88 protein-coding genes and 1 pseudogene (1 of these 89 cut by a window edge) are annotated in these 115,343 nt (G+C 48.8%); 21 read left to right on the top strand and 68 right to left on the bottom strand.

What is annotated here, in order from left to right; translation table 11 throughout:
* The first annotated feature begins 629 nt into the window (after positions 1–629).
* Positions 630–2,258 carry a di-heme oxidoredictase family protein gene (locus ACJJI3_RS11985; protein WP_444892918.1) on the top strand — a complete coding sequence of 543 codons (1,629 nt, stop codon included), beginning with the start codon at positions 630–632 and terminating at the stop codon, positions 2,256–2,258.
* A 70-nt stretch (positions 2,259–2,328) separates the two neighbouring features.
* Here ACJJI3_RS11985 and ACJJI3_RS11990 read toward each other — a convergent pair whose 3' ends face one another.
* The gene (locus tag ACJJI3_RS11990; RefSeq protein ID WP_444939857.1) at positions 2,329–2,814 is read right to left on the bottom strand and encodes a GFA family protein; all 486 of its coding nucleotides are present in this window, start codon (positions 2,812–2,814) and stop codon (positions 2,329–2,331) included.
* 173 nt (positions 2,815–2,987) lie between these two features.
* Here ACJJI3_RS11990 and ACJJI3_RS11995 point away from each other — a divergent pair, with 173 nt between their 5' ends.
* Positions 2,988–3,776, top strand: a complete 789-nt coding sequence (locus tag ACJJI3_RS11995; protein ID WP_444939858.1) for a class I SAM-dependent methyltransferase — start codon at positions 2,988–2,990, stop codon at positions 3,774–3,776.
* Between the two features lie 7 nt (positions 3,777–3,783).
* Here ACJJI3_RS11995 and ACJJI3_RS12000 read toward each other — a convergent pair whose 3' ends face one another.
* The 25 genes from ACJJI3_RS12000 to trmJ form a co-directional block, all read right to left on the bottom strand.
* On the bottom strand, positions 3,784–4,092 hold the full coding sequence (locus ACJJI3_RS12000; RefSeq protein ID WP_444939859.1) for a hypothetical protein: 309 nt from the start codon (positions 4,090–4,092) through the stop codon (positions 3,784–3,786).
* 233 nt (positions 4,093–4,325) lie between these two features.
* A complete protein-coding gene (locus ACJJI3_RS12005) occupies positions 4,326–5,147 on the bottom strand; it encodes an MBL fold metallo-hydrolase (protein WP_444939860.1) in 822 nt (273 codons plus the stop codon).
* A gap of 164 nt (positions 5,148–5,311) precedes the next feature.
* Positions 5,312–5,995 carry a tRNA (N6-threonylcarbamoyladenosine(37)-N6)-methyltransferase TrmO gene (gene tsaA, locus ACJJI3_RS12010; RefSeq protein WP_413664568.1) on the bottom strand — a complete coding sequence of 228 codons (684 nt, stop codon included), beginning with the start codon at positions 5,993–5,995 and terminating at the stop codon, positions 5,312–5,314.
* A 24-nt stretch (positions 5,996–6,019) separates the two neighbouring features.
* A complete protein-coding gene (locus tag ACJJI3_RS12015; RefSeq protein ID WP_444935050.1) occupies positions 6,020–7,483 on the bottom strand; it encodes an NAD-dependent succinate-semialdehyde dehydrogenase in 1,464 nt (487 codons plus the stop codon).
* Positions 7,484–7,650: 167 nt separating this feature from the next.
* Positions 7,651–9,048, bottom strand: coding sequence for a ribosome biogenesis GTPase Der (der, locus tag ACJJI3_RS12020; RefSeq protein WP_413664566.1), 1,398 nt, complete (start codon positions 9,046–9,048; stop codon positions 7,651–7,653).
* A 146-nt stretch (positions 9,049–9,194) separates the two neighbouring features.
* Positions 9,195–10,358, bottom strand: a complete 1,164-nt coding sequence (bamB, locus tag ACJJI3_RS12025) for an outer membrane protein assembly factor BamB (RefSeq protein ID WP_282934067.1) — start codon at positions 10,356–10,358, stop codon at positions 9,195–9,197.
* Positions 10,358–11,065 (bottom strand): YfgM family protein, encoded by a 708-nt coding sequence (locus ACJJI3_RS12030; protein ID WP_282934068.1) that lies wholly within the window; start codon positions 11,063–11,065, stop codon positions 10,358–10,360. The genes bamB and ACJJI3_RS12030 overlap by 1 nt, the downstream gene beginning before the upstream one ends.
* Positions 11,066–11,135: 70 nt before the next feature.
* The gene (gene hisS / locus ACJJI3_RS12035; RefSeq protein WP_282934069.1) at positions 11,136–12,398 is read right to left on the bottom strand and encodes a histidine--tRNA ligase; all 1,263 of its coding nucleotides are present in this window, start codon (positions 12,396–12,398) and stop codon (positions 11,136–11,138) included.
* Positions 12,399–12,456: 58 nt separating this feature from the next.
* The gene (ispG, locus tag ACJJI3_RS12040) at positions 12,457–13,569 is read right to left on the bottom strand and encodes a flavodoxin-dependent (E)-4-hydroxy-3-methylbut-2-enyl-diphosphate synthase (protein WP_282934070.1); all 1,113 of its coding nucleotides are present in this window, start codon (positions 13,567–13,569) and stop codon (positions 12,457–12,459) included.
* Positions 13,570–13,667: 98 nt separating this feature from the next.
* On the bottom strand, positions 13,668–14,624 hold the full coding sequence (locus ACJJI3_RS12045) for a RodZ domain-containing protein (RefSeq protein ID WP_444939861.1): 957 nt from the start codon (positions 14,622–14,624) through the stop codon (positions 13,668–13,670).
* Positions 14,614–15,390 (bottom strand): type IV pilus biogenesis/stability protein PilW, encoded by a 777-nt coding sequence (gene pilW, locus ACJJI3_RS12050; protein ID WP_444939862.1) that lies wholly within the window; start codon positions 15,388–15,390, stop codon positions 14,614–14,616. The genes ACJJI3_RS12045 and pilW overlap by 11 nt, the downstream gene beginning before the upstream one ends.
* A 355-nt stretch (positions 15,391–15,745) precedes the next feature.
* The gene (locus ACJJI3_RS12055; protein ID WP_444939863.1) at positions 15,746–17,743 is read right to left on the bottom strand and encodes a cytochrome-c peroxidase; all 1,998 of its coding nucleotides are present in this window, start codon (positions 17,741–17,743) and stop codon (positions 15,746–15,748) included.
* Positions 17,744–18,352: 609 nt separating this feature from the next.
* Positions 18,353–20,317, bottom strand: coding sequence for a cytochrome-c peroxidase (locus tag ACJJI3_RS12060; RefSeq protein WP_444939864.1), 1,965 nt, complete (start codon positions 20,315–20,317; stop codon positions 18,353–18,355).
* A 410-nt stretch (positions 20,318–20,727) separates the two neighbouring features.
* Positions 20,728–22,677, bottom strand: coding sequence for a cytochrome-c peroxidase (locus ACJJI3_RS12065; RefSeq protein ID WP_444939865.1), 1,950 nt, complete (start codon positions 22,675–22,677; stop codon positions 20,728–20,730).
* A 539-nt stretch (positions 22,678–23,216) separates the two neighbouring features.
* On the bottom strand, positions 23,217–24,335 hold the full coding sequence (gene rlmN, locus ACJJI3_RS12070) for a dual-specificity RNA methyltransferase RlmN (protein WP_444892905.1): 1,119 nt from the start codon (positions 24,333–24,335) through the stop codon (positions 23,217–23,219).
* 62 nt (positions 24,336–24,397) lie between these two features.
* Positions 24,398–24,826 carry a nucleoside-diphosphate kinase gene (gene ndk / locus ACJJI3_RS12075; protein ID WP_444939866.1) on the bottom strand — a complete coding sequence of 143 codons (429 nt, stop codon included), beginning with the start codon at positions 24,824–24,826 and terminating at the stop codon, positions 24,398–24,400.
* A gap of 292 nt (positions 24,827–25,118) precedes the next feature.
* Positions 25,119–25,313, bottom strand: a complete 195-nt coding sequence (iscX, locus tag ACJJI3_RS12080) for a Fe-S cluster assembly protein IscX (protein ID WP_282934076.1) — start codon at positions 25,311–25,313, stop codon at positions 25,119–25,121.
* Positions 25,314–25,337: 24 nt separating this feature from the next.
* Positions 25,338–25,676, bottom strand: a complete 339-nt coding sequence (gene fdx / locus ACJJI3_RS12085; protein WP_108731989.1) for an ISC system 2Fe-2S type ferredoxin — start codon at positions 25,674–25,676, stop codon at positions 25,338–25,340.
* 90 nt (positions 25,677–25,766) lie between these two features.
* Positions 25,767–27,638, bottom strand: a complete 1,872-nt coding sequence (gene hscA, locus ACJJI3_RS12090) for a Fe-S protein assembly chaperone HscA (protein ID WP_444939867.1) — start codon at positions 27,636–27,638, stop codon at positions 25,767–25,769.
* 63 nt (positions 27,639–27,701) lie between these two features.
* The gene (gene hscB / locus ACJJI3_RS12095) at positions 27,702–28,229 is read right to left on the bottom strand and encodes a co-chaperone HscB (protein ID WP_413664557.1); all 528 of its coding nucleotides are present in this window, start codon (positions 28,227–28,229) and stop codon (positions 27,702–27,704) included.
* A gap of 136 nt (positions 28,230–28,365) precedes the next feature.
* Positions 28,366–28,677 (bottom strand): iron-sulfur cluster assembly protein IscA, encoded by a 312-nt coding sequence (gene iscA, locus ACJJI3_RS12100; RefSeq protein WP_444895049.1) that lies wholly within the window; start codon positions 28,675–28,677, stop codon positions 28,366–28,368.
* Positions 28,678–28,733: 56 nt separating this feature from the next.
* Positions 28,734–29,156, bottom strand: coding sequence for a Fe-S cluster assembly scaffold IscU (gene iscU, locus ACJJI3_RS12105; RefSeq protein WP_108731985.1), 423 nt, complete (start codon positions 29,154–29,156; stop codon positions 28,734–28,736).
* 27 nt (positions 29,157–29,183) lie between these two features.
* Positions 29,184–30,398 (bottom strand): IscS subfamily cysteine desulfurase, encoded by a 1,215-nt coding sequence (locus tag ACJJI3_RS12110; RefSeq protein WP_444894792.1) that lies wholly within the window; start codon positions 30,396–30,398, stop codon positions 29,184–29,186.
* Between the two features lie 62 nt (positions 30,399–30,460).
* Positions 30,461–30,937: a Fe-S cluster assembly transcriptional regulator IscR gene (gene iscR / locus ACJJI3_RS12115; RefSeq protein WP_282934079.1), complete on the bottom strand. Its 477-nt coding sequence runs from the start codon at positions 30,935–30,937 to the stop codon at positions 30,461–30,463.
* Between the two features lie 106 nt (positions 30,938–31,043).
* A complete protein-coding gene (gene trmJ / locus ACJJI3_RS12120) occupies positions 31,044–31,835 on the bottom strand; it encodes a tRNA (cytosine(32)/uridine(32)-2'-O)-methyltransferase TrmJ (protein WP_444939868.1) in 792 nt (263 codons plus the stop codon).
* 135 nt (positions 31,836–31,970) lie between these two features.
* On the opposite strand from trmJ, the gene ACJJI3_RS12125 reads away from it, so the two are divergent.
* Positions 31,971–32,774, top strand: a complete 804-nt coding sequence (locus ACJJI3_RS12125) for an inositol monophosphatase family protein (RefSeq protein ID WP_282934081.1) — start codon at positions 31,971–31,973, stop codon at positions 32,772–32,774.
* Between the two features lie 58 nt (positions 32,775–32,832).
* On the opposite strand, the gene ACJJI3_RS12130 is transcribed toward ACJJI3_RS12125, so the two are convergent.
* Positions 32,833–34,872, bottom strand: coding sequence for an ATP-binding protein (locus ACJJI3_RS12130; protein WP_444939869.1), 2,040 nt, complete (start codon positions 34,870–34,872; stop codon positions 32,833–32,835).
* Between the two features lie 539 nt (positions 34,873–35,411).
* On the opposite strand from ACJJI3_RS12130, the gene ACJJI3_RS12135 reads away from it, so the two are divergent.
* Positions 35,412–36,587 carry an acyl-CoA desaturase gene (locus ACJJI3_RS12135; protein ID WP_444939870.1) on the top strand — a complete coding sequence of 392 codons (1,176 nt, stop codon included), beginning with the start codon at positions 35,412–35,414 and terminating at the stop codon, positions 36,585–36,587.
* 34 nt (positions 36,588–36,621) lie between these two features.
* A complete protein-coding gene (locus ACJJI3_RS12140) occupies positions 36,622–36,924 on the top strand; it encodes a hypothetical protein (RefSeq protein WP_444939871.1) in 303 nt (100 codons plus the stop codon).
* A 59-nt stretch (positions 36,925–36,983) separates the two neighbouring features.
* Here ACJJI3_RS12140 and ACJJI3_RS12145 read toward each other — a convergent pair whose 3' ends face one another.
* The 6 genes from ACJJI3_RS12145 to ACJJI3_RS12170 all read right to left on the bottom strand — a co-directional run bounded on the left by ACJJI3_RS12145 (position 36,984) and on the right by ACJJI3_RS12170 (position 44,304).
* Positions 36,984–37,979 (bottom strand): alpha-L-glutamate ligase-like protein, encoded by a 996-nt coding sequence (locus tag ACJJI3_RS12145; protein WP_444939872.1) that lies wholly within the window; start codon positions 37,977–37,979, stop codon positions 36,984–36,986.
* Positions 37,980–37,987: 8 nt separating this feature from the next.
* Positions 37,988–39,520, bottom strand: coding sequence for an inactive transglutaminase family protein (locus ACJJI3_RS12150; RefSeq protein WP_108731979.1), 1,533 nt, complete (start codon positions 39,518–39,520; stop codon positions 37,988–37,990).
* Between the two features lie 55 nt (positions 39,521–39,575).
* Complete coding sequence (locus tag ACJJI3_RS12155; protein ID WP_413664553.1) at positions 39,576–40,259, bottom strand: ATP-dependent zinc protease family protein; 684 nt, start codon at positions 40,257–40,259, stop codon at positions 39,576–39,578.
* A 232-nt stretch (positions 40,260–40,491) separates the two neighbouring features.
* Positions 40,492–40,815 carry a YqcC family protein gene (locus ACJJI3_RS12160; RefSeq protein WP_282934088.1) on the bottom strand — a complete coding sequence of 108 codons (324 nt, stop codon included), beginning with the start codon at positions 40,813–40,815 and terminating at the stop codon, positions 40,492–40,494.
* 91 nt (positions 40,816–40,906) lie between these two features.
* Positions 40,907–43,042, bottom strand: coding sequence for an ATP-dependent DNA helicase DinG (dinG, locus tag ACJJI3_RS12165; RefSeq protein ID WP_444939873.1), 2,136 nt, complete (start codon positions 43,040–43,042; stop codon positions 40,907–40,909).
* A gap of 92 nt (positions 43,043–43,134) precedes the next feature.
* Complete coding sequence (locus tag ACJJI3_RS12170; protein ID WP_444939874.1) at positions 43,135–44,304, bottom strand: 1-acyl-sn-glycerol-3-phosphate acyltransferase; 1,170 nt, start codon at positions 44,302–44,304, stop codon at positions 43,135–43,137.
* A gap of 312 nt (positions 44,305–44,616) precedes the next feature.
* Here ACJJI3_RS12170 and nhaC point away from each other — a divergent pair, with 312 nt between their 5' ends.
* From nhaC to pgi, 4 genes are all read left to right on the top strand, one after another.
* Complete coding sequence (nhaC, locus tag ACJJI3_RS12175) at positions 44,617–46,083, top strand: Na+/H+ antiporter NhaC (protein ID WP_444942554.1); 1,467 nt, start codon at positions 44,617–44,619, stop codon at positions 46,081–46,083.
* A 19-nt stretch (positions 46,084–46,102) separates the two neighbouring features.
* The gene (locus ACJJI3_RS12180; RefSeq protein ID WP_444939875.1) at positions 46,103–47,149 is read left to right on the top strand and encodes a DUF3549 family protein; all 1,047 of its coding nucleotides are present in this window, start codon (positions 46,103–46,105) and stop codon (positions 47,147–47,149) included.
* 464 nt (positions 47,150–47,613) lie between these two features.
* The gene (locus tag ACJJI3_RS12185; RefSeq protein ID WP_157533369.1) at positions 47,614–47,808 is read left to right on the top strand and encodes a hypothetical protein; all 195 of its coding nucleotides are present in this window, start codon (positions 47,614–47,616) and stop codon (positions 47,806–47,808) included.
* Positions 47,809–48,128: 320 nt separating this feature from the next.
* Complete coding sequence (pgi, locus tag ACJJI3_RS12190) at positions 48,129–49,754, top strand: glucose-6-phosphate isomerase (RefSeq protein ID WP_444939876.1); 1,626 nt, start codon at positions 48,129–48,131, stop codon at positions 49,752–49,754.
* A gap of 62 nt (positions 49,755–49,816) precedes the next feature.
* Here pgi and ACJJI3_RS12195 read toward each other — a convergent pair whose 3' ends face one another.
* From ACJJI3_RS12195 to sbcB, 4 genes are all read right to left on the bottom strand, one after another.
* Positions 49,817–50,581 (bottom strand): slipin family protein, encoded by a 765-nt coding sequence (locus tag ACJJI3_RS12195; protein WP_444892894.1) that lies wholly within the window; start codon positions 50,579–50,581, stop codon positions 49,817–49,819.
* A 63-nt stretch (positions 50,582–50,644) separates the two neighbouring features.
* On the bottom strand, positions 50,645–52,051 hold the full coding sequence (locus tag ACJJI3_RS12200; protein ID WP_444939877.1) for an NfeD family protein: 1,407 nt from the start codon (positions 52,049–52,051) through the stop codon (positions 50,645–50,647).
* Positions 52,052–52,246: 195 nt separating this feature from the next.
* Complete coding sequence (locus ACJJI3_RS12205) at positions 52,247–53,263, bottom strand: aspartate carbamoyltransferase (protein WP_413664546.1); 1,017 nt, start codon at positions 53,261–53,263, stop codon at positions 52,247–52,249.
* Positions 53,264–53,374: 111 nt separating this feature from the next.
* Positions 53,375–54,829 carry an exodeoxyribonuclease I gene (gene sbcB, locus ACJJI3_RS12210; protein ID WP_444939878.1) on the bottom strand — a complete coding sequence of 485 codons (1,455 nt, stop codon included), beginning with the start codon at positions 54,827–54,829 and terminating at the stop codon, positions 53,375–53,377.
* Positions 54,830–54,971: 142 nt separating this feature from the next.
* Between sbcB and argS the strand changes: the two genes are divergently transcribed.
* From argS to ACJJI3_RS12235, 5 genes are all read left to right on the top strand, one after another.
* Positions 54,972–56,708, top strand: coding sequence for an arginine--tRNA ligase (gene argS / locus ACJJI3_RS12215; protein WP_444939879.1), 1,737 nt, complete (start codon positions 54,972–54,974; stop codon positions 56,706–56,708).
* Positions 56,709–56,870: 162 nt separating this feature from the next.
* Positions 56,871–57,758, top strand: coding sequence for a dTDP-4-dehydrorhamnose reductase family protein (locus tag ACJJI3_RS12220; protein ID WP_444939880.1), 888 nt, complete (start codon positions 56,871–56,873; stop codon positions 57,756–57,758).
* 181 nt (positions 57,759–57,939) lie between these two features.
* The gene (locus ACJJI3_RS12225; protein ID WP_444939881.1) at positions 57,940–59,418 is read left to right on the top strand and encodes a nucleoside hydrolase; all 1,479 of its coding nucleotides are present in this window, start codon (positions 57,940–57,942) and stop codon (positions 59,416–59,418) included.
* Positions 59,419–59,913: 495 nt separating this feature from the next.
* Positions 59,914–62,805: an aminomethyl-transferring glycine dehydrogenase gene (gcvP, locus tag ACJJI3_RS12230; protein ID WP_444919167.1), complete on the top strand. Its 2,892-nt coding sequence runs from the start codon at positions 59,914–59,916 to the stop codon at positions 62,803–62,805.
* 134 nt (positions 62,806–62,939) lie between these two features.
* On the top strand, positions 62,940–63,359 hold the full coding sequence (locus ACJJI3_RS12235) for a zinc-ribbon domain-containing protein (protein ID WP_444939882.1): 420 nt from the start codon (positions 62,940–62,942) through the stop codon (positions 63,357–63,359).
* Positions 63,360–63,498: 139 nt separating this feature from the next.
* Here ACJJI3_RS12235 and ACJJI3_RS12240 read toward each other — a convergent pair whose 3' ends face one another.
* The 5 genes from ACJJI3_RS12240 to purU form a co-directional block, all read right to left on the bottom strand.
* Positions 63,499–64,818 carry a glycosyl hydrolase family 18 protein gene (locus ACJJI3_RS12240; RefSeq protein WP_444939883.1) on the bottom strand — a complete coding sequence of 440 codons (1,320 nt, stop codon included), beginning with the start codon at positions 64,816–64,818 and terminating at the stop codon, positions 63,499–63,501.
* 113 nt (positions 64,819–64,931) lie between these two features.
* Complete coding sequence (locus ACJJI3_RS12245; protein WP_444939884.1) at positions 64,932–67,739, bottom strand: TonB-dependent receptor; 2,808 nt, start codon at positions 67,737–67,739, stop codon at positions 64,932–64,934.
* Positions 67,740–68,119: 380 nt separating this feature from the next.
* The gene (locus ACJJI3_RS12250) at positions 68,120–68,851 is read right to left on the bottom strand and encodes an AraC family transcriptional regulator (RefSeq protein WP_413664535.1); all 732 of its coding nucleotides are present in this window, start codon (positions 68,849–68,851) and stop codon (positions 68,120–68,122) included.
* Between the two features lie 87 nt (positions 68,852–68,938).
* Positions 68,939–69,355, bottom strand: a complete 417-nt coding sequence (locus ACJJI3_RS12255) for a hypothetical protein (RefSeq protein WP_444939885.1) — start codon at positions 69,353–69,355, stop codon at positions 68,939–68,941.
* A gap of 70 nt (positions 69,356–69,425) precedes the next feature.
* A complete protein-coding gene (gene purU / locus ACJJI3_RS12260) occupies positions 69,426–70,265 on the bottom strand; it encodes a formyltetrahydrofolate deformylase (protein ID WP_444939886.1) in 840 nt (279 codons plus the stop codon).
* Between the two features lie 83 nt (positions 70,266–70,348).
* Between purU and pepQ the strand changes: the two genes are divergently transcribed.
* A complete protein-coding gene (gene pepQ / locus ACJJI3_RS12265; protein ID WP_444939887.1) occupies positions 70,349–71,650 on the top strand; it encodes a Xaa-Pro dipeptidase in 1,302 nt (433 codons plus the stop codon).
* 205 nt (positions 71,651–71,855) lie between these two features.
* Positions 71,856–73,907: an amidohydrolase family protein gene (locus ACJJI3_RS12270; RefSeq protein ID WP_444939888.1), complete on the top strand. Its 2,052-nt coding sequence runs from the start codon at positions 71,856–71,858 to the stop codon at positions 73,905–73,907.
* Between the two features lie 95 nt (positions 73,908–74,002).
* Here the strand turns inward: ACJJI3_RS12270 and metE are convergent, their stop codons facing one another.
* Positions 74,003–76,237, bottom strand: a complete 2,235-nt coding sequence (gene metE / locus ACJJI3_RS12275; protein ID WP_444939889.1) for a 5-methyltetrahydropteroyltriglutamate--homocysteine S-methyltransferase — start codon at positions 76,235–76,237, stop codon at positions 74,003–74,005.
* Positions 76,238–76,409: 172 nt separating this feature from the next.
* Between metE and ACJJI3_RS12280 the strand changes: the two genes are divergently transcribed.
* On the top strand, positions 76,410–77,369 hold the full coding sequence (locus tag ACJJI3_RS12280; protein ID WP_444939890.1) for a LysR family transcriptional regulator: 960 nt from the start codon (positions 76,410–76,412) through the stop codon (positions 77,367–77,369).
* A 209-nt stretch (positions 77,370–77,578) separates the two neighbouring features.
* Positions 77,579–78,118 (top strand): cytochrome b, encoded by a 540-nt coding sequence (locus ACJJI3_RS12285; RefSeq protein ID WP_444939891.1) that lies wholly within the window; start codon positions 77,579–77,581, stop codon positions 78,116–78,118.
* A gap of 92 nt (positions 78,119–78,210) precedes the next feature.
* Here the strand turns inward: ACJJI3_RS12285 and ACJJI3_RS12290 are convergent, their stop codons facing one another.
* The 20 genes from ACJJI3_RS12290 to ACJJI3_RS12385 all read right to left on the bottom strand — a co-directional run bounded on the left by ACJJI3_RS12290 (position 78,211) and on the right by ACJJI3_RS12385 (position 107,202).
* Positions 78,211–79,977: a DEAD/DEAH box helicase gene (locus tag ACJJI3_RS12290; RefSeq protein WP_444939892.1), complete on the bottom strand. Its 1,767-nt coding sequence runs from the start codon at positions 79,975–79,977 to the stop codon at positions 78,211–78,213.
* A 204-nt stretch (positions 79,978–80,181) separates the two neighbouring features.
* Complete coding sequence (locus ACJJI3_RS12295) at positions 80,182–81,426, bottom strand: capsule polysaccharide biogenesis protein (RefSeq protein ID WP_444939893.1); 1,245 nt, start codon at positions 81,424–81,426, stop codon at positions 80,182–80,184.
* A gap of 662 nt (positions 81,427–82,088) precedes the next feature.
* Positions 82,089–83,150 (bottom strand): phytanoyl-CoA dioxygenase family protein, encoded by a 1,062-nt coding sequence (locus ACJJI3_RS12300; protein WP_444939894.1) that lies wholly within the window; start codon positions 83,148–83,150, stop codon positions 82,089–82,091.
* Between the two features lie 99 nt (positions 83,151–83,249).
* Positions 83,250–85,178, bottom strand: a complete 1,929-nt coding sequence (locus ACJJI3_RS12305) for a capsule polysaccharide biogenesis protein (RefSeq protein ID WP_444939895.1) — start codon at positions 85,176–85,178, stop codon at positions 83,250–83,252.
* A gap of 104 nt (positions 85,179–85,282) precedes the next feature.
* A complete protein-coding gene (locus ACJJI3_RS12310; protein WP_444939896.1) occupies positions 85,283–86,203 on the bottom strand; it encodes a glycosyltransferase family protein in 921 nt (306 codons plus the stop codon).
* Positions 86,204–86,220: 17 nt separating this feature from the next.
* Positions 86,221–87,954 carry an SLC13 family permease gene (locus ACJJI3_RS12315; protein ID WP_444939897.1) on the bottom strand — a complete coding sequence of 578 codons (1,734 nt, stop codon included), beginning with the start codon at positions 87,952–87,954 and terminating at the stop codon, positions 86,221–86,223.
* A gap of 239 nt (positions 87,955–88,193) precedes the next feature.
* Positions 88,194–90,473, bottom strand: a complete 2,280-nt coding sequence (locus ACJJI3_RS12320) for a glycosyltransferase family 2 protein (protein WP_444939898.1) — start codon at positions 90,471–90,473, stop codon at positions 88,194–88,196.
* Between the two features lie 23 nt (positions 90,474–90,496).
* On the bottom strand, positions 90,497–91,444 hold the full coding sequence (locus ACJJI3_RS12325; protein ID WP_444939899.1) for a sulfotransferase family 2 domain-containing protein: 948 nt from the start codon (positions 91,442–91,444) through the stop codon (positions 90,497–90,499).
* A 49-nt stretch (positions 91,445–91,493) separates the two neighbouring features.
* Positions 91,494–92,186: a hypothetical protein gene (locus tag ACJJI3_RS12330; protein ID WP_444939900.1), complete on the bottom strand. Its 693-nt coding sequence runs from the start codon at positions 92,184–92,186 to the stop codon at positions 91,494–91,496.
* 146 nt (positions 92,187–92,332) lie between these two features.
* Positions 92,333–92,764 (bottom strand): FAD synthase family protein, encoded by a 432-nt coding sequence (locus ACJJI3_RS12335; protein WP_444939901.1) that lies wholly within the window; start codon positions 92,762–92,764, stop codon positions 92,333–92,335.
* Between the two features lie 3 nt (positions 92,765–92,767).
* On the bottom strand, positions 92,768–94,786 hold the full coding sequence (locus ACJJI3_RS12340; protein ID WP_444939902.1) for a LicD family protein: 2,019 nt from the start codon (positions 94,784–94,786) through the stop codon (positions 92,768–92,770).
* Positions 94,787–94,896: 110 nt separating this feature from the next.
* Positions 94,897–98,643: a glycoside hydrolase family 99-like domain-containing protein gene (locus ACJJI3_RS12345; protein WP_444939903.1), complete on the bottom strand. Its 3,747-nt coding sequence runs from the start codon at positions 98,641–98,643 to the stop codon at positions 94,897–94,899.
* 51 nt (positions 98,644–98,694) lie between these two features.
* Positions 98,695–99,774 carry a dTDP-glucose 4,6-dehydratase gene (rfbB, locus tag ACJJI3_RS12350; protein WP_444939904.1) on the bottom strand — a complete coding sequence of 360 codons (1,080 nt, stop codon included), beginning with the start codon at positions 99,772–99,774 and terminating at the stop codon, positions 98,695–98,697.
* 76 nt (positions 99,775–99,850) lie between these two features.
* Entirely contained in the window at positions 99,851–100,726 is an 876-nt protein-coding gene (gene rfbD / locus ACJJI3_RS12355) for a dTDP-4-dehydrorhamnose reductase (protein WP_444939905.1), read from the bottom strand.
* Between the two features lie 136 nt (positions 100,727–100,862).
* A complete protein-coding gene (gene rfbC / locus ACJJI3_RS12360; RefSeq protein ID WP_444942555.1) occupies positions 100,863–101,411 on the bottom strand; it encodes a dTDP-4-dehydrorhamnose 3,5-epimerase in 549 nt (182 codons plus the stop codon).
* Between the two features lie 128 nt (positions 101,412–101,539).
* Positions 101,540–102,478 carry a glucose-1-phosphate thymidylyltransferase RfbA gene (rfbA, locus tag ACJJI3_RS12365; RefSeq protein ID WP_444939906.1) on the bottom strand — a complete coding sequence of 313 codons (939 nt, stop codon included), beginning with the start codon at positions 102,476–102,478 and terminating at the stop codon, positions 101,540–101,542.
* A 243-nt stretch (positions 102,479–102,721) separates the two neighbouring features.
* Positions 102,722–104,356: a polysaccharide biosynthesis/export family protein gene (locus ACJJI3_RS12370; protein ID WP_444939907.1), complete on the bottom strand. Its 1,635-nt coding sequence runs from the start codon at positions 104,354–104,356 to the stop codon at positions 102,722–102,724.
* 87 nt (positions 104,357–104,443) lie between these two features.
* On the bottom strand, positions 104,444–105,679 hold the full coding sequence (locus ACJJI3_RS12375; RefSeq protein WP_444939908.1) for a KpsE/RkpR family capsule polysaccharide export protein: 1,236 nt from the start codon (positions 105,677–105,679) through the stop codon (positions 104,444–104,446).
* Between the two features lie 9 nt (positions 105,680–105,688).
* Complete coding sequence (locus ACJJI3_RS12380) at positions 105,689–106,414, bottom strand: ABC transporter ATP-binding protein (RefSeq protein WP_444939909.1); 726 nt, start codon at positions 106,412–106,414, stop codon at positions 105,689–105,691.
* Positions 106,411–107,202, bottom strand: a complete 792-nt coding sequence (locus ACJJI3_RS12385) for an ABC transporter permease (RefSeq protein ID WP_444939910.1) — start codon at positions 107,200–107,202, stop codon at positions 106,411–106,413. Before ACJJI3_RS12385 ends, ACJJI3_RS12380 begins: the two co-directional genes overlap by 4 nt.
* A 1,056-nt stretch (positions 107,203–108,258) precedes the next feature.
* Between ACJJI3_RS12385 and ACJJI3_RS12390 the strand changes: the two are divergent.
* Positions 108,259–109,432: pseudogene (locus ACJJI3_RS12390) on the top strand (IS3 family transposase).
* 103 nt (positions 109,433–109,535) lie between these two features.
* Here the strand turns inward: ACJJI3_RS12390 and ACJJI3_RS12395 are convergent.
* Positions 109,536–110,570: an IS481 family transposase gene (locus ACJJI3_RS12395; RefSeq protein ID WP_444905427.1), complete on the bottom strand. Its 1,035-nt coding sequence runs from the start codon at positions 110,568–110,570 to the stop codon at positions 109,536–109,538.
* 469 nt (positions 110,571–111,039) lie between these two features.
* On the bottom strand, positions 111,040–111,660 hold the full coding sequence (locus tag ACJJI3_RS12400; protein ID WP_413664503.1) for a Type 1 glutamine amidotransferase-like domain-containing protein: 621 nt from the start codon (positions 111,658–111,660) through the stop codon (positions 111,040–111,042).
* A gap of 92 nt (positions 111,661–111,752) precedes the next feature.
* Between ACJJI3_RS12400 and ACJJI3_RS12405 the strand changes: the two genes are divergently transcribed.
* Positions 111,753–112,703, top strand: coding sequence for an IS5 family transposase (locus ACJJI3_RS12405; RefSeq protein WP_444939911.1), 951 nt, complete (start codon positions 111,753–111,755; stop codon positions 112,701–112,703).
* Positions 112,704–113,430: 727 nt separating this feature from the next.
* Here ACJJI3_RS12405 and ACJJI3_RS12410 read toward each other — a convergent pair.
* The 3 genes from ACJJI3_RS12410 to ACJJI3_RS12420 form a co-directional block, all read right to left on the bottom strand.
* Positions 113,431–113,595 (bottom strand): hypothetical protein, encoded by a 165-nt coding sequence (locus ACJJI3_RS12410; RefSeq protein ID WP_444939912.1) that lies wholly within the window; start codon positions 113,593–113,595, stop codon positions 113,431–113,433.
* Positions 113,596–113,999: 404 nt separating this feature from the next.
* Complete coding sequence (locus ACJJI3_RS12415; RefSeq protein ID WP_444939913.1) at positions 114,000–114,386, bottom strand: LexA family protein; 387 nt, start codon at positions 114,384–114,386, stop codon at positions 114,000–114,002.
* A 406-nt stretch (positions 114,387–114,792) separates the two neighbouring features.
* Positions 114,793–115,020 carry a hypothetical protein gene (locus tag ACJJI3_RS12420; protein WP_444939914.1) on the bottom strand — a complete coding sequence of 76 codons (228 nt, stop codon included), beginning with the start codon at positions 115,018–115,020 and terminating at the stop codon, positions 114,793–114,795.
* A gap of 216 nt (positions 115,021–115,236) precedes the next feature.
* Between ACJJI3_RS12420 and ACJJI3_RS12425 the strand changes: the two genes are divergently transcribed.
* Positions 115,237–115,343, top strand: the start of a protein-coding gene (locus ACJJI3_RS12425; RefSeq protein ID WP_444939915.1) for a helix-turn-helix domain-containing protein. It continues 235 nt past the right edge of the window; the window shows 107 of its 342 coding nt (coding positions 1–107); the start codon lies at positions 115,237–115,239; its stop codon lies beyond the right edge, outside the window.

The raw sequence follows: 115,343 nt of genomic DNA on the forward strand, positions 1-115,343 counted from the left end.
AATTGGGGAATTCACTCTCAATCGAAAATAATTATAAGTTTTTCAAAATATCCATTGCCTTCAGTAACGTTAATAACCAGCACTTTTTCCTAAATCTAATGTCACAACCACCAGGAATAGGGACTTTCCGTGAAGTAGGAAAGCCTGTCACCGAAAGGCAAATATGCAAATACCTACCCTTTCAAAGGAACTTATTCATCACAAACGGCAACTAAAAAAGCCGAAAAACAAAAACATAGCCGCGTACTAGCGCGGTAGGTTATGGGCAAAATCGACACAATCGGGATCGCATTTTAGATCTTTAGGTCAGTTAATCTGAGCTTTAAAATCTGCTATCGCAATACTGTATCTCCCGTGGTCTTGACGCCTGCCATAAGTGGCAGAACAGGCACAGTTCTACCTATAAGAAGCTTGCAAGGATGCTGTTAAACCTTCACTGGATGCACTTTGCGAGATAAAAATGTTATTACCAAAATCTCTATCAATTTTTCCTTGTAGCACAACTGATAATCAGTTTTTTGGGGAATCGTGCTTAAAAGAAAAGTGTTCGAGTGTCTCCGCATCGAGTGCATTTTCGTAGAAAAACTCACCTTACGTCCGCTCAATATCAGTACCCGGAGATATAGCTGATGATACTTAAAAAACACCTGTTGCCTGTCGCTATGGCAATATCGGCTTTAACATTTAATGCCACTCCAGCGCTTGCCGACTTTGGTTCCAAGCACGATAAAAACCGAGTTCCCAAGCACGCAAGAAAAAACCAAAGACAGCAAAGGACCACTCCTTTCGATTTTAGTGAAGTCTTCGATACCGTACAGATATTGCATGCTGGGGCAATTGAAATTCACCTGGGTGGACATTTAGAGCAATCTGATCTCGAATCCATGGATACCTTGGAAGCCTATGTTCACGCTTTTGAGGAGGGCGATGAGTTATTCGAGATGAATTACAACGCTCTCGACGGGGTCGGCGTAAATGTAGGCAACGGCAAAAGGTTCACCAGCTTCCCTCGACCTGACCTGAAAGGGCCAAATGCATGGGCAAATGTCTTGCCCCACCGCACGACGGGCCCCAACGGTGACTCCTGTATCAGTTGTCACAACGTACCCGTGGCCGATGGCGGTGGTGGTGTTAACGATAATGTGATTCGCATGGACCCTGAGCGCAAGCAAAGAGGATTTATCGAACGCCAGTCGCCCCACTTGTTCGGTATGGGGGCTGTACAGTTGGTAGCAGAAGAAATGACTACCCAACTGCACACTCTGCGGGATGAGGCTATCAGTGAGAGCTGCTCATCCGGCACCGATACAACTGTCGCACTAACCGCAAAAGGCGTTAGCTTTGGTGAGATCTCCGTCTCCTGTGATGAGGTCAACTACGATAGCGTTGAAGGCCTCGATACTGACCTGGTAGTCAGACCCTTTGAGTGGAAAGGCCTAACCGGATTTGTACGCGCATTCGTTCGTGGCGCGGCACACCAGGAATTGGGCATGCAGGCCACTGAACTGGTCGGTGATGCGGATAGTGACTTTGATTCGATCACTAACGAGCTCAGTGTTGGTGACATCACCGCGTTAACTATCTACAACGCAGCGCAACCCCGCCCGGTAACAAAGATCGAGCTTAACAGCGTAATCGACTCCCTAACGGAAGAGGAGCAGGAGACATACGGCCTACCCTTAAGCAATGAGGAAATTGCCAGTATCGAAAATGGCGAAGAGCTATTTAGCTCCATTGGCTGTGCCTCTTGCCACTCCCCCGAGATGGAAGTTGCATCGCCGGTATTCTATGAGCCCTCTCAGCACGCTAGCTACCGCGATGAAACTTATCCCGCGGGCGATATAGCCGGCCTACCCAGCCAATCCCTGCAATTTAACTTGCTCACAGAGATCATGGATAACCCGCAGGAGCTTCCTTCTGGACAAACGCTGGGGCAATTTGAGGAATCGGAAAATGGCGGGGCTATCGTCCGCCTATATGGTGACCTTAAGCGTCACGATATGGGAACAGCCATGGCCGAGGAAATTGATGAAGGCAATGTGGGAGCCTCAGTATTCCTTACAGAAAACCTCTGGGGCGTTGGCTCAACACCACCTTATTTACACGATGGACGCGCTACCACTATGACTGAGGCGATTGTCTATCACGGTGGTGAAGCTGAATCCAGCAAGGAACAGTTTGATGGGCTGAGTGACACTGAAAAGGCAGACCTGGTCAACTTCCTGGATAACCTGGTGCTCTATCTCGCGGAAGAATAAACGCAAGGTTAACTCTATAAACCTGAAGCGGGGCGGCCACAGGCTCGCCCCGCCTCTCTTTATCCCCTCCCTAATCGGGAACATTTCGCTGGTGCCATTCAGCCAGGGACTCTTCAGGGTAGCTTCCAAACATTTCGTCCCCCTCCCGTATATCTGGCTGCACCCAACTCGGAGCATAATCCAGCATCATGTGGCTACGCACTGGCGGTACCGGCAACTCAGAATCAATCGCAGAAGCGAAGGGGTGTACCAGTTCTGGCCAGCGCGGGTCCCAAAGCCATAACGCACTGCCACACTTTGAACAAAAATGTCGCTGTGCCGGACTCTTCCCGCTACTTTCCCGACTTCGAATCCCAATTTCAGCCTGATAGACACTCAAAAACTCCTCGCCCTCCACTTTCAGGGTTTGGAAATCTGCCCCCAGGTTAATAGCAAAGCCCCCTCCTCCAGCAGTTTTTCTGCATATTGAGCAGTAACAACGGTTGAAGGGATAAGGTTGCCCGGAGTTCAACCTGAACTTAACCGATTGGCAGTGGCAAGATCCTTTGAGTTTCACAGTACTCCCCCAGACTTTTACCTTTCGTTCCGCAGGTGGTCAGAATGACGGTTTTACAAACCGCACAGATTCCTGTGCCATATTTGTCGATGGCTGAAATTGCTACACAAATCATAAGTGTATCCGGGCTAAACTGATTCACCATCCACAATGAGACTCAGGGCGTCACACCAATGAATGAACCTATCAGGCATGATAAGTGGCAGGCTCAAGAGTACGTAAACGCCTCTGACATGCAGTGGCGCCACGCGATGGAAGCCATACATCGCTGCGATTATCGCCAGGCAGCCACTATTCTTGATGTGGGTTGTGGCGATGGCAAGGTGACCCGCTATTTAGCTGAGCGTATGACGAATGGCAGGATTATCGGTATTGATCTAACCGAGGATATGATTTGTTATGCCAATAAAAATTACGCCAATATACCCAACCTATCCTTCGAGCAAATGAGCGCAGACGAAATCCAGTTCGACTACAAATTCGACATTATTTTTTCTTTTAGTTGTTTACACTGGGTAGCGGACCAAGCTCAAGTCTGGAATAGTTTTTACAAATATTTAAAAGATAACGGTAAAGTAGTTTGTGGTTTTCAGGTTGATCATGAAAATTTCTGGGAGACTGTATACGAGGAACAAGAAACAGCTACATGGAAACCCTATTTTGAAAGTTTTCACGATCCTTATAATCACTATACGCTAGAGGAAATGCGGAACTATGCCGAAGAAGCAGGCTTCTACTTACCAAGATTCGATGAAATCTATCATGTGGAAAATTTTCAAACCTGGGAAAATCTCACTACCTTCTTTCTATCATGGGTTCCCCAGTTCCGCCATCTAGGCCACCCAGAAAGAGAGCAGTTTGCCGACCAGGTAATGAACAAATACTATAAGAAAATCCACCCGGAAATGCGAAAGGATGCTGGGGTTAGAATCAAACGATTTATTATTGAAGCAGAGAAATAGACTCTATTCAGGCTTTCCTCGCAGCACTAACACTCTCACCTGCTGCCACAGAGGATTCTGATATACTTTTATAAATAATAGTTGCACCAATTATTAACATAATTAACTCAATCAAGTAGTGAGTACCACTTAAAGTTAAATACACAATAGATTCTTCAGCGAATACTGGATAGATTGATACACCTAGATAAGCCAGCACCAGACTAACACACAACCAACGCTTTAGCCGCCCCGTTATCATCCGAGTCAATATAAAGAAAGCATAGGCAAAAGCAATAGATACCAATGTAAAATAGGGATAGATAATATCTACCAAACTAGGCGCAAGCCCCCCAGAAAATTCATCATAATTTAGTGCAATCAGGAAAGGTTTTAAAAACTCAATATATTGCTTAGTAATGGCCAGGCAAGCAATCCAAAAATAAATACCCTTAGCGATTCCCTGATCACAAAATACCCTTCTTCTGCAACTCTTAATCCAGAAGCAATGATCATCTTAACAAATAACTTTGCATCGAAATTGGCTACTGCCTAGAAAGTAATGAAAACCTAGAATCTAGGCATCTCATCCAAGTTAACCTGTAAGCATGAAGCAATCAAATTTCTCTTGCAGAAGTTATAACCAGTCAAAGCGCTGAACAACCCTTCTTTGCCTAATAAACGCAAAGTAGTCTCTTCTAAGGGCAGTCCCTGCTCCGTCAACTCCTGCGCCTCTCCAGATAGATTAAGCAGGTACTCATATTTTTTATTCAACTGCTGCCAACCATCCTCTACCACACCTCTATGAGGGCAAAGGATAACGTCAAATGAATGATCCAGGACTCCCTTTATACTTTTCATTAATGTAGGGACATCTTCATCAATACGCAGGAACTTTAAGTAGTTGGCAATAAATAAATCAGCACTAAACAGCCAGCCACGCTCAGGTAACAAATAGCAGGTCATATCCTTTGCATGCCCGGGACTAAATACTGGTAATACTTCTTCTTCACCAACGTAGACCTCCGCTGGGAGAGGTGCTACCTCCGCTTTTCCCGCAGTTCCCCAGAAAAACTTCTGCATCGGGGGAATTCGGAAGCCTTTTTTTAATATACCAATAGTCAGATCCGGAGCCACCGCCTGCACACCGGTAAGTTTCTGGATAGCGCCGGCATTGCCACTATGGTCTTCATGGTGATGAGTCAGCAATAACTGCTTTAGCGGTGCGCTTTGTATAAACGGCTTGACATACTTCCACTGATTGCTGGGACCCGTATCAATTACGGTTCCATTGAGGCGATAAACAACAAAGGTTGTATTAACACCCATATTGACTCGGCCGACGCGAATAGCATCTAAGCCTTGATAATTAAAGGTTTCACGTACTGGCATAGCTGTGCCCTTAGATAGCTAGGCGTTATTTTTAGGCGAATGCCGTATCTTGGGGAATTGTATTTCCCATGAAAATGAATGACATATCCGTTCCGAACCCTAGACAGTTATGGAGGAGACACATCCTGACTTACTGCAGAATACTGAAACTAGCTAGTCGAGGGTTATTCTAGTGCCACCACTTCTATTCCGGCATCGGTATAACGCCAACGCAAATTGAATTCACACAATTGCATGCCATAAGTGCGCTGTGGATCGGTCTTTTGGTATGCCGGTCTTGGATCCTGGGATAACACCTGTTCAATTAAACGGGGAAGATCTGTACCCCAGTCATCGCGGTAGGCTTTGGCTTTATTCAGAACTGACTCGGGGATAGTAACGGGAATTTGCACTGGAGCTGCGTCAGCAAATTCACTTTGCGCATGCGTTAACGCATCCGCATAGGGAACATAGGGTTTAATATCCAATACCGGCGTACCATCGACCAAATCTGCCCCGGCAACTATCAACTCCACTTTAGGAGAGGTGCGTACCTCCAGAAGACGAACTACTGACAGCCCGATATTATTGGGACGAAAAGGCGAGCGAGTGGCTAGTACACCCAGTTTCTTATTGCCGCCCAAACGGGGCGGGCGCACTTTAGCTGACCACTGCCCAGCGGCTTGGTGAAATTGGAACACTACCCAGATATGGCTATTTTGCTCCAGACCCGCAACTGCATCTGGCGTATCCAGGGGGGGTAGCAACGCAATACTGGCGCGACTGGCATCCGCCAATAGTGGCTGGCGGGGCACTCCAAACTTTTCTCCAAAGCAGGAATGCACCCGCGCAATAGGCTCTACAACCATTTAAAATCCAAACACTTTTATAAACTACTTATCAATACCGCCGACACACAGATATTTTATTTCCAGGTAATCCTCAATACCGTATTTTGAGCCCTCGCGCCCCTGCCCGGATTCTTTTACACCGCCAAAGGGTGCCATTTCGTTGGAAATAATACCCTCATTGATACCGACCATACCGTATTCAAGTCCTTCTGCAACACGCCAAATACGACCGATATCCCTGGAGTAAAAATAAGAAGCCAGACCAAATTCCGTATCGTTGGCCATTTTAATGACTTCTTCTTCAGAGGAGAATTTATATAGCGGAGCTACCGGACCGAAGATCTCTTCTTTGAACAAGTGCATTTGATCGGTGGCCCCACCCAATACTACAGGAGAATAAAAGCATTCCCCCATAGTACTGGGACCACCAGCAACCAGGGGTTGCGCGCCTTTTTGCAGCGCATCTTCCACCAGAGATTCCGTTTTCTTCACTGCTTTGGTGGTAATCATAGGGCCCATGTCGACACCGCTATCAAAACCACTGCCCATGGAAAGCTGGTTTACCGCAGCGGAAAATTTCTGTGCAAATTCATCGTAAACACCTTCCTGCACGAAAATGCGATTGGCGCATACACAGGTTTGACCGGCATTGCGATATTTACAAACAATTGCGCCCTTTACAGCTTCGCCAATGTCAGCATCATCAAAAACAATAAATGGGGCATTACCGCCCAATTCCATAGAGGTTTTTTTCATGGTTGCTGCACACTGGGCTTGCAGCAATTTTCCGACAGCAGTAGAACCGGTAAAAGTAAATTTCCGCACTAAGGGATTGGCCGTCATTTCTGCGCCAATCTCCGGTGCCTTATCCCCTGCAACAATATTAAAAACACCTGGGGGAATTCCCGCTTCCTCAGCGAGAACTGCGAGAGCCAGTGCGGATAGAGGTGTTTCGGAGGCGGGCTTGGCAATAAATGGACAGCCTGCGGCAATAGCGGGAGCCATTTTGCGTGCGATCATAGCGCTGGGGAAATTCCATGGCGTTACAGAACAGGTCACACCAATCGACTGCTTGATAACCAAGAGCCGTTTATCACTGGAAGGCGGGCTAATAACATCCCCGTAGACGCGCTTGGCTTCTTCCGAAAACCATTCGACATAATTAGCACCATACACAATTTCGGTACGGGACTCTGTCAGTGGCTTGCCTTGCTCTGCGGTCAAAATAATGGCTAGATCATCGGCGTTAGCAATTATCAGCTCATACCAGCGCCTGAGTATTTTCGCTCTTTCTTTTACCGGAGTATCGCGCCAGGCAGGCCAGGCTTTATCAGCAGCTTCTATAGCACGGCGAGTCTCATCTGCCCCCAAGTTGGCGATACTGGCAACCGCCTTGCCAGTTGCCGGGTCCAACACATCGAAGGTATCGCCAGAATCAGCGTCAATCCACTGGCCATTGATATAGGACTGGTTGCGCAGCAATGCAGGATTCTTCAGCTTCAACATCGTATTCTCCTTGTGGTTTCTTCCCTGGCCCCGTCAAAAACGGGATCACTGGTACGATAGAAATCCCACAATGCCATTCCACTGTGGGTTAAGGCTGTAGAAGCTGGAGTGGTGCGCAAACCGGCAGTATCCCTTGCCGGCTTACAGGTAACCTAAGTTACCGCCTCTTATTTTTTCTTCTTTTTAACAAACTTCATCAGGCGGCGTTTCTTGGCCTTCTGGCGGTCACTCAGCTTGTTCTTTTTGTCCGCGTAGGGGTTAGCGCTGGTGCGGAACTCAATTTTTACCGGAGTACCGTGCAAATCCAGAGCCTTGCGGAAAGTCTTCTCCAGGTAGCGCACATAATGTGCCGGTACCTGCTCAGTCTGGTTACCGTGGATCACAATAACCGGCGGATTTTGTCCACCGGCGTGAGCGTAGCGCAATTTGATACGATGTCCGTGCACCAAAGGTGGTTGGTGCTCACTTACCGCCCACTCCAGAATACGAGTGAGGTGATTAGTGGACAGTTTGTCTGTAGCGCTCTGGTAAGCACCCTCAATGGACTCGTACAGATGCCCAACACCGGTGCCATGTAGTGCAGAAATAAAGTGCACATCAGCAAAGTCCACAAAGCGCAGGCGACGCTCCAACTCGGCTTTCACATAGTCGCGATGATCCGCTTCCAGCCCATCCCACTTGTTCAGGGCAACTACCAGCGCGCGTCCCGCCTGTACTACGCTGCCCATCAGGTGCATATCCTGGTCCACCAGGCCTTCGCGGGCATCGATCACCAGCACCACCACGTTGGCATCTTCCACCGCCTGCAAGGTTTTGACGATAGAGAACTTCTCCACCGATTCCTTGATATTTTTCCGGCGGCGAATGCCCGCAGTATCGATCAGGGTGTAAGGCTTTTCGTCGCGTTCATAATTGATATAGACGCTATCGCGGGTTGTGCCGGGCTGATCGTAGACAACAACCCGGTCCTCACCCAAGAGGCGGTTAACCAGGGTAGATTTACCTACATTGGGGCGGCCCACAATGGCAATCTTGATTCCGGTCGCTTCCTCGGCTTCCTCTTCAATCTCCTGCTCGGGCAGGTCCTCGATTACCCGCTGCATCAGGGAGCGAACACCGCGTCCGTGGGTAGCAGTCGTCGGGAAAAGCTCACCAATACCCAATTCATAGAAAGGTGCCAGGGCAATATCCGGGTTTACCCCATCAACTTTGTTGGCCACCAGGAAAGTGGGCTTGGAGCGGGTGCGCAAGCGCTCGGCAATCATCTCGTCGGCTGGGGTCAGGCCGGCGCGGCTGTCCACCAAAAAGAGTACGAAGTCTGCTTCTTCAATGGCCTGCATAGATTGTTCGGCCATAGCCGCATCGATGCCTTCTTCGCCACCGGAAATACCACCGGTATCGACCAGTAACAGCTTGCGCCCGTCGATCTCCGCCTCACCGTACTTGCGATCGCGGGTAAGCCCGGCGTAGTTGGCCACCAAAGCGTCGCGAGACTTGGTCAACCGGTTAAAAAGTGTGGATTTGCCCACATTGGGGCGCCCGACCAGGGCAATTACTGGCAGCATACAAATTCTGGTTTTAGCCGTATAAAAAAATACAAAAGCCCGCGCGAGGCGGGCGATTTCAACTTGCCTGCGCAGCAGGCTCCATTTGCGGGCTCTAAGCCCTAAGGCGGACAGCCTGTCCGCCTCTCGTCAGTTGGCTGCGATTATCAGGAATCAGCGAGGCGTAGAGCTGATAACTTGCCGTCATCCGACAGCACAAATATCAGATCGCCATCAACCAGAATGGGGATGCGAATCGCATCACCGTCCACCTGCTCGCGGCCAATAAATTGTCCGGAATTGGGGTCCAGCACATGCAGGTAGCCTTCCAGATCTCCCACAACGACCACGTCCTGGAAGAAAGCCGGTCCGCTCAATTCGCGGCGCAATAGTTCGTTATTACTCCACTCGATCTGGCCGCTGCCCACATTGTAGGCATAGACGCTACCGGAGGCATCACTGAGGTAGACATGGCCACCACCTACTGCCACTTCGTGGTGGGTAGAGGCATCGCGAGCCCAGAGGCCGCGGCCATTATCTTTGGACAGGGCGACAACACGGCCCTGGTAGCTGGCGGCAAACACCAAATCACCGCGCACTACTGGAGCACCGTCGATATCAACTACCCGCTCCAGCTCCGCAGAGCCCTGGGGAATAGCGACTCGCTGTTCCCAGCGCTGAATGCCATCGCGGGCGTCCAGGGCCAGCAGTTTGCCGTTATCCAGGCCGGCAATCACCATACCACCGCTAATAACAGGTGCTGCAGTACCGCGCAGGGTCAGTACTGGCAAATTGGTATTGTGGCTCCACAACTCTTCACCGCTGGTAGCGTCGAGGCCAACCAGCTTGCCATCTACGGTCTGCAGGACAACCACGCCAGCACCGATCGCTGGAGCGGCAACTACTTCGCCGGAGACCTGGTAATTCCATAGCTCAGCGCCGTTTTCGAGATCCAGAGCCACAGCGCGGCCGCGGTAGTCGGAGACTACCGCCATGCCCAGGCCAGTACCCACACCACCGCTCAGATCTACATCCAGATCTGTCTCCCAGAGCTTGCGCCCGGAGCTGCGATCAAAAGCACTGATTTCACCATCGCTGCTGGCAGCTATCAGGCGACCATCGATAAGGCTCGGCTGCAGCATCGCGTAACGCTTTTGGTCAATACCGCCAATATCGGCAGACCACACCTCTTGCAGGGCAACAGTGGAGTTAATATCCACCAGTTCGACGGGGTCGACATCTTCCTTCTCGTCATTAGAGGCACAGGCAGCCAGGGCCACCGCTAGCGCCACCGCTGCAGTGCGACCCGCAGCGCGATTCAGAAATCCCATTACTCGTCTCCCTCAGATACAGGCTCGGTTTGGTTCTGAGCGTCACTGCTCTCGGTTACCGCCAGGCTTTCAGCCTTCAGGCGCAGAAGTTGGGTGTTGCCCGCTTGCTCTGGCAGAAGCTCTGTCAGTGCTTGCTCGTACGCGGCACGCGCACCGGCGATGTCACCCTTTTGCTTCAGGATATCACCACGAGTCTCAGAATAAAGGGCCGCGAATGCCGGGGGTATAGTGCCCTCGAGCAATTTCAGGCCTTCATCGGACTCACCACGGGCCGCCAAAACAGCGGCCAGGCGGCGTTTAGCGAGCAACTCCAGGCTTGCTTCACTGGTGTTGTCGAGTACCCACTGCAGCTGCTGCTCGGCAGCTTCCAGGTCATTGCTCTCCGCTGAAATAGCTGCGAGACGCAGTGCAGCCTGGCTGGCGTAGATACGCTTGGCAAAATCATCTTTCAGCTGCTCGGCCACATTCTTGGCAGTGGTAAGCTGCTTGTTGTCCGGTTGATTGTTGTTGGCGGAGACCGCTTCAACGAAAGTCTGGTACAAGTCAGAGGCCGCTTCAGCCTTGGTGCGCTGATCTCCCTGCCACCACTGATAACCGAAGTAACCGGCCAGGGCCAGCACAATGCCAGTCACAATTCCCTTGCCATTTTCCGCCCACCAGCGCTTCAGCGTTTCTATTTGTTCTTGTTCGGTAAGATGCTCAGCCATTGGGTAATTTGCCTTTCCTGTAGATTACTAACTTTCCCGGCGGGGGCCTCCGCCTCCCTCAGTGTTTCTTTCAGCCTTGCAGCAGTGCTGCCAGCTCTTTCGGTGCCAGCGTTTGCTGCGGTTGGTCAGCGCGAAGGTACTTCACAGTTATCTGACCACTTGCAGCCTCATCTTCGCCGATAATCAGCGCATAATCGGCGCCGCTCTTATCAGCTTTCTTCATCTGGCTTTTAAAGCTTCCTCCACCACAGTGCAACTGCAGTCGCAACCAGGGCAGCTCGTCGCGCAATTGCTCGGCGGCTGTCATGGCAGCTGATTGTACATCACCAACGGCAACCAGGTAGGCATCTACCTGTTGCGAAAGGGACTCAGGCAACACTTCTAGGGTTTCCAGCATCAATACAAGGCGCTCAACACCCAGGCCAAAACCCACTCCCGGAGTGGCTTTGCCACCCATCTGTTCTACCAGGCCGTCATAGCGGCCACCGGCACACACAGTGCCCTGGGCACCGAGGCTGTCGGTCACCCACTCAAATACAGTTTTTCCGTAGTAGTCGAGACCGCGCACCAACTTGGGATTGATCTCATACTTAACGCCAGCCCCGTCCAAAAGTGCCTTTAGCTGACTAAAGTGGGCGGCGGATTCCTCATCGAGGAAGTCCAGTAGACAGGGCGCATCCGCCAGCAGTTCCTGAGTTTGCGCATTTTTACTGTCGAGAATTCGCAGCGGATTGCGCTCCAGACGGCGCTGGCTGTCCTCATCCAGCTGGTCACGACGCTCACTTAAATAAGTGACCAGCGCATCCCGATAAGCAGCGCGGCTCTCAGCGTTACCCAGGGAATTGAGCTGCAGGGTCACATGCTCGCTGATACCCAGCTGACGCCACAGTCGCGCAGTCATGATCAGGATTTCTGCATCGATATCCGGCCCTTGAATGCCAAACACCTCGACACCAAACTGGTGGAACTGACGCAGGCGCCCCTTCTGTGGGCGCTCATAGCGGAACATAGGGCCGAAATACCACAGGCGCTGTGGCTGGTTCAGCAGGTTGCTCTGGATTGCTGCACGCACAGTGCCCGCTGTGCCCTCAGGGCGCAGGGTAACGCTGTCACCGCTCTTGTCATCAAAGGTGTACATTTCCTTCTCGACAATATCGGTAGCCTCGCCCACCGCACGGCAAAATAACTGGGTCGACTCCAGGTAGGGAGTGCGAATTTCGGTGTAGCCGTAGCGACTAGTAAGTTCACTCAGTGTGGCTTCCACGTACTGCCATACCGGGGACTGTTCCGGTAGCAGATCGTTCATGCCGCGAATTGCGCGAAGCTGTTTCAACGCTGTTCCTTAATTTTTCACTCAATTAATTGGGTCTTGCGCAGGGAGCTGTTGCCCTCTACGCCTTGGCGATGATATCCGCTTCGCGCTCGGCCTTGGCGGCCGCCTTCTCGCGAATCAAACGCTCTAAATCATCCACCAGATTTTCATTCTTAAACTTGCGGTCTGGCTGCCCATCCACATAGATGGCATGGCTCGGGGTACCACCAGTCAGGCCTACATCGGCTTCTTTCGCTTCGCCGGGGCCGTTGACGATACAGCCAATTACTGCCACATCCAGCGGTGTGGTCACATCTTCCAGGCGCGTCTCCAGCTCATTCATGGTTTTCACCACATCGAAGTTCTGGCGCGAGCAACTGGGGCAGGCAATAAAGTTAATACCTTTACTGCGCAGACGCAGGCTTTTGAGTAGATCCCAGCCCACTTTGACCTCTTCCACCGGGTCTGCAGCCAGGGAAACCCGCAGGGTGTCACCGATACCGTCGAGCAGGAGGGCACCGAGACCAATCGCCGACTTCACTGTGCCGGCACGCAAGCCGCCAGCTTCGGTAATACCCAAGTGCAGCGGTTGCTCAATCTGCTGGGCCAGCTTGCGATAGGCAGCCGTGGCCATAAAGATATCGGATGCTTTTACACTGACTTTGAAGTCCTGGAAGTCCAGGCTGTCGAGGATCGATACATGGCGCAGCGCCGACTCTACCAGAGCATCCGGCGTGGGCTCGCCATACTTTTTCTGCAGGTCTTTTTCCAGGGAGCCCGCATTGACACCAATACGAATCGGGATATTCAGATCGCGAGCTTTATCCACTACGGCCCGAATACGCTTCTCTCGGCCAATATTGCCGGGGTTAATACGCAGGCAATCCACCCCCAGGTCTGCGACCCGCAGGGCGATACGGTAATCGAAGTGAATGTCTGCGACCAACGGGACATTCACCTGTTTTTTAATTTCTCCAAACGCCTCTGCGGCATCCATGCTGGGCACAGAAACCCGCACTATATCGGCTCCAGCCTGTTCCAGGCGCTGGATCTGGCCAACAGTAGCTGCTACATCGCAGGTTTCGGTGTTGGTCATACTTTGCACCGAGATCGGGGCATCCCCTCCGACCGGTACATCACCCACCATGATCTGGCGCGACTTGCGGCGGACAATGGGAGATTCAAATTGCATAGGCTGACCTGGTGGTATTACTGATAAAAATCGAGGGGAGATTATAGAGAGATTGGGCGCAAACCTACAGGGTTCGCGCCCAAACGGGGAAGATCATCTTAATCGCCGACAATCAGACGGCGAGTGCGGCGGTCGCCAATAGGCTGGCTGTCGATAGTTTCATCGCGGTAAACCACATGGGTTGCACGGGCATTTCCCAACATCAGCTCAAATGGAGCATCTCCATCTAAAGATTTGGCACTGCCAGCAGCTTGGACCCCGGCCAGTAAAATCACACCTTGTGCGTCTTTCACCTCAACCCAGGCATCTTCATCAAAGCGAAGCCGCAAAGCGCCTTTCAGGGCCTGGTCCAACTGGGCTACTTGGGCGGGAACAGGCTCAACCACTTTTTCCACAGAAGCAGCGGGTTTATTCTCCACCGTTTTAGCACTGCCAACCTCAAGCTGAACATCAGCAACTCCATTTGATGCTGGTGCAAATGGCTCTGAGCTCAACTCTTCAACTGCGACTTCCTGCCGCTCTACTTCAGCAACCGGATCAGTTACAACTTCACTGGCAACGGGGGCTTCGGCAATCAGGTCCGCAGTATCCTCACCCATGGGCATACCGGGAATATTGACTGGAGTACCGTACTTCCACCAGAAGACACCACCTGCGAGCAACAGGGGAATCAGGGCCAGGGCACCATGTCCGCGCTTGCGCTCAGGGCGAAATGCCTCGGCTTTAGTGGTTCGCCGGGATTCACTGCGCTGTGCTGGCTGCGGCCGATCCCTATCATAGGCTTCCAAAGCCGGCTCAGCAGGAATATTCAACTCGCGACAAATATTGCGGATATAGCCTCGCGTGTAGACAGCTTCTGGCTGCTTTTCGTAATTATCGCTTTCAATCCACTCAACTGTGTTATCAATAATACACAGGCGCTGCGATAACTCCTCTCGGGACAGCCCGGCCGCTTCCCGAGCCTCCAGCAAAAGATTGCCAGCGGAACCCTTAGAAGTTTGCGTATTGGATACGACCTCACCACCTTCGCAGTGTTCGGGACTACTATCCGTCATTACCACTCAACTCCTGATATTTCAGTGTCTCCGCAGAGTACGGGTACAAATTCTTCAAAGCAAGGGCGTAACTCCGCTCCTTGTCACGATTACCAAACACCTTCTCGATACGAATCCCAAGCCACAGTGACTGGGGTGTCTGGCGATTCTTTTCACTAAATTGATCCAGGTATGCCTTGGATTTTGCGTAATCACCGGCGTTAAATTTCAGCTCAGCCATTTCGATCAACGCCAGCGGCAAATCGGAGTTCAGCGCTAACGCCCTGGCATAGGCCCCTTCCGCCTTGTCGGTGAGACCCAGACGCGCGGCCGTACGACCGTAGTTAACCAAGGCAAAAGATCGACGATTATAGGTGAGGTCTGTAGAGGCGAGTTCGAACTGCTTGAAGGCCTCTTTGTAGCGCTCTTGTTTATAGAGAAAAACACCGTAATTAGTGTGAGCCATGGAAAACCCGTCGCTATAGCGCAAGGCTTTCTTGAAGTGAGATTCCGCAATATTCAGCTCACCATCCGCTTGATAAAGCAGTGCCAGACCGTGATGTGCCAGTGGGTTCTTTTTGCCCAATTCCAAAGCACGATTAAAATGACGGCGGGACTGCTCCCTGCTGTTGGGGTCCCGCAAATAGCGAAGCCCCAACTGAACATGGGTCTCCAATGCCTTATCCAGGTCAACTTCCTTGCGCTCGGGCATCCCAGAGGTTACACACCCCCCCAGCAGAGTACCGAGCAGCACCAGGAGCGACAGGCTCTTAAATTTCGCGGACACTACATCACCTGTATCTTTATTTTTCACTTATCGGCCCAGCGAGATTGCGCGGGTGTCACCAATACACCAATGAGTGCTAACGCCAATCCCTGGACAAAGCAAGCCCGCAAAACACAGCAAAACCCAACATCGACCACCGGCATCCACTGGCAGTGGTAAAAGTACATATCGGTATTTTGTGTGAGAAATCTGATTCCGCCTCAGCTGGCACTTTCCAAATCCCTATACTGCCGGAAAGCCTTGCCAGTTGCAGCCCTAAAACCCAATCAATTCCATTTAGTGATGACTTTGTCGAGTATTGTCAATCCGCCAGTACCGGTGTACCGGCGGAATAAGTAAAAAGGGCTTAGAAGAGTTAGAGTTGATTACCTTCCTGGTTAACCGCATCCAGCTGCATGCCATCTGGACCAGTGTCCCGCGGTGGAATCAATGACTGGACTGCATTGGAGTCAGTATTTGCCGCATCTGGATCAGTTAGGGTTTCGAGGAACGCTACCAGTAAATCAACTTCCTCGTCGTCCAAATTCACAGCGCCGTCGCCATTTTCAGCCAACAGTGCTTCAGTCAGTGCCTGGCCATTGGGCGCAACTTTCGCGGCACACTCATCCACCTCTGCAAACTGATCCAAATCGCACATCTCACTGTTGGTGAAATACTGGGAAACAGAATCGGCTCGAGCAGTGTAATGCTCGACATTTCTTTTCAATGTACCGAACTGACCTGCGTGCCCCCAGGGGCCAGTGAGCGCCACGTTAAGCAGCGTTGGCGTGCGGAAACTGCCGCTTCCATTACCACCCAGGTCAGCGCCACTGCCACTCTCATCTTTACCAACACCAATCTGTGGATAACTGACAGCTCTCAGCCCCTGATTAGAGAAAAAGGCGCCTGAGTGGCAATTTGTACACCCTGAATTTCGTGTCATAAAGGTAATTGCCCCTCGCTTTTCATCGCTATTGAGGGCCGCGAGATCTCCATCGACATAATCAAAGAAGGGGTTATCGATAAAAATTTGCACCGCTTCGTAAGAGGCAATTGCCTCTGCAATTCTGCTGAAGTTAATTGCCGAATCGCCAAAAGCTGCGGTAAACATTGCACCCCACGAGTCCTGGGTTAATTTTTCAGCGAGAATATCCTCACGGTAATCAGTAAAACCATCATCGCTGGTATCGTCGTAACCGAACTGGGTGATATCCCCCATCTCTGCAGCTTCTGTGACCGGGAAGTGGGCTTGGGCCATCATCAGTGCGAGGGTACCAGTACCTACGGCCGCCTCTGTATTGCGAGTAACATCCCGGGAGTCTGTCCTGAGCCCGCCATTACCATTGATCGCCACTCGGTTATCCCAAAACAAGCCGTTATCCCAAAGGGCTACATTGCAGATTGGCTGGGCATTTCGCGGTACCAACGGAACTTCATTCTGGCCGTCGGAGCGACCGGGACCGACTAATTCAGCATCAACGGGATCAACACCAACTGGCATGGACAAGTCATCGCCACCACAACCTATTGCCGGGTGGTGGCAGGAAGAACAAGATGCATCACCATCAGCGCTCAGGTTTTTATTGTGAAACAAGCGCATACCCAGCTCTACCATGGCAGGGTCCTGTTCACTTCTGACCCGGGCAGCAAAGGCGCGCATATCTTCCAACTGCTCGGCCATGCCAACGTCATCCAGCACTGCCTGTAAGCAGCTATCGAGACTGCCATCAGCAATATTGACTGCTGAACGCGCATTTTGACATTCATCAAAATCGGAAATTCGGCTATCAGAACCGTCTGCATCAGAACCATTACTGAGGCCGTCATTAGTATTATTTACCAATGTTCTGGCAGTGACGCTGGCGGTCTCATCTTCGCTGTCGACATCGCCGGTGGTTACTGAGTAGGTATATTCAGTGTCTGATGAGAGACCTTCATCGACATAGTATCCGCTAGTCGTCTCAGCAATTCGTTCGCTGCCACGATAGATAACATAGGTCGCACCGGTGCTTTCCCAGGAAAGACCGATGCTGGTACCGGAAAATGCGTTGCCGATCAGTTCTGCAGGAATAATTCCCTGACCTGAGCCTGTATCGCCATCGCCATCGCCATCGCCATCGCCATCGCCATCGCCATCGCCATCGCCATCGCCATCGCCATCGCCATCGCCATCGCCATCGCCATCGCCATTATCATCATCACCTGAACCAGAATCACCATCACTGCCAGTATCAGAAGTTTCAGTAGGTGTGTCATTGCCACTACTTGAGGAACCACCTCCTCCGCAGCCCACCATCACAAGAAATAGAGGTAGGACCAGCAGCTTTACCAGAGCCGTTAGCGATAGTGTGATTTGATTTTTATCAACATTCATAGTTCTTGACCTGCCCGTCAATGACCTTTTCTTATTCCGAGTTCTGGACAGCAAATACAGACCTAAGTGCCAGCACTGGCATCAAAGGGTAAGGAAACACTTACTATATCTAAGAATAAATTCTGCGTTGCAACCTAATGAGGGATCTAGGGAGCCTCACAGTGGTTGTGAACCGACCTGAAAATCAGCGGCATTGCGAAAATATCCAGTTACTCCCAGGGCCTACTGTAATGACTTAAAACGGGAATAACTGCTAATAAGGTCGCAGTAAGCTACTATATCCGTTCTCATAGTCAGGAATTTAATAAAAATTAGTAGTTTCAGTGTTTGCTTAAGAAAATATGTAAATTCAATCTCTGAAATTTGGGCGTTAACGCCCAAACCCCAATGAAAATATTTTTGCGCCGTTGAATCAGAGGTGGGAAAAGCAAGGAGAGTTTGCAAAAACAAACTGTATCAGGATTATTTCAGATAGATTTAAAAAAGCTGCCGGAAACAACCGACAGCTTTTTAGCGGTGACTACCGACAAATAGCCGGCTAATCCAACTTAGGGGAAACGCAAAGCGCTCTTGACGCAACCATTTCCCAAAGAGTCAATGGAATGAAGGCTATAAACTTTTACCATCACTATCTTTTGCATCTAGCTGCTTTCCATCTGGTCCACCATCCCGAGGAGGAATCAGAAACTGAATCTCATTAGAGTTGGTATTCGCGGCCTTGGGGTCAGTAAGAGTCCCCAGAAATACCACTATAAGGTCCATCTCTTCTTCGCTCAGGCGATTTATACCCCCACCCTCATTCCCATCTAAGATCGACTGAGAGTGTGCCAAACCATTGGGAGCCAGTTTACTGGCGCAATTTTCAAGATCCTTGAATTGAGCGAGATCACACATCTCACTATTTTCAAAGTACCTGGAAATGGAGGCTCCATGATCACTGTAGTGTTCAACATTTCTCTTCAGCGTGCCAAATTGCCCGTTGTGCCCCCAGGGACCAGTGATCGCCACATTCAGTAAGGTCGGTGCCCTGAATGCTCCGAACCCTAAGGAACCCTCTCCACCCAGATCTTCCCCACTGCCACTCTCATCGGTTCCTATGCCTATCTGCGGATAATTTGCGGCCATCAAGGCTTCAGACGTGAAGAAAGCTCCCTTGTGACAGAACGTGCACCCAGCATCCTTCGACATAAAAGTAATAGCACCACGCTTTTCCTCTACATCGAGCGCCTCCAGGTTACCGCCCACATAGTCAAAGAAGGGATTATCGATAAATATTTGCACGGCTTCATAAGCTGCAATTGCTTCAGCAATGCGACTGAAATTGATTTCAGAATCCCCAAAGGCAGACGTAAACAGAGGAGCCCAAGCTTCGACATCCAAATTAGCCGCTAATATATCTTCGCGGTATGCAGTGAAATTTTCATCGACAGAATCATCGTATCCAAAGTCCGCGATGTCACCCATTTCTGGCGGGGCCGTTACCGGGAAATGCGCCTGCGCCATAAGTAGGGCTAACGAACCAGATCCCACAGCATCATTCGTATTATCGGTAACATCTCTTGAATCCGTACGGAGAACGCCATTCGGACTCAGTGAGACCCGGTTATCCCAGAACAGTCCACGAGACCATAGTGACGCATTACAAATAGCTTGTGAATTTCTCGGCACTAAAGGCACTTCATTAGTTCCATCAGATCGACCTGGCCCGAGCAAAGCAGTATCTACAGCATTCACTCCAACCGGCATCGAGAGGTCATCTCCACCACAACCAATTGCAGGGTGGTGACAGGATGAACAAGAAGCATCTTGATTAGCACTGAGAGACTTGTTGTGGAACAGACGCATACCCAGCTCCACCTTGGCAGGGTCCTGCTCACTGCGGACCCGTGCGGCAAAAGCCCGAATATCTTCGACAAGAGAAACCATGCGATTGTACTCGAGCATGACTGCCAAACAATTGTCCAAGTCCTCTTCGAGTAGATCTAGTGCTGTCGCAGTATTTTTACACTCTGCAAACGTGGAGATGCGCTCATTTAAAACATCATCTTCTGTACCGTTATTCAGGCCAGCATTGGTGTCATTAACTAATGTCTTGACCGTAACCTGTGAAGTTTCCGATTCGTTTGCAGCATCAACCGTACTGACAGAGTAAACATATTCGGTGTTAACTGAGAGACCCTGTTCGACATAATAGTTATTGCTGGTTTCCGCGACCTTTTCACCGTTTCGATAGATAAAGTAAGTCTCACCATCTCTTTCCCAGTTAAGACCGATACTGGTTCCCGAGTGAGCATAGCCAATTAGCTCAGCGGGTTCACCGGCTTCTTCAGGATCAGGCTCAGGATCGGTGCCCGTCCCTGAACCAGAGCCAGAGCCAGAGCCAGAGCCAGAGCCAGAGCCAGAGCCAGAGCCAGAGCCAGAGCCATCATCACCCTGAACGGTATCTGCAGGCGAATTATCCTCACTACCAGATGACCCGGAGCCACAACCAACCAACAACGAAAATAGCGCAAGGAAAAAGAGTCTAAGTAAAATTTTGGGATAGATTTTTTGATCAAACTTCTGAGCACTCATAAAAATCCTAGTGGTCCCTTCCATATATTTTTAATAGTTCATAGGTGATAACGCGACACCAATAGATTTGGTTGACCAATTAAGGAAGAAATGTGAACAAAAGTCTGGAGTGAATCCCGGAGAGAACGACCAACTCACCAGAATTTCAGGGGATAGCATTTTTTCCAGCAACAACTGACTAAAAACTTCGCAATCCAGACGATGACTTATACCTAGCCCTGATCGCAGGAATTCACTCTCGGATCAACTTCGGCCTGGCTCTGGAAGCAAAGAAAGAATGAAACTGTGGTGAATTTTAAGGCAGAAGGTGGTTGCCTGAATGATGAATGCGAATAAGGGTCGCTAATGAAGAGTTGGCATCTCACCAGTAAGTCAATATTAGTGAGATGCTCAAATAAAATGCAGGAATATTAAAGTTCGTTGCCGTCCTGATCCCAGGCATCCAGCTGCATTCCATCGGGGCCGCCGTCACGGGGAGGAATCAGGGATTGGGTTGCATTTGAATTTACATTCTCAGCATCCGGGTCAGTGAGCGCCTCAAGAAATGCCGCTAGCAGCTTCACTTCATCGTCGTCTATCGGAAGTGCTGCATCACCATCTATCTCCAGAATTGCCTCGGTCAACTCCAGACCATTGGGCGCAACTTTCGCTGCGCAGTCTTCTAGCTCAGCAAACTGATCCAGGTCGCACATTTCACTATCTGCGAAATACCGGGATACCGAATCCGCTTGCCCGGCATAGTGCTCAATATTTCTTTCTAAGGAGCCAAACTGCCCGGCGTGCCCCCAGGGACCAGTAATGCCTGCATTGAGCAGTGTTGGAACACGAAAGCCACCCAGTACTGCCCCTCCCCAATCAGCGCCATCATCCTCTTTTCCGACACCAATTTGAGGATAGTTAACGACCCTCAAACCCTGGTTAGTAAAGAAGGCGCCCGTATGGCAAGCAGTACAACCAGAGCCTGGCGTAAAATAAGTAATTGCTCCCCGCTTCGCATCGTCATCCAGCGCTGTCAGGTCACCGTCGATATAGTCAAAGAAGGGGTTATCAATAAAAATATATACCGCTTCATAGGCGGCAATCGCCTGTGCGACCCTACTGTAGTCAATACTGTTGTCTCCATAAGCGGCAGCAAATAAGGGGCCCCAGGACTCCTCATTGAGCTTTGGTATAAGATATTCCTCACGGTAGTCAGTAAGGTCATCGTCGCTACTTTCGTCGTAGCCAAATTCAGAAATATCCCCCATCTCAGCAGCATCTGTCACCGGAAAATGGGCTTGGGCCATCATAAGTGCCAAAGTACCGGTACCAACCGCCGCTTCAGTATTATTGGTTACATCCCTGGAGTCTGTTTTAAGGCCACCGTCGCTCGTGAAAAGAACGCGGTTGTCCCAGAATAATCCATTATCCCAGAGCGCCACATTACAAATAGGCTGGGCATTGCGTGCAACCAACGGCACTTCGTTTTCACCATCGGAACGCCCTGGACCAAGCAAATCGGGATCAACGGCATTAACCCCAACAGACATGGAAAGGTCATCACCAGCGCAGCCTATTGTCGGGTGGTGGCAGGAAGAGCAGGCAGTATCACCGTTAGCACTAAGACTTTTACTGTGGAATAACCGCATACCCAACTCAACCATCTCCGGGTCTTGCTCACTTCTAACTCGAGCAGCGAAAGCGCGCATATCCTCCAATTGCTCTGCCATTCCCACTTCATCCAGCACAGCCTGCAAGCAACTGTCGAGACTACTATCGTCAACATCTACGGCTGAGCGCTCATTTTGACATTCATCAAAATCAACAATGCGCTTTTCAATGGCCTCTGCTTCAGTACCATTGCTCAGGCCATCATTCGTGTTATTAACCAGTGTTTTTGCAGTAATACTATTAGTATCACTATCAATACTCCCCACACCGACCCAATAACTATATTCAGTATTAACTGAGAGGACTTCATCCACGTAATGGTTATCTGTAGTTTCTGCGATCAATTCGCCATCGCGATAGATGCTGTAGGTCTCTTCAGAGTCCTCCCAGGAGAGCCCTATGCTGGTGCCGGAGAAGGGGTTTGCAATCAGTTCAGCAACCAAGATCCCCTGCTCTGAATCGGAATCATCATCTGACCCAGTATCACCATCCGAGTCACCATCCGAGTCACCATCCGAATCGTCACCATCGTCTGAGCCAGAGCTGTCCCCAGAGCCGCTATCATTTTCAGTAGTCTCTGTCGATGAATCATCCTCACCGCTAGAGGAACCACCGCCCCCACAGCCCACCATAAATAGAAATAAAGAAATGAACAGCAGCTTATTCAGCGCTACAAGCAATTGGGTTAATTGGTTTTTTTCCGCGTTCATAATATTCGAACAGTCCCGTCGATAACTTTTCTTTTCCTAAGCCAGGCAACTCAGAGAACTCCATGCACTTCAACTCTCAACACAGATGTGCAAGCATTTCTACACTTTGTTTTTCCTGAACCTAAGCACGCTGTAACAGCTCCAGGCCAAATGAAAATGACTGGATAGCACGCTATAGCGTCATAATGTTTTGATGGATGTTGGAGATACGGGTGTAGCTACTGCAAAGATCCAGTGCCAGACGGTCTAGTGAAGACCTCTCTCCAATGGCCAGCTATTTCATTCAAAGTCAAAATGTTGCAAGCAAAATGCAAATTAAAAAAATATGATCGTTTTGACCTAGTCTCATGCATATATCCAACGCTCCCTTCCCGGGTAAATTTTCCTCGAGCGTTAAACGTTAGATAAAGCAATTTCGTTGACACGAAAAATAGAATAGAAAGGAACTTTTAGGCTAAACAGAGTTTTTTTGAGATGGGGAAAATCGAAGCCAATAGGCTGCCAACAATTTGGCAGCCTATACAAAAAATTACCAGCGACTAGTTAACAATACGAACAGGGCGCTCTGCATTGCGGTAGCGCTCAGAGCGGCGGGTGCGGTCGTTAACACTGCCTGCCAACTGACCACAGGCCGCATCAATATCATCGCCGCGTGTAGTGCGCACAGTCACGGTATAACCTTTGTCGAGCAAAATCTGCTGGAAGCGACGCAGTGCGTTATTACTCACTCGCTGGTAGTCGGACAACTCAAACGGGTTAAAGGGAATCAGGTTAATTTTCACCGGAATCTCTTTAAGCAGCTCTGCCAATTGCTCAGCGTGCTCCGGGCGGTCGTTAACCTCGCGCATCAGCGTGTATTCAATGGTCATTTTACGGTGCGTATCCGGCATGCGGTCGATGTAGCGCTTGGCGGAATCCAGTAGCACCGCAATAGGGTATTTTTTATTGATCGGCACCAACTCGTTACGCAATTCATCGTTGGGCGCATGCAGGGAAATTGCCAGGCTCACATCGGTCACATCGGCGAGGCGGTCCAGTGCGGGCACTACACCGGAGGTCGACAGGGTAACGCGGCGCTTGGAAATACCGTAGGCGTTGTCTTCCATCATCAGGTTCATGGAATCGACCACATTGTCGAAATTGAGCAATGGCTCACCCATGCCCATCATCACTACGTTGGTAACCTTGCGCGGTCCTTTCGGGTCCAATTGACCGAAAGATTTACAGGCAATCCAGACCTGCCCGATAATTTCTGCCGCCGTTAAATCGCGGTTAAAGCCCTGCTTGCCAGTTGCACAAAAGCTGCAATCCAGGGAACAGCCCACCTGGGAGGAGACACAAAGGGTGCCGCGATCACCATCGGGGATATAAACAGTCTCGATAGCATTGCCACCGGAGACTTTAATTAACCATTTCCGTGTGCCATCGGCGGAATCCCACTGATTCAATACTTCCGGGGCACGGACTTCGGCCACTTCCGCCAGCTTTTGACGCAGGGCCTTGCTGACATTGGTCATCTCAGCAAAATCATCAACCCCATTCTGGTGAATCCACTTTAAAACCTGAACAGCGCGGAAGCGCTTCTCGCCCAATGATTCAAAAAAGGCGGCCAGCTTTTCTACCGAAAGGCCGAGCAGGTTGGTTTTCTCTGTGGTCATTCATTTCACCTCGGGGAAGAATTGCACCGGTCCGGACAGACCGGTGCGATTTGTGGCGCGGATTAAGCGCGCGCGCAGATTTCTTCGTCGGCGAAGAAGTAGCTTACTTCGCGAGCAGCGGACTCTGCGGAGTCGGAACCGTGTACAGCGTTGGCGTCGATGCTGTCAGCGAAGTCAGCGCGGATGGTGCCAGCAGCAGCTTCTTTAGGGTTGGTAGCACCCATCAGGTCGCGGTTTGCCAGGATAGCGTTCTCGCCTTCCAGAACCTGTACAACAACTGGACCGGAAGTCATGAAGTCAACCAGGTCTTTGAAGAAAGGACGCTCTTTGTGCTCAGCGTAGAAACCTTCAGCTTTTTCGCGGGACAGTTGAACCATCTTCATGGCAACAATGCTCAGGCCAGCTTTCTCAAAACGGCTCTCGATTTCACCGATTACATTCTTGGCTACTGCGTCCGGCTTGATGATAGAAAGGGTACGCTCCAGGGCCATGGTTATCTCCAAATTGATTTTTTGTAACTTAACTTAGGAACCTCTGAACAACTCTGTAAGCCCCGCAGGGCGGGCCTTCAAGGCTCGCAGAGGTGTTGCGGGATTGTTGCGGAGTTGTTCAGAGGCTCCCTACATAAAGAAAGAGCAACCTACTCAGTTGCTCTTCCCTGATATTCCTTTCATACCCACCGGGGGTACTCAATTTTTGATCACCGCATTTCGCGGCCGGCGGATTATACGGGGTATTGATCGACTTTTGTACTCTCTTGCCAATACTGCCCCCGAAGGCCGGTCACTCCTGCTCTTCGATCCAGGCAGCCTGGATCGCTTCGAGGATTTTCTCTCCGCAGCGATCAGGATCGTCATCAAATCCGGGCAGCGCCATCACCCAGTTGCGCAGGTCGACAAAGTTGACCGTCAGAGGGTCCACATCCTCGTGAGCTTCGCTCAACTCTATGGCAATATCGTGAATATCAGTCCACTTCATGATTCGGCTTCCTCAGCGTGCAGGTCAGTGCTTTTCCGACACCTGGTTGATGGTGTACTTGGGAATCTCGACCACCAGGTCTTCATCTTCCACAATCGCCTGACAGGACAGGCGAGACTCCGGTTCCAAGCCCCAGGCTTTATCCAGCAGGTCCTCTTCAAGCTCGTCCGGCTCTTCCAGGGAATCGAAGCCCTCGCGTACAATGACGTGGCAAGTGGTACAAGCACAGGCTTTTTCACAAGCGTGCTCAATTTCAATATCGTTGGCCAGGGCCGCGTCGATCACACTGACACCGCTCTCCGCTTCCACCACTTTGCCCTCAGGGCACATTTCCGGATGGGGTAAAAATACTATCTTCGGCATGGGGTACTGAACCTCTGTGGTCTCAATCCGACGGGGAGAAAGTAACGACTCCCCGGCCGCCGGCAGCGCAGAGTCTGCGCCTGATCATGGTTATTTATCAAATTCATCCAAGCTGTGGCCCTGCATAGCGCGCTTAATGGAGGCATCCATACGCTTGGCAGCAAAAGGCTCAGACAACTTATTCAAGGCTTCGATACGTCGACGAATTTCCTCTGCGTCGCCGCCGTTATGGGCCAAGCGCAAAGCCTCCATCGCGTGCTCAAGCTCATTTAACTCACCTTCGTCCAGCAGCTGGGCACCGTTCTCACGCAGGGCCACCAACATGCTTTCCAGGGTTCTCTCCGCTTCCACCTGGGCCTCGCGCAGGGCGCGCAGGGCGACATCCTCAGCGGCGTGGGTGTAGGATTCCTGCAGCATTCGCGCAATATCCTTGTCCTCCAGCCCATAAGACGGTTTAACCGTAATATCGGCACTGACACCACTGCTTTTTTCCATGGCTGTCACCGATAAAAGACCGTCAGCATCCACCTGGAAAGTCACACGGATATGGGCGGCACCGGCCACCATCGGCGGTATGCCGCGCAATTCAAAGCGCGCCAGTGAGCGACAGTCACTCACCAGCTCCCGCTCGCCCTGCACGACATGGATCGCCATGGCAGTCTGGCCATCTTTAAAAGTGGTGAACTCCTGGGCTTTGGAGACGGGGATGGTCGTGTTGCGATCAATCAGTTTTTCCGCGAGGCCGCCCATGGTTTCAATCCCGAGGGAAAGCGGAATAACATCCAACAGCAGCAGTTCTTCGCTGGACTTATTGCCCACAAGTACATCAGCCTGAATCGCGGCGCCGATTGCTACTACTTGGTCCGGGTCAATTTCCGCATGGGGGGGACGACCAAAATAACCCTCAACCCGCTCCCGCACGCGCAAAGTACGAGTGGAGCCACCCACCAAAACTACTTCCTGCACCTCATCGGCACTGATACCGGCATCGCGCAGGGCGCGCTTACAGGCGCGTAGGGTTTTATCGATCAGGGGGTCCAGCATTGAAGCCATGGTGTCGCGATCGAGCACACCGGACCAGTCGCCGTATTGCACTTCCACCTGCTCGACACTGGACAGGGATTCTTTCGCAGCACAGGCGCTGTCTAACAGGGCTCGCTGGGTCGCGGCGTCGAGATCGGTACCCAATCCCACTTGCTCGGCGATCCAGGAAGCGATAGTGCGATCGAAATCGTCGCCACCGAGAGCGGTATCGCCGCCGGTAGACATGACTTCAAACACACCCCGGGACAGACGCAGAATAGAGATATCGAAGGTGCCGCCACCGAGGTCATAGACCGCGATCACACCCTCTTCGCCTTTATCCAGGCCGTAGGCAACAGCCGCTGCTGTGGGCTCGTTGAGCAGGCGCAGGACTTTCAGGCCCGCCAGTTGGGCGGCGTCTTTGGTCGCTTGGCGCTGGGCATCATCGAAGTAGGCCGGCACGGTGATCACCGCACCATCCAGCTCACCGCCCGCTTTGCCATAGAGCGCTTCGCGGCCGCGCGCAGCCAGTTTTTTCAGGATTTCTGCCGATACCTGCACCGGGTTTACCGGTCCGGCTGCAGTTTCAATCGAAGGCATACCGCCACTGCTCTCAGCCAGGCGATAGGGCAACTGCTCACCAAAACTTTTGATATCTGCAACACCTCGCCCCATCAGGCGCTTGATAGAAATCATGGTGTTGTAGGGATCTTCTGCAGCGCACGCGCGGGCTTCAGCACCCACGGTAATCGCCTCGGCTCCGTAGTGCACCGCTGATGGCAGGATCACTTCACCCTGCTCATCGGCAATGGCCTCTGCCGATCCACTGCGCACGGTCGCTACCAGTGAGTTAGTGGTCCCCAAATCGATACCCACTGCATGCTTGCGCTGGTGGGGAGCTGGGCTCTGGCCCGGTTCAGAAATCTGCAGTAATGCCATTAGTTATCTCTTCTTTAAGCGGGGCGCGGTACCGTCTGGCCCTCTCAGTCAGTGCTCTCGCAACTAGTCGTTGAAAAGGTCTTCTTCCAGCTCGTCAATTTGTTTCTCAAGCTTGGCCAGGAACTGAAGCTTGCGCAGCGAGTCCTCTGCTGCGCCCAGATCGCCCCCGTCATAAGTTTCGGCAAAGCGCTGTTCCTCATTGGAGATCAGCCCCCGTGCCTCAGCACTGAGCTCATCCAGCGCAGCTGCCGGATCGGGCTGCTCGCGCACTTCTTCCAGACGCTCGCGCAACATCATCTGCTGCATCAGAAATTCAGTATCTTTGGTGGTCTGCTCAGGTGGCACATCTACCCCGGCCAACTTGAGTAGATAGGCGGCGCGCTGTACCGGGTCGCGCAAAACGGTGTGCGCCTCATTGATCTGAGCCGCCATTTTGATGGCCAACAATTGTTCGCCCTCGGAATGGGAAGCGTATTTGTCCGGGTGGAATTCCCGCTGTAATTCCCGGTAGCGGGTCGCCAGGGCACTGCGATCGACCGCGAACGCGGGTTGCAGACCAAAAACTTCGAAATGGTTCAGGTTGGTTGCCATCTGAATATACCTACTGGGGCACAGCCTGGGACGCGGCTGAAGTTGCCGCTTACTGCTGCACGGCCCCCAACTGTCCGAGGAGCCAATAAAAAGGCCGGTATGCGCAGCGCACCCGGCCTTGTGGGGCGAGAGCGAATCAGACGTGGAAACTCTCGCCGCAGCCACACTCATTTTTTACATTGGGATTCGAGAAGGTGAAGCCTTCGTTCAGGCCTTCCTTGACGAAATCCAGCTGGGTGCCGTCGAGGTAAACCAGACTCTTGGGGTCCACCACCAACTTGACGCCGTTTTGCTCGAATACCGTATCTTCGGCTTCGAACGAATCGACAAATTCCAGCACATAGGCGAGACCGGAACAGCCGGCCGTCTTGACACCGACACGAATGCCGATTCCCTTGCCTCGCTTGGCCAATTGACTTTGAATGTGGGCCTCAGCGGCCTCGGTCATACTAATAGCCAAAACAACACCTTCGCTATGTTTAGACGCTACATTTGGACGAAAAGTTAACCCGCCGCAGATTCCTTGGCTTCTACAGCGTCATCAGACTCACCGCGCTTTTCACGGATATCACGAACCGCAGCCTTGATCGCATCTTCAGCGAGAACCGAGCAGTGGATTTTTACCGGCGGCAGCGCCAGCTCCTCTGCAATGGCAGTGTTCTTGATCTGCTCCGCTTCGTCGATCGTCTTGCCTTTCACCCACTCGGTCAGGAGGGAGCTGGAGGCAATGGCGGAACCACAGCCGTAGGTCTTGAACTTGGCGTCTTCGATAACACCCTCGTCGCTTACCTGAATCTGTAGGCGCATCACGTCACCACAGGCGGGCGCGCCCACCATACCGGTACCTACATTGTCCGCCTTGTCGTCCATACGTCCAACATTGCGGGGGTGCTCGTAGTGGTCAATTACTTTATCGCTATAGGCCATGACTTTTCTCCTAACTCTTGCGCGCGCTTAGTGAGCGGCCCATTCAATCTTGTTCAGGTCTACGCCGTCTTTGTACATATCCCAAAGCGGTGACAATTCACGTAGCTTCTCCACTGCCTTGCGCACTTCTGCGGCAGCGGTGTCGACATCACTCTCGCTGGTAAAACGACCGAAGCTGAAGCGCAGTGAGCTGTGCGCCAATTCGTCGTTAACACCCAGGGCTCGCAGTACGTAGCTGGGCTCCAGGCTCGCAGAGGTACAGGCGGAACCGGAGGAGATCGCCAGGTCGCGCAGCGACATGATCAGGCTCTCACCTTCTACAAACGCAAAGCTCACGTTCAGGTTGCCCGGAATTCGCTTCTCGGCGGAACCGTTGATATGGACCTCTTCCATATCCTTGATCTGATCCCAGAAACGGTCGCGCAGAGAGCGCAGACGCTCGGCTTCCTGAGCCATTTCTTCTTTAGCAATACCAAAGGCTTCGCCCATACCGACAATCTGGTGAGTCGGCAAGGTACCGGAGCGCATACCGCGCTCGTGGCCGCCACCGTGCATCTGGGCTTCCAGACGGACGCGGGGCTTGCGGCGTACATAAAGGGCACCGATACCTTTGGGGCCGTAAATTTTGTGGCCGGAGAAGGACATCAGGTCAACTTTCATTTCCTGAAGGTCGATCGGCAGCTTGCCGGCGCTCTGGGCCGCGTCCACATGGAAAATAACTTTGCGCGAGCGACACAGTTCGCCGATTGCAGCGATATCGTTGATTACCCCGATCTCGTTGTTGACGTGCATCAGGCTCACCACTGTGGTGTCCTCACGCATGGCTTCCTCAACCTGCTCCGGATAGACGATGCCGTCTTCGCGGGGATTCAGGTAGGTCACTTCAAAACCTTCCCGCTCCAGCTGGCGGCAGGTATCCAAAACAGCTTTGTGCTCAATTTTGGAGGTAATGATGTGCTTGCCGCGACTCTGGTAAAAGTGGGCCGCACCCTTGATACCCAGGTTGTCGGACTCGGTGGCACCGCTGGTCCAGACAATTTCGCGCGGATCGGCGTTGATCAGCTCCGCCACCTGGCGTCGGGCATTCTCCACTGCTTCTTCCGCTTTCCAACCAAACAGGTGGGAGCGAGAGGCCGGATTGCCGAAATTGCCTTCCATCGTCAGCTGCTCTGCCATTTTCTTGGCGACGCGTGGGTCAACCGGACAGGTAGCCGAATAGTCCAGATAGATGGGAAGCTTCATAGTCATACCGTTTCCGCTTAGTAAATCTCTAATATCTGTCTGCTGGCCCGTTTGGGCCCCAATCACAGGCCGCCGAGTACAGCGACCCTCTCTTCCGGCGCCTCGCGCATATCTTGCCGACGCGCAACTTCCTGCACCTCAGCTCGGGAAACCAGGTTGGCCAAGCTGATACTGCTGAGGAAGCTATGAATCTGATCGCTCAAGTCTGACCAGAGGTAGTGGGTCAGGCACTGTTCACCGTTGGCGCAATCCGCGTTGCCGCCGCAGCTAGTGGCGTCTACAGATTCATTGACCGCATCAATGATCTGCGCCACAAAAATCTCTTCACCATCCCGCGCCAGGCGATAGCCACCGCCGGGTCCACGCACACTGGACACCAGCCCAGAATGCCGCAACCGGGAGAACAACTGCTCCAGGTAGGACAGTGATATACCCTGGCGCTTGGATATGTCTGCCAGACTGATCGGTCCGCGATCAGCGTGCAACGCCAGGTCCAGCATGGCAGTCACCGCGTAGCGGCCTTTGGTTGTCAAACGCATATCAGCTCCCAACTGATGTACAGCCCTTTTCCGATCGGGGCGCGAGTATGGAATAACCCACTACTGTAGTCAAGTATATAACCCAGCGGGACACTCGGGTACTCAACTAGTCGGGTCGCCCCTTACCACCAGAGCGATGAATGTAATTCTGGATTGAGGTCAACATACCGCGCAGGATACCCAGCTCCATATCATCGGGGCGCACCCGACTATACAGTCGGCGCAGGCGAGTCATTGTCTGACGGGGGTTATCCGGGTCAATAAAGCCCAGCTCGCCCAGCGCCTGTTGCAGGTGATCGAAATACAGCTCCATATCGCTGGCCTTGGCCGGTGGACGATCCCAATCGGTGTAATTCACAGGCTCACCCTTTTCCGCTTCCAGGGCCGCCATACGCACTTCGTAGGCAAGTACCTGAACAGCAGTCGCCAGGTTCAGGGAGCTGTATTCCGGGTTGGCAGGAATATGCACATGGTAGTTACAGGCCTGTAATTCTTCGTTGGTAAGCCCTCGATCCTCGCGGCCAAACACCAAAGCAACCGGATGAGACGCGGCCTCGGCGACGGTACGCTCTCCACACTGGCGCGGGGTCAGCAGGGGCCAAGGGATTCGGCGCTCGCGAGCGCTGGTTGCCACAACAAGACCACAATCAGCCACGGCTTCTTCCAGGGTATCCACCACAACGGCGCTATCGAGCAGCTCAGCTGCCCCTGCTGCACGCCAAACAGCATTGGCTGCAGGAAATTCCCGAGGCGCTACCAGATACAGCTGACGCAGGCCCATATTCTTGAGCGCGCGCGCCGCACCACCAATATTTCCGGGGTGTGCGCTGTTAACCAGAACCACGCGCACATTGTCGAGCGCGGCAAGTGGAGTCGTGTCTAAAGGTGACTTGGCCATACTGAAAGTAATAAATCGGTGTCATGGGGGCGCGCGAGTGTAGCAAAAACCAATCGGAATCCCTACAATCGCGTCCGTCGCAGTTAACCTGCGGCCTGCTTTTTAACCCCTTTAACCACTTTGTGCGGAATAGTTATGGAACCCATGCTAAATATTGCCCTGCGCGCGGCGCGTAAGGCAGGAGAACTGATCGAACGGGCCTGGGAGCGCGGCGACCTGATGAAATTCGAAGAAAAGACGCGCAACGATTTCGTTACTGAAGTGGATAAGGCCAGCGAACAGGAGATTATCTATCACCTGCGCAAGGCCTACCCCAAGCACAGCATCCGCGCTGAAGAAAGCGGCCTGCAAGAGGGCGCAGAGCCCGATTACGAGTGGATTATCGATCCCCTCGATGGCACCACCAATTTTATCCACGGCGTCCCACAGTTCGCTGTTTCTATCGCCTGTCGCTATCGCGGCCGCATTGAGCACGCAGTCGTACTGGACCCGATCAAACGCGAAGAATTTACCGCAAGTCGCGGTCGCGGCGCTGCCCTGAATGGCCGCCGTATCCGCGTCTCTTCACGCCAGGGCATGCGCGGCTCTCTGATTGGCACCGGCATTCCCTTCAACGGCCTGCCGTTGGATAACATCGACGCCTACCTGGCCGCCCTAAAAGATATCGCTGGGCAAACTGCGGGAATCCGCCGCCCCGGCGCTGCAGCTCTGGATCTTGCCTATGTTGCTGCCGGGCGATTCGATGGCTTCTGGGAAATGTACCTGAACACCTGGGATATCGCAGCGGGCTCCTTGTTGGTCAAAGAAGCCGGCGGCCTGATCAGCGATTTCCGCGGTGGTGAGGACTACCTAGACTCCGGCCACCTGGTCTGTGCAACTCCGAAAGTATTTAAGCCCCTGGTGAAAATCGTGGGCAAACATATGGGGCACATACGCTAAAATCCTGAACGGCACTCCGGCAAATAAGATGCCGGGGTGCTGATTCCAAAAGTCCAACTCACCTCTTCCCCGTCAAACACTCCATCAAAACTCGCGCAAGCTGCGGTCGATCAAAGTTATCCGGCAAAGCGGTTGTCACCCCCGAGGAAGCCTCTCCTCCCATAACCACCAAACAGGTTTTTTGAGTGACTTGATCCTGCTTGAGGATACTTACTAAATCCCCAACCGACATTCCCGGTAAGGTATTGTGAAACAACACCACATCCGGTGCTTGAGTACGCGCCATAAATATGGCCTCAACAACATCTGCGGCCACAGAAAGCTGTACTTGCGGCGCCCCCTGCAAAAGTTTTTCCACCCGAGCCACACTTTCAGGACGGTTATCCACTAGCAGCAATCTACAATCGGGTAATGTTGACGGGGCATCAACAGAATTTGCAAATGACAGGAAAGACTCCGCAGCATCAACCATTGGGAATTCAACCCAAAATACTGAGCCCTGCCCTTCCTGACTGTCAAAATCGATCCGCCCCCCCATCGCCTCCGCCAGACGCTTGGCAATTGCAAGACCGACACCCGTACCCTCGATATGCCCCTTTTCCTCCCCCAAACGGTTAAAGGGTTCAAAAACTTCTTTGCGTCTCTCTGCTGCAATCCCCTTGCCGGTATCCAAAATATTCAGCCTCAACCAACCATCGGCCTGCGGCGTAAAATTAATAATGACACGGCCATTTTCACGATTGTATTTCACCGCATTGCCCGCCAGGTTCAATACAACTTGCTTATAGCGCACAGGGTCCGCACAAATATAAGCTGACTCCCAGCCGAGAGGCTCAAACATCAAACTTACGCGACGGGTTTCAGCCAGGGGCTCAAGTAAACGTTTACATTCTGCAACCAAATCGGCCGGACGAATTAATTCCATCGAGGGGCCCAAACGCCTACTGTCGATTCTGGCCAGCTCCAATACATCGCCAACCAAATGCAATAAATGCTGCCCCGCTCGACGAATTTCTGATAAGCGCTGACGCTGGTCTGCGTTGAGACTCTGATCTAACTCGACAATTTGGCTGTAACCTAAAATTGCATTAAGTGGCGTGCGTAATTCATGGCTCAGGCTAAATAATAAATCTGCCCGATGCGCATTTTCCTCCCGCTGCAACTCCAGCTCCCGCTCCATTTGCGAAAGTCTTTCCCGGCTGCGGCTGACGTCTTGTAAAACTCCCAACACCCGCACGGGCTGACCGCGACTATTTAATTGGGCCTTGCCGCGGCAGCGAACCCAAACCACACTGCTATCCGAACGCCAGATGCGAAATTCCACATCGAGCGGTAACCCCTCGCGCACATGATCCCGCATGGACTGCTCAACCCGAGGGAAGTCCTCCGCTAAAATTCGAGCCTTCCACTGCTCCGCGGCTGAAATACCGATACTGCGTATCGGGCTCACTTCGTAACCCAGAATCCCCCAGCAGGCATCATCAAGTACCATTTCATCTGCGCGTAGATCCCACTCCCATAAACCATCGCCAACTCCAGACAGTGTTTGTAAGGGGCGCTCGCCAGGCAGGTTGGATAGGTAGCGTTGGGCCAAGGTTTCAGTGAAGTCAGCGCAACTTCCAATCACAACAAATCCACTGTCATCCTCGAGGTTTATTGCGCGTCCCCGCAATCGTAACCAGCGCAACTGACCGAGACTATCGTAGGCCCGAAAAGTGGTATCGAAGTGTCCACCTTTGTTGGTAAGACGACGCCGCACAGTGATAATTCGATCCCGCTCATCAGAGTGAACCGAACGCAATTCATCACCCGTCCACAGGGAAGTCAAAGAGAGTTCTGCAGTTTCTGCAAACAGGAGCCAAATTTCACCCTGAGCACGCTGAGCACCGGAATCCGGATGCCACTCCCACAATCCACAATCTGAATCCAAAAACAAATCTTGCAAACAAGCGGCATGGCGGGTCAGACGAGATTCATCTACAGAAGAGAGTTCGTCGCTGGTTGCCAACTGGAACTCTGCATTGGATGGATTTGGGGTTAATGACTCTGACACACAGGGCTCTACTATCGAAATTCGCTCATTAATTATATGGCTCATGCATCCTTGCCATGAAAGAGAGCCTCTCCCCCGGGCCTTTAGATTTGGAAGCTCCTCGGGAAACCATAAACTAAAGCATTATGAGCTTTGCGCAAAGTGCGGACAAAAAAAAGGCCCCGCAAAGCGGGGCCGTAATCAGCGATGATGAGAGAAAACGGGAAGTCACCCAGTGTTAATGGTTTGCCATAACCCTAAGAAACTCTCCCGAAATGCGGAACCTTCGCCCCGCATGATTACCAATGCAACCCTTATGCCAACTTTATAAACAGTAAGATTCGTGAAGCTCCACACCGACTATTTCTATGCCTTGGGAAAAATGAACCAGCAAGAGACCCTTTTTTCGTTTTTTGCACCAAAAAATGGCAGAGCCACCTCATGCCACCTAGGTTTGCAGGAGTGGCCATCCACTCCGATGACTTTGTGCCACAATTTTCTAAAGGAATAGCTCCTAGCTTGAGCAGGGAACTGGCAAATATAAACTCCCTCCCTCCTTGACTCCACAATACCTCTCGGAGCCTCTGCTATAACCGGATCAAAAGATGAACAAGGCCACAACTGTACGTAAACGTTTTTGGATTCCCACTATTCTCTTTGCCTCTACAGGCTTCCTCGCTATCACGGCAGTCCCTCTGTATGGAATTATTTACGGATATCATTGGCATCAATGGATCGCCTTTCTCATAATCACTTTTATTTGTGGATTAGCGATTTCTGCAGGCAATCATCGACTCTGGACACACAGGACTTATGAAGCCCACTGGATCTTACGACTATTATTTTCGTTGTTTAGTGCGGCAACCCTGCAAAACACGACATTGAATTGGTGCTCTGAACATCGCCGCCATCATCGCTATACCGATGACAATGACCGAGACCCACACTCTTCTGCGCGAGGGTTTTGGCACTCCCATCTCGACTGGATGATGCACGAATACCCGTCAAATAAAACAGACCACAGCAATGTTCCCGACCTTAAACAAGATAAAATTGTTATGTGGCAACACAAAAATTACCTTCCAATAGCCCTGGGGATGAATTTTAGTATTTGCCTACTGCTCGGACTTATTACCGGGGACATTATTGCCATGTTCCTACTCGCTGGAGTTTTACGCATTGTAGTGAACCATCACTCAGCCTTCGCCTTAAATTCAATCGGACATTATTGGGGAGGAAAAAGTTATAGAAGCGACATATCTGCGTGTGATAATCCACTTATAAATATTTTTTGCTTCGGTGAGGGCTATCACAACTATCATCACGCTTTCCATTACGACTATCGAAATGGCGTTAGATGGCACAATTATGACCCCACCAAATGGCTGATTAAAGCTCTGAGCTGGTTGGGAGCCACTCAAAAACTAAAGAGAGCCCCGGACCGCAAAATAGAGGCGGCCTTACTAGAAGTTGAGTTCGAACACACTCAGAAAAAACTGCAAAAAAAAGACAACGATCCTAGTCGAATCGAAATATTAAAGAAAGAGTGGAAGCTATTTTTTAACACAATCAAAAAGTGGCGAGAAGTAGATGTAAAAATTTCCACCCTAAACAAGGTTGAACCCAAACCAGCCAATGAAATCAACTCCCTCAATGCACAAGTTAAAGAATTTAAACTGAGCTTGAAGGCGCAAAAAAAACGACTCAGAGCAATGCTAAAAGAGTCTGATAAACAGTCTTCATTAAGCAGTAAAATAAACACCCAGGAAAACGTCACATAAGAAGCAGCGGGCCCACCACCATAAAGTAATAGCCATGGAGACCCTGAATAGATCCGTGATACCTCCCCCTGGCTTGTTTGAAAAGATCAAAGACAAAGGGAGCTGGCAAGAGATCCTGGACAGTGAGATTTGCGAATTCGCCAAGTTATTGAAGAAGTGGAAATCTCTTCAATTTTTACGCCATGGAGAAAAATATGGACAGCCACCCAGCGAGTGGGAACTCACTTCGATCCAAACGAAAATCCAAGAACTTGAATATGGACTAAAAATGCAAGGAAAGCGGCTAAAAACTCTAATTGAAAAAATTCGACCAATCAAAGGGGCGGCCACCCCCTAACCAGGCAATAAGTATTGCTTTGCAAGATAATAAAATCGATAAACTATTAGCGGACTTTCTTAGTCGCTGGCAAATTTGCGCATGGAAAATGCCACCCGTTCATCCACATTTTTCCTGAACATTTCTTCATCAAATTTTTCGATAAAGCTCAAACGCTCACGCAAGCCAACACCGTTGGCAATCTGGATTGCCAACCCTGGACGCGCATTGGCCTCCAGTAGGAGAGGACCGCGCTCGCGATCCAGCACAATGTCACAACCTAGATAACCCAGGTCAGTCATTTCATAACAACTGGCCGCCAAGCGGACCAGCTCGTACCAACCTGGCACCTGCAGTGCATCGAAAGGCACTTCAGTATCCGGGTGCTGGTCAATTCGCAACCCGCGCATTACCGCATGACAACTTTTGCCCGTGGCCAGGTCAATACCAACACCTACAGCGCCCTGGTGCAAATTGGCTTTACCATCTGAGGCGTGGGTTGAGCAGCGCAGCATGGCCATCACCGGATAACCGCGAAAAACAATAACCCGCACATCAGGCACACCCTCAACAGAGTAGCGATCGAAGACCGGGTCAAAGTCCACCAGGGCCTCCACCATCACCCTGTCGGGTTTGCCACCGAGACTGTAGAGGCCGCTGTGAATATTGCTCACGTGCCGCAAGATATCCAGCGCATCAATTTCAGCACCGGATATCTTTTTATATTTGTCACCATTGCGACCGGCAATAACGAGGATACCTTTACCACCCGAGCCCCGTGCCGGCTTGATAACAAACTGCCATAGAGGGTCAATCACCTCCATAACTCGCTTGCGGCTGGCAGGGCTTTCAAATGCCTCGATCAACTCGGGCACAGGAATTCCCGCTTTTTTAGCCGCGCGCTTAGTGTTTAGCTTGTCGTCGACGATGGGATATTTTTTGCGGTCGTTATAGCGCGCAATATAGTCAATATTACGCGCGTTCATCCCTAACACCCCCATGCGGCGCAGGGTCAGCGGAGATACCACTCCGCCGCGAACTTTATTGAAGATATGCTTAACTGAAAACTGCAGCATAACGCCCCCTAGCGAACCAGCGGACGGAAACGCATCAACTCACTGAGTCGATATCCGGTGTAGTTGCCCACCACCAGAATAAAGGCCAGCAATACCAACAGTAACTCGGGGAAGTTGAACGTCCAATGCTCAATATAGCGGTTGGTCATTACCCACCAAGCCAGTATCGCCACTAATAAGCTACCCCCGGACTGCACCACCACTTCGTAGGGACCATCCTCCTCCCACACAATCGACATACGCTCGATAGTCCAGGCAAGGATAATCATCGGGAAGAATGTCACTGTGAGAGCCTGCTCAATGCCCAGCTTATAGCTGACCACACTGATCGCCCCCATTATTATCACCACCGTCACCACGACGGCGGCAATCCTCGACACCAATAGCAAATTGAGCCTACTGAGATAGAACCTCACCCAAAGGCCGAGGATCAGGATCAAGGTAAAAATAGCTAAACCGGTAATCAGCTGGGTTTCGATAAAGGCAATTGCCAGCAGTACCGGCATAAAGGTACCGGAGGTGCGCAGGCCCACAAATACACGCAGCAGCACCACCACCAGGGCCCCCACAGGGACCAGCAGGATCAGCTTGAAAATACTCTGCTGCTCAATGGGCAAACTGTAGATCGAGAAATCCACCAGCGCATCTTTCTCATCCTTGGTGCTGCGCATAGAGACATCGCGAGCTGGGACATCATTGGCAATCACAGAGAAAGTCACTTGAGAGTTACGACCGCCCTCAAGATCCAAAAGACTCTTGCCACCGCGCTGCCAAATAAAGAAATTTTCCGGCACACCAGGCTGGCCACTGCTGGGTTCAAACACGATCCAACGCTTGCCATCATAGACTTCGAGCAGATCTTCTGGAGATAGTCGACGTCGATCATCCTCCAGGTAGAGACCGCGAATACGGTGGGCGGGGATATCGGCTGTCGCCAGTACAAGCAAGGCGACATCCACAAAAGAGCGGTCGGCGTAATGGCGGAAGATCAGGTTGCGATCCTGATTCTCATCGTCATTCAATTCGAATAGTAACTGGGTAGTTAGAGATTCCACATCGGAAGAGCGCTCACGGGCCTGCTCAACCAGGGAGTAAATCGCCAAGCGCACCGCTTCTTGCTCACGGGCCCCCAGGAAGGGTTTTTGTATCTCAGTGCTCAGATCCAGAGGCTGCGCCAGCGCAGCACCGGGACGCTGGTAGACATCCAGCTGATAGAAGAGAGATTGGGGGCCTCTTGCGGCCCGGCGAGACCAAATGGCCCGATAGGCATCATCTTCTCTCGCGATATAGAAACCAAAACCGGAGGAGCTGAAGGTCTCCCCCAGTATTTCCATATTGCGCTGTTCGCGCGGGAGGGTCAGTGCAGCCTTTACCGGACCGCCATCGGCATCAAAGCCCACTTTTGCTTCGATGGTCCACACGGTGCGGTACTCACCCGGCAACAGCGGAAAACCCAACTCAAGGTTTTTATAGGCGGTCAGGCCTGCTCCTACCAATGCGAGTAACGCCGCAATTACATAAACTTGGACACGCGGCGACATTCGCCATTCCCCGTAACTCTGAGGTCCCAATTAGGAACCCAATTGGATAACTGGCCTATTTAACCCCGTCTATTTGGGGTTGGCCCTGGACATTGCGCCGGCTCACATCGACAACAGCGGCATCTTTGAGGAAGTTGCGTCCCAGCAGCATCAATAGATCAGAGCCGCCCTCATCGGTCAGGTTAACTTCGACTTGGTGGGTTATACGCCCAACGGTCAGGTTAAGCTCCACTACCGGCCTGCGCTGATTATCAAAGCCCAGGCGCTCCACTCGAACATGGCGTTTTATCGGCAGCTCTACCGAAACCGGGTCCATTTTGCTCGACTGAACAATCTGGAACCTGATCCAGTCCCTGCCATCCCGCTCGAACGGAGTCAGCTTCCTAACCCGCAGTGTGGAAGTGGGTGAACCTGTATCGACAACGGATTCCAGAATCAGGCCGGGAGGCTCTATGGCCACTTCTTCTACCGATCCCAAAACCAACTTATCTTTGGCAACGGGCACTTCGACCACTTTTTCTACAGTTCGTTCGATTACCCGCTCAACAACCTTCACTTCCGGTTCCGCACAAATCACTTCCGCAGGCTCTGGGCACTGCATTGCAGAATCTGGTGATTCTACCGGTGGTGCAACTTCCGCTGGTTGAGCGGCCCTGTCCCGCCCCGGATACATCAGTGACTCACAACCGGCGAGCACCGAAAGCGTCAACATTAACCACAGAAGGGAAAATCTCTGCATACCGACCAATTACCTCAAGCCCCATTAGCAATGCCATTCGGACCGCTACAAACGCGCGGTGTTCGCTTATCTGACGGAGAAATTGCTCCCCGCCTCAGGCAAAAGGTCGATATTAGCTCATGAGCGCGGCCACTGCACAGCGATGTCCGCCGAGTCGCGGGACTCAACACTAACAATGTGACATGCCGCCCAGAGTGATTGAGAGCACTGGGCTCAGGGAATCAGAAGCTGGTTAGCCCTGCTGCAGGCGCTGGTCGATAGTTTCCAAAATAGCCAGCAGTGCCGCAGCATCATCCCGCCCCTTGAAGAACTCCTCGGCAACCGGAGCAATACCACACTGGCCCGGCAGGGGCATCTCCCCTTCAATCAGGACCTGCATACGCGGCAAAAAAATAAATTGAAGCCACTGGGGCAAGGTCAAAGTATCCACACAAAATGGCTCGGTGCTGGCCAGGGCTTCTGCAGGCGGCGCATTATCCTGCCAAACCTGCAGGCTGCGCAGTTCGGATTCAAGGAACAGGAGCTGATCAGCGATTTCAGAATAAATAGGTTGCATAACTCATAGAACCTTCACATTTACAGCCGTGATAATACGCAATAGCCACCTGCCCAATCTGAGTAACAGCGCAAATACGACCAAAGATTTTCTAAATTTTTCGATTAAAAGGCGGCAGTGAATTGAGTATTGCCTGACCATAGCGACGGGTAACCACCCGGCGATCCAGCAAAGTGACTGTGCCGCTGTCCCCTTCTGCCCGCAGTAAGCGCCCGCAGGCCTGCACCAATTTTAGGGCTGCATCCGGCACTGTGATTTGCATAAATGGATTGCCGCCCTTAGCTTCAATCCACTCCGCCAGCGCCGCCTCAATCGGATCATCGGGCACCGCGAAAGGCAGTTTCGCAATAACCACGTGGCGGCAGTAGTCACCAGGCAAGTCCAATCCCTCGGCAAAACTTGCAAGCCCGAACAGGATACTGCTGCCACCGCCATCGATAATCTCACGGTGGCTATCCAGCAACTGCTGGCGGGATTGCTGCCCCTGCATCAGGATTCGGTTGCGCCAGGTACCAGGGAGCGCCTCGTAAACCGTCTCCATCTGGCGCCGGGAGGAAAACAGTACCAGAGCGCCACCCTCCCCTTTCAGCAGGTCTGGCAACGCATCGATAATGGCGTCTGTGTGTTGCTCTGCATTGCCCGCATCCACAGCTTCCGGGGGCACTTGCAGTGTTGCACGGGAAAAGTCGAAAGGACTCGGCACCACCTGATAACTGGCATTGTCCGGAGTACCGGCACGCATTTGCAAACGATCAAATTTCCCCAAAGCTGTGAGTGTGGCCGAAGTCAGTACCGCGCCGTAACAGCGGCGCCACAAGCTGTACTCCAGGGTTTTGCCTGCAAGTATCGGTGAGCTGCAAACCTCAAAATCTGTGGAGCCGCCCCAGTCCACCAGGGTGACCCAGCGCGCCTGGGGCAATGCGCCATCAGCATCGGCACGGGCGTAATTCGCCCACAACAGAAGATTGGCCTCTGCGCGCCCATGCCAACTGCCCAACTGGGGGTACCAGCGCTCCAAATCTGCCAGGGGTACCGGCGAGTGGCCGTCATCCATCATGCGTTGGGCGGTCTGCAACATCTTGCTGAGCAGGCTTTCCAACTCATCAAAGTCTTCCCGCAGCTTTTCCGCCAGCTGCGACATGGAATCGGGGATTACCCCACCTTCAAAGCGATGGCGGATGGTATTGCCCCGCTCATCTTCAAATTCACACAGCTCTTCAATCAGCGGCCACATCTGCTCCAACCCCTGCTTGGCAGAGGTGAGAACCGCCGGCAGCTGCTCGCCGCAGCGGTCGATCTGGGCGCCGTCACCAATCTCACCCAGCATCTGCCCCAGGGCCTTATTGGTTTGATCCAACCAACCGGTGGAAGCCCCTACGCGACTGTGGTGAGAGAAATGATTGAGAGCCTTTTCCGGTAGATGGTGGGCTTCATCAAGTACATAAATAGTCTCTTCCGGGGGTGGAAGAATCGCGCCGCCACCCAGGGCCAGGTCCGCCAGCAACAGGTCGTGGTTGGCAACTATCACCTGTGTCTTGCCCAGGCTCTCTCGCGCTCGGAAGAAGCTGCAATTGGTGACATGAGGGCAGCGGCGGCCACTGCACTGGCGGTGGTCAGTGGTAACCCGACTCCAATCATCCGTCTCGATCGTATCCGGCCAGTTATCCCGATCGCCATCCCAGGTACCCGATGTCAGGCTATCCGTCATCTTCTGGTAGAGAGCGACACTCTCCGCTTCCACCTGCGGGAGTTCATCTTCATAGAGACCAAGGGAAAGGCCGGTGCCGGAGGCAGAAAAGCTGGACAAGAGTTGGTCCAACTTGGATAGGCAGAGATAGCGGCCACGGCCCTTCGCCAGGGCAAACTCAAATTTGAGCCCGCTGTGACGAGCAACTTCTGGCAGGTCCTTGTGGATAATCTGTTCCTGCAGGGCCACAGTGGCGGTGGATATCACCAGCGTCTTGTCCTGGGCCTGGGCCAGGGGAATAGAGGCGAGAAGGTAAGCAACGGTTTTACCGGTACCCGTACCCGCTTCAACTACACAGATATGCTCGCCATCAGTCTTGTCGCTATCGCGCTCACCACTGGCATTCTGGGTGATGGAACCCAGGGATCGGGCAATGGCGGCTACCATCAGCTTCTGCCCATAGCGGGCTTTCAGCCCTCGACCGGACAGGAATTGGCTATAGGCGCCCTGAATGGCGCTTTTGTGTTTTTCGTTGAGCACGGGGGTGAGGTCTATTCGCTAAGTGGCTGGCGCAGGGGGCGCTATTATCCACTAAGCGCCCTCTCCCCACCAGCTTCTGAACTCAGCGGGCCTTACTCATAGGCGAGGCGAGATACCACGGGGTTGGCGTAGGCCTGAATAGCCTTGTCGCGCCAGCGCTCATCGACCCGAGCCATGCGCGCTTCAAACTTCTCCCGCTCTTCTTTATGTGCAGCAGGGTCCCAGGCTTTAGCCGGATATCCCACCGGTAATTGGAGAACCTCACCGTAAACCATCTCGTAGGCAATCATATTGGATGGATGCAATGTGTAGTTGCCGATAACTTGGCGATCTATTTCTTCAGCCAGGCTGTTTACATCGTTAAAATCACCTTCAATCGGCGTGCCGAAGGCGGCATGTACACGGCCTTTGTGACCGACAATGCCCTTACCAATCGACGCCAAGTCCTCGTTCTTACCCTTCTTGTACTCGTCCTTGTGCTCGGTAACGTAAATTTCCTTGGCCTTCTGTGCATCACAGGGGTCCCATTCGTAGGAAATAGACACCGGAACAATGTGCAACTTGCGCCAAAAATTGGCAAAGGGGGTTTCCCGGTCCTTAGTCATGGCGAACATGGCGCAGAGTGCTGGATTGGTGCGATCCAGGCCATCTTTGGCGCGCCCGGAACGCTGTGCGATCCACACATGCTCGTTATCGTTGACGATGGAGTGATAGATGTAATTGGACAACTGGGTTGCTGCCTGCAGCTTTTCCCGACGACTGCCAGAGCTGCGCACCACGGTGAAGCACTTGTTCAACTTCATCAAGTCGCTGGCAAACTGCTTGCTCAGCAGGTTGTCTCCAATCGCAATGCGGGAGGTCTCATGCCCTTCGCGAAACATCGCCTGAATCATCAGCGCCGGGTCCATAGCGATGTCGCGGTGATTGCTGACAAACAGGCAGGCGCGATCCCTGGGCAGGGTGTCCAGACCAGAAATGCTCAGGCCGGAGGTGGTGCGCTTGATCACCTTCTCCATATATTTGCCGACAATCTCTTGAAGATCCCGCACATTGCGAACATTGCGCAGTTCAAAGCGCAGAAACTGACGTACCAGCCAGGCGACGGCGCCCTCCAGCTGAGCCAGTTTGGGGACAAGGAAATGCGCCGCTGCGTGGGACATTTCCGGGTCGGCAATTAGCCTTTTGATAACCTCGCGCACTTCATCATCGCGATAGGGGCGCATATCCTCGAATTGAGAGGGGTCTAACTCACTTGCTCTCATGAAATACTACCTGTCGGGCCTGCCTCAGACGGCCCGCACTTATTTATTTTGCGGCTGGATCAGCCGGGACTACTGGGCGCAGAACATACCGGAAGCGTCGACGAACTGCCAGCACTGGACCCGACCAGATAGTTGACCGCAGTGATAAATCCGGTTTCGACGACCAAGTCAACGCCAAATACAGCGATGCCGCAATGATACAAAGTGGACTTCACCGCCCCAAGCTATGAGAATAAGGCTATTAACCGCCGCCGACGGCAAAACAACGATAACGAATACGGCGCTAGCCACGCAGTCAAGCAGGAGTTCACCTTGTCTCAATCCAACCCCAGCTCAGAGCCGCGCGCTCCCAGCTTAACGGACGCCCTGATCCCTCTCGGGATTCTCGTCGCCCTGTTGTCACTATCCGTATATTTCTACGGTGCAGACTCCTCCTACGGTCCCAATCAAATAGCGCTATTGCTCTGTGCCTGCGTTGTGGCCCTGATGGGGATGAAGAACGGACACAGCTGGAACGACATGGAAGGCGGGATGCTCCACGGCATTGGCCTGGTATTTGGCGCTATTCTGATCCTGCTGTCTGTAGGTGCACTTATCGGTAGCTGGATTCTGGCCGGCACAGTGCCTTCCATGATCTATTACGGCGTGCAGATTCTGTCACCACAGTGGTTCTACGCCGCCAGCTGTATTATTTGTGCCGTAGTAGGACTGAGTATTGGCTCCAGCTGGACTACAGCGGGCACCTTGGGTGTGGCACTGATGGGAATTGCCGGCGCGCTGGGCCTATCCCTTGAGGTCACCGCCGGAGCCGTAATCTCTGGCGCCTACTTCGGCGATAAGATGTCCCCGCTATCTGACACTACCAACGTGGCCGCAGCGGTAACATCCAATGATCTGTTTCAGCATATTCGTCATATGATGTCCACAGCGATCCCGGCCTTCGTGATCGCCCTGGCAGTTTTCGCTTTCCTGGGTTTTACCTCTGAAGCCAGTTCTGCCTCCGCAACTGATATCGAATTATTGCTCACCGCGCTTAGCAGCGAGTTCAAAATTTCCCTGGTTAGCTTGCTGCCTTTGGTCTTGCTGCTAGCAATGGCTTGGCGCAAAGTCCCCGCTTTCCCAACATTGATCATTGGCTCCCTGGTTGGCTGTGCCATCGCACTGATTTTCGAACCGGAAGCCGCCCGTCGCCTCGGTGGCGGTGAAGGTGCACTGGCCCCCCTGAAGGGCGCTTGGTACAGCCTATTCGATGGCTATAAGTCCACTTCCACCAACGAGAACGTGGCTGAACTGCTGTCGAAAGGCGGTATGAGCAGCATGCTCAACACCGTATGGCTGATCACCTCCGCCATGGCCTTCGGCGGCGCTATGGAGCGGGCCGGATTCCTACAGGTCATCGTCCAGGGAGTTTTATCACTGGTTAAAACAGTGGGCGGCCTGATCTCTGCTACCGTCCTAACCTGTTTTGGTATGAATGCCGCAGCTGGCGACCAATATATGGCAATTATTATTCCGGGCCGTATGTTCCGCGAAGCCTTTAAGGAAAAGGGGCTACACGGGCTTAACTTGTCCCGTACCCTCGAGGATTCCGGCACCATCACCTCTGTGCTTATTCCCTGGAATACTTGTGGCGCCTTTATGGCGGCAACCCTCAGTATCAGAACTATTGATTATCTCCCCTACGCCCTATTCAATATCCTCTGCCCTCTGTTGGCGATCGCCTATGGCTGGTTGCACTTCAAGCAGAAGCCTATTTCTGCAACGGCTACAGCATCTTAAGGAAATAGACAAAACCCCTATGAGTGAAAGCGGTACCCTAAACGCCCTGATCGAGCAGGCTGACTTCAAATTGCGCTGGTTCGATCTGGGCCGGCGCTTGCAGTCGGTTTCGAAATCCACTGCGGCATCCTTCGAAGCAGGTCTGGCTCTCTGGCCACACCCATACTTGCGCCAGGCCTGGACGGGCCTGCTGCTGCAACCAGCCGAAGGCGGTGAACCCATCGTCTGGTTCCTGCGCTTTCCGCTGGACGAGCAGGGCAAGCTGCAACTTCAAGCCCGAGATGGATTACTTCGCGCTCTGGCACAGGAACTCAAGCAGGGACCCGCTTCTGAATCTGCTGCGCAGCTGGACCAGCTGCTGCAGCAAAGTGGCTTGCTGTTTACCCCGTCAACTGAGCGGCAGGCAGCATTTCACTCCCAAACAGCGCTTCTGCTGGGCCGCCAGCCCAGCGAACATTACGAGCCTGTCCTGCGCTATTTTGGCGACCCGGAAAATCACCGCTGGGACAACCTTGCGCTGCAAGGGATTGCCGACTTGGCCGTGCGCTGGGAAAAAGAAAGCACTTTGCTAATGCGCCAGATTGGAAAAGTCGCGGCTCCGGTTTTTATTAACATTTGCCATTGCCTGGAAAACCAGCCGGTCGACCACCGTCTTGCAGCAGCCATTATTGAGCGAGCAGAGCAAGAACTGACCGCAAACACACCGGATATCTCGGTGGCCGCTGCTGCTATCAGGGGTATCTCTCACTCACCAGCCACAGGATTGCGACAGGCATTTATACAGTCACTTTTGGCTGAAGATGCCAGCAACCGGAATAAAGAAGTCCTGGCTGCAATAGGCAGTCGCTGCGTCCAAGATTTGGAAGGACAAGAATTGGCCGCACAGTGGGTTGGCAAGCTGGCCGATGCCGCTGACCAGCAGACTTTTAACTTATTGCTTTCCGATTTAATGTTCATTCCGGAAGTGCGAATCGCCCTATTGAGTGCTCTCCGTGACCCGGCAAGAAAAGAAAGTCTCGCAGTAGCCTTTGGCAATTTTTTGCACGGACCCAAACCGACACACTGAGGGCCTAAAGATAACGCCTCAGCTGGTGCTCCCTCCCCCATTAAAGCTACTTTCACGAGTGAGAATTTTTAACAGAAAAAACTCTTACTCGTGAAACCATTTTCTTTGCATCGCAAAAAAACTCCCCAATCCATCAAGCGGCATTGTCAGCAACAACAATAATTCTTAGAGCCCACCTCAAAACTGGCGCGATCGGTTTCAGCGTGTAGATTAAACAACCGAAATTCACCATAAAAAATGGTCGGCACAAACCACATTTTTCAAAAAACCCATTATTTAAGTAGTTTTTTAAAATAAATTGGCGCACCTTTTTTCATAACTTGATCATTGACAGACATTTAAACCCAACGCCTATTACACTCAAATAGGCGGTACCTTTGTAGAACAGATTTTACAAAGCTGACCAACAGGTGACGTTTTATTGGCTATGCTAATGGCTAACATCAACGGAAAGGAGTTAGGGGATGAATTTCACTCCAGCCAAGTACTTAATTGGAATTATCAGTGCACTGGTTCTTGCAGGTTGCTGTAGCCCTCCGGCACCTCCAGCTTACTGCCCACCCGGCGCTGAACAAATTCCTCTATCCATGGCTTGTCCTGCAGATGCCGACTGCTGGATGGCTTCCGACAGAGTGCGCTGCATGAAGGTGGTCAAGTAAAATCTTTTTCTTGCCCGACAGCGTGGTGATTCATACTAAATGAAGTTTTGACCAAATCACCGCTGACAGACACCCGATTTACAAAGCCTTATTTAGTATGGATCACCACAAAATGCCGCTCTAACGAGCGGCATTTGTCTTTCCCCACACAGTTCCTTATCTCGAAACATTCCCTGTAATAGACTGTGATGCCCGCGGCGCTGGCCCGGCAAAGAAAATGCCGTTAGCATTGCCGCCCAGAAATAATAAATAAAATTTGATTTGTGTACGTTTTAGCCAAGTGGCAATAAAAAGGCTCAGAAGAGAACAAACCGAATACCATGACTAGTGAAACCCTGGCTTTAAGCCGTGTAGCGGCAATCTCACGGTTGAAGTCCCATTTTGACCAACATAAGTGGTCCTTGAGAGAGCTGTTTGCAACGGATCCCCAAAGGACAGAAAAGTTCAGCTCAGACGCAGCCGGAATCTATCTGGATTACAGTAAAAACCACTTGCGTGAAGACACCCTTAAGTTGCTGTTGGAATATGCCGAAGAGCAGGGTCTGAACAACCAAATTACTGCGCTAGTGAACGGGGCCATTGTCAACAATACCGAACACCGCCCTGCCCTGCACACCGCACTGCGATTTCAGGGGCAACCGAAAACTGAACAAGAGCGCGCGGTAAAAGATTGCCGCGAGCAAATGAAACAGTTTGCCGAGTCGGTACACAACCATAGCTGGCGCAGCTTCTCAGATAAACCGATCCGCCATATCGTGAATATCGGTATCGGTGGTTCCGACCTGGGTCCGCGCATGGCGGTAGAGGCCCTCAGCCCTTGGCACAAAGACTCTATCGATGTGCACTTTGTATCAAATATCGATGGTGCAGACCTTAGTGATACCCTGGCAGGTATCGATGCGGAAGAAACCCTTTTTGTGATTGCTTCCAAATCCTTTTCCACTTTGGAAACCCGTGAAAATGCGCTGTCTGCACGTCGCTGGATATTGTCTGCCGGTTGCGATGAGTCACAGTTGGCCAAACACTTTGTTGCGGTGAGCAGTAATATTACTGCTGCTCAGGATTTCGGAATTGCTCCTGAGAATATTTTCCCAATGTGGGATTGGGTGGGTGGTCGCTACTCACTCTGGTCTGCAATCGGCCTGCCCATAGTTCTCGCTTGTGGCTATGAAGTTTTTGAACAGCTTCTGCAAGGCGCCAATGCAATGGACCAGCACTTCGCCACTGCTCCACTGGAATCCAATCTACCCGTACTGATGGCGTTGACCCAGTTCTGGTACCGCCAGTGCTGGAATACGACAAGCCACGTCGTGCTGCCCTACGCGCAGCGCCTGGCCCGATTCCCAGCCTGGTTACAGCAGCTGGATATGGAGAGCCTGGGTAAAAGTGTCGACAAGGACGGGCAGGCGCTGGGCTACCCCAGCGGCAGCGTTATCTGGGGCAGTGAAGGTACAAACGGCCAACACTCTTTCCACCAATTATTGCATCAGGGAACCGACCTTATTCCAGCAGACTTTATCGCGGTCAAGGAACCGACGTCTGAACTTCTTGAACAGCACCGCTGGCTGCAGGCCTGTTGTATTAGCCAGAGCCAGGCGCTACTGCGAGGCAAAAGCCTGCATGAGGCCCGCCAGGAGCTGGAAGAAGCTGGTCACACTCATCGTGAGGCCCACGCCCTGGCCCCACATAAAGTGATTCCTGGTAATCGCTCCAGCAACACCCTGATTCTGGAAAAGTTAGATCCTTTCCACCTGGGCTCGCTCCTGGCACTGTACGAGCACAAGGTCTACGTTGGCGGCTGTCTGCTGGGGATCAACCCCTTTGATCAGTGGGGCGTCGAACTTGGTAAGCAGTTGAGTTCAAAAATTCATAAGGCTGCCAAGGGTGAGATTCCTCAGGATGACTGGGATAGTTCAACCCGCAGCCTGATGAAAAAGCTGCTCTAAACTCTACAAAAAAGGCCGCACTAATTAGTGCGGCCTTTTTTTTATCTTTGTTAAGGGCATCGTTAACTGGATGCAGAGCCCCGCTTCAGCATTGGCTCAATTAGATCCAGAGGCAACGGAAATACAATTGTAGAGCTGTTATTTGCGCCGGCAATATCAATCATGGTTTGCATATAGCGCAAAGTAATCGCGTTGGCATTTTGCGATAATTGATTTGCTGCTTCAGTCAGCTTTAAAGCCGCCTGCGCCTCCCCCTCTGCGTGTATAACTTTAGCCCGCCGCGCGCGCTCCGCCTCTGCCTGCTGTGCGATAGCCCGCACCATACTTTCATCAAGATCGATATGTTTAATCTCTACATTAGTAACTTTTACACCCCAGGCATCTGTTTGCTCATCGAGTATTTTTTGGATATCCACATTAAGCTTGTCTCGCTCACATAACATCTCATCCAGCTCGTGCTTACCCAACACCGAACGCAATGTAGTTTGCGCTAACTGGCTTACAGCCTCGTGATAAAATTCCACATTAATAATTGCAGACTGTGGATTAATCACCCGGTAATAAACCACTGCGTTGACTTTAACTGAGACATTATCCCTGCTGATAACATCCTGGGTGGGTACGTCCATAACCACAGTGCGCAGATCCACGCGCTCCATAGTTTGAACAATGGGAATGATTATAATCAGTCCTGGCCCTTTCACTGTTTGGAAACGCCCCAGGAAAAATACCACCGCGCGCTCATACTCCCGCAAAATACGAATGGCATACATCAGCAGCAATATGAGTGCGACTACCAGTATCCCAAAAAAATAACTGAGCATCATTGGACTCTCCTTAATCCCACCTTAACTGTTGAGCGCTGTCATTAGCTCAATTGATTGCCCTGCCTATTCCACCTCTACCCGTAAAACCATACCGTGTTGGGCCACTACTCTAACTTTCTGACCCACCTCCAGAGGCTGGTTACAGGTCGCCTGCCAAATCTCTCCATCGAGATGTACCAAGATCTCTGCACCCTTAACTTCACTTACCACTGCAGAGCGTCCAACAAAAGCCTGGTCTGCCGGGACTTTCGGCTGGCGTAAACTGCGTCCAACAGCGGTCAACAACATCAATAAAAAGACACCACTTACACCGGCAATAGCCCCAATCAGCTGTTTGGAAACCTGCATTCCCGGCACATCACTATCAATAAGCATTACAGAGCCAATCACCAATGCAATAATTCCGCCGATCCCCAGGGCGCCGAAACTCGGCATGAAAACCTCTGCCACAATCAGCAATGCGCCAACAATAATTAATGCAAGACCAGCGTAATTAATCGGTAAAACTTGTAAGGCATAAAATGCCAGAAGCAGGCAGATAACACCAACAATCCCTGGAACAAAAGCACCGGGGCTATAACCCTCAAAAATAAGCCCATAAATACCCACCAATAACAAAATATAGGCCACTTGAGGATTGGTAATCAGGGCCAGCAACTCATTGCGCCAATCCGGCTCGTAACTTTCACTTTGCAACTCGGCAATATTTTCCGGAATCGTATAATCACCGGTATCGAGCAATACTTTTCGACCGGCAACCTGGCGCAATAAATCGTCATCATTATCCGCAACAATATCGATAACATTCATTTTTAACGCTTCCGGAGCTGTCAGGGTCGCTGCTTCGCGTACAGCTTTTTCCGCCCAGTCTGCATTGCGCCCATGGCGCTGTGCCAACCCTCGGATAAACGCGACAGAGTCATTAACGACTTTGCGCTCCATGGCCGTTCCCGCAAGCGGTTTTTCTTTTTCTTCATCCTCACCGTCTTCCGCCTTTTCTTTTTTCTCTTCCTCCTGCTTTCCTCCCGGCATAGGTGTGCCCTGAGGACCGCCAATCTGCACTGGAGTAGCCGCTCCCAAGGTGGTAGCAGGAGCCATAGCGGCGATCTGGCTGGCATAGAGAATATAAGTTCCCGCACTGGCGGCGCGCGCACCAGAGGGGTAAACGTAGGTGGCAATAGGGATTGGAGACGCAAGGATATGCTGGATGATATCCCGCGAGGCCGCATCCAACCCCCCAGGAGTGTCCAGGTGCAGAATCACCAACTCTGCGCCCTGGTCCGCAGCCTCCTGCGTAGCCCGCTTGAAATAATCAGTCGTCGCGGGACCTATGGCGCCATCAATTTTGAGTATGGCTACATGGGGAAAGGGCTCTTCCTGGGCGGCACTTTTGCACACAAAAAAGCTGAGCAGCAGCGCCAGGAAAACCAGGCTGCGAAAGAACAAAACGGGCGAATTCTGCTTCGACATGCATCCATCCCTGATGCGACATCTGGCTCAACGCCAATATTTGGATATTGAGTGCCACAGCGAACAAGCAAAATCACTTTAGCATTCACGACACCCTAAACCGGAAACAAAAAACCCCGGCTAATTCCATCAGATTAACAGAATTAGCCGGGGCCTTGTTTATTTCCACCGGGATTTACGCCCAGTTGAGTAGTTTTATACCCGATTGCGTCGGCTATACCAGTTCACATCGCGGGAATATTTATCTACCTGATTCTCAACACCCAGCAACATGGCAAACAGAGCCATACGCACCAGCAAGCCATTGTCGGTCTGGCGGAAAATCGCCAGGCTCGGATGTTCATTCAGGTCGGTATCCAGTTCATTCGCCTCTGCCCGTGAATCCCGTGGCAGGGGGTGCATAATTACCGTGTTAGGCTCTGCGTGGCGGGTAAAAATAGCCTTATTCAGGCGGAAGCGCCCACGGTAGCGGTTGGCCTCTTCCTGAGAGGCGAAACGCTCTTCCTGGATACGGGTGGAGTAAACAATATCCACATGGGAGATAGAGGATTCCAGCTGATCAGTAACCGTCACCTCGTGCCCGGCCCCGCGCAGCATCTCCACAATCATTTCCGGCATCGCCAGTTCCGGTGGAGAAACCAGGGTAATCTGCACCTTGCCAAACAAACACAGCAGTTTGCACAGGGAGTGCACCGTGCGGCCGTGCTTGAGGTCGCCGATCATGGCGATACGAAAATCATCCAGGGTGCGACCGTGCGCAGCCAGTTCCTTGCGAATGGTGTAGAGGTCCAACAGTGCCTGGGTGGGGTGTTCATTGGCGCCGTCGCCGCCATTGACCACCGGCACACGACTCGCTTCAGCAAACTCAGCCACCGACCCTTCTTTTGGGTGGCGCATACAAATCACGTCGCTATAGCCCGATAGCACTCGGGCGGTGTCGTAAAGGGATTCGCCCTTTGCCATAGCGCTGGCAGTAATTCCTACCGTTTCACGTACAGTACCGCCCAACAGATTAAAGGCGGCTCCAAAACTCAGGCGAGTACGGGTGCTCGGCTCCATAAACATATTGCCGAGAATCGCCCCTTCCAATACTCGCGTTACCTTTTCACGCTGCGCATAGGGGGTCATGGCGTCAGCTACATCAAATACACGCTCTATGTCGGCGCGCTCAAATTGGCTGACCGACAGAATATTGGCTCCGATAAAGTCCATGGTTACTCCAGTGGTTGCGCCTTGTGGGCGCCGGGTATTCGCGAGCGGCATTCTACTCGGGCACCAGGAAAGAGCCCAGAGGAAGAACGGCCGCTGACGTGATTCGACACATTAGGCGAGTAAGCTATCGCCCCAGTTCTCCAGCTCTGTAATCAGGGAGATGCGCTCCGGGTGCTGAACCCGCAGCTCAGACAGCTGGCGGAAGTAATCTTCCAGGGTGATTGAGGCCCCGGCAGTAGCGTCAGTTAAGCGCTGGAAACACCAGATCTGCCAGCGCTGGTGCTCTTCCTCAGACAGGGTCTCGGGGAAATTGCGCGCCCGCATACGGAATAGCAGCTCGGGTAGGCGCTTATCGGTGAAAGGCACTTCACCCGCCAAAGCTTCCGGACCTCGGGCCGCCAGTCCACGGTGCAGTTCACGGCAGATATCGCGGTCAGAGTCGCTGAGGAATCCACCATAAAGGTCCGCTTCCACATCTCTCTCAGGGAATTCCCGATCCAGGAATACGTTGTGCAGCTTTTCTGTCAAATCGATATCTTTGAGCTTCTGCCAGTTCGCCTCACAGGTTGCGCGATCGATACCCAGCTCTGCGGCGCGCTTGTCATCCAGCATATTTGCGGGCGCCAATACCGGGCACTTGTTCAAATGCACCAGTTTCAGCCCTACCGGCAACTCGCCCTCACCCAGCTTGTCGCGAGAGGTGTATAGGCGCTCTCGCAGAGTGTCTGCATCCAGGCTGAGTAACGGCTCGGGGTCCATCGCCAGGTTGGCAACAATAACCGCATTGCGATTAACCGGGTGACTGGCCAAGGGCATCACATAGGTCAAGTGACCATGATTAGCAGAGACCTTGCCGGAAATATGCAATAGCGGACGACGCTCGCGCATATCGATCATCTTGGCGGCCTCTTGCTTGCGGCGCAGGCGGAACACATAGTCGTACAGCTTTGGTTGCTGTTTGCGGATCAGCCTCGCCATATCAATGGTGGCGTGCACATCCGACAGCGCATCGTGGGCGCCCTCATGGGAGATCCCATTGGCAGCGGTCAATTCTTCCAGGCGGAAGGACGGCGCACCGTCCTCACGGGTGGGCCACTGGATTCCCTCTGGGCGCAGGGCGTAGGTGAGGCGCACCATGTCAATAATGTCCCAACGGCTGTTGCCGGAGCGCCATTCCCGTTCATAGGGATCGAGCAGATTGCGATAAAGGGTGTAGCGAGTTACCTCGTCATCAAAACGCAAACTGTTGTAGCCCACCCCACAGGTGCCCGGCGCACCCAGTTCGGCGAGGATGCGCTGGATAAACTCTATTTCCGGCACTCCATTGGCCAGGGCTTTCTGCGGGCTAATGCCAGTCACCAGGCTCGCCATCGGCTGTGGCAGGCAATCCACTGAAGGGCGACAGTAAATCATCAATGGCTCGCCGACGATATTCAGTTCTTCGTCGGTCCTGATACCGGCAAACTGCGCCGGCTTGTCGGCACCCGGGTCTGTACCCCAGGTTTCATAATCGTGCCAATAAAGTGTGGTAGAACTCACGGTACCTCCATAATTTGGCGGCATCATACCACCGAGAACCTCCTCGTCTGGACACCCAAGTCGAGATTTCGAGCACTCCGGACCAACTCCTTTGCCAACGCTGGTTGCAAAGCCGCCACCGCCCATTAAAATTCGGCGTTTCCACGAATTTAAAACAGCACTTCACTCTATGAATATTCGCCACCTCCTCACCGACAAATTCCAGGCCGCCATGCTCGCCGCCGGTATCCCCGAAGAATGCGGCCCGATTGTGGCACCTGCGAAGAAAGCCGGATTTGGCGACTACCAGGCCAATGGCGCTATGGGCGCTGCCAAGCGTATGGGCACCAACCCGCGCGAGCTGGCTGGCAAGATCCTTGAGCAGCTGGATAAGGGCGATATGATCGAAAAGGTCGAGATCGCAGGCCCCGGTTTCTTGAATATTCACTTGAGCGAACAGTGGCTGAGCCAGCAGCTATTGGCCGCCCAAGGCGACAAGCGCCTGAATATCGCCTCGGTTGAAGAGCCCAAGACCGTAGTCATCGACTATTCCCATCCCAACCTGGCCAAGGAAATGCACGTAGGCCACCTGCGCACCACCATTATCGGTGATGCCCTGGCACGACTGTTGGAGTTCCAAGGTCACAAAGTAGTTCGCCAAAATCATATGGGCGACTGGGGCACCCAATTCGGCATGTTGCTGGCACACCTTTCCGACAAGCTGGCAGACAGTGATGCAGAAGTGGCACTGGCCGATCTGGAAGTCTTCTACCGCGAAGCCAAGGTTCGCTTTGATGACGAAGAAGGCTTTGCCGATCGCGCCCGTGAATACGTTGTAAAACTGCAAGGCGGAGATGAGCAGTGCCTGAAACTGTGGAAGCAGTTTATTGATATCTCTATCAGCCACTGCGAAGAAATCTACTCCAAGCTGAATGTCACCCTCAAACAGGAAGACGTTTACGCTGAAAGCCAGTACAACGATGATCTGCCGGTGCTGGTAAAAGAGCTCTTGGATAATGGAATCGCTGTTGAAGACCAGGGCGCGATCGTTGTTTTCCTGGAAGAGATGGCCGATAAGGAAGGCAACCCCAGCCCGATGATTATCCAGAAGAAAGGCGGCGGCTACCTGTATGCCACCACCGACCTTGCCGCTATCCGCTACCGTGCCAACCAACTCAGTGCCGACCGTATCCTATATGTTGTTGATGCTCGCCAGTCCCTGCACCTACAGCAGGCCTTTGTCGCCTCACGCAAAGCGAGCTTCCTGCCAGAGTCGGTTTCTCTTGAGCATTGCGCTTTTGGCACCATGATGGGCGACGACGGTAAACCATTTAAGACCCGCACCGGCGGCACCGTAAAACTGGCAGCCCTCCTGGATGAAGCAGTAGAGCGTGCAGAGAAACTGGTGGCTGAGAAAAACCCGGAGCTGGATGAAAAAACCTGTGCAGAAATTGCGCGCAAGGTGGGCATCGGTGCGGTGAAATATGCGGACCTAAGCAAGACCCGCACTAACGATTATATCTTCAGCTGGGAATCCATGCTGAGCTTTGAGGGCAATACCGCCCCCTACCTACAGTATGCTTACACCCGCGTACGCAGTATTTTCCGTAAAGCCGGTATTGAGCCGAGCGAGCTCAAGGGCGATATCCAACTGGAAAGCCCACAGGAACGCGCCCTGGCAATTAAACTAAGCCAATTTGGCGAAGTACTGGACCAGGTAGCCAAAGATACCTTCCCGCACGTACTCTGCACCTACTTGTACGAACTGGCCAGCGCCTATATGAGCTTCTACGAAGCCTGCCCAGTATTGAAAGAAGGCGTAAGTGAACAGCAGAAGCACAGCCGCCTGCAATTATGTAATCTAGTGGCCAGCACTATCGCTACTGGCCTCGATCTGCTTGGCATTGAAGTGATGGAGCAGATGTAAATTGCTTCAGCCCGGTATCACCTTCTGTAACTTTTCAGATAGGCAAACCGGGCAGCATCCGGGTAGGCCGCCTTCAGTTGTGGCCTACCCAACCATCCTGCGCCATCTTTTATCCCACTCAGGCCACACGTTTCCCGCCAGCCTGACAAAAGGAAATCACCCGTGAAAATACTGATTACCGGCGCCTCCGGCCTATTGGGGCGCAGTGTATTTAAACAGCTTTCCAGCAATCCGGTTTTTTCTGTTACCGGTACCGCCTTTTCCCGCGCGGGAGAAAATTTAATTCGCCTGGACTTATCCGATAGCGAAGCGGTGAAGACCTGCCTGCAACAGGTTAATCCCGATATTGTCATTCACTGCGCCGCCGAGCGCTGGCCTGATCGCTGCGCCGACAGCCCCGACACCGCCTGGCAGCTCAATGTCAGCAGCACAGAATTCCTGGCGAAATACTGTAACGAAAACGATACACAATTAGTGTATATCAGCACCGACTATGTTTTTGATGGCAGCACTCCGCCCTACAAAGCTGATGACAATCCCAACCCGGTTAACTTCTATGGCCGCAGTAAATTGGCAGGGGAAGAGGCGGTACTGAATAACGGCAATCACTGGGTTTTGAGGTTACCCTGGTTATTCGGGCCCGTTGCCTATCTGGAGGAATCCGGCATCACCGCCCTACTGGATACTTTGCGCAAGCAAAAGCCAGCCACGTTGGATCACTGGGCTATTCGTTTTCCCACCAGTGTTGAGGAAGTGGCTGAAGTATTGGAGCAATGCCTGCTAAAAATTCGTAGTGGTATGAATTTTGAAGGCATTTACCAGTGGAGTGGCGATACGGCCTGCACACGCTACGAGCTCGCACACATTATTGCCAAGGCTTGCAATCTGAATGCCGAACACCTGAGCGCTGAAAGTGAACCCAATTTTACAGTGCCACGCCCTTACAATTGCCAGCTGGATAAATCAAAACTGATAGATATGGGGATTAGCAGTAGCGAACCCCTGGAGCAACAGCTGTTACGAAATTTAAAGCCATTTATTGAAGGCTGATTTAAACAGCTTTCAGACAAAGCGCTACAGGGAAGTATCGCTGCCGGCCATGTTCCGGCTCCCACCTGTGTAATACCGTTAACTCATACAACAAACGGTGCTACAAGGTGGCAATCGAGTAGATCAGGGAAGAGCTATTGGATTGCCGAGTAAAACCACTCGAATATTTAGGGAAGGATAAATGAAATTAAAACACTGGTTCTCTGCAGGAGCTCTGGTACTGGGCAGCCTAACCACATTGGCTTCTTGCAACGCGGATAGCGGACCTCACAGCAAGAAACCACACCAGGCCATCAAGACTGAAAACGCCCAACCCATTATCTGGATTGGCGACTTCAATAACTTTGATGATGCCGTAGCACTGATGCTAATCGCCAAAGACCCACGCTATACCCTGGAGCTGGCTGTCGTTGAGGACTCTTTCAATACCGTAGCGCACGGGGCCAACACTGTTTACAACATCCTCGAATGGCTGGGAAATAACGATACCCAGGTTATTCGCGGAGCCTATTTTGCCACAGAAGAAGTCGCCTACGGCGCAAACGGCAAAGCTTCAGTATCTCCGGTAAATGACGATAAGGCCGTTCTCGGCAGAGAAGACTATCAACTGCCCAACTCCTCCGATTTCTCCACCGGTACCTGGAACCTGGAGCGCCGCAACGCCATGGGTATCAATCTCTACGGCCAGTATGTACCCGGCCCCTGGCGTGACAACGGCTCCACCTTGTATGGAACTGACCACCTAATCCCGCGCGCAAAACAGGAGCACTACCGCTACCAAGGTAACAATGGTGTCTCCTTCAATTTTGAGCTGGCCGAAGACATTATCCTGGAAACGATGGATAACCTGGAGCAACGCCCAGTAGTTTTCAACACCGGTAAACTCACCACCCTGGCCCGAGCACTTGGCAAAGCCAGCGAAGAGCAGCTGGCTAAAATTGACCGCGTTATTATGATGGGCGGTGGCTTTGAGAATTATGAGCCGTTTACTGAGAATCACGAAGCAGCCTGCTTTGGCGATAAATCTAGAAATCTGGGCGGCAATATTTTCTCCCACCCCAGCTTTGGCTGTGACAGCGACTTCAGTACCCATCAGGAATTCAATATTCTGCTCGACCCACTAAGCGCACAATGGGCCTTCGACGCCCTGAGTAAAAATCGTATTGAAACCTATCTGGTTCCGACCAATTCAACCGATATGGCCAAAGTACAAGGCAGCACCATCGAAGCCCTCGCAGAGCGCCGCGCAACTCCGGAAGCCTGCTACACCTCCCAACTCCTCAGTTCCATTCGTGAATTTGAGGGTGGGGATTTCCAAGGTAATGGTGACTTCGCCATGGATGCCGTTATTCGCCTGTGGGACATTATTGCTGCCTTGGTACTGTTGGAGCCCGAAACTTTAGAGATGGATTTGGTACCCGGATTTATCGAAGTAGACCAGTTAAATGCCGGACTGGCTGACAGTATGACTCCTTATGATCCCATCACCTTCGACCCAACTGTGGGGAAAACCACCCTTGCTGAAAATGGCGAGGGCTTGCCAGTAAATGTGGTTATGGGCATCAACCACGATGCCGCCCGTACTGCGATGATTGAGCGCCTGCGTGATCGTTTTAATGCAGCCCGGAAGGGAGCTAGGTGTCGAGCTAAACAGCATTAACAAAGAGACTGTTAGTGCATAGGAACCTTTTGACTACTCTGTATTGCTCTTGTGGACTATTCAGAGGGTTCCTAAACCCATCAAAGCGTCTATAGCCAACCTGTTCCACTTTCGAGGCCATTTAAACTCCCAGATGACCCCTTTCGTCAAATCCACTCCATCCTGTGTAGAACAAAATCGCCTCAGCCAAAATATCACAGGATTTAACCCACTTTTTGCGCCCAAATTTAGCAGTTTCCTCGATCAAATCCCGCAGATTGCCCCTACTCGCCCCGGTTGCTAAGATGCGCGCCTGCCGCTATGGCCCGGCTTCTCCTTTGGTTTCGTATTGCGACACTGGGGCTGCCAGCAAACCGATTCTCCCAAGCGTTACCCTCGCCTATCCGCAACGCGGAGGCCCGAGGCTTTCCACAGGAAAAGCGGTACCGAGGCCAGGTGCTATTTTTAACCGCGAGCGCACCACGACGACTCCCTGCGACTACAGGAACGAAGTTTATGACCCAACCATCGCTGCAGCAGTTGGAACAACACGACGCCTTTATCCATCGCCATATCGGCCCCGATGCTAAACAGGTAGAGGCCATGCTGGAAACCCTCGGAGTTGCCAGCCTCGAAGAGCTGATCAAGAAAACCGTGCCCGAAGCCATTCGCAAGACCGATGAGCTGGATCTGGCCGACGCGATCAATGAAGTTGAGGCCCTCGCAGAGCTGAAAGATATCGCGGCGCGCAACAAGATCTACCGCACCTTTATTGGTATGGGTTACCATGACACCATTACCCCCAATGTGATCCTGCGCAACGTGCTGGAGAATCCGGGTTGGTACACCGCCTATACCCCTTACCAGCCGGAAATTGCCCAGGGTCGCCTGGAAGGCCTGCTGAACTTCCAGCAGATGATTATGGACCTCACCGGTATGGAATTGGCCAACGCCTCCATGCTGGATGAAGGTACCGCAGCAGCTGAAGCCATGGCCATGTGTAAGCGCCAGGTCAAACGCAACAAATCCAACGTCTACTTTGTAGACCAGGACTGCCACCCGCAGACCATCGCCGTAGTTAAGACCCGCGCCGAGCACTTCGGCTTCGAAGTAGTTGTAGGCGATGTGGAAAAAGATATCCCCGCCGAGCTGTTCGGTGCCCTGCTGCAATACCCCGGCAGCACCGGCCGCGTACGCGACCTAACTGACATTATTGCCAAAGTACACGAAGCCAACGCACTGGTAACCGTGGCCGCTGATCTGATGAGCCTGGTAGCCCTCCGAGCCCCGGGTGATATGGGCGCAGACGTAGTTGTTGGCTGTAACCAACGTTTCGGCATCCCCATGGGCTACGGTGGTCCCCACGCTGGTTTCTTCGCCTTCCGCGAAGCTTACAAACGCTCCGCACCAGGTCGTATTATCGGCGTTTCCGTCGACAGCAAAGGCAAGCGCGCCCTGCGCATGGCTATGCAAACCCGCGAACAGCATATTCGCCGCGAGAAAGCCAACTCCAATATCTGTACTTCCCAGGTGCTGTTGGCGGTAATGAGCGCTTTCTATGCGATTTACCACGGCCCTGAAGGCCTGAAAACCATCGCTGCCCGCATCCAGCGCCTGGCAGACATTCTCGCTTCCGCCCTGCAACAGGAAGGCTTTAACCTGGCCCACGACAGCTGGTTCGATACCCTGAATATCACCGTTGGCGCCAAGCAGGAAGAGATTTACCAGCGCTCCCTGGCCGCTGAGATCAACCTGCGTAAAATTGGTGAAGACGCCCTGGGCGTGAGCCTGAGTGAGACCGCCACCCTGCAGGATGTGTCCGACCTGATCAATGCCTTTATCGGCACCGAACACAGCATCGATCTGCATACTCTGGACAGCGAAATTGCCAGCAAGGGCTCTCTGGGTGTACCCGCCGCCCTAGCGCGCGATACTGAATTCCTGACCCACCCGGTGTTCAACACCTACCACTCCGAGACCGAGATGCTGCGCTATCTCAAGTCTCTGGAAGCTAAGGATATCGCCCTGAATCACTCAATGATTCCCCTGGGCTCCTGCACCATGAAGCTGAACGCCACCGCCGAGATGATCCCGGTCACCTGGCCAGAGTTCGGCAAGCTGCACCCCTTCGCACCAGTAGATCAAGCAGAAGGCTACGCGGAAATGTTCCGCCAGCTACAGCAAATGCTATCCGCCTGCACCGGTTACGATGCGGTGAGCCTGCAGCCCAATGCCGGCTCCCAGGGTGAATACGCAGGCCTGGTTGCTATCAAGAAGTACTTCGAAGCGAAGGGCGAAACCCAGCGCGACATCTGCCTGATTCCCGCCTCTGCCCACGGCACCAACCCGGCATCCGCCATGATGGTGAGCATGAAAGTGGTTGTGGTTGCCTGTGATGATAAAGGCAATGTGGATATCGAAGACCTGAAAGCCAAAATCGAAGAGCACGGCGACCGCGTTGCCGCACTGATGGTCACCTACCCGTCCACCCACGGGGTGTTCGAGGAAGGTATCCGCGAAGTTTGCGATCTGGTTCACCAGGCTGGCGGCCAAGTTTATATCGACGGTGCCAACATGAACGCCTTGATCGGCGTCGCAGCTCCGGGCCAGTTCGGTGGTGACGTATCCCACCTGAACCTGCACAAAACTTTCTGTATTCCTCACGGTGGTGGCGGCCCCGGTATGGGCCCGATCGCTGTTGGTGAACATCTGAAGCCCTACCTGGCGGCCCACCCGGTGACTGAAGTACCGGAAACCAATCTGGATAACGGCACCATCTCCGCCGCTCCCTGGGGCTCCGCCAGCATCCTGCCGATCAGCTGGATGTATATCCGTATGATGGGTAAGCAGGGTATGAAGCAGGCTACCGAAATGGCGATCCTAAACGCCAACTACGTAGCCAAGAAGCTGGGTGAGCACTACTCCCTGCTCTACACCGGTACCAATGGCTTTGTTGCCCACGAATGCTTGGTTGACCTGCGCCCACTCAAGGAAGCCAGCGGCATCACTGAAGAGGATATCGCCAAGCGTCTGATGGACTTTGGCTTCCACTCCCCCACCATGTCCTTTCCGGTAGCCGGCACCCTGATGATCGAGCCTACCGAAAGCGAATCCAAGGGTGAGCTGGATCGCTTTATCGAGGCTATGGCGACAATTCGCCAGGAAGTGGAAGATGTCACCAGCGGTAAATACACCCCTGAGGACAACCCACTACACAATGCCCCTCACACTCTTGAGGATGTAATGAGCGGTGAGTGGACCCATAGCTACTCCCGGGATATTGCTGCACGCCCAGCGGCGTGGTTAAAAGAGCACAAGGTGTGGCCCGCTGCTAACCGTATCGACAACGTATACGGCGACCGCAACCTGATCTGCTCCTGCCCTCCTATTGAGAGCTACGCTGAGTAAAATCAGACACTCTCACAGGAAGGAATAAAAGCGGGCTCTATGCCCGCTTTTTCATTTTTATTAGGCCTAATTAACCTTCGTACCACCCGCAAAGCTTTCCCCTTTTCCTCTCAATCAATGGTAAGGAACACCCAGTGAAAAGCGGCAAACAAAGAAGAACCGAAATTAAGCAAGCTCGAAGAAAAAGAATAGAGAAGTTAAATAGAGGCAAGATCCTTGATCAGTTCAGTGGCCCCATTCCCGACTGGGCTATTACAGTAGATAGGGCAGCAATTGTGCACCATTCTTACTACATTGACATTCCTCTCTACTACTTGGATCGAGAATTTCAATGTAAAGATTGTGGCTCAGATGAAGTATGGACGGCAAAGCAACAAAAATGGTGGTATGAAATCGCCAAAGGAGACTTTGAGACCTCTGCGATTCGCTGTCGTCCCTGTAGGAAAAAAAGAAACCAAGCCAAAGCAGAACAGAAAGATCATATGGAAGCAATGGCAAAGAAAAAGCCACACCCCAATGAGGCCTTCTTTAAAAAGGGCTTTATTAAAGAATAGTACAGGTGCATCCAGTAAGAACCAGAAATCGCTCCTTAGGAACCGAGTATAAGGATTGTATTTCGGAGTGTTTACAATCCACTCCGAAATAGATTTACTAAAGAAAATTAACTAAATCACAACTATCAATATTTTTGAACTACTTAAGGCAATTAGGAAGCGCTGAAGTACCTGGCCATATTGTAGAAAGGTAACTGCTAGAATCTTTAGTCACATTAAATATCATAGTGCCACCTCCAAGGTTATTATTTTCGTTACAGGAAGCCAAAGCACTTGCAGTAGATGCACCATTCATCACAGTGGAAGCTCCAACACCTAGCTTAGACTTATCAACACCCAGATTGATATATTTCTGGATTCGTGAAGTACAGCTTGAGCCCAACCAATAGCTCATCTCCCAACCATAAGTTAATTGGTCGCCCAGTTTCTTCCCATTCCATTCAGCCTGAAAAGCATCGGTATCACTCCAGAGTGCTTTAGAAATGATTTTACTCGGCATTTTCTCTCGCAATGCACTAGTCACTTTTACCAGGGAGTCAGAATAGGTTTGGCTGCACTGTGAGTACTCATCATCAATATCAATACCATCCAGACCATACTGATCCACGGCATCTTTCAGCTGCTGAGCAAAGTCATCAGCGGACTGCTCATCGGCAAAACAGGACCAACCTGCATTTTGGTGATTTCCGAGAACGCTGAGCACCACTTTCGTACCCTTGTCTTGCAATTCTTGTACTGTACTCAAATTGTTATTGAGCAAGTCTGACACTTGGTCATTAAAATGCAGTACAGCTTTCTGACCATCGTAATTAATATTTGCCGCGAAGATCACAGCTATATCAAACAACTGGCTGCCATCGCTCTCTGTAAAGCAGCCTGCATTGCCCAGGTTATTACTATTAACTTCTACGTAAGCAACTTTAGGCGCTGACACACTTTCCTGAGGAGTATCAGATTTACACAGAGTTGAGCCCAGCTCACGGATTTCATTCTTACCTGAACCACACCCATACCCGCTGCCATCCATGGAGGCATTATCGGCAAGATTTGCAATTTCCCAGTCCCCCAGGACGGAACACAGCTCATCCTTATAGATTTGAGCCTCAAGATAGGTGACCGGGCTTGCATCAGTTGCACAGCTGCTTCCACTAACAACATGAGGCGCTGAAGGTTCGGATTTACACAGTGTCATGGATAATTGGCGACTTTCATTACTCGTCAATTGGCAATTATTTCCCAGATGTTCTATTGAGGACCCGTCTGATAAACCAACCAAATCACCATTATTGAGAAGATCACAAAATTCATTAGGATAATTAAGCGCTTCAGAATAGCTTACTGTTGTAGTGTCCGAGGGACAGTCATCCGAATTGACGACTTCAATATCTGCGTATGCACCAGTCTGAAATAAAATGGTGGCACAAGCAGCCTGCATTGCTCTACGTGTCGATTGTTTCATATTTATGCTCATTTTTATTATGTGGTTATGTAAATTCTATAATCTAATATCGATAGTCAAAAAAAATGGTGTAGAGCTTACACTCTACACCCAATACTACGATCAACGAGGTATTAGAATTTATAGTTTGCACCAATATATAGTCTGCGCCCAGAGTAATTATAATAAGTCATTCTGTTTTCCTGCTTCCAGAACCCCTCTGCCTTTTCCTCCGTTAAATTAATGATAGATGCCGTGAAATTGAGGTTTTCATTGAAGGTAAAGCTGGCATTAAGATCAAGCTGCCCATAAGCTTTATCGTATAAATTATACCCTTGGTGAAGCCCCCCAGCTCGATCATCTTTCCAGTTATAAGATGCTCGCACACTGTACAAATCATTTTCATAATAACCGGAAAGATTGTACTGGTGCTTAGCCGTTCCAGGAATTTCTGCCTCAGTTTCTTCACCATTAACAAACACCCCTGAAGTACTGGTGTCGGTGTAGGTATAATTTGCCATTACACCAAAACCACTTTCGAACGCGTGTTGTGCAAACAGCTCAACGCCTCTTGAAGTTGCCTCAGCACCACCCGTTTTTGTGGTCATGTCGACTTCAATGGGTCCATTGCAGCAATTGTGCTCACGTGATACAACTTCAGTTGTGGTTATAGGAAGGTTGCTGATATCCTTACTAAATAATGTTGCCCCAAGTGCGGAAGCATCAAAGTAATACCATTCAATTCCCAGGTCGAATTGATTGGAAAGCATCGCTTCTAGCCCAGTATTTGCTGAAGTGCCAGTCCCACGGCCGGTCCAAGAATCCGGCGAGTTAATATTTACAGGGGGGCCATAAGACTCAGCCTGCCCCAAATCAGCATAACTAACTCGAGACATGGTTTTTGCTGCAGCAAATCGTATTACAAGGTCATCAGTTAGATCCCAGGCAATATTCAAACTTGGCAGGAAGTTTTCACTATCAGCACTTCGGTTATTTGCATTGGTGATATCTGTCTCTTGACCAATGATGTCATCGTACGTCGAGGTAGTTAAGTCGGTATTAACATAGCGGACACCAAAGTTACCCCGGAAGGCTTCCCATTCAAAATCTGCCTGTGCGTAAAGTGAAAATATTTTCTCCTCGATGGTATAGGTACCGGATAAGACAGGAACTACAGTCCGGGTAAAATTATCACTAACGTAGGCTTTAAGCGCATCTATATCAAAAGGCAGATAGTTAATAGCCCCGGTATCGCCTGCGCTATTATCGATTACGCTGCCGCCAAGTAAGATTGAAGTGTCTGGATGAAAATCCGGGTTGTGGAACCATTCGGTACCCGACAACCACCCACGATAACCACCGTTATCCGAAATACCGTCATCCCACAAGAAAGTATCTCTTAGGGACTTGGCTTCATGATCCCGATATTTAGTACCGACATAGATTTTGTTAACAATTCCCCAATTGGTATCAAATCCCAGGTCAAGCTGATAATAATCTTCCCTATCCCGATTTTGGGTAGCGTCAGAACTAAACCAGTCATAGTATGGATAGGCCTCCTGATCCGAGGTGAGATCTGTAGAGATTTCGTAGCTAGGTTCCCCGTCGGCAATAGACCACAGCCAACTATTTACGGAACCATAACGTGCATCCATATTTGCCATGGTTCTTTCGGAGACACCTCCTTTTGCAGAGCTGCGCCCAATATTCACTGCTGCCGTGTAAGAGTCACCTTCATACAGAATTTCGAGGTCGAATGTATGAGATTCTGATTCACCGTAGCTATCCTGCCCGGTCAATTGCGGAGACATTAAACCTCGCTCTACCTCGACACCACCATTGACATCAGCATCGCCCCAGTTATCAGCATTTAGCAAGCCGTTATCACCGTTGCCATAGGTGACCACGGTATCCCCTTCCAGCTCAACGCCAAAGTAAGGGTTATGGTTATCATTCCATTCAGCTAAGGTGAGATTCTGACTACGGGTGTCGTATCCCAACTGGGAACCGAAATAGTTCAGAGAAAATTCCAAGCGCTCAGTAGGCCGCCATTGAGTGGTAATTTGATAACCATCCCTGGCCCTATCCTGCTCATGATTACCAATACCCATAGCTCTGGGCGCCCAAACATTGTTGTAAACTTCACCAGTTTCCTGGTCAACAATTGCCGGACGCTCAGCACCTTCAACTGTATCTGAATGGAATCGCCAATGGCTCGCGTAGTTTTCAATTGAGGTTACGGTTCTGTCCTGCTTGGTATAGCCAGCCAGGATACCAAAGGTTTCACTCTCATTTTTCCAGGAGTAAAAAGCACTATATTGAGGTTCCCACTGCTCATTAGTATCTGAGTAAGTGGTTTCAGTAGTTATAACACCCTCACCAGAATCCATTTCCAGAGGCTTACGACTGTGTAGAATAACCGTTCCGCCAATTCCTCCTTCATCAATTCTAGCTTCCGGGCTTTTGTAAACTTCTACTTTGCTAATCATGTTGGATGGCAACAAAGTGTAATTAAAGCTTCGAGAAGGCGCTTCTCCATCAGAGGTTGCAATGTAGTTACCATTTAACTGAGTCAAGGTCCACTCGGCACTGGTGCCACGAATACTGACTCGACTACCCTCTCCACCACTACGTGTAATTGTGATTCCTGGCACGCGCTGAAGAGAGTCTGCAACATTCTTATCCGGGAACTTGCCCACATCCTCGGCGGTTATCGCGTCTACAATAGCATTAGAATCCCGCTTAATTTCCAGGTTTCTGGTATTACTCTCAAGAATTCCGATTACCTCAATATGATCCATCGGTTTGTCTTTCTCAGAGATATCATCAGCAATCGCCACGCTACTAATGGCTAATGAAATAGCGGAGACTAGCGATTTCTGCTTAATCTCCCGACTCCAGATTTTGACCGTGGTTCGTCTATTATTCTTGACTGTTTTCATAGTATCCCAACTTTCTTTTCTTATAAGTTTTTTAAAAGAGCCCCTCTCCAAATTGGAGAGGGGCGAGAAACCGTCAGGGGACCCTAAACCCCGTAATGACAGTCCACTTGTTGAGCACTAAAACCCTAAGAAAAAAACGGGATAAGGGGGTAATAGAAACTGAGACAGGAATAGAACAAAATCGGCGTTTGGAATTTTGGAGAACACTAAGGGAAAGGTATTAAAAGGTATGAAAGGCCAAAATTCGATTATGGATTTACAGGATATTCAACAAATAGATAAACTATTTTTAAAGGGAAGAAAGCCAGCACCAAAACATTTCAACAAAAAACTTCTATTGATTATCCATCTCTAAGTAGTTCAGGAATGGCCTATCGCATTCAAAGTTGAGACTGAACTTCTTCTCTATAAATAGCGGGAAGCTGCCCAAACATGGTCTTGAAATGTCTACTGAAGTAACTGTGAGATGGAAATCCGACACGGTATGCGATTTCAGAAATTGGCCGCTGAGTGTCCACCAGCATACGACGGGAGTTCTCTAACCTAACCTCTCTGACAAACTGCATTGGAGTTTTCTCCAAATACTTTTTAAATCGCCTCTCAAGGGCGCTAACAGACAAACTGGCTACCTCTGCTAGCTGTTCGACAGTAATCGGCTGACTGTAATTATTTTTAATATATTCAACAGGCTTTTTCAGCTTATCCATTCTGGAGAGCGTTTTGACCGTTTCATTAAGGTCGCGAGCTACGCCATAGGTACCAATAATTTTTCCAGTGGAATTCTTTAGTGGGCGCTTGGATGTCGTAAACCAAACCAACTCTCCACTTTTCCCTATATTCAACTCCAGTCGATCTGTAATCGTTTCGCCCTCCATCACTCTTTGGTCATCACGCATATAGTTTTTTGCGAGATAAGAGGGGGAAAAATCCATATCAGAGCGGCCCACAACCTGATTAAGGGACCTACATCCAACATGCTCAATAAACTCTCGATTACAATGTACTACGTAACCAGAATCATCTTTTACCCAAAAAATAATATCTGATATTAAATCAAAAACCGCAATAATCTGCTGGGTAGACACCATTTCCAATATTGATTCAGACTTCATTATTATTATCTACAATAGCTGGTAAAGAGCCCCTGCATTTTTACATCGGTTTGAATTACTGCACAGGTCTAGCAAGCAGAAAAGGCACTAAAAAGCGCCTTCTCGGCACTCTCCCCGCACCTCACCACCATATGCGGAAATAACCCGTTCAATTTCAAAATAGCCACGCTCACAGAAACCGGTTTCCAACATCTTTTGTTCGAGAGCCCAATCTAAATAACGCTCTACACGGTCACTTGAACGGCCTCCCAAACCGATAGTATCCCGCTGCATTCGACGTTGAGAACTAGGCTGGTTTGAAACTGGGGGAGGAAGATCCTGTCGATCCTTCTCAAGAGTAAATGTAAAACGCTTAGCTCCATTTTGAGCAATCTCAGTTACAAACGACTCTTTCATTCCGGGAATCGGCTTGTTGCTGGAACAGGCACTGAGAAAAATAGGTAACGCTAGGCTAGCGGCAATAAATAAACGGGCCTGAAAACTGCTAATATTTTTATTATTCACTCAAAATCCTCTCTAAACACTAACCTGCTTTACTACATCGAGCGCAAAGTTAGTATTGTTTACTGCATTTCTATTTAAATACCACTGTTTTATTTCCGTGTATAAACACTCGTTCCTGCAAAACTAGTTGCAGCGCTCGAGTCAAAACCAATTTTTCAACATCCCTACCCGCTTCCGCCATGGTTTCTGCAGAATAGGCATGATCCACATGTATTACATCCTGTTCAATGATCGGCCCTTCATCCAGATCATCGGTAACAAAGTGAGCTGTGGCTCCAATAATTTTTACTCCACGCTCGTAGGCCTGCTGATAGGGCTTGGCCCCAATAAATGCAGGAAGAAAAGAATGGTGGATGTTGATAATGCGCCCACTATAGCGAGCAACAAAATCAGGGGTTAGCACGCGCATATACTTGGCCAGCACCAAATAATCTGGATTGTACTCATCCACTAAGGTGGCCACTTGCTGCTCGTGGGCTCCGCGCTCCATCCCCTCTGCAGAAATACAGTGGAAAGGAATATCAAACTTCTGTACCAGCCCCTCCAGATCCGGGTGATTGCCGATAACAGCTGCGATCTCCACATCCATAGCGCCGGAATAGCACTTCATCAGGATATCACCCAGGCAGTGGGGCTCACGGGTAACCATCAGCACCAGGCGTTTCTTCCGCTCTATGGATACCAAGCGACGCTCTGCGCCCTGGGGCAGTGTCATATCCAGATCTTCCAGGAAGGTGGCATCGTTAAAGATACCCTCCAGGGCAGTGCGCATAAAGAAGCGCCCCTCAACCCGGTCCACAAACTCATCATTCTTGATGATGTTCAGCTGGTGCTTGTAGCAAATATTGGTAATCTTTGCGATCAGACCCTTATCATCGGGGCAGTCGGTCAGCAGTATCTTCTTTTCCATGGTCAAATTTCAGGCCAAATATCCAGAGACCAGACTATACACTATGCCGACTTTACGATTCAGCGATCCATTCCGGGGAGAACATGGATAAAAACCTTTACGCCGATCATATGGCCACCCTGTGCCGCCGCTACGACGAAATCCTCGAGCAGAGCGGGTTTGATACCCTCAACGTATTCAGTGGCGCTCCCAGGGTGCAGTTCCTGGACGATAACTATTACCCGTTTAAGGTGAATCCCCACTTTAAGGCACTGGTTCCCATTACCGACAACCCCCACAGCTGGGTTATCTATCAGCGCGGACAAAAGCCAAAGCTTTTGTTCTACCGCCCAGTAGACTTTTGGCACTATGTACCGCCGGCACCCCAGACCTTCTGGAGCGATTTCTACGATATCGAGCTACTGAGCAAGCCGGCCGATGCCCAGGCGTTCCTGAGCCCAGAGAATGCCGCTTTTATCGGTGAGAGCGACAAGCTGCAAGGCTGGTCACTGGGGGAGGAAAATCCGGAGCTTCTGATCAACCGCTTGCACTGGGCCCGCGCTTATAAAACGCCTTATGAGGTCGCCTGCCTGCGTGAGGCGAACCGCATTGCGGTCAATGGGCACCGCGCCGCCGAACAGGCTTTCCGCAGTGGCGCCAGTGAATTTGAGATCAATCAAGCCTACCTGGGCGCTGCTGGCCAGGGCGAGAACCGTATGCCCTACGGCAACATTGTTGCCCTGAATGAGCATGCCGCAATCCTGCACTACACCCACCTGTCTACTGAGCGCCTGCCTGAGCCGCAGCTGAAAAGCTTCCTGATCGATGCGGGTGCTGACTGCAATGGCTACTGCTCTGATATCACTCGCACCTACGCCTATGCCGATAATGAGTTCGCAGAGCTGGTAGCGGCAATGGATGAAAAGCAGTTGCAGCTGGTAGACGGCCTCAAACCTGGCCTGCCTTACCCGGAACTACATCGCCAGTGCCACTTAAACGTGGGAGAGCTGTTGGCCCAATTTGGCATAATCAAAACCTCTGCCGAGAATGCCGTGGAATCCGGCTTAACTCGCCCCTTCCTGCCACACGGCCTGGGTCACTTCCTCGGCCTCCAGGTACACGATGTCGGCGGTCACCAGACCGGCCCCGATGGAGGCACGACACCCCCACCGACCGAGTACCCGTTCCTGCGTACCAGCCGAACTATCGAGGAGAACCAGGTATTTACCATCGAGCCAGGGCTCTACTTTATCGATAGCCTATTGGGAGAGCTAAAAGACTCAGACCTCGCTGCCGAGGTTAACTGGGATAAGGTCGACAGCTTCCGCCCCTACGGCGGCGTCCGTATTGAAGACAATATTGTCGTACACGCAACCGGCAACGAAAATCTTTCTCGCACCCCTTAGTTCATAGACTAAAGCAATATTGTGAGAGTGCTTACAAGTAAGCGCTCTCGCAATACCTTTACCTTACTCCGAAAGTTAAAACATTAAAGAACGCCCTACCGCTCCCGCTTTTCCTCTCGCCGCTTGCCCCCCTAAGCTGCTTGCCCCCTCACCGAAAAGAAGCCAAAGTCCATCACCGGTATTACAACAAGAAAAGGGACAGTTCATGAGAAAAAAAACACTGGCAACGCTTATCGCAGCCACAGTTCTAGCCGCAGCCAATAGCGCTTATGCAAAATCAATCGAGTATATTTTTTACGATAAAGAGGGCATTGCTGGCTCTGAAGTTATTCATCAGGATGGAACAAAGGTATCTGGTGAATTAAAGCTCGGCTGGAATAACCGTCGCCTAAACCTCAAGGAGAGTTTCACTATCGGTGAGGCGGCAATGCCCGAGCAATTATCCATTGAAGGGATCAGCCCATTTGGTGCTCCAGTGAGTGAAGAATTTTCCCTGGAAAATGGTGTCGCTCGCTGGAAAGGTTCCGATGAACATGGCAGCGCAAAAACTTCCGAAGCCCAATTTTATATTCCCAAGAACAGCACCCTTGCCGTACAGGCGCAATTGGTAAAAGCACTGATTGCCGATGCAGATCAAAATATTGATTTACTGCCGCAAGGAAAAGCACGCCTCCATAAGCTTGATAAAGTGACCCTGCAACAAGGCGAGAAAAAGAAAACGGTCCACCTTTACGGCGTAAGCGGCCTGGGCTTTACCCCAGATCTCGCCTGGTATGATGACAATGGGGATTTATTTGCCTCCGACGAAGGGGGATGGTTCGCCATCCTGCGCAAAGGCTGGGATAAATCTCACCTCGAAGAACTGAAAACCCGGCAAGTCGCAGCCGCAGACCAGTACCTGCAAAGTATTGCCAAGAAACATACCCACACATCAACCCAACCCATCCTGATCAGCAACGTCAACCTGGTTGATGTTGAATCTGGCAAACTGCAGAAAAAGCAGCATGTTCTGATCAAAGATGGAAAGATCGCAAAAATCAGTAAAAAACCGATCAAAGCCAACGGGGCAACCACCATTGATGCCCGTAACCATACGCTGATCCCCGGCCTCTGGGATATGCACGCGCACTTATCCCCTACCGATGGTGTTCTGAATATGGCCGCTGGCATTGTCAATGTTCGCGACATCGGTAATACCCATGAAAGTATCATGCGTATTGAAGGCATGTTTGAGTCAGAGCAAATCATTGGCGGCGACCTTTTCCGTGCGGGCTTTATGGACCGGGAAAGCGAAAATGCCATGCGAATGGGCAAGACTGCGGACAGCCTGGAAGAAGCCAAGGATATTGTCGAGTGGTATGCCGATCGCGGCTATCAGCAAATTAAAACTTACAGCTCGATGGAGCCCGAGTGGATCGCTCCCTTAGCCAAGCATATCCACGAAAATGATATGCGTTTGTCCGGTCATATTCCTGCATTTATGACCGCCGAAGAGGCAGTGGACGCGGGCTTTGATGAAATTCAGCATATCAATATGCTGTTTCTGAATTTTATGGGCAAGATAGATACCCGTAAAAGACTGCGCTTTACAGAAATCGGAGAGCACGCCCACGAGCTGGATCTGGATAGCAAAGAAGTGGCTACTTTCCTGGATAAGCTAGCCAAAAAAGGCACTGTCGTAGACGCAACCACCACCGTATTCAGTTCGATGTTACTGCGCCAGCCGGGCAAAGTAGATCCTGAGTTTGCCGATATTACCGACCACCTTCCAGTCAATATCCAGCGCGCCTTTGTTGGGGCCGAACTGGATGTGAAGCCGGAACACCGGGATGACTACGACCTTTCAGCGGAAGCCCTGCTGGCCATGATGCTCAAACTACACGAGCACAAGGTCACTATGGTCGCGGGCTCCGATGGCATCCCCGGATTTACCCTGTTACGCGAACTCGAACTCTATGCCAAAGCAGGTATTCCCAATATTGATGTACTGCGCACGGCTACACTGGTACCGGCGCAGGTTATGGGGGCCGACGAGTACACTGGCAGTATTGCAGTGGGAAAAAATGCAGACCTGGTTTTACTGGAGGGAAATCCCCTTGAGGATATTACCGCGCTGCGTCGCACTGCACTGGTGCTCGAGGGACAAAATATGTATCGCCCGGATGAGCTTTACACTGCCTTGGGTATTAAACCTTTCCACCCTTCAGTGCCATTTGAATTAAATAACACTACTACAGTAGCCACCAAGTCCGAGTAAGCAAAAAAACAGAAGCGGAAAAAACAGTAGCGGGAAAAACTGAAAAGAAAAACCGGCAATCCAAATGATTGCCGGTTTTTTTATTTATAAATTGGCTAGGCCAGTTCTGTGCGCACAGTGCGCGCAGCCTCTACCATATTCAGCAAGGATGACCCGACCTCAGCCCAGTTACGGGTTTTAAGGCCACAGTCCGGATTTACCCAAAGTCTCTCAACCGGCACCACCTGTGCAATTTTCTTAAGTCGCCCTATCAACTCCCCCCTTTCCGGCACATTGGGTGAGTGAATATCGTAAACGCCAGGTCCAATTTCATTGGGGTAACCACCGGCCTTGTCGGCAAACGCGCTGAGTAGGCGCAAGTCGGAGCGAGCAGATTCAATAGTAATTACATCCGCATCAAGGGAAACAATGGCATCCATAATTGCATTGAAATTGCTGTAGCACATATGGGTGTGGATCTGGGTTTCCGCTTTTACTTCGCTACAGGTGTAGCGGAAACACCCTACCGCCCAGGCAAAATAATCCTGGTGCTCAGACTCTCGAAGGGGAACTCCCTCACGCAAAGCCGGTTCATCAATCTGGATAATCCCGATACCGGCCGCCTCAAGATCCAACACCTCTTCCCGCAATGCTTTGGCAATTTGTAGACAGCTCTCACTGCGGTGGATGTCTTCCCTCGGGAAGGACCAGTTGAGAATTGTGACCGGGCCGGTGAGCATACCTTTTACCGGCTTATTAGTTAGGCTCTGGGCATAGCTGCTCCACTCTACAGTCATCGCTTTAGGTCGGGAAATATCGCCAAAAATAATGGGCGGTTTCACACAGCGGGAGCCATAACTCTGCACCCAACCGTTACCGGTGTGTACAAAACCATCCAGTTGCTCCCCAAAATACTCCACCATATCGTTGCGCTCTGCCTCACCGTGCACCAATACATCCAGGCCGAGTATTTCCTGGCGACGGATGGCTTCGGCAATTTCAGCGCGCAGATGCTCTATATAATCCGTTTGGGAAATCTCACTATTGCGATATTTACGGCGTACGCCGCGCAAAAGATCCGTCTGTGGGAAAGACCCTATCGTGGTGGTAGGCAAAAGAGGTAATTGCCAACGCTTGGCCTGTACTAAAGAGCGGTCCCTATAGTGCTGTTCGCGCCAGGTATCCTGTAATTGATCGACTATGGAGCACCCGGATGCGCAGCTCTTTCCGCTTAGGACAGAGGTTTCAGTGTCCGTATTGAGCAGCTGCTGTAATTGAGCCAGCTCCTCAAGTTTCTGGCGGCTGTAAGCGAGCTTCTGTTTTTGCTCACTGGGCAGCTTCACTTCCGTCTCCAGATCCACAGGGCTGTGTAGCAGGGAACAACTGGCAGATAGCCACAATCGATCACCCAACTGCTTCGCTAAAGGCTGCAAAGCACCCTGCCAGCGGTTGAGGTCTGCCCGCCACACATTGCGCCCATTAATCACACCCGCAGACAAAACCTTGTTCTTACCAGCCAACTGGGCCGCAGCTTCAAGTTCCCCCGGTGCGCGTAAGCAGTCAATATGTACTCCGGACACAGGGAGGGAAAATACCAGCTCCAAATTCTCGCGCAAAGGTGAGAAATAGGTAGCCAGCAATGTATTCAGCCCCGGGGCTACTGCCGCAATCTGCTGGTAGGTGCTATCAAAAGCCCCACGCCATTCATCCGGCAGATCCAGGCCTAGTATGGGTTCCTCCAACTGCACCCATTCAACTCCGAGGTCAGCGAGCTGAGACAGCAACTCGGCATAGCAAGGCAGGAGTTTTGGCACTAAATCCAGAGGGCTATCCACACCTCGCCCCAGCCACAGGTAAGTGAGTGGTCCGATAACCACCGGCTTGGCTTTGTAGCCCAGGGATTGGGCTTCCCGCACCTCGTCAAGTAACCACTCACTATCCAGGGAGAACGCCTGATTATTGGAGAGTTCAGGCACCAGATAGTGATAATTGGTATCAAACCACTTGGTCATGGCACTAGCCGCTACCGGCTGTCCCGATGGAGCGCGACCGCGGGCCAAGCGGAAATACTGGTCCAGCTTGTTGTCTGCCGCCCCCTCTGCAAAACGCTGGCCGACCACACCAAACATCAGGGAGTGATTCAGAACCTGGTCATACCAGGCGAAATCCCCCACAGCTACACGGCTCAAACCGGCCTCACTTTGGGCCTGCCAGTTACTACGGCGTATCTCTGTGCCCACTTGCAGCAACTGCTGCTGGGGCATATCACCGCGCCAATAGGCTTCTTGCGCTTTCTTTAGTTCGCGATTGGCTCCGATACGCGGATAGCCGAGGATATGTGTTTGCACCATGGCCGCCTTCCCAAGCTCTTTCCTGTGAGGGGAACAAAGTTGCCCCATTGAAAAATACCCCGCAGCTGCGATCTCGGTAACGGTCGCATTAGCGAGAGTCCTGACTTGATTGTGTGCGCACAGTGCTGTTCAATCAATTTCATATTTTCTGCAAATAACATGAATAATTTTAATGATGATTGAATTGCGCCATTTGCGTGCGCTGAGTGTTTTGCGTGAGACAGGCAGCCTGGTACGCGCAGCAGAGCGCCTTCACCTGACCCAGTCGGCTCTTTCGCACTTATTTCGCGAAATGGAGGACCGGCTCGGCCAAGAACTGTTTATACGTAAATCCCGGCCTTTGCGATTTACCAGTGCCGGTCTGAGACTGCTGCAATTGGCGGACGACATACTGCCCCAGGTAGCTATAGCACAACGGGACCTGTCTCGACTGGCATCTGGGCAAGCGGGCAGGCTCAATATCGCTATCGAGTGCCACAGCTGCTACCAGTGGCTGATGCCCGCACTGAATACCTTCCGGGACAGCTGGCCAGAAGTGGAACTGGACCTGTGCAGCGGCTTCCACTTCGCCCCCCTGCCCGCACTGGTGCGCGGCGATCTGGACCTGGTTGTCACTTCTAATCCAGACCCCGATCTCAAAGGACTGCACTACGAGCCGCTATTCAGCTTTGAAATGTGCCTTGCCATAAGTCGCAAACACCCTCTAGCGCAGGAGAGCAAACGGCGTTGGGTAGAACCGCAGGAATTGGCTGGTGAAGTCCAAATTACCTATCCGGTTGAGCGCGAGCGGCTGGATATCTTCCAGCACTTCCTCGACCCCGCTGGAATTGAACCCTCAGAAGTTCGAACCGCAGAACTCACCGTGATGATGGTTCAGTTAGTAGCCAGCGGCCGAGGGGTTTGCGCCCTGCCCAATTGGGCGCTACACGAGTACCTGCAAAAGGGTTTTGTTTCCCAGCTCCACCTTGGTAAAGAAGGCCTTTGGAGCACACTCTACGCAGCAGTGCGGGAAGATATGCTGGAGCGACCCTATCTCGCAGACTTCCTCAAAACTGCGCGGGATACCAGCTTTGCCAATCTGCAGGGCGTGAGAGCTGCGAAAGCCAGCCCCAGTGTGGCAAAACCGGCCTAACAGCTTACAAAAATTAACTGGGCAGATTAGACCTGTGTGGAAATAATGGCTTACACAAATTCAGCACAATTATTAAACAGGCCGAATGTTTTTAGATCGAACAAATCAATGGTTTGGGCTGGCCGGCGAGGCCGGTACAATTACCGAATAACTATATACGGCATTGGCCTTTACCCGGCCAAATGCCTGGACTTTGTAGGAGGCCCTCTATGTCAAACCCGGTTGAACGTTGGAACTCAGTGAGCAAAGGACTGCACTGGCTTTTTGTAATCCTATTGCTCTCGGTATGGGGAGCAGTTGAACTGCATGAGTTTTACGAGCGCGGCGACCCCATGCGCGGCTGGTTTATGCAGCTGCACTTCTCCCTCGGAGTCGGTGTCCTGATGCTTCTGGCCCTGCGCCTCTACTGGCGTGCGCGCCACAAGCGCCCACAGACTGAAGGCAAGAAGTGGCAGAAGGCACTATCCAGCCTGACCCATGGTGCTCTCTACCTGTTAATTCTGGCTATGCCAGTATCCGGCATCATAATGCGCCAACTGTTTGGCCGCGATACTGAGTTTTTTGGGCTGTTTGCCGTTCCCAACCTGTTCGCCGAAAACCCGGATCTAGGCAAGCAAATCGCATTCCTGCACAAAGATGTAATGTGGCCCGCCCTGCTCATACTGGTTGGACTGCATATCGCCGCTGCCTTGTGGCACCACTTTATTGTCCGTGATAACACACTCACCCGTATGCTGCCGCAGCGCTAATTCAAGACAGGGAAGAAATAGAAGAAGGGAGACTGAATGGGAGAACGCAGACTTGCGCTCTCCCGGAATAAACCTGCTAAAACAAGTACGACTTAGTCGTCGTTATTGCTGCGCTTGGCTTTGGGCTTACCTTTCGGCTTGAACTTAGGCTTACCCCTGGGTTTCCCTTTCGACTTGACCGCTGCTTCATCGAAGCGAGTGATCTTCATCGGCTTACCGGCAACGCGCACCTTCTTCAGGTGTTGGAACACTTCTTTCGGCATTCCCTGGGGCAGATCTACGGTGGTGAATTCGTTGTAGATTTCGATACGGCCGATATAGGAACTATCCAGATCCACCTCATTGGCAATAGCGCCAACAATGCTGCCGGGACGAACGCCCTGCTCGCGACCGATCTCGATACGGAAGCGCTCCAACCCCTCATCGGGCGGCGGCAGCTTGCGATCTTTTTCGAAGCTTTCCTTCTTACGGCGGCGGCCACCGTCAAAGTCGTCATCGCGCTCGCGGCGCTCTTTGCGCGGTTTCTGCTCCTTCTCCTGGATCAACAGCGGCTGATCACCCTGGGCCATTGCAGCCAGTGCGGCGGCAACATCCAGAGGGTCAACCTCATTCTGGGCCAGGAATTCCTCAACCAGCTGACGGTAGGGAGCCAGATCGGTTTGGCCTTCCAGGGTTGCAGTGATGCGCTCGCGGAAGCGCTGCATACGGGCGCTGTTAACCGCATCTGCGCTGGGCAGCTCCAACTTTTCGATCGGCTTCTTGGTCGCTTTTTCGATGACCCGCAGCATCCGGCGCTCACGGGGCGCCACAAACAGGATTGCATCGCCCTCGCGACCGGCACGGCCGGTACGGCCGATACGGTGGATATAGGCTTCGGTGTCGTAGGGGATGTCGTAGTTGATCACGTGGCTGATACGTTTTACGTCCAATCCACGAGCCGCAACATCAGTGGCTACAACAATATCGAGCTTGCCGTTTTTCAGCTTGTCGATCACGGCTTCGCGCAGGTTCTGCGCCATATCGCCGTTCAGGGCAGCGCTGGCAAAGCCTCTGGCGGCCAGCTTATCTGCCAATTCCACAGTGCTATTCTTGGTGCGCACAAAGATAATTGTGGCGTCCACTGGTTCCGCTTCCAGAATGCGGGTCAAAGCGTCTAGCTTGTGCAGACCACCAACTGGCCAGTAGCGCTGGCGAATGGTTTCCGCAGTCTCGGTCTTAACACGGATTTTTACTTCAACCGGCTCATCCAGATGCTCGCGGGCGATGCGGGCAATCTCTTTTGGCATAGTGGCGGAGAACAGCGCAATCTGACGCTCTTCAGGAATCTGCTCCAATACCCACTGCACATCATCGATAAAGCCCATGCGCAGCATTTCATCCGCCTCATCCAGCACCAGGGTGCGCAGATTGGACAGATCCAGGGAACCGCGACGCATATGGTCCATCACCCGTCCGGGGGTGCCCACCACCAGCTGAACACCACGCTTTAACTGCTGTATCTGGCCGCGGTAGTCAGCGCCACCGTAGATAGGCGCAACGTGGAAACCTTTCAACTTGGATGCGTAAGACTGGCAGGCTTCAGCCACCTGAATAGCCAGTTCGCGGGTCGGTGCCAGCACCAGTGCCTGAGGGCGACGATCCTTCAGGTCAAGCTGGGAGAGTAGCGGCAGCGCAAAGGCTGCGGTCTTGCCAGTGCCGGTCTGGGCCTGGCCTAGCACATCCCGCCCCTCCAGCAGGGACGGAATAGTTTGTGCCTGGATCGGGGAGGGAGTCTCATAGCCGAGCTTTTCGATGGCGCTGAGAATTTCAGACGGCAGACCCAACTGGTCGAAGCCGGCCGCTTTAGGGGTATCGGTCATTTCGGAATTCACTTGAAGCCAAAGTCCCTATCGCGGGACCGGAGCGGTGGGTAAAAGGCCGCGCAGTCTAACAGGTTAGGCGATTCAGATCAGCCTATTTTTTAAACAAGCAGTGATGGGGTCTGTAAGCGGAACGAAATGCCTGAACCAAGGAGGGAAAGAATGCAAAATTCCTAACCTCTAGTCCAGGCCTATACGACAAAATCAACTTGCACTATTTTCGCTTGTGATGGAAAGCTTGGCTTGGAGACTACCCTCAGCCGCAGACTCTATCCGCTTTACCACACCTTCAATGGTGGCGCCAACGGCCTTAGAAAAGCTACCGTCTAACTGAGTTTGCTCATACAGGTAGGTATGGAAACGCCTAAAAAAAGCAACATCCACGCTCTCGGGCTCAACCCAAAAGCTGGATAGTGTGCCTTGATGAGTCAGACCTGAAATGTCGTAAAGCGCACGTCCAAGTACTTTTGTGGGAACCTTGTGAAGAAGGGCAGAAATACCAACAGTACTATTAATTGTAACTACGCCACGAGCATGGTCCAGTAGAGTAGGTAAATGCAGGTCATGGCAATAGACCACCCGCCCCTGAATACTGTAACGAACCTCCAAACTATCAATCAATTTCTGGTAATGACAGAAACCACGATCCATAGGGTGGTGCTTTAAAACGATAACCGCATCATCTGGAGCATTCTTGGCAAACGATTTCAACACGCGATCAATGGCATTTTCTATTGAGAGAAGATCAGAATGCTCTCTTAGCTGAAAATCGTCGCGAGTTTGCAGGGGAAACAAGAAAAAACGCTTACTAAACTCCCTCGTCAGCTTAGAAGTCAAATTGCGCTCTGTTATCTTATACAACCCTTTGCGCACGAAACTTCTTAGCCAGCATATACCTTCAGCCTTCCAATCCCTGTGTCGATGGTGGTGATAAGCAGGAAATTCTGACCGGGCAAGACGCATCGCTGTATAGTAGCCCATCGCATAGGAAGCCCGATGCCAAAACGTTTGCCCTACCGGCGGAGCACAAGGTTTTCGTAGATCAGATTCATACTTTTCGATCGCATCCCGTGTCCAATCCATCTGGGAAAACGCATTTACACCGCCCCACTCCAACGTGACAAAGTCCGGGCGTAGGTATCCCTCCTCAAACACCCCAAAAGCAACACCCAAAGATTCGCAAACGACCCGAGCTTGGGAGTGATAACGGCGGCAGTCACCGTACACAAATACGGCTTCAACGTCATGCTTCAATAAATAAGACTTAAAAAAGGATGCCCAGTCACCTTCACTTCCTGTGAAATCAACCAGAAAGTCAGCCCAAGCAAAGTAGCGATCACCGCCGTTGAAGCTAATTTTATGCGTGGTTATACCTTGTTGTGAAAGCCGCTTTGCCAACTTCGCAAAGAACGGACCATGAGGCCCTTGTAAAAAGACTGCCACAGACATTATTCATCCTACTCCTAAAACTTGCTATTTGACGCTTAGAATTTGAGCACATATAAATTATTGGTTAATCAAAACCATTACCATGCCGTATATTAGCCACTCAGTTCACTGACACATTGGCATGTGCCACTCTGTGGCTCCATTGGGCCCAACAGGAAATTCATCAACTAAACGAACATAACAGGTATTGGAGTGCCAATTGGCGCAAAATTCTACCAAACGGATTGATTTTCTTCTACAGTTGTTAACTTCTTACTGAAGTAAAAAATTGGTAGAGATAAAACTCGCACATGACGGAAAAGTATAAAATATAAACAGAGAAGCCTTTTCCCTGTATAGAATACTAAGTCCATTTAATAAAGCTGGAGAAGCCATTTTTATCAAAATAATACTTTCATCATACAACTATGCACATCATCATAAACGAAGCTAAGAAACATGCCTTCAAGAAAATTTTCGGCAATTAAGTAAGCACTCTACTTAAATCTGCGGCGATTACAATTAACCAGATCACAATTCATCCAACAAAGCAGCCACACTTCGGGCTAACCAACATTATATTGATTAACCCCAACACCCAAAAAATCAAGCAAGGTTGCTTATCTCAGGCAATAACTATCAGAGTTTTTATGACCCCTTAAAATACTTCAGAAACTCGAGAGTTAAGCTTTCTCCACGATCTTCTTTTGTTTGGGACGAGATAATCGGCCGTAAAAGTTTCGCTGCTCCCCACTATTGATTTTGCCTTGGTCTAGACGCTTTAAGGCCTTTTTCCAGATTCCTTCAAAAACTCTCGCAGTAATTTTAGGAAAAGGAGTAAACAATGGATTGAAGGGGTTATCACGGGCCTGCATCCACACCGTCATACGTTTTGACTTTTGGAGTGCTTCACCGCGACAGTGGAAACCATACACATTACCAATTACTAAAGTATTCGCAGGAACGGATAGCTTTTTTATTTGATACCCCATTTCGCTCAGATCTTTGCCTGCGACCCGAAATGATCCATCCCAATAGCGTCCAGGCGAGCGTTTACTACCTTTTTTACATGCTTCAAGGCTTTCTTTGTACTCCCATTTTAATCTTTTCCATGAGAGTTTATGCGATCCAGGCACATAGATATAAGCGCCATTATTATCACTTGTCTCATCAATGTATAACCACGCCTTAACACACGGGTGGAAAGTATCTGCATGTAAATCACGCTGAGGATCAGGTCGGCGATTCACATCTTCATGATTACAAAGATTTTCTATATAGAATAAAGGAGGGCGATTTTTTGATGAACAAAATCGCATCAACCGATCCAACAATTGATTTTCAGCTAACTTTTTAAATTCCGGAGCTTTTCTTCGCTCCTCATAATCCATAAAGATTCTCTGAGTTACTGTTGTCCCTTCGATTATCTCTCTAACTGGCCCCTCAAACTGATCAAGCTCTTCAGCCAAGCGGAAAAATTGATCTTCATTAAGAAAATTCTCCCTTAAAATATAGCCGTTCTTAATAAATTCTCCTCGATACTCTGAAGGAACAATTGGGGAAAGAAGAAACAACCGAACTCGAAATAGTATATGTGCAACTATCACCCTAAAAACATGCAACCCGAATACATTAAGCCAGTAGCTTCCAATAATAGGATTATTCTTAAAACTCTTCCCCCAACTAACCAACTCGAAAGACCACTTAGGTATTTTCCAAGTCAAAGCAAGTATTCGGCTTAGCATTATCACCTCCCAAAGATACATATCTAAAAATATATTATTTATATGGAAATACAGTTTCGCTTTGCCGCCTATCATACGGAGCATTCATTGATATATTTATCAATAGCGAAGAAAATTCTTTCTATACCAGCAAAAAACTTTAAAGAAAAAGCTCCCGCCATCATATAAAGATCGTTTTTTTTCTACCAACTTAACTGCGGTCTCTGCATCAATGTAATCCCCTGTCGCAGCATCAGCATATACCGGGTAAAGTAGCAAGGTTCCCGCGATTAATTCATCTAAAGTCAATTTACGTCGCCGCCTTTGCTTGAAAACGTCAAAATCCGTCCTATCACCCCCTGCCTTGGAGAGCAGAGTGTCCTCAGTTAACCCCCAGCCGGAATAAAAAGGTAAACCATAAGTGACAACCTTAATTTTTCTAAGTAAGGCTTCAAACCCCGCCAGAGAACTCAAGGTATGCACCTCATCAACCTCATCCAATATTAGAGAGATATCTCCTTCAGTGACAAGCAAGTCATATAATCGCTTAGATCCTTGGGGTAACTCTCCCAAGCGAGCACCAGCAACCACATCGGGATGCGGTTTATAGATAATATATGCTTCTGGATTTCCCTTCCTTACACTCTCCAAAAGAGAATGGTTACTTTTTATAACAGGAGAACCATAAGCAATTGAGGCATCGCTTTCCACCTGCCCAGGAACTAAAATAATTTTCTTATTATCAGGAAGAGAGAGATTTACTGAGCCCTGAATGTTATATTTTGTAACTCTTTTTCTTAAAAGTAGCAGATGAAGGCTTTTCGCCCTATTAAGTATTTCATCACTAAAATTAGTATCACTTAAAATAATTTCAAGATCACTGGGTGACCGGGCATCAAAGTAAATACCCCGGGAATCAAACACTAAAGAAGTGGGTGCAACCAAGTCCGCACCTAGCCCTGCTGAACGTATGAACCCATCTTCAACTCTCCAAAGACGAGCTTGAATCTCCTCAATCTTTTTCTGCAATGAGTTCGTTGGCCGACTAGCCCAAACAAAAATATTAGCGCCCGCTGCACACTGACTGATAGAGCTTGTGCCTCTAACAAAGTCCACCTTTCTCTTTTTACCAAGAAAATTAGGAATAAACTTTCTCTTCCATGATGAAAAGCCCACACCTAACCAAGCACCTTGAAACCTAAGCCACTGCCTCTTTTGCTCCGCAATCAGAGCAACCGTCTCTTCAAACTCACATTTATCACCGGTATATGGGTTTATATATCGACAATACCTCAAATAAGCAGCACAAAAGAGCTGCGAAAGAGATCTGTTGATATTGCGACGTGATAAAAATTGTCTATCTTTAGTTAATCCCCACCCAGAATAAAAAGGAACACCAAAGCAGTGTACTTCTTTCCCTGCAATTAAAGCATCAAACCCCAGCTGACTAGTGACAACATAAACTTTTTCCACATAGTCAAAAATAGCCCAAGGTGAGATATCTTCAGATATAATTCTACAGCCTTTTTCAAAAGCTAAACTTAATAAATAACCCTTCTTCTTCCCTGTTATAACATCCGGGTGTATTTTTACACATATCTCGGCTTCAGGGTTATCTTCAATAGCACTATCCAGCATGGCCAGAAAATGAGATTCAGAAGCCTGGCCAGCCGAAACAGAGACATCACCAAAAGTCTGATCTACAACTAAAACCCTTTTCAAATTAGTTGGCCAATCTAAGGGCTTATCTATGGATTGATTATATTTAGAAAGCCTATTAGCTCGTAATAGCTCTACCCCTTTCTCCGCTCGCTCCAGTTCTTCAGAAGTGAAGTCAGCTAGAGCTATCAATGTTTCTAAATCACTTGGTCGAGATGCATCATAATAGATCCCGGTTTTATCAACCACCAGACTATGCGGAACCGCTCCATTAACTCCCAACCCGAGCGAACGTAAAAACCCATCTTCTATACATGCAAATGGAAGCCCTGCCCGTAGAGCGATCCTTTTTGCTTTCATCGCTGTTGGTTTAAGCCCCCAACCAATCATATAACTCACATAACTAGCGGGCTTGAACGTAATATACTGGCAGCGTATATCGAGTAGGCTTTCTAGAGTCCGGTGTTTCCGCAAACCTAAAGAACAGTGTCCGGCTACAGGCATTTTTGTGCCTCAGCCAACATATTTTTTCGCAACACCTCATCCTCTGCCAAAGCAAGAATCCCTTCGATCCATTGCGAAGGATCCATGGGTAAAAGCAACCCATTTTCACGATGACGAACCACTTTGCCATAAATATCACCAGCAGCGTAAATACCCACAGCCCCAGTCTGAGTAACATCAAAAAACTTAGTGTGAGACCTTGCTCTATTAAAAGGTATATCTAATAAGGGAGCTAAACCTATATTACGCCCCGGCACCTGCAGCATCGATAAATAAGTGGGCCACTTCATAGGGTGTAACACTTTAACCCTTGGCATATCGGAAAAGAGACGATTCACATAGGTATTTCCAATTATTTCAAAGTTCAATTTTTGATTCTCCCTAAGAACCTCACGTACCACAGGGTGCAACCACTGGATATCCTCTTGATGCGATGCAGAACCATGATAAAAAAGATTTATGCAATCGCCACCAGGTGTATTAATGGGCTCCGCCTGCAATAATCTTGGCTTCCAGTCACTGTATTTATTCTGTAAATAAGGAGTTGAAACCAACAACTGAGCTCCAACAGACTTCAGCCACTTTTGCTTTGACCACCCATATCGAAGCAGCTTGAAACGGTATCTAATTGGCAAATTTGAAAAGGTTTGCCTATCAAATAAATCATCATCAATAAAAAAAAACACCCTGGAAATCAATTTAATATTTTTTTTTATAAATGACTGCCATTTCTCAGAAATATAACGCACAAATATAATATTTGTATCCCGTATATTTTCCTCTAATGGGAGATCATTAAAACCTAAACGCTCGTAACTGGCCCCCATCTTTTGTAGAAATGGCAAGACAAAATAATCCGAAGAGGGATTACGACCTTCTTCTACGATTAGCCAACGGCTAGCAAGTTCCAAATTAACCTCCAGGCCACTCAAATCTCAAAGGGAAATACGATTGGTAGTAACAACAGAACAACCAAAGAATAAGCAATAGTCAGAGGCAGGCCTGCACGAAGAAAATCGCGTAAATGATATCCACCAAGATTTTGTACTATAAGGTTTGTTTGATAACCGAAAGGCGTCAAAAAACTTGCACTCGCCCCATAAGCTACGGCCATTACAAAAGGCATCCAGCTGACCCCAAAACTATCGGCTAAGCTCCAGGCCAAAGGAAAAGTCAAGGCGGCAGCTGCGTTGTTCGTCATCAGCTCTGTTAATACTAGAGTCAAAATAAAGATACCTACAAACCCCGCCATTGGCCCCCAATCAGCAAGGAGCCCTTTGAGCCCCTCAGCCAGCACATCTGCCAAGCCGCTACCAGCGAAGGCTTCCGCAAGCACCAAAGCACTAGCAATAATCAACCAGATCTGAAAAGGAAACCGCCTCTGTAACTCAGTAGTAGACACAATACCAAGAGCGATCATGCCACCAAGTAGTACGACCAACCCCTTCAATAGCGAAAAGTGACCTAGCGCAGCTCCCGCCACAACTGCTGTAAAGCCCAGACCTAACAGCCAATTATCCCGTCGTGATAAGTCACGTCGCACTTCAGTGCCACTAATCACATAGAAGTTCTTATCAATATTCAGGTGATGACGAAAGTCCGGACCCACTGCCAACAAAAGGGCGTCTCCCGCACGCAACTCAACCTCTCCTAACTTACCCGACAGGCGATCGCCACCACGTCGCATTGCTACCACTGCTGCATCAAAGCGCGTACGGAAGTTACAGCTTTTTAATGATTGCCCAAGGATACTTGAACTAGGGGTAAGTACCACTTCAGTAAGGTTTAAATCCAGTTTCTCATCTTCTAACGCGAACAAGCGTAACCCCTCTATATCTTGTAAGCGCCCGAGATCTCGAACATCACCGCTAAAAATCAACTTATCTCCGCAACGGATCACTTCCGAAGGTCCAACTGGGCTAATCACCTGGTCGCCCCTCACAATCTCAATCAGATAGAAAGTCTCCAGGTTGCGCAGATGATTCTGCTCGACGCTTTTTCCATCAAGGGGAGAGCCTTCAATTACTTCCGCTTCCAGCAGATACTCAGTCACAGGTTCATCCGTTACACTCCCTTCTGGCAGCAAACGGTTACACAGCAATAGAACGCTCAACCCTACTAGTGTCGCAGCCAAACCCACAGGCACAAAAGCAAAAAAATCCAAGCTGGGCAGACCACGGTCCAACACAAAACTATTGACAATTAGGTTCGTGGAGGTTCCAATCAGGGTAAGGGTCCCCCCAAGAATGGCTGCATATGACAGTGGTATCAGAAGTTTGGCAGGCGGCAAGCGTCGCTGCCCTTTGACACTGGATGCAAGAGCTGCAACCACTGCCGTATTATTTAAAAAAGCAGAACTTAATGCAGTAGCAGCAGAAAGTCTAAGCAAGCTAGCCCTAAGGGAACCCTTAATCAGCCCCCCTGAAACCACTCGCAGCCAACGAGTCCTCTCTAGCCCTAGCGATACCAACAACAACACGACCAATGTTACTAAACCCGGATTAGATCCCTTCTGCAATACTATCTCTGCAGGTACCAATCCGGTCAAGAAACAAGCACCAGCAGCTGAAGCAAAGATCAAGGAAGGGCGGAAGCGGGTAAGGATTAATGAACCGATAACAAAAACGAAGATACCAGCGACAAAAAATTGAGGAAGAGTCATAAGATGGCAAGCCGCACTAATTACCAATAGCTAGGATTTTGTTACTGTACGCCTATGGCGAATAGGGATTATGCCAAATCCAGCGGAAATATGCCTCTCTCAAGCATTTATGATGACGAACTTACTTAGCAAACTACCAAGAAGATACTGGTCTCCAGTATCTTCCAAAGACCTGTATCTCAATTCTCGACTCGTAACAGAAACCCTACAACTAGCTAGGGCATGAACTTGTGGTTCGTTCAAACTGAAGCCAGAGAGAAATCCTCGTGAACCAGAGTCAGGTTAGGGTTATAGGCAGGATCAGAATCTAATAAGTTTCCCCAGCGACTGCGCAAATAATCAGCTTCCCGCTGTGCACGCCGCCGCTTTGTCAAGGTATTGTCAGCACCCCGAGATACTGATTCGTGATGATACAATTCAGCATAAGGCGTCCACAAATTTTGATAACCCGCTTCACGTACTTTTAAGCATAAATCTACATCATTAAAGGCCACTGCAAGGTGCTTTTCTTCCAGGCCCCCCACTTTCTCAAAAATCGACTTCCGCAGAAATAAGCAAGCGCCTGTCACCGCAGACAAGTTCTGAACCAACTGAAGACGTGAGAAATAGCCATACTCATTACGGTGGAAGTATTTGTGTGCATGCCCCGCTACACCACCAATACCTAAAATCACTCCTCCATGCTGGATTGTGTTATTGGGATAGTAAAGTTTAGCCCCCACGCAGCCAATCTCCGGCCTAAGTGCATGACTTACCATTTCCCTCAACCAATCACCATTGATAGGCTCAATATCATTATTGATTAACCCCAGAACCTCCCCAACAGCGATTTCCGCCCCAAAATTATTGATCGAAGAGTAATTAAAAGGGTGGTTCCACTGATGAATCTTGACCCTATGGTCAGAGCTAACCTCCTTGAAGTACTGGAGAGTCTTGTCACAGCGACTCTGGTTGTCCAAAATCAGTAATTCGAAATTCGGGTAATCAGTCTTCGATAGAATCGCATCCACACAAGGCTTAAGGATATCGAAACCATCACGCGTAGGTATCAGCAGGCTCACCATGGGTTCAGGCTTGGGTAAGGCCCATCGAACTCGGTAGGAGTTTGGGACACTACCTAACCCCGCCTCAGCATCTAGCCCCGTAGAATGGATATAGTCATTTATTGCGCGTAGTCCAGCATGTTCCGTATATTCCTTATTAGCACCATCCTGTGCAGTAGAACCATCAACTGCTCTCCAGTGGTAAAGAATTTTAGGGATATGAACTACATTATCTTCATTAAAATAAGGTAAGCAGCGCATTAACAAATCATGATCTTGACTACCTTCAACTCCTAATCGAAACCCGCCGAGTTTCCGCACCAACTCTAATCTTATTACGGCCAAATGGGAGATATAATTCTGTGATAGCAAAAGGTCGGGATTCCAACTCGGCTTAAAGTGAGGATCGAATCGTAAGCCGGCTTCATCAATCTTGTCCTCATCACTATAAACTAAAGATACCTGCGGATTTAAAGAAATTGCATCACAAACCTTTTCCAAAGCAACAGGAGAAAGAGTGTCATCGTGATCAAGAAATGTAACGAATTCTCCCTTAGCTAGCTCAAGCGCACTATTACTCGCAACTGAAATATGCCCATTTTTATCACGTAAAATCAATTGAATTCGTGAATCTTGAGCCTGATAGGAAAGTAGGCAATCCCATATTTCAGGATCTGTAGATCTATCATCAGCAATACATAACTGCCAATTGGAGTAAGTCTGAGCTAAGACTGAGTCTATACAAGCCTTCAGCATTGAAATATTAGAATTATAGGTAGGCAGAAGTATTGAGATGAGTGGACCACTCTGTGTGCTATTTTCTTTTCGATCAGTAGCTGATACCTGATACTGATCCTCTACTCTATCAATCCATTGCTGATAATCTCGATCATGTCTTCTACGAATAAAAGTCTCACCATAGCGCTCTAATGCGAACTGGTGCCAGCTCAAGCCTAGACCTTTCTTCTTATACTCAAGCTTGGCAAGCACCTTAGACTTACTCAACCCCCTAAATTCGGGATGCATACTAGACAAACGTTGCGCTAATCTATCGCGTGCAAACCATGAGGCAAGACGCACTATACGAAAGTGCTCAACAGAGAAGGGGCCAGAGGCCTCCATTGGCGAAAGCCTTATTGACTTTATCCGCTCCGGAAAATAAAGCAACCGCTTTGCAATCTTCCCGTTTCGAAGCGGTAAGGAAATTGTTGTCGCCCCCTTATAGTTTTGACCCGCATCGATAAATAAAGTAGCATCCGCCCCAGCCTTATCATAGTTAAGCTCAAGCTCCAACATATACCAGCCAGGTAAAAATCCACCTCTACGAATTGCGAAACATGGATTCTCGCTAACAGAAAGCCAACGCTTACCTTCCTCAGCAATCTTTACACACTCAATATCCGCAATAGGCTCAAGCTTAGAAGCCAACTCGGCACGAAATAGAGATTTGATACAGTTAACCACGATAGACTTCATATAAATTTACTGTAATCCGAGGCCTACACTGTCCAAGGGGACCCAGCCAATGGCTGCTCGGTAGAAGCGACCACACACTCAACTTTATCCCCTGCCTTCAACTGAGACACATCGAACGAAAAACCCACAAATCCACCACGTCCAACCCCCATCCCTCGTAACCACGGGCGATCCTGTATAGCATGGCTTACACCGATAATATTACCACCTACCCGCGCCTGAATTACGATCGGCTCCTCTCTATTTTCTGCTATCGCCCATCCAGACAAGCGCTCTTTTTCCACTTGCCTTAATGCACCTAAAACAAAGTTCCGCCCTGTTTCAGCTAACTTTAACCGCCATCTAAACTGCGTCTTGATAGATTTATACAGTGCGATATCCTCAGCGTTTAAGCGGCGTAGTTCTTCTTCTTGAAAAGTCGGTAATTCATAATTATCTGTTAAATTAATTCGGCCAAGATTCTCTCTATAAATAGGAATATCCAAAGAATATTTTCGGTTAAATAAATACAGCGACTGCTCGTACATTTCTGTCAAACCAATAAAACCAATCGCAGGCCAGAGTATACGCCCCAAGATACGCTGCTGGCGATTGATATTATGGGGCGCCCGATAAAAGTCCTCGAACGATTCATCATACCTGTAGTTTCTAACCATATGGTGGTACTCTGAAACTAGCCTCTGGACTGGATCACGCACAAATGTAAACATTTTGCTAACACCAAAAAGTGGGGCATATACAGCTGCATGGAAATGTCCAGTGAGAAACTGATACCTGGCCTCTTCGAATCTCTTCTTAAACTCCCACTTATCCCGGACTCCGGCGTTCCAGACCTTAATGATTTCACTAGTTTCTGGTGACTTTAAGCCATAATCTCTACATACACTCTCACTGCCAAAAAAAGAATCTGCACCAATTCTAAAACTGGTACCTGCAGTTTTTGGGATATGGATAAAAACAAAAGGATTCACAAAAATAAAATATCCTTTAAATACAATTTACAAACACCATCTATAATCTTCAAATAAGTCTTTTGTAGGGGGAATCTAGCAACCCTGACTCGAAGAAATGATCCAGCACATAATAATCATCTAGCAAAAATGCAGTCAAAATAGCAATTGACTTATTGCTTAGCTTCTTCGGGTTTTTTACATCTATTTTCTCCAAAAAATTCTCTGATTTTTTATCGCTGGGCATTTTAGTAAGAACATTTTCTTTTCCAAAACGTTTCAAAAATTCATTGAAATCATTATCTAAGTTTTCTGTCCTTATAATATGCACTCTATTTAGCGGTAGTTTTTTGACCATAAAAATCGGCACATACCATGAGAGACCCATATGCATATGAAGCTTACTCTTATTGAGTGCGTAATGAGCCAGATCCCTGACATCCTGATCCGAAGAAAGCAATCCTTCGGCTAATTCATTTGCCGAATCAAAATTCTCATAGATTCTACGCCAACCTGAATTCTTACAATTTCCAGAGATAATTTTTTCATATTTATCAAAATTAAAGGATGAGACAAACCTTTTAATTGGATCTCTAAGAGAAATCAAATAGAAGTTCTCTCCATCATCATTACTTATCTCATGCTCTAGCTGGACGTTAGCCGCACCACAATGAAGCTCCGTAAACCTGATACCATTCTTATTTAGCGCGATATTTATACTTCCACCAGCACATTTTCCAATATGAATATGAATAAACTTCAAAACAAACCCTCTAAACTCAACAATTTTTTTATGGAAAGAAAACTGTGTTTAGGCATTCTCCCCACATATCAACAACTGAAACTGATACTTTATATGCTTGACTTAATTAATTTAAGTAACCTTCAACACCTAAACTAATCCGAGCACTAGCACGCTTCCACCAACTGCGAGTTTACTAAGTCTCTTATTTTCGTACTACTCGTATTTTTAGTGTAGGAAAAGAAGGAAACATCCACTCCTCTTTTGTTAAATTCAATCTCCAAACTATTCCACAACTCACTACCCTTCCAATCATCACCTTTGAAAATCCTATCAAACTTAAGGTTTTCCCAAGCTTTCAACTTGTCATTCGAAGTTTCAGGGACTACTTCATCGACATACTTAATACTATTTAGTATTTCAACTCTTTCATCAAAAGGAATAAAGGGCTTTATGCCCTTCAACTTGTAGACCAAATCGTCCGTTGAGACGCCTACGATCAAGTAATCACACTCAAGCTTTGCCCGTCTTAGAATATTGACATGGCCAACATGAAAAAGATCAAAAACGCCCGTTGTATATCCAATCAAATTTGACATCAATTAACCCCTAACTCTATAAACTCTAGATTCTACACCCTTCTGCTCAGCCAACTTGTTAATTAACTCAATTTCCGCATCATCAGTTTTAAGTTGATGCAAGTATTTCTTAGCTTCTTTTGTTGGTTGCGCAGGCACATATGATGGATCAGGACTAATCCAACCCTTCCCATATTTTCGCTCAATAAACTTTTTAGGCTCATTTGGCATAAAAAACTTATGGCCAATAAAATCAACCGTTCTGAAAGGTTTAAGTTCACTCTCTGACATTTCAATACTGGTGGTATTATGCATCCAAAGGCGGTCTGAATTAAGCCAACCAGGAAAAACATCAATCGCCATGCCGTTCACAACCGGGCGAAAGAAACCTCCTTTCAGAACAATCTGCACATCAATTCCACCCAGGACAAGTGACTCAACAATTGATAGTAATTCACTTTTTACGCCCTCAACTTCCGTAGATTCTGACAGATACATAAAGTCGGCATCACCATCATGAGATATGATATCTCCATCTCTAATACATCCCAATAAGGTACCATATATAAGTGACAGCCTTAAACCTGAGGATTCAAAAACTGGATTTGTTACCTCATACCATTTAACTAGCTTTTTTTTCCAAGCCTCATTTTGACTCATATCCGAAACCAAATAGCCATGACTCTCAATCGTAACTCCTCGCAAATATTCAAAGGCAAGCTTAGGAATACGAGAAATAGCCATCTCTCGGTCATTAAAAGAGTGGATAATTGTATCATTACAGATACATGAAACATGAAAACCTAAATCTGGATCCAAATATTTTGCAGAGGAATTAAACTTGAATTTAAATGAGGATGAGTCAGTGCCAACAACATCTGGCCTAACCACTTTAACCAACAATGGTCCATTCCACACAATAAAAAAGGAGGCACTTACATTTACAGATGAAGATATTGCTATTAAACCATCGTCAATAGACAATTTAACCCTAAAGTCATTTCCTTTTGAAGATCCAACTATATACCCCTCATTCAAAAGGGCTTCATATTCATAATTTTTTGAGTTTGTCCAGATTATAGAGGCCAAGCGAGACAAACTATTATTTTGAGAAAGACGCAAATGAGAAAGTTTTCTATTGGCCTCTGAGAATTTAAAAGAATAATTTTTCTCAAGTATCTCAGAAATAATTTCTGATAGAAATGTATCACCGAACTCTTTGTGCTCGAGTATTAATTTAACAGTTTCATTTTTAGCAGAGAATTTAAATAGCTTATTAGAAATTGCATTGTGTGCATCACGAATTCGACTATTTAATTTTTCACCAGGAATAAGAATAATATCATTTGATAGAAGTAAAAAGTCTACTTTTTTAAGGTCGACTTGTCCAAAACTAGATAAATTAAAAACAACAAGAAATCCAGGATTCTCAGATATGCTTTCTTGAAACTCAGCGCTTTTTAAGTGTTTATTAACGTCAAGCCTTTTAAACCTTTCAAGAGTTCCTTGGATCAGCAAACCAGTCTCTCTTTCTCTCAGAAATGGCTGCCCAGATTCATGTATCATCCAGCCAGATACTGCTATCCAGCCTCCAGCCTGATCAAGGTGAACAGATTCAATATTGTACGACTTGCTTTTCGTGAGCTTTAAATCTTGAAAATTCTCACCTGCCAATTTAGGAAAAGATTCACCCTTGTTAGCAATTAACGATGAAGCTCCATCCTCGAATAACATTAACTCATTTTTATTAAGCGCAGCCACCGAAACAGGTACAGTGAATACCGTCTCGTGTTTGGAGTATCTAACCTGAACGCTACTGGAGCGCAAGCTTGTATTGTTAAAAACTGCCTTACAAAGTGCTACAAATGCTGAGCAATTGCTATCTTTAAGGTCTTTTCTATCATACCGATGGAGGCAAACAACTTTAAAAATAAATTCATCGATGATAAACACATCTTCCTGAAGGTAGCTAGAAGTCGACCAACCATAAATTAACGCATATTCACTAGCATCAAATACAGGGGTGATTTTTTCAATTTTCATATATTTTTCTCTAGCTGATCATTTAGCTTGAAGCTAATGGGCTCGTTCTAGCTCTTGTCTCCACAAGCCAGAACTCACTCGATAAAAAGAACAAGTACAGATTAACACGCTTATTGCAATCCCAAATGCTCTTTAACTGCCTTTAAATTATTTTCAGCAAGAGATTCCACCTCATCACTTACGGAAACCCTCTTGCTTACCATTTCTTGCATCATTTGTATCTCTTTATAGTGTTTTTCCGCTTTTAATTGATGGGTAACACTAGCCTGATGACGACGATGTGTATTTAAACTCTTAGCGCAAAACTTGACCCGAGAATTTTCTTTTGCAAGTAAATCCGTATATAAGAACCAATCCCCTGCTACAGAAAATTGATAAAGGTCATCGCCAGTACTATCTAAGGCCTCACACAAGCTGTTAGTTCTGAAAATGACACCACTAACATTCATAATAACATTCTTAACAGCTAGATATTTCTCCAGAAATTCTCTTCCATTCATGTAGAAATCTTTGGTGAAAGCTTCCTCTTCGAACTCGGAAAAGTAATAGCTATAGCTCTCAGCTAGTAATTTGTCATCCTGATCAACTTGAATGGAATCAGAGCAAGCCAAATCAAACTTATCCCCTTGTACCATTTCACTAATAAAGTCAGGAGTAGCAAGATCGTCTGACTCAGCAATCCATAGCAACTCTCCATTTGCCATTCTTGCCCCTCTATCCCATTGGCGGAATACTGAACCTGAATTTTGTTTATTAACCAGCAAATCAATCTTACGTTGATGGAGCTCTGCAGTGGCCTTTATTACAGCCACACTGTTATCACTCGATTTATCATCCAGTACTATCACTTCATAAACAGGGTAATGCTGGGAAAATATTGTTTCCAGACGGGGTGCTATATGGTCTTCATAATTGTAATTGGGAACCACTACTGAGACTCTGCGAAGTTCAGGAATCAACAACTCTACTAAACTAAAAACATAATCCTTCCAGTCAAACATTTCAGTTGCCCAAGCACTGCGTGTTGAACGAAGTACCGCACTATCCTTATTTATTTGGCCTTCGATCGCATCAACCATCATATCTACATCGCCCATTGGCGCCAGAGTTCCATTGGTTTCACTGCATAGTAACTCTACAAAGCCCCCTCCCCCTTGAAAACCTACAACGGGAGTACCTAATGCCAGAGATTCTAGAACCACTGAAGGGAACGGATCTTCTCGGGATGTCATAGCAAAGACATCAGCCCCTTCAAGATAAAGAGATATTTCGTTAGTAAAGGGAATAATATGGAGATGAGAATCAAGCTCAGACCCCGCAACATCAGCAAGAATCCAGTTCTTTAAATTTGGCTCGACATTACCCAACCAAACAAAGTGATAGTTGGGATCCCTTTGTACTGCTTTGCGTGCAGCACGGACAAAAAGATCAAACCCCTTACGCAAGTCAGCAAATCCAGCATTGACAACTATTTTGGCATTTTGCGGAATATTAAGTTTTTTACGTAAAAGTACACAACTATCTTCATTAGGCTCAAGTTTCTGGTAAATACCTTGAGGTTTTATAATCGCCTTATTGCCGATAGACCCAACAACGCGTTCAAATGAGTCTCTAACAAAAGAAGATGCAAAAACTACAGCGCTTGCGTTATCAGCTATCGCCTTTGCGCTATCCTCAAGTGCATATTCTTTAATTAGGGTTTCTAGTTCATGAACTAAAGAAATAACTTTCAACCCATTATCAACTAGTACTTTTGTACACCTACCAGTAACAGTAGTATTGCAGATAGCATGAGCGACAGAACTTCTCTTTGTTATCTCTTTTACAAGATCTCTAAATAAGACAATGTCCCCATGGGCAACATGAGTCCTGCCAATTTTTTGATAATCATCAACTAGAGGACCTCCATCAAGAAGCAATAATTCAACATCAATTCCAAATTCCTGCACTAATGTTTTAAAGATATTTAGGGTGAGTAGTTGGGCCCCGTGTTTGTAGGCATCATGCCCCACCAAAAGCAATTTTGTCTTACCTTCCTGACGAGTAAGCCCATGCACGGCTCGATAGGTTGCATTAAGATATGCACTTCCCCAATACACATCTGGCTCTAAATGAGCACCTTCAGCCCACTCGTTCCAAGCATTTATCATTACGAATGATTCTTCACCTGCAACCGGATTTGCTTCAGCGTAATTGACCATTCTTCTTAGCCAACGCTCATATTTTGCTGGTGTTGCACCAATAAACCCCATACCTCGCCCAGGCTTCCTAGCCTCATTATCCCAACTAGGTGTTACTGCACGGATCAAATCAAAATTGGGTTTTTCGACTTCAAGACTGCGCTCAACCAAGTCATCATATAATGGGTAGTGGCCGGTAAAATTGGAATCGAGCAAGCCCTGCGCTGTGGCCTTTGAGTCTAAATCTTGCGCTAATTTATGTGGTGGAAATTCAACTGCTCCATCCATGCCAAAAATACGGGGATCATTATCACCAAAAGCTTGCGCCATAAAGAACAAAGGTTCTTCGTCGAGCAGTTTTTTACATAGGTCCCTCCACTTTTGGATTCTATTTACAGCATTAGGAATTATTCCAGGACGATAAATAAAAAATAATGGACGCCCATTTACCCGAATATAACGAGAATCAGAAAAATGACGACCTAGGTCTTGAACAAAATCAGCATCATCTTCCTCACGATAGTCCTGAGCTATAAGAATATTGTTTTCTAAACCATCCCAAGTTCTAGTCCAATTTTCGTTTGCCCACAAGATGCAAAATGGCAAGTCAATTTCTGGATTGTCCATCAACATATTGATTGGACTATCCATTAAACGCTTACCATTGAACCAATAATGATAAAAACAGAAACCATTCAATCCTGCAGATTTCGCCAACTCAGCTTGAGCTTTAAGAGTATCCTTAAGACGCAGATCATAATACCCTAAATCCCGAGGAAGGTGGGGCTGGTAGTGCCCTTTAAACCTGGGAAGACCACGAGTTACATTACTCCACTCTGTAAAGCCCTCGCCCCACCACTCACTATTTTCTTTAAATGGGTGGAACTGGGGCAGGTAGTATGCCAAAGCTTTTACCTTAGCCGTTTTATTTAGCTGTTCTTTATAATGGAAATCCTCATAACCTTCACTTGGACCTCTATAGCGATTTATTTCAGCCAGCAAAAAATTGGTCCCATCCCCTTGCCCCCCCTCACAATCACTAACAGGCCTTATTGGCAAGCCCTGCGCTTTCCCATTAGCTAAATAGTGCTGGAAAGCAGGTTCGGACAACTGGTTTTCTTCTTTGTACTTTAAAATATCAAATAATTTCGAAGGGTTACGATCTTCATTCACCCCTTGTGAGAGAAAATGAAAATAAAGGTCCATACCTGATTCAACAACATCTGGATTAGAAGTGTGGTAATATTGGGTATCAAATTCTGGCAAGGGGTTTATCTTATTGTTAGACACTTGCCTATAGAAATAATCAAGAACAAGGCCACTTAAGGGCTCACTAATTTGTCTACGAACATACTCTATTTGAATAAAAGGAGAGGGATTGCGACCCTCTTTTTCCCCATAAAGGATATAGTGAACTAATGGATTGAAACCTGCATCCTTCACATCAGAATAAGCTGTCAGATACCAACTAACATCAAACAAGTAGGAGGGATTCCTTCCTTCTCTAAAACCGTGATAATAGAAATGGACTAGTGGATTTATCCCACTTTCAGCGACATCCGGATTATTCTCCATATACCAGTTATCATTAAACAGTCCAGACTCACGAATCACATTGATTTTTTCAGAGTCCGAAGTAACTTGTTCTTTGCGTCCCAACTTAAATAAATCTTTCATTTTCGGCACTATTAAAATCGTTAATAATTAAAATTTTATTGTGATTTGTCACTACTTTTGGTAAGTACCATCAAGAATAGATTGCCACCATTCTTCATTTTCTAGGTACCATCGTATAGTCTTACAAATACCAGATTCAAAACTCTCTTTTGGCTGATACCCTAGTTCTTCATTCGATTTTGATGGATCAATCGCATAGCGTCGATCATGACCAGCCCGGTCGGTGACATAAGTAATTAACTCTTGCGCCAAACCTTTATGCACTCGACAAGCACTTGGAAATCTCTCTATAAGAGATGGGTTCTCCATAAACTCAGCATTCATCAGTCCACAGATCAGGTTGACTATATCAATATTCGCCCACTCATTAATTCCGCCAATATTGTAGCATTCACCTAGACGCCCCTTCTTAATAACAAGGTCGATACCTCTTGCATGATCCTCTACGTACAACCAGTCGCGAATCTGTTTCCCATCACCGTAGATAGGTAGTGGTTTGTCTAAAAGGATATTTGTAATAACTAGCGGGATTAGCTTTTCGGGAAAGTGGTAAGGCCCGTAATTATTAGAGCAATTACTAGTAGTAACATTCAACCCATAAGTATGGTGGTACGCTCGCACCAGATGATCTGATGCCGCCTTACTTGCCGAATAAGGACTGTTAGGTGCATATTGATGAGATTCACTGAAGGCAGGATCTTTTACCTCAAGAGATCCATATACTTCATCTGTTGAAACATGATGAAAGCGATGAGTTTCTTTGTTATATCCCTCATCCAGCCATACTTTTTTGACGGCCTTTAGCAAACTATGAGTGCCGATAATATTTGTTTGGATAAATGCATCAGGCCCGGTTATCGAACGGTCCACATGACTTTCTGCTGCAAAATGAACAACCGTATCAATATGGTGCTCTTTGAGAATAAGCTCTATTAAGGCTGTATCACAAATATCCCCCTTATAAAACTTGTAGTTATGATTACCCTTAACTGAACTTAAACTTTCCAGGTTGCCTGCATAAGTAAGCGCATCCAGAACTACAACAGTATCCTGTGGATAATTTTTAATCCAATAATGCACAAAGTTAGAGCCGATAAATCCAGCACCACCGGTTACCAATAAGTTCTTCATTTTTGTATCGCTTTTAATTACAATATCTTCAATTTTTCTTTAAATGCAATCAATTACATTTATTACTTAGCGTTATTTAATATCTACTCAAAAAAGCTTGCCTTAGGGATTCACGCCAACTATTCAATTCGATATCTAATTCATTTAACAACCGACTTTTATCAAGAACACTATATGCTGGCCTGTCTGCTGGAGTTGGGTAATCATCTGTCGTAATAGCATTAATAGTTAATTTCTTTTCTGCGGGAAGTAATCCATGAAGTTTCCCTTCATCAAATATTGCTACAGCAAAATCGTACCAACTTGCCACCCCAAGATCGGTACAATGGAAGATACCTTTTATCTTTTCTTTCATAGATAAACTATATAAGACTCGTGCCAGAGTACCTGTCCAAGTTGGTGTGCCAACTTGATCCGCTACCACATTCAACTCATCTCTTTCAGACATTAATCGCAGCATCGTATTTAAAAAATTACTGCCATGAGTAGCATAGACCCACGCCGTTCGAACTATTACCGCATCAGGGAGTAACTTTTGAATAACAGCTTCCGCCTCAGCTTTACTAGCGCCATACACACCGAGAGGCGATACCTTATCTTCGGTCTGATAGGGAGTAGATTTCTTCCCATCAAAAACAAAGTCTGTAGATACCTGAATAAGACGAATGGATAGATCTTTACATGTTTTCGCAAGATTTTCCGCACCTTTTGAATTAATCGCGTACGCAATATCCTGCTCTTGTTCGGCCCTGTCTACTGCAGTATAAGCAGCCGTATTAATAACAATATCCGGCCTTATTTTCTGTAAAACGCTCTGAACGATAATTCCATTAGAAATATCTAGCTCACTTCTACTCAGAGCTATTATCTCAAACTCTACTGGACACTGATTTTGGAGCTCACGCCCAAGCTGACCATCTTTTCCAGTAATAAGAATTTTCTTAGTTGCCATTTCAAGCTGTCCAAATGTACTGATGCGGCACCTGAAATATGTCACACCTTTTAAAATTAAAGTGAAAAGAGAGATCTAATTGCCATCCAATATTAAGTGGCAGCCACTACTTTAAGAGGAGCCTATCTTGAGGCATCTAAGCAAAGTACACCGCATCTCGAAAACTACTACCTTCGCCATCTTTTTTTGACAACTTAGGCGGCTGGTTATCAATAAGCGGCCAGGATATTCCCAGGTCGGTATCATCCCAGAGAAGTGACTTTTCATACTGCGGCGCATAATAATTTGTACATTTATACACAAATTCAGCAGAATCACTGGTTACATAAAAACCGTGGGCAAAGCCTTCTGGAACCCATAATTGACGTCTATTTTCTGAAGAAAGGTATACCCCAACCCACTGTCCAAAAGTAGGAGAGCTTTTTCGTAAATCTACAGCAACATCAAAAACCTCACCCTGTATCACGCGCACTAACTTACCTTGGGGCTGCTCAGTCTGATAATGCAGCCCACGTAAAATTCCTTGTGATGATTTACTATGATTGTCCTGAACAAAGTTTCTTTTAGCACACTCTGAATTAAAAAAATCATCGCGATAAGACTCAAAGAAAAAGCCTCGATCATCCCCAAAAATTTTTGGTTCTATGATTTTCACATCAGGAATTTTTGTTTCAACAATTTTCATACGACGTTGAATGTCTACTGCGACGGTAGGGTAACGGCCTGTCAATCTACCGACATAAAGTAAATTAAAGGAACCGTCCATCCATAGACAATTCACAAGTTAGCGCTTATGTCGGAAATTAGCTTAATCTATACATGCGAGGCGAACCTACGCTCACCCAATGATGAAATTTCACCGTTTTCTATCAATAATTGCATTAAGTATTTGCCGTAACCACTTTTCATTAGTGGCTGTACTTGGGCTTCTAGTTCTTCGGCCGTAATAAAACCTTTGCGGTAAGCAACCTCTTCTGGACAAGCTATTTTCTGGCCTTGGCGGCGCTCTATTGTTTGAACAAAATGAGCAGCGTCAAGTAAGTTGTCATGAGTACCAGTATCTAACCAGGCACTACCACGCCCAAGGCATTCCACATCTAACTGGTTTTGCTCTAAATATACCTTGTTAATATCTGTTATTTCCAACTCACCCCGAGGACTGGGCTTTATATCTCTAGCGATGTCACAAACTTGCTTATCATAAAAATACAATCCAGTAACAGCATAATTTGACTTAGGATTCTCCGGCTTCTCTTCCAAGCTAATAGCCTTACCCTGCTCATCGAACTCCACTACACCGTAAGCTCTTGGATCCGCAACACGATAACCAAACACTGTGGCCCGATTTTGTCTAGTATCAGCCTGCTGAAGAGCTTGACTGAAACTATGGGCGTAAAAAATATTGTCACCCAAAACAAGAGCACTATTGTTTGTACCTACATGCTCCCGACCAATAATAAACGCCTGGGCCAATCCATCAGGCGAGGGTTGTACAGCATAAGAAAGATTAATTCCCCACTGTCTACCGTCCTCCAGCAAACGCTGATACAAGACCTGCTCTTCTGGTGTCGTGATAATCAAAATATCTCTAACCCCAGCCAGCATAAGCGTGGTTAATGGATAATAAATCATCGGTTTGTCATAAACCGCCATTAATTGCTTACTAACCCCTCTAGTTAGTGGGTATAAACGTGTGCCAGAGCCTCCAGCTAATATTATTCCTTTCCGATTAGAAGATCCTTTCACAACCATTTCCCCACCTTAATATTTCTACTCTTTTTTTTCTTTGTGCCAAGCTTGTATATATGGCCAAATTTCATATCACATAGACTTAGCCAACAAACAACACTGCATATTGACTATGATTGCTAATCAATTTTCCTAGTGTGAATAATTACACACATCATTCTAAAGTTGTACTGGCACGACCTTACAGTACATCACACCTACTGCCTCTGTGGATAACTTGAGGGACCTGCCATTACCTGAACAAACTTAAAAAGATAATACAGCCGCAGTGCCAACAGCAATACGGTAGAGTATCTCGGTAAGATCTTTTGTAACTTGCAGCTCACTTGAATGTATCTTGGGCATCACCATAATTTCATCCCCAGGGCGTAGACGATTTCCCAATCGATTATCAAAATCCCCGTCCGTAATACGGCTAATCGTGCCATCAAGATGTAAGATCACTAGCTCGTCACGATTTGCATTATTCGCAAACCCACCAGCCAATTCGATATAGTCTTCAAGTGTGCGGTTTTTGCTATACACAAGAGAAGTGGGAAAAATTACTTCCCCTACAATAGAAACTGTTGATGATTTAAGGGGTACAACAAGCTCATCACCATCTTCCAGAAGCATATTTGCAGAATTCGGATTTTTAGCAATAACAACTTGCCCTCTAGGTTCTGCTTTCCGTGCTTGCTTAATAAAGTTTTGGATCATCGCCGCATTATCTTTCTGTGCAGACTTCTCCAAATCAGTATTAGGTTGGCGAGTTAAAACCTCCATCTGAAGTGCATCTAGCGAACGGTCTAACGCTACTCGCTGCTTATCAGCGACACTTTTACGATATAGCTGAATCGAATCCCTATCTGCATTATTACGGAAACTTAGTTGGTTTAGGAGTTCACTTAGTTTTGCCCCGTATGGGAGCACATAAGTTGCAGGGCCATCCAGCTCACCTGAAACTCTTATTGAAATGGACTCAATATCATTGTCCTGCACTAGTTCTACATGTGCCCCAGGGTAAAGCCGTGTTGTCATTGCGCTCGCAAGAGGCATATACTCTGCTTTTTGAATTCCATTAATGACCTGGGTAATTCTGGCAAAGTTCGCCTGGGGGGCAGGCTTTGTTACAAGAAGCACCTCTCCTAATTGGGTATATGGACCGACAAACTCTAATTGAGCCTCCTTTTGTACTGCACCGTTAACGGTCACAGAACCATTACGAGCCCCTACTACTACAACATCGCCATTGCGGAGCTGAAGAGCTGGCATATCTCCGTCTACTAGAAACTTATACAGGTTAACCGCCTGAATTTCCTTTCCTTGGCGCATGACCTTAATATTAACAAAACTACCGCTTAATTCGTTAATTCCTCCAGCACTATCCAAATAGTACAAAATAGAGTCGGAACTAAACCCATTATACAAGCCAGGACTATTCACATAACCCGTAACAAATACCTTAACCGGCTGGCTAGCCTCTAAGTTTGCATAAGCCTGCACATTGTTCTTAAAGACGCGTTTTACATGACGCAAAACAAAATTATTTAATTCACCATTTTTTACTCCAGCGACATGGACCGGTCCAACCTCAGGAACAAAAATATTCCCCTTCGGGTCAACCGGTAATGAAGCGCTGAAGTTATAAGCACCCCAGAGTTGCAAGTTAACTTGATCCCCAACTGAGATACGATAGTCAGGGTTAAACCCGCTGTATGGCTGATCTTTGAAGGCTCCCTGGAAGAGTGACTCACCAAAGACTGGTACACCGATCCTAGGAGGTACCTGAGACTCTACATCCTCTATCTGTTGTGTCTCTAGCGCAAGTACCCCTGAGCAAACAAAAGAAACTAACAGCCCCAAACAAAAACTGAAGTGTTTTATTTTCACTGTAATCATTTCTCTTCTCTCTGTAATTCAAAATTAGATAAATCAGCGAAAATTCTATACTCGCCAAATTATGAGCCATCAAATTTCCAACTGAACCTACATCCTATGATCCCGAATAGTCACAATCAGCATCTTTCCAATTCCGTATAGCATCAACAAAATAATCGCCAAGCTAATTAAATTATAGATTTTATGAGGGTATTCGGCCTCCTCTGCTAATGATGGTTGAGTAACCACCATTAAGTGCTTCAACTTGCCAGAAGCTTCCATACGAGCGGCTTCCAGAGCTTTTAAAGATGCGGCATATGCATCAGTTGCAAACTGCAAATCGAGCTCTAAATTTTGGAAATGCGCCCCCAAGAAGTTAAGCCTCTGCTCACCTTCCTTATCACCCACACCTACTAAGCGCACTCTCTCCAACCCGATTTGATTTTCCAAGGCATCAATATCAGCTTGCATTGAAACAATCTGTGAGGAGCCTGTATTAAGGTACGTTTTTGCTGCCGTAAGATTTGCTCGTTGCTCAGCCAGGCGTGCTTCCAACCCTTGTATGATAGTACTAATGCCTTTAGTTAACTCTTCAGGGCTAACCACTTTATGATCATTCTGAAAATCAAGAATTTCCTGCTTCGTACTTCGCAATTTGCTCTGTGCAAGCTCAACTTCATCTTTGACAAATGATACTTGTTTATTTGCTAACTCATTACTTATCGCATTAACAAAGTCTTCTGACTTTTGAATAGCTGTTTCAATCAGACGTTTGGCGAATACAGGGTCGAATGCCTGCATCTCCATTGTAATAATTCCCGTAATCTCATCGTATGCAATATCGATATGATCACGGTAGAACTTCAGGTAGTCTTCCTGAGTAGCATCTGCAGCCAAACGCGAAAATATGTCATGTTGAGAACTTTTGTAATAATCGGCCAATTCCAACTTTTCATTTAAGTACAAAGCCATATCTAATGATTGTATATAATTAACAACCAAAAAGGCATCCTGGGTATCTCCACCCATACCCGGAATCAGAAACCCCAATGTAGGAGGTGCTACTTGAGGGGAGGCGCTATCTTTTACTATGAGCTGAGTACTGCTTACGTAACGCTCTGAAACAAAGAATAAGTAATAAATACTCATTAATGTTAGAGGCAGAACAACAGATAAAACTAACCCTCGCCATTGATACAAAAGATTATTCTTCCTCTCTCTTTCTTCATTACTAAAAATATTTTTTAATGGCTTTAGGAGCTTCGTAAACAATACGTAAAACCTATTCACGGCATGTCTCTCATTTACCTTATATCCATCAATAAGTTCTTCTTTAGCTTCCATAATTGATTCTTATATATTCGTAGATGGGGCAACAGCACCGCTTTTCGCTTGAGGTTTTGACGTCAGATTCTTACTTGGCTGCTCTCCTTTGTATAACTCTATGGCTTCATCTACAGTATCAAAGATTTTAAGTCCACCAGATTCCAAGTATATTCCTACGTCACAATTTTTCTTCAACATTTGCATTGCATGCGCAACAATAATAAAGGAGGATTTCTTTCGCTTCTCTGATATCACTTCCTCACACTTCTTCTTGAAGTGCGCATCACCTACAGACATTACTTCATCAACCAAATAAATATCAAAATCTACAGCTATACTAAGCCCGAAAGCTAAGCGAGAACGCATACCTGAGGAATAGTTTTTTACAGGCACATCAAAATAGTTATCTATCTCTGCGAATTCCTGGACACCATCCATAACTTTTCGTTGCGCGCGCCCCCAAATACCGTGGAGACCACAAATAAAAGCTACGTTTTCACGCCCAGTCATACTCCCCTGAAAACCGCCAGACAACCCCATAGGCCAAGAGATTCTCTGATCAGTAACTACCCGTCCATAGTCAGGATAATCTATTCCTCCCATGATACGCAGCAAAGTTGACTTACCCGCTCCATTGCGCCCCAAAATTCCTATGTTTTTTCCTTCAGGAAAGGTTGCACAAACATCCCGAAAAAGCACTTTTCGTCCGTGAGGAGTACGATAAGACTTGGTTAAGTTTTCTAGTTTTATCACCGGCTTGTTACCAAGTCACGCCAATTCGACCTATAACACAACAGACCAAAAGCTAACATCGAAATTGAAGAAAAGCCTAAATAATTCAAATTACCAAACACCCCATGATAATTGGCAAACAGCCCTTCTCTAGTTAACTCTATTACATGCAATAAAGGATTCCACATCAGAAACGAATGATACTCTTTGGGGACTTGCTCCAGCGAGAAAAAAACTCCTGACATAAAGTACAAAGGGCGTACAATCATAGGGGAGAACTTTGCTGCCTCCGGGAACTTCACCCCTACCACACAAAGCGCCATACCAAGCCCTAAGCAAAAACAAAAAAACAGTAAATTAACTACAACCAGAAGTAAAAAATCATTGAACCGGGTTGAAATACCTAACCATGCAAACCCCCCCAGTAAAACTACGAGGGAGGTCAAATAAATAAGATATTCAAGAAAAGTGCGACTCAACACAGCATCAAAAGGCCTAAGTTGACGATAGTTAAACAGTCCCTTATTTGATTCAACTGCTGCCAAGCCCTTATTGAAACAGTGGTTAAAAAAGAGAAAAGGTACTATTCCGCCAAGCATAAATAGCTCAGTGGGGACACCCGGGTAAAAATCACGCCCGGCCAGACTGAAAACCGCCACCAAGACTAAAACATGCAGTGATGGTTCAATTAGTACCCAAGCGTAGCCTAGTCGCCATTTACCAAATCGAGTTTTCATCTCACGCACTAACAGCGCATAAATGACATCTCGCTGAATTTGCCAGACAGAACGTTGGGCAGAGGACTCCATAAAAATCTACTTTCTTTAAAGTGTGAACCAGTCGACTACAGGACTAAGGGTAGGTTTGGGACAATGAGTTAAGGCCATTTAAGTGTTGCTTTCAAAAAAATAGGGGATTGACTTAAGGCTTCAATCCTTACCTCTTGCACAAGAAAACCCCTCCAGATAACACTAAACCACTCTAAAGTCAACATCTATTCCCGTATGAGTAGGCGGCATTCTATCGCAGCCTCTTTCTAAATCAATTACGCGCCAATGCACACGTCTTTTAACACATTTATGTCTACTGTTTCCCTATGTTAATCCTTGGCGCAGCCATTTAACGACAAGTAGGTATCATATGACAAAAAGCAATTTTAGTGCTCATTGGGCGATCGGCAAACTTAAGCCGCCACAGTTAGAGTTAGTACGATTACTCTAACACTCTGCATTTACAGTCATATTCACACAATATAGGTATTTCCCATCAATTACGAAAAAATCCGCTCATTAAGCGGATTCTAGCCACCAAAGTTATGGTGTATGTATGTGGATCGATAGAGCCTCTTTCGAACCACCATGTAGCGACAAAAATACTAAAAAAGACACGCAACCCCCTGAATTGTAAACAATAATTTACTCTCCAAGCAAGTTTTTATCTTTGTCACGTCACTCTACAATGAAAACTATTATCGATGGAAGAAGAGCCCTTAACTTCTGGCACCACCACTTTACCTGACAGCTCCCTAGGTAACTTACCCTAAGATAGCTGTGACCCAACACATACAAGATCAAATGATCAAAATACAACCGGGATAGCTTCCAGCCTTAGCCCTATCGCTACTAAACTCGCCTTTAAAGCCATATATCTTGGAGCCCTCAATCTCAAGTATACAGGACCGTCAAATGTTAGCTTGTTCCCTCCTGAGCTAAACCTCTAATGAAGCAATTACTTTAACTGCTCCTACCCAGCACATCTTTAAGTCATCCTTGATGATACGAGCCAGAGGAAGTTGTAGTGGCACACTGAATTTGGCCACCTGACTTTGAGTGATACTATTAAGATCAATGAGATCAGGTGAAACAATGACCAAGTCATCAAAGAAACATTTTGACCCCGAGTTCCGGCTTGAGGCGGCACAACTTGTAGTGGATCAGAATTACAAGCTGAAAGAGGCTTGTGAAGCCATGGGGGTTAGTAAATCCACTATGGAGTCATGGGTCCGAAAGTTGCGGGCGGAGCGAGCGGGTAAAGAGCTCCAGAGGACATTGCTATCACGCCCGATCAATTGCGTATCCAGGAACTGGAGCGGAAGCTGAAACGTGTCGAAGAGGAAAAAGAAATCCTAAAAAAGGCTACAGCTCTCTTGATGTCGGACTCTCTGAACAATTCAAAATAATCGAGCGATTACAAGAGAGCTACGCTGTTCAGCGACTGTGTGACGTATTTGACGTATACCGAAGCAGCTATAGAAGCTGGCGCGACAGGCCGACTGAACCAAAGCCTGAGGAGCTCCAGTTACAGGCTCTTATTAAAACTGCTCATAAAGTTAGTAACGGCTCTGCCGGGGCAAGAACAATCTCAAAGATAGTAACCCACGGCGGTACACAACTTAGTCGATACCGTGCTGCACGGCGAATGAAGCTACTTGGATTGGAGAGTACCCAGCTGCGAAATCATCGATACAAGAGGGCCGAGCAGCCACACATTAATGTACCCAATCACCTGGACCGGGAGTTCGATGTAGCAACACCAAACAAGGCTTGGGCCGGTGATATAACGTACATCTGGACGGGAGCTCGATGGGCGTATCTTGCAGTAGTTATCGACCTTTTTGCGCGTAAACCTGTTGGGTGGGCGTTATCGTTATCTCCAGATACGGCGCTGGTCAAAAAGGCGCTTATGATGGCCTACGAATCGAGAAGCCAACCTGAGGGGATCATGTTCCACTCCGACCAGGGATGCCAGTACACAAGCCTCGCGTTCCGGCAGTTACTGTGGCGCTATCGAATGACGCAGAGCTTGAGTCGTCGAGGAAATTGCTGGGACAACGCCCCGACTGAACGCTTCTTCAGAAGTTTAAAAACAGAATGGGTGCCGGAAACCGGCTACAGATCATTCCCCTCGGCACAACAGGGAATCAACAGCTACATCATTGGTTACTACAGCCAAATACGGCCTCACCAAAACAATGATGGATTGCCACCAAATGTGGCGGAAGAAAAATATTGGAATGCTCAGAGTTCAGTGGCCAAATAGAGTTGACCACTACAAGTCGATCATGAAGACTTGTTAAGGTGTAGTAGTTCAGACTTGATCTGACAGTTACCGGTTTCTCAGGAGATGCTCTGTCAGGTCAAATTCAGTTTACGAGCTTTTCCTTCCAGATGCTTTTTCCATCTTCAAGAGTTGCTAACGGTGTTCGACCGCAACACTTCTTACCCTGATGAGTTCTCTCATTATTGTAATATGTGAGCCACTCGTCCAGATCCGTTTGTAACTCTTCTATTGATCCATAGATCTTGCGGCGTAATGAGGGTTGGTAGAACTCTTGTAAAATGGTCTTATGGAAGCGCTCACAGATTCCATTAGTTTGTGGATGTCTGGCTTTTGTCTTAGTGTGTTCTATTTCGTTCACACTTAGATATAACTGGTAGTCGTGCTGTTCCAATTTGCCACAATACTCCGTACCGCGATCAGTTAGGATACGCAGCACTGGTAGATCATGTAAGGCATAAAACGGTAGTACACGGTCATTCAGGAGGTCCGCCGCAGTGATTGGCGTTTTGGTGGTGTACAGCTTGCAATGAGCCACCTTTGCATAGGTATCGACATAGGTTTGTTGGTAAACACGTCCGACGCCCTTAAAGGTTCCTACATAGAAGGTATCCTGCGAGCCCAGATAACCTGGGTGTTGAGTATCAATTTCACCGCAGGCTTCATCATCATGCCGTTTTCTCTCCAAAGCCTGAACCTGTGACTCTGTGAGGATCAGTCCCTCCTCAGCGACCTTGGCCTCAAGTGCCTTTAATCGCAATTTGAAGTTAGCCAGGTCATGCCGTAACCAGATACTCCGAACGCCACTAGGGGACACAAATACACCGCGTTTACGCAGTTCATTGGAAACTCGAACCTGCCCATGGGCAGGCTCTTGGAGGGCATAAGTTAACACTGCCTCTTCAATGACTGTGTCAACACGGTTCTTGTGGTTGGGCACACGCCGGTTCTTCTCAAGAAGGGCGTCCACACCGCCACTTGAAACGGCTTCCTTATAGCGATAGAAAGTGTCTCTCGACACACCCAGCATCTTGCAAGCTTTGGAGATATTGCCGAGTTCTTCTGCCAGATTTAGCAATCCGGTCTTGTGTTTGATGATGCGATCATTAGTATGGATCATGGGGTTTATCCTTGGTTTTGCTTTTAGGTTTAGGCACCTTCATCAAAACCGGTAAACCCCTCTTTTTCAAGAGGATGTGTCAGATTTGGTCTGAACTAATACAGTTAAGGCTTCTTCATTGGCGCAATTTGGCGATATCTATATGCCTAATGGAGTATCGGCAAGTAAGACTGTAACAGGCACGCATATCCCAGCGAAAATCTATAACTGTAGTGCTGCAAGCGAATAAGCACTAACATTGCCGGGGAGCAAGTCACATTATCACTTGCTCCCCGGCAGTATTCTTTAACATTCCGCTCAATTCAAGCTATAACTTCTTACCTTCCCCAATTTTAAGCTACTCCTTGAAAGAAAAGCTCTAAAGAAGAGAGAGTTTCTAGAATTTATCTTTTTTCTCGCTACTAGGTACTTGCAGCAATCTTAATAAAATATAGATAATATGACTTATCATACAGTGGTTATCGACTTACTAAGACACCGCAATCCAGGTCTCTGCTTCTCCATCGATTACGGCGATCAACTGATTGTTACTGAACGGAGCTAATTCCAGCTCGTCTGAATATTTGGAAATAACAAGCTCAGCAGCATCTTCAAATGGTTGGTTTCCATAATGAGGTAAGGGATAGAAGTGCACGAGATTTAACCCGTCATAAGACTCTAGATTCTTCGCTGCATCGGGGTTATCCATCTCCTGGATATATGCGATATTCGGCGACAGGATTACAGTACCTGCCGACTCACCTATATAGGGCTTACCCAGACTAATCTGCTCCAACAAGATTTTATCAGCCCCGCTACGTCTAAGTTCTTGAAGTAGGAAATAGGTGTTACCACCAGTCACATAGATATACTCATTGTTTTGCAGTTTATCTTTAATCTCATCCATTGAAGCTTTAGAGACTTCCAATTCATCTACAATAAGACCTAACTGCTCCAGTTCCTTCTTAGCATCTTCCACATAAAAAGTGATCTCTTCGGGAATGCTTGCAGTAGGGATGAATGTAACCCTCTTACCTTCAAGCCGCTTATCAAAACTCGCGATCGCGCTAGCGACCTCAGCAAAATACGAAGTCAAGAATAGCTTGGCCATATATTTTAATCCTTTGAAGTACTTAAGGAACCTCTGAATAATTCTGAGTCAATTTGGTAATATTGACCTACCCATCAAGACTACGATGAATCATGCACCAAGTCACCTTTGCCGAAGCAGAATATAAGCTAAAGCGCCGTATAACTCGCCGAGAGAAGTTTCTTTCTCAAATGGAAACCCTCATCCCATGGCAGCGACTAGAAGCTCAGATCACTCTTTGTTACCCACAAGGCAAACGTGGCCGACAGCCATATCTATTGAGTGTCATGCTTCGTATTCATTGCATGCAGCTATTTTACAATCTCAGTGATCCCGCTATGGAAGATGCACTGTATGAAATTGAATCCATGCGTAGTTTTGCTGGATTGACTTTGAGTAGCCCAATTCCTGATGAAACAACGATTCTTAACTTTCGCCACTTACTGGAGCTCAATCAGCTAGGTGCAGCTCTTTTTGATGAAATCAACAAACATCTTGCTGAGAATGGCATGGTACTGCGTGAAGGCACGATTGTAGATGCCACTATTATCTCTGCGCCAACTTCAACTAAGAATGAAAAGAAAGAACGTGATCCGGAAATGCATCAAACAAAGAAAGGCAATCAGTGGCATTTTGGAATGAAAATGCATATCGGGGTTGATGATGTGCTCGGAGTAATACATAGCATAGATACAACAGCAGCGAATTCGCATGATGTCACAACCACAGAGCGAGTTCTCCACGGGGAGGAGAAAAGAATCTGGGGAGACTCTGGGTACATTGGTGCGGAGAAACGTGAAGAGTTGAAAGAGCGGGAGGCGGATTGGTATATAGCAATGAAGCCGAGCAAGCTAAGAACTCTTCCAGGGCGTGATGCACTCCGAAAAGCGGAAAAGATCAAGGCGCAGATAAGAGCGAAGGTCGAGCACCCCTTCCGCTACATCAAACGGGTATTTGGTTACGACAAGGTCCGCTATCGGGGACTGGTAAAAAATACTGAGAGGCTGTGCTTACTGGCAGGCTTTACCAACTTATTAATAGGGAGAAAATACTTGGCTGCCTAGGGGGGGGCGCCTGAAACCCACCTATTGGGGGTTTCAGATGAAAAATTAGGGGACTATTACGCGAAAATTACGCGTTTGTGCGTAATAAAGAGAATTTTTCAAGCAGCTCAGCTTAATTCTGGAAAAATGCTTCGTTGATCAGAGGGTCCTTAATTAATCAATTACTTGATATCGATATAGTTTACTCTAGATGTGAACAGGTCAATAAAGATATATCACATTATCCGATTATGTATGGAGGGCCCAATATTATTTTTTTATTATCCCTCAACAAAATCATCAATTACCGATTCAACCTTGAAAATGGCCAATTTTGTCACTAAATTCAACAATAAACGGAGAAGCTTCTCCCCCCTGATTTTTACAGGAATGTTTATATCAGGCTGGTTTGACTATGAATTTCGACAGTATTTATATGCAGCTAAAGCCAAGTTTAAAGTATGATCTAAGTGGAACTAACAGGTAACCAAAATCACTTTTTTATCATTCACTATCTTGGCATCTCTCATAGAACCAGAAGCACAAGCAAGCAAAATCTGTAAGAACCAAATTACGTAAAGATTCGGCAGCTTAACTATTGTACCATTTACCTAAAAGTAGGAGCCAATTAGCATACGCAGAATGGAAGGCGAGATAAGTCGCTCCAGAGGCTGCTGATTTTACTGCCCTTGTTTATGATGCATTTTTCGTACACGATCTTTCGGAACTAGCACTCTTGCTCCCGAACCTACCTGAATCCACCAGTGATATCTAACCATTTAGCAAAAAATGAATATATTTTGGTATAGCCTTCCCAGCCTTTAAAGTAGCCGAAAATCGCAGCCACGATATAAACCACAAACAAAGTACAAAAGGATATGGCTTCATAGTCAGGAAAAAACAGCTCTTCCATACCTTCTTTGGGGTCCCCCCCTGGCGAACCCCACAATTAAAAACACATAAGAAAAAAGCAGAAGAGTTACCGGGATACAGCCTAGCATTATCCCTCGAGCAATTTTCTCCGGTTTTGTTGGCTGATACATGTATTGCACCGATGAATAAAAATCGATTGACTGGAAGGCAAGGCATGATAGGGATTTTAGGCAAAAAAGAGGACCTAAAAGACCCTTTTTTATTTTGCGAGTTCTGGATAAGAGATTTGCCATCTCTCCTCGCACCCTTTAATAGACAAGGGAAATTTGGTGGAGCTAAGCGGGATCGAACCGCTGACCTCAACACTGCCAGTCTTCCGCACACAAAAATGTAAGTTGCTGATTTGTAAGGGAAAACTGCCTTTTTCCAATCTAACGGCCTTAACTATCCTCGATGATACCGCACCGACGCCTTAACTACACCCTCCACCAACAACTCTTGTCCTTCCCAAATAGGTATGGGCCTATATCTGCCATTGGCGGACAATAGCCGCCCTCGCTTTAGGTCCAAGATTTTGCAGGTTAGCTGGCCATCCAGGGCGACCACGACAACATCACCGCTCACTGGCGTGAGGGAGCGATCGACAATGAGTACGTCCCGATCGAAGATACCCACCTCTTGCATTGAGTCGCCATTGGCGCGGGCCAGGAATGTGGCTGCGGAATTGGTGATCAGGTGCTCATCAAGGCTAAGCGGCGGCTCTTGGTGGTCATCTGCTGGGGAGGGGAAGCCGCAGCTGACGCCACTGCCGTATAGAGGGGATAGTTTCATGTGCTCTAACAATATACTGTATCTATATACAGTGTATTAGCGAGCCCCCATTAAAGACAAGTCGTCCGTGTGGCCATGAAGTTCCACAGGCGCTTTCAAACTCTTCAATTCCGAGTTCCCACACCCTTACTTAGTACGATTCACTATTAAAAAATCCGCCAAAAAATTGTCTCCGCTTTCAAGTTTGGGTATCGTCATACGCCATTTTTTTAATTGTCGGGAGATTCATCATGCAAGTAGAGACTGATATCAAAGCAGGCCCTGAGGCCGTGATCTGCCCTGTCCCCTAGGGCACTGAGGTTGGCTATCTCTTTATAGCCAACCTACCCACCCTAGCCTGCCACGGCCAAGCAACTCACTTTTTATATCGCCTGCAATCTTTCAGCCCTGATAGCAATTGCACTCGCTACCCGTCACGAACAACTGGCTTAAGCGGGCTTGTAGTAGTTCCACTCTGTACTCCACCGACTTTTACCGCATAAATCACCCCTTGGATAGTGGTGCTCACTTCCTCACCTATTAGCCTTAATACGGCATCCCTTCCCGCTAAATCTGGGTAGGCTGTTACCCACTCCAGGGCCACACACAGGCTTGCGACCCGCTGCAATTGCTCCATTTGCGATTTCATAGGCATGCTCAACTCCTTTTAACTGCTAGCCCTATCTCTCTCTTGTGTCACCTAGCGCCAGTTATCTGTACTGCCTTATGACGACAAGTCGCCAAACGCTACTACCAAATTCACATTTCATGAACAGTTGTGCTGAAAGCTTTCTGATTTAGCACGGTAGAATGTGGGAATGTTTCGATTTTCGAAATACTTTGATTTTATGAGGGTGTATAACGCGGCTCGATGTTTGAGGCCGGATCACTAGGCGATCGCCTGCGCAACGCACGGAAACGGGAGAGGATGACGGTTGCACAGCTGGCAAGGCAGCTGGGGCTTGTGTCATCTCAAAT

The sequence above is a fragment of the Microbulbifer maximicatervae (SeqCode) genome, from assembly GCF_052466985.1.

What these genes read in the sequence shown, in the direction of transcription:
- ACJJI3_RS11985 (WP_444892918.1), top strand. Translation starts at nt 630, where the DNA reads ATGATACTTAAAAAACACCTGTTGCCTGTCGCTATGGCAATATCGGCT.
- ACJJI3_RS11995 (WP_444939858.1), top strand. Translation starts at nt 2,988, where the DNA reads ATGAATGAACCTATCAGGCATGATAAGTGGCAGGCTCAAGAGTACGTA.
- ACJJI3_RS12005 (WP_444939860.1), bottom strand. Translation starts at nt 5,147, where the DNA reads ATGCCAGTACGTGAAACCTTTAATTATCAAGGCTTAGATGCTATTCGC.
- tsaA (WP_413664568.1), bottom strand. Translation starts at nt 5,995, where the DNA reads ATGGTTGTAGAGCCTATTGCGCGGGTGCATTCCTGCTTTGGAGAAAAG.
- ACJJI3_RS12015 (WP_444935050.1), bottom strand. Translation starts at nt 7,483, where the DNA reads ATGTTGAAGCTGAAGAATCCTGCATTGCTGCGCAACCAGTCCTATATC.
- der (WP_413664566.1), bottom strand. Translation starts at nt 9,048, where the DNA reads ATGCTGCCAGTAATTGCCCTGGTCGGGCGCCCCAATGTGGGCAAATCC.
- bamB (WP_282934067.1), bottom strand. Translation starts at nt 10,358, where the DNA reads ATGGGATTTCTGAATCGCGCTGCGGGTCGCACTGCAGCGGTGGCGCTA.
- ACJJI3_RS12030 (WP_282934068.1), bottom strand. Translation starts at nt 11,065, where the DNA reads ATGGCTGAGCATCTTACCGAACAAGAACAAATAGAAACGCTGAAGCGC.
- ispG (WP_282934070.1), bottom strand. Translation starts at nt 13,569, where the DNA reads ATGCAATTTGAATCTCCCATTGTCCGCCGCAAGTCGCGCCAGATCATG.
- ACJJI3_RS12045 (WP_444939861.1), bottom strand. Translation starts at nt 14,624, where the DNA reads ATGACGGATAGTAGTCCCGAACACTGCGAAGGTGGTGAGGTCGTATCC.
- ACJJI3_RS12055 (WP_444939863.1), bottom strand. Translation starts at nt 17,743, where the DNA reads ATGAATGTTGATAAAAATCAAATCACACTATCGCTAACGGCTCTGGTA.
- ACJJI3_RS12060 (WP_444939864.1), bottom strand. Translation starts at nt 20,317, where the DNA reads ATGAGTGCTCAGAAGTTTGATCAAAAAATCTATCCCAAAATTTTACTT.
- ACJJI3_RS12065 (WP_444939865.1), bottom strand. Translation starts at nt 22,677, where the DNA reads ATGAACGCGGAAAAAAACCAATTAACCCAATTGCTTGTAGCGCTGAAT.
- rlmN (WP_444892905.1), bottom strand. Translation starts at nt 24,335, where the DNA reads ATGACCACAGAGAAAACCAACCTGCTCGGCCTTTCGGTAGAAAAGCTG.
- ndk (WP_444939866.1), bottom strand. Translation starts at nt 24,826, where the DNA reads ATGGCCCTGGAGCGTACCCTTTCTATCATCAAGCCGGACGCAGTAGCC.
- iscX (WP_282934076.1), bottom strand. Translation starts at nt 25,313, where the DNA reads ATGAAGTGGACTGATATTCACGATATTGCCATAGAGTTGAGCGAAGCT.
- fdx (WP_108731989.1), bottom strand. Translation starts at nt 25,676, where the DNA reads ATGCCGAAGATAGTATTTTTACCCCATCCGGAAATGTGCCCTGAGGGC.
- hscA (WP_444939867.1), bottom strand. Translation starts at nt 27,638, where the DNA reads ATGGCATTACTGCAGATTTCTGAACCGGGCCAGAGCCCAGCTCCCCAC.
- hscB (WP_413664557.1), bottom strand. Translation starts at nt 28,229, where the DNA reads ATGGCAACCAACCTGAACCATTTCGAAGTTTTTGGTCTGCAACCCGCG.
- iscA (WP_444895049.1), bottom strand. Translation starts at nt 28,677, where the DNA reads ATGACCGAGGCCGCTGAGGCCCACATTCAAAGTCAATTGGCCAAGCGA.
- iscU (WP_108731985.1), bottom strand. Translation starts at nt 29,156, where the DNA reads ATGGCCTATAGCGATAAAGTAATTGACCACTACGAGCACCCCCGCAAT.
- ACJJI3_RS12110 (WP_444894792.1), bottom strand. Translation starts at nt 30,398, where the DNA reads ATGAAGCTTCCCATCTATCTGGACTATTCGGCTACCTGTCCGGTTGAC.
- iscR (WP_282934079.1), bottom strand. Translation starts at nt 30,937, where the DNA reads ATGCGTTTGACAACCAAAGGCCGCTACGCGGTGACTGCCATGCTGGAC.
- trmJ (WP_444939868.1), bottom strand. Translation starts at nt 31,835, where the DNA reads ATGGCCAAGTCACCTTTAGACACGACTCCACTTGCCGCGCTCGACAAT.
- ACJJI3_RS12125 (WP_282934081.1), top strand. Translation starts at nt 31,971, where the DNA reads ATGGAACCCATGCTAAATATTGCCCTGCGCGCGGCGCGTAAGGCAGGA.
- ACJJI3_RS12130 (WP_444939869.1), bottom strand. Translation starts at nt 34,872, where the DNA reads ATGAGCCATATAATTAATGAGCGAATTTCGATAGTAGAGCCCTGTGTG.
- ACJJI3_RS12135 (WP_444939870.1), top strand. Translation starts at nt 35,412, where the DNA reads ATGAACAAGGCCACAACTGTACGTAAACGTTTTTGGATTCCCACTATT.
- ACJJI3_RS12140 (WP_444939871.1), top strand. Translation starts at nt 36,622, where the DNA reads ATGGAGACCCTGAATAGATCCGTGATACCTCCCCCTGGCTTGTTTGAA.
- ACJJI3_RS12145 (WP_444939872.1), bottom strand. Translation starts at nt 37,979, where the DNA reads ATGCTGCAGTTTTCAGTTAAGCATATCTTCAATAAAGTTCGCGGCGGA.
- ACJJI3_RS12150 (WP_108731979.1), bottom strand. Translation starts at nt 39,520, where the DNA reads ATGTCGCCGCGTGTCCAAGTTTATGTAATTGCGGCGTTACTCGCATTG.
- ACJJI3_RS12155 (WP_413664553.1), bottom strand. Translation starts at nt 40,259, where the DNA reads ATGCAGAGATTTTCCCTTCTGTGGTTAATGTTGACGCTTTCGGTGCTC.
- ACJJI3_RS12160 (WP_282934088.1), bottom strand. Translation starts at nt 40,815, where the DNA reads ATGCAACCTATTTATTCTGAAATCGCTGATCAGCTCCTGTTCCTTGAA.
- ACJJI3_RS12170 (WP_444939874.1), bottom strand. Translation starts at nt 44,304, where the DNA reads ATGAGAGCAAGTGAGTTAGACCCCTCTCAATTCGAGGATATGCGCCCC.
- ACJJI3_RS12180 (WP_444939875.1), top strand. Translation starts at nt 46,103, where the DNA reads ATGAGTGAAAGCGGTACCCTAAACGCCCTGATCGAGCAGGCTGACTTC.
- ACJJI3_RS12185 (WP_157533369.1), top strand. Translation starts at nt 47,614, where the DNA reads ATGAATTTCACTCCAGCCAAGTACTTAATTGGAATTATCAGTGCACTG.
- pgi (WP_444939876.1), top strand. Translation starts at nt 48,129, where the DNA reads ATGACTAGTGAAACCCTGGCTTTAAGCCGTGTAGCGGCAATCTCACGG.
- ACJJI3_RS12195 (WP_444892894.1), bottom strand. Translation starts at nt 50,581, where the DNA reads ATGATGCTCAGTTATTTTTTTGGGATACTGGTAGTCGCACTCATATTG.
- ACJJI3_RS12200 (WP_444939877.1), bottom strand. Translation starts at nt 52,051, where the DNA reads ATGTCGAAGCAGAATTCGCCCGTTTTGTTCTTTCGCAGCCTGGTTTTC.
- ACJJI3_RS12205 (WP_413664546.1), bottom strand. Translation starts at nt 53,263, where the DNA reads ATGGACTTTATCGGAGCCAATATTCTGTCGGTCAGCCAATTTGAGCGC.
- sbcB (WP_444939878.1), bottom strand. Translation starts at nt 54,829, where the DNA reads ATGATGCCGCCAAATTATGGAGGTACCGTGAGTTCTACCACACTTTAT.
- argS (WP_444939879.1), top strand. Translation starts at nt 54,972, where the DNA reads ATGAATATTCGCCACCTCCTCACCGACAAATTCCAGGCCGCCATGCTC.
- ACJJI3_RS12225 (WP_444939881.1), top strand. Translation starts at nt 57,940, where the DNA reads ATGAAATTAAAACACTGGTTCTCTGCAGGAGCTCTGGTACTGGGCAGC.
- gcvP (WP_444919167.1), top strand. Translation starts at nt 59,914, where the DNA reads ATGACCCAACCATCGCTGCAGCAGTTGGAACAACACGACGCCTTTATC.
- ACJJI3_RS12240 (WP_444939883.1), bottom strand. Translation starts at nt 64,818, where the DNA reads ATGAAACAATCGACACGTAGAGCAATGCAGGCTGCTTGTGCCACCATT.
- ACJJI3_RS12245 (WP_444939884.1), bottom strand. Translation starts at nt 67,739, where the DNA reads ATGAAAACAGTCAAGAATAATAGACGAACCACGGTCAAAATCTGGAGT.
- ACJJI3_RS12250 (WP_413664535.1), bottom strand. Translation starts at nt 68,851, where the DNA reads ATGAAGTCTGAATCAATATTGGAAATGGTGTCTACCCAGCAGATTATT.
- purU (WP_444939886.1), bottom strand. Translation starts at nt 70,265, where the DNA reads ATGGAAAAGAAGATACTGCTGACCGACTGCCCCGATGATAAGGGTCTG.
- pepQ (WP_444939887.1), top strand. Translation starts at nt 70,349, where the DNA reads ATGGATAAAAACCTTTACGCCGATCATATGGCCACCCTGTGCCGCCGC.
- ACJJI3_RS12270 (WP_444939888.1), top strand. Translation starts at nt 71,856, where the DNA reads ATGAGAAAAAAAACACTGGCAACGCTTATCGCAGCCACAGTTCTAGCC.
- metE (WP_444939889.1), bottom strand. Translation starts at nt 76,237, where the DNA reads ATGGTGCAAACACATATCCTCGGCTATCCGCGTATCGGAGCCAATCGC.
- ACJJI3_RS12280 (WP_444939890.1), top strand. Translation starts at nt 76,410, where the DNA reads ATGATGATTGAATTGCGCCATTTGCGTGCGCTGAGTGTTTTGCGTGAG.
- ACJJI3_RS12285 (WP_444939891.1), top strand. Translation starts at nt 77,579, where the DNA reads ATGTCAAACCCGGTTGAACGTTGGAACTCAGTGAGCAAAGGACTGCAC.
- ACJJI3_RS12290 (WP_444939892.1), bottom strand. Translation starts at nt 79,977, where the DNA reads ATGACCGATACCCCTAAAGCGGCCGGCTTCGACCAGTTGGGTCTGCCG.
- ACJJI3_RS12295 (WP_444939893.1), bottom strand. Translation starts at nt 81,426, where the DNA reads ATGTCTGTGGCAGTCTTTTTACAAGGGCCTCATGGTCCGTTCTTTGCG.
- ACJJI3_RS12300 (WP_444939894.1), bottom strand. Translation starts at nt 83,150, where the DNA reads ATGCTAAGCCGAATACTTGCTTTGACTTGGAAAATACCTAAGTGGTCT.
- ACJJI3_RS12305 (WP_444939895.1), bottom strand. Translation starts at nt 85,178, where the DNA reads ATGATTGGTTGGGGGCTTAAACCAACAGCGATGAAAGCAAAAAGGATC.
- ACJJI3_RS12315 (WP_444939897.1), bottom strand. Translation starts at nt 87,954, where the DNA reads ATGACTCTTCCTCAATTTTTTGTCGCTGGTATCTTCGTTTTTGTTATC.
- ACJJI3_RS12320 (WP_444939898.1), bottom strand. Translation starts at nt 90,473, where the DNA reads ATGAAGTCTATCGTGGTTAACTGTATCAAATCTCTATTTCGTGCCGAG.
- ACJJI3_RS12335 (WP_444939901.1), bottom strand. Translation starts at nt 92,764, where the DNA reads ATGTCAAATTTGATTGGATATACAACGGGCGTTTTTGATCTTTTTCAT.
- ACJJI3_RS12340 (WP_444939902.1), bottom strand. Translation starts at nt 94,786, where the DNA reads ATGAAAATTGAAAAAATCACCCCTGTATTTGATGCTAGTGAATATGCG.
- ACJJI3_RS12345 (WP_444939903.1), bottom strand. Translation starts at nt 98,643, where the DNA reads ATGAAAGATTTATTTAAGTTGGGACGCAAAGAACAAGTTACTTCGGAC.
- rfbB (WP_444939904.1), bottom strand. Translation starts at nt 99,774, where the DNA reads ATGAAGAACTTATTGGTAACCGGTGGTGCTGGATTTATCGGCTCTAAC.
- rfbD (WP_444939905.1), bottom strand. Translation starts at nt 100,726, where the DNA reads ATGGCAACTAAGAAAATTCTTATTACTGGAAAAGATGGTCAGCTTGGG.
- rfbC (WP_444942555.1), bottom strand. Translation starts at nt 101,411, where the DNA reads ATGAAAATTGTTGAAACAAAAATTCCTGATGTGAAAATCATAGAACCA.
- rfbA (WP_444939906.1), bottom strand. Translation starts at nt 102,478, where the DNA reads ATGGTTGTGAAAGGATCTTCTAATCGGAAAGGAATAATATTAGCTGGA.
- ACJJI3_RS12370 (WP_444939907.1), bottom strand. Translation starts at nt 104,356, where the DNA reads ATGATTACAGTGAAAATAAAACACTTCAGTTTTTGTTTGGGGCTGTTA.
- ACJJI3_RS12375 (WP_444939908.1), bottom strand. Translation starts at nt 105,679, where the DNA reads ATGGAAGCTAAAGAAGAACTTATTGATGGATATAAGGTAAATGAGAGA.
- ACJJI3_RS12385 (WP_444939910.1), bottom strand. Translation starts at nt 107,202, where the DNA reads ATGGAGTCCTCTGCCCAACGTTCTGTCTGGCAAATTCAGCGAGATGTC.
- ACJJI3_RS12395 (WP_444905427.1), bottom strand. Translation starts at nt 110,570, where the DNA reads ATGATCCATACTAATGATCGCATCATCAAACACAAGACCGGATTGCTA.
- ACJJI3_RS12400 (WP_413664503.1), bottom strand. Translation starts at nt 111,660, where the DNA reads ATGGCCAAGCTATTCTTGACTTCGTATTTTGCTGAGGTCGCTAGCGCG.
- ACJJI3_RS12405 (WP_444939911.1), top strand. Translation starts at nt 111,753, where the DNA reads ATGCACCAAGTCACCTTTGCCGAAGCAGAATATAAGCTAAAGCGCCGT.
- ACJJI3_RS12410 (WP_444939912.1), bottom strand. Translation starts at nt 113,595, where the DNA reads ATGGAAGAGCTGTTTTTTCCTGACTATGAAGCCATATCCTTTTGTACT.
- ACJJI3_RS12415 (WP_444939913.1), bottom strand. Translation starts at nt 114,386, where the DNA reads ATGAAACTATCCCCTCTATACGGCAGTGGCGTCAGCTGCGGCTTCCCC.
- ACJJI3_RS12420 (WP_444939914.1), bottom strand. Translation starts at nt 115,020, where the DNA reads ATGCCTATGAAATCGCAAATGGAGCAATTGCAGCGGGTCGCAAGCCTG.